We start from the raw sequence: 111043 nt of genomic DNA, 5'->3' as shown, positions 1-111043 counted from the left end.
TGTTCGCCACGGTGCGGCGCAAACGCCTGGCGCGCTCGTAGGTGACCGGGCCGCCGATGCCCAGGCAGAAACCCAGTTCAAACAGCTGGCGGGCCTGCTCCTCGCTGCCCGACCAGCTGTGCACGACGCCGCGCAGGCCACCGATGCGGCGCAGCGAGACGATCACTTCCTCGACCGCGCGGCGCGCATGCAGCACCAACGGCAGGTCGAATTCACGCGCCAGTTCAAGCTGGCGCTGGAAGAAGCGACGTTGGGCCTCTGGATCGAGGCCCTCGACATGGAAGTCCAGGCCACATTCGCCGACCGCCGCCGGGCGCTCGCGTTCGAGCCAGTCCGCCAGTTCGTCCAGGTGCCCCGGCTGGTGCCGGTCCAGGAACATCGGATGCAGTCCATAGGCGGGGCGCAGGCCGGGTTCGGACGAACACAGGGCTCGGATCCGGTCCCAGCTGGCTCGATCCACCGCTGGCACGAGCTGTCGCGCCACCCCGGCGGCGCGGGCCCGGACCAGCACCTCGTCGCGGTCCGGGTCGAACTCCGCGGCGTCGAGGTGGCAATGGCTGTCGTAGATCGGGCTCATTCCCGGCGCGATTCGCCTTCGATGACCTGGCCCTTGCCGGCGGAACCGTCCCGACGCCGCCAGCTCGCCAGCATCAGCGTGGCCAGGGCGGTGACGATCTCGTCGATGAACGGGATCGGATCGGGCAGGAGCCAGCTGACAAGCATCAGCGCGAGCGTGAGCTTGAACAGGGTCGGGAAGCGCAGCCGCGCCGCGAAGGCGGTCAGTGGACCAGTAAGCGGATGGGGCATCGGGAAGCTCCGTCGGCATCGCCTTTGGCGAAATTAACACGCGGTGAGGGGCCTTCACGGCTTTCGGCCTCGGTTCAGGCTGGCTGGAACAGATTGCACTCGCGAAAGCGGGCACGAATCCGCCCCGAGGAGAAAACACCATGAACAAGACGATCCTGGCCGTTGCGGCCGGTATGCTGGTCGGGGGTGGCGCCATTGCTGCCTACCAGGCCTACGCTACTCCCTACGCGGAAGTGGTTTCCTCAGTGCCCATCACCGAGAAGGAGCAGATCTGGGGCGAGGTCGTGGCCTCGACGCCCATCACTGAAATGCGCACCGGCGAACGCCAGGTCTGCGAGGACCGCGTCGTCGAGGTGCGCCAGCCGGAGCGCTTCGGCGACAAGGATGGCGCGGTCATCGGCGCCGTGGTCGGTGGCCTGCTGGGCAACCAGGTGGGCGGGGGTAACGGCCGCAAGCTGGCGACCGTCGCCGGCGCCGTGGGTGGCGCCTATGCCGGCCGCGAGATCGACCGCCGCCACGTCGGTGGCCAGCGCACCACCCAGGTCCAGCAGGTCTGCCAGACGGTGACCGAGCCGCGCGAGGAAGTGATCGGCTACGACGTCACCTACCGCGCCGACGGCGAACTGGCCAGCATGCGCACCGACAGCAAGCCCGGCGAGCAGCTGCTGTTGGGCGAACGCGACAAGATCGTCGGCTACAACGTCACCTGGCGCTACGAGGGCCAGACCGGCGAACTGGTGATGGCCGAGGACCCGGGCGACCGCCTGCCGGTCGAAGACGGCACCATCGCCGTGGCGGCGCTCGATATGCCCCCGAAGGGTTGATCCACCGTCACCGTGCGTTCCCCGGAAGGGGCCGGCCTGTCCGGCCCCTTCCTGTTTCCGTCATGCCAGCGACCCGGCAAACCGGCTAGAATCACCGGCTTTCCCGACGCCCGAAAACCGCAGCCATGGCCCTGAACCCGACCGACCTGTTCGACATCCGCTCCCTGCTCAGCGAAGAGGAGCGCATGATCCAGGACAGCGTCGCCCGCTTCACCGACCAGAAGGTGCTGCCGATCATCGGCGACTGCTTCGACCAGGGCCGCTTCCCCAAGGAACTGGTGCCGGAAATCGCGGCCATGGGCCTGCTGGGCTCCTCGCTGCCCGAGAAGTACGGCTGCGCCAACCTCAATGCCGTCAGCTACGGCCTGATCTGCCAGGAACTCGAGCGCGGCGACAGCGGCATCCGCAGCTTCGTCTCGGTGCAGAGCTCGCTGTGCATGTACCCGATCTTCGCCTATGGCTCGGAAGAGCAGCGCGAGAAGTACCTACCGGGCATGGCCCGCGGCGAGATCATCGGCTGCTTCGGCCTGACTGAACCGCACGGCGGCTCCGACCCGGCCAACATGAAGACCGTCGCGAAGAAGGACGGCGGCGACTGGGTCATCAACGGCGCCAAGATGTGGATCACCAACGGCAACCTGGCCGACATCGCCATCGTCTGGGCGCAGACGGAAGAGGGCATCCAGGGCTTCATCGTCGAGAAGGGCATCAAGGGTTTCGAAGCCCAGGAAGTGCACAAGAAGATGAGCCTGCGCGCATCGGTCACCTCGGCGCTGTACTTCGATTCCGTGCGCGTGCCGGACAGCCAGCGCCTGCCGAACGTCAAGGGCCTCAAGGGCCCGCTGGGCTGCCTCACGCAGGCCCGCTACGGCATCACCTGGGGCCCGATCGGCGCCGCCATCGCCGCCTACACCTCGGCGCTGGAGTATTCGAAGGAACGGGTGCTGTTCAACCGCCCGATCGCCGCCACCCAGGCCGTACAGCTGAAGCTGGCCGACATGGCGCGCCGCATCACCCTGGCGCAGCTGCTGAGCCTGCAGCTCGGCCGCCTCAAGGACGCCGGCACCATGCAGCCGGCGCAGGTTTCGCTGGCGAAGTGGAACAACTGCCGCATGGCCATCGACATCTGCCGTGAAGCCCGCGACATCCTCGGCGGCGCCGGCATCACCACCGAACACCCGCCGATCCGCCACGCGCTCAACCTCGAGTCGGTGATCACCTACGAGGGCACCGAAACCGTGCACCAGCTGGTGATCGGCCGCGAAGTCACCGGCATCAACGCGTTCTGACCACCGGCCCGGCGGGCGCAGCCCTTCCATGGACCTTGATGGCCTGAAGCTCGAGACCCCGCGGTTGCTGCTGCGCCCGGTGCGCGGCGAGGACTTCGATGCCTGGGCGGCGTTTTGCGCCGACCCCGAGGCCATGTTCCACCTAGGCGGCGTGCAGCCGCGTGCCGTCGCCTGGCGGTCGCTGCTGACCGTCGTCGGCGCCTGGCATGTGCAAGGCTTCTCGTTCTTCTCCGTGTTCGAACGCGAGTCCGGCCAGTGGGTCGGCCGGGTCGGCCCCTGGCAGCCGGAAGGCTGGCCGGGCACCGAGGTCGGCTATTCACTCGCCCGCGTCGCCTGGGGCAAGGGTTACGCCACCGAAGCCGCGGCCGCCTGCATCGACTGGGCCGTGGACCATCTGGGCTGGACCGACATCATCCAGACCATCGCGCCGGACAACACCGCCTCGCAGGCGGTCGCCCGTCGCCTGGGCGCCACGCTGCGCGGCCCCGTCCGGCTGCCACCGCCCTACGAAAACCAACCCGCCCAAGCCTGGGGCCAGACGCGTGAGCAGTGGCGGCACAACCGCTTGCAGCTGCGTCGCTGAGCCCACGTTCCCGAGTACGCCATGTCCGTCGCCACGCCCATTCCCGCCCGCCACAAGGACGTCAACCGCGCCAAGGTCTGCGACGACAACTTCGTCGAATTCGTGAAGGCCTGGGACGGCCGGCCCGGGCCTCGGCCCGCCGCCGACGAACCCGTGCTTCCGGGCAGCCACTGCAGCGCGCACGATTTCCTGGAGCTGTTCGAGTCGCAGCTGGTCTCGCGCCACCTGGACCTGATGGCGCGCGTGCTGCGCGTGCAGCAGAAGGTCTTCTACACCATCGGCAGCTCCGGCCACGAAGGCAATGCGATGGTTGCGCGGCTCACGCGACATACCGATCCGGCCTTCCTGCACTACCGCTCCGGCGGCTTCATGGCGGAAAGGTTCCGCAAGCTGCCGGACATGGATCCGGTGATGGATTCGGCGCTGAGCTTCGCGGCCAGCAAGGACGATCCGATTTCCGGCGGCCGCCACAAGGTCTGGGGCAGCAAGCCGCTGTGGGTGCTGCCGCAGACCTCGACGATCGCCTCGCACCTGCCCAAGGCGCTGGGCACGGCGATCGCGATCGAACAAGCGCGGCGCATCGGGCATGCGCTGCCGATCCCCGATGACTCGATCGCGATCTGCAGCTTCGGCGACGCCTCGAGCAACCACGCCACCGCGCAGACCGCCTTCAACACCGCCCAGTGGACCGCCTACCAGCGGCTGCCGGCGCCGGTGCTGTTCGTCTGCGAGGACAATGGCATCGGCATCTCGGTGAAGACGCCCGGCGGCTGGATCGGCAACGCCTTCCGGCAGCGTCCGGGCCTGGACTATTTCTTCGCCGACGGCCTGGACCTGGCCAGCGGCTACGGCCAGGTGCAGGCCGCGGTCGAACACTGCCGCCGCACGCGCCGCCCGACCTTCCTGCACCTGCAGACCACGCGCATCATGGGTCACGCCGGCACCGACTTTGAGATCGAGTGGCGCAGCTTCGAGGAGCTGATGGCGGTCGAGGCCAGCGACCCGCTGCTGCGCTCGGCGGCGATCGCGCTCGAATCGGGCCTGATCGGCAAGGACGACCTGCTGGCGAAGTACGAAGCCATGCGCCAGCGCTGCTTCGCCGCCGCCGACGAGGCCGACCGGCGGCCCAAGCTCGACGACCTGGCGGACGTGGTCGCGCCGCTGGCGCCGTACACGCCCGACAAGGTGCAGGCCCAGGCGACGCGCAGCGATTTCGCCGAACGCCGTCTGGCGGTGTTCGGCAGCGAGGCCCGGCTGCCCGAGAACCAGGCCCCGAAACACCTGGCGATCCAGATCAACCAGGCCCTGCACGACCTGTTCTGCCAGTACCCCGAAGCCCTGCTGTTCGGCGAGGACGTGGCGCAGAAGGGCGGCGTGTATACGGTCACCAAGGGGCTGCACAAGGCCTTCCGCAACGCACGCGTGTTCAACACCCTGCTCGACGAGACGATGATCCTGGGCCTGGCCCAGGGTTATGCCAACGTCGGCATGCTGCCGATGCCGGAAATCCAGTACCTGGCCTACTTCCACAACGCCTGCGACCAGATCCGCGGCGAAGCCTGCAGCCTGCAGTTCTTCTCGAACGGCCAGTTCCGCAACCCGATGGTGATGCGCATCGCCTCGCTGGGCTACCAGCGCGGATTCGGCGGGCATTTCCACAACGACAACTCGATCACCGCGCTGCGCGACATCCCGGGGCTGGTCGTGGGCTGCCCGAGCCGCGGCGACGATGCCGCCACGATGCTGCGCACGATGATGGCGCTGGCGAAAGTGGACGGGCGCGTCTGCGCCTTCCTCGAGCCGATCGCGCTGTACATGACCAAGGATCTCTACGAACCTGGTGACGGCCAGTGGCTCACCAGCTATCCGGCGCCGGGCGAGGCGATGGTGCCGGGCGAGGAGCGCGTCTACGCGCCCGAAGCCAGCGACCTGGTGATCTTCACCTTCGGCAACGGCGTGCCGATGAGCCTGCGCGCGGCGCGGCGCATCGAGGCGAGCAAGGGCTGGAAGGTACGCGTGGTGGACCTGCGCTGGCTGCAGCCGCTCAATGCCGACGCAATTGCCCGCCACGCCGGCGAATGCGCCCGCATCCTGGTGGTGGACGAGGGCCGGCGTTCGGCCGGCGTCGGCGAGGGCATCATCACCGCCGTGGTCGAGGCCGGTCAGGGCGGCAAGCCGCTGCGGCGCGTGGTCGGCGAGGACACCTACACGCCGCTGGCCGGCGCGGCTTTCCTGGTGATCCCCTCGGACGACGACATCGTGGCGATGGCCGAGGCCATTCCCTGATATCGTTCCTCCCGTCATGAGCCAGTCCCGGCCACAGACCATCCTTTTCGCCGACGTGAGCGGCAGCACCCGGCTGTTCGAGAGCAAGGGTGACGTCGAGGCCAGGCGGCTGATCGCCCTGGTGCTCGATGCCCTGTCGGGGGTCTGCGCGCAGCACGGTGGCCGGGTCATCAAGACGATCGGCGACGAGGTCATGTGCACCTTCCCGCGCGCGATGAACGGCGTGCTGGCCGCCTGCGACATGCAGCGCCGGCTGGCCCGGGACATCGTCTTCGTGCGCGACAACCTGGCGGTGCGCATCGGCCTGCACCACGGCGACGCGCTCGAAGAGGCCGATGGCGATGTCTACGGCGACGCGGTGAACGTGGCCGCACGCATGACGTCGCTGGCCAAGCGCGAACAGGTCGTCACCACCGCCGTCACCTACGACGGACTGACCGGCAAGGTTCCCGAGGCGCGCAGCCTGGGCAAGGCCCGGGTCAGCGGCAAGCTGCTGCCGATCGCCATCGTCGACCTGGTCTGGCAGGAGGACACTTCCGGCATGACCCTGGTGCAGGCCGGCCCGCGCCCGGGCAGCGGCGACGATGGCGGCAACGAGTCCGTGCTGCGGCTCAGGCACCGCGGCGAGCTGGTCGAGCTGCGGCCTGATTCCGAGCCCTTCCTGATGGGCCGCGAACCGGGCAACCATCTGGTGGTGGAAGCCGACTGGGTCAGCCGGACGCACGCGATGGTGGAGTTCAAGCGCGGCCATTTCATGCTGACCGACCGATCCACCAACGGCACCTTCGTCCGGATCGGAGAAGACGACGAACTGAAGCTGCACCGCGACGAAGTGCACCTGCGAAAGTCGGGCACGATCAGCCTGGGGCAGGGCTTCGCCGCCAACAGCGGCGACGTCATCCACTTCGAGGCCGGCTGAACCGGCGGGGCGAAACGGCCCGCCCGGCATTGCGCCGGGCGGACAATCGGATCGGTCAGTCTTCGGCGGTGACTTCGAGCCCGCCCAGTTCCTCGTCGCTGATCGAATCGAGATCGATGGCTTCGGGTTCCGGTTCGGCTTCCGCGACGGCCTCGGCCGGACGCGCCTTGTAGCCGAAGACGCCGGCCAGCAGGCTCTCGCTGTCGGTGTATTCCGCGGCCGGCGCGTCGACGAACTGGGTGGCACCCAGTTCGACCAGCACCTCGTAGGAGCCGGGGTTTTCGTGCAGCTTCAGCATGGCCTCCTCGACGGCCTCCCGGACGTCCGAGGGCACCGTGCCGGCGGCGCTGAGGGTACGGCCGATGAACTCGCGCGATTCGGACACCACCACCAGGTTCGGATAGAGCTGGGCGATGTAGTTGGGCACCATCGCGGCGTCGGTTTCCTGCGAGAAGATCATTTCCACGCCGTCGCGCCAGCCGGTGCCGACCGACTTGATTTCCGGCGCGGCGATCGGGTTGCGGTAGATCTCCAGCATCAGCAGGTAACCCATGCTGGGCGAGGGCATCGACACGACCGGCCGGCCGATCAGGCCACTGGTGCCTTCCTCGGCCACCATCGCGTCGGCGAGAAGCGAGTAGCGGGTGGGTTCGAGCGTGCGCACCAGAGGCGTGAAGCCCAGTCGCCCCATCCGGTAGCCGGCGAAGTGGGCTTCCTCGAACGCGAAGTCGACCTTCATGCCGGCGCGGAGGTCGCGCCAGTACACGTGGTAGTTCGACGCAGTCTTAAGACGGAAGGTGTGCCCCGTGGCCGTCGACAGATAGTCGAGCAGCGGCTGGTACACCTGTTCGGCCTGGGCCGGCGGGTAGTTGGGCTCGACCGCCAGCGTGTAGTTGGCGGCCAGCGCGGGCGTGGCCGTGAAGGCCATGGCCGCGGCCAGCAAACAATTCCTGAGCATCATGTTCTGTTCCTCCCTGTGGCAGCGGGTATAACAGACAAACGGCCAAGGGCCAAGGGCGATGGCGGCGTTTTCACGCGTTTTGCGTACTCGGTTCAGATTGTCGGGGAGCGCGGTAAATGAGAGCGGTTTTCTTCGGATGGCTGGCGATGCTGCTGGCGATGGCCATGGCTGGGCCGGCCGCGGCCGCCGAGCCATGGCCGACCCTGTCCTTTGAACTTGTCGAGGGAAGCCAGGACCCCGTCGCCGATGCCGCCGCCGCCCTGGCCCGGGCAGCAGGGCAGGGTCCGGAGCCGCTTTCCCCGCAACTCAAGCTCGAGATCGAAACCTACCTTTCAACGGTGGCCTCCGAATACCAGCGCATGGGGTTCCCGCCTCCGCAACTGGAGCCGATCGTTGCCCGCTCAGACGGGAGCCGTGCCTACCGGGTGTACTGGTATGCCTTCGGCGGGCCCGGCCGGGGCACGCTGGATCCCGCGCGGGTCGCGCTGATGGCCTATGGCTGCCGTGGCGAAGACGCCTCGCGAGCCATGAACCTCAACGCCCGGACCGAGGGCGCCAATGGCCTGCACAATCGCCTGGCCATCGCCACGGGACGCGTGCCGGGGCGGCTGGACCAGCTGACCGACAAGGGCTACGCCGACCTTGCCCACGAGCTCTTCCATGCCGTGCAGCGGGGAACCGCCTTCTACGACGCGAACTGCGAGCCGCCGGCCTGGTTCACCGAGGGCATGGCCGAGGCGGTCGGGCATGACATGGCCTGGAAACTCAAGCGCATCCGATCCGGGCACGACCCGTTCAACCGGTGGGGCCTGCGACCCTATTTCCAGCCTTTCGACGCCGCGCCCGGAACCCCGGACAAGGAGAAGACTGCGCGGGGTTACGGCACCAGTTCCTTCTGGCGCTACCTGGCCGAGCTCGAGCGGGCCATGCAATCAAGCGACAGCCCGCCACCCAAACCCGGGCCGCAGCGCGTCAACCGGGCCGATGCTTTCGACTACGGCTACCTGGTCCGTTTGCTGTCGCAGGCGCCCCGGCTTGCGGACGGCGGCCGGACGATGGACTGGATCGACGGCTGGCTGCGGACCGACCAGCGGCTCGATACCCGCTTCGATCGCGTCTTCGCCGACTTCGTTGGCGTCATCGCGGATTTCGGCAGCCACCGGATCGACGGGGTGCTGCCGGTGCCGAAAAGGCGAGACAACGCGCAGTTGCTGCTGTTCGACGGATGCAAGGAAGTGACCCAGAATCCGGCGCAGGGTGCGGAAGAGCTGGTGGTGCTGGCCCTGCCTGCGGTCAGCGCGCGCTGTCTTCGCCTGCATCGTCAGGACACCCAGGACGGGGTCCTGGCGGTGGACATCCGGACCGAGGTGACCGCCGCGCAGGCGCGCTCGCTGTGGCTGGGCAGGGCCGGCGAGACCAGCGCGGTCGCCGCCACCCTCCACGACCACCCCAGGCATACGATCGCGAACTGGGTGCTCCTGCTCGAGCCCGGGCAGAGCGTCGACGTCGTCGTCGCGAACGTCGCCAACACGCCGTCCGGTTCCGAAGACTTCAAGCCGACCTTCCGGATTTCGGTGCCGGGCTGGCAATGGACGGGAACCGGGCCGGTGCCGGCGCCGCAGCCCCGTCTGCGGCCGGGCGCTGATCGCACCCGGTCGGGCCGGGGCGAACTGCCGCCGCCTGGCGGGCCGGAGAGCGAGCCGGTCACCCAGGGGCCGGCCACCGCACAACTCCACCGCGAACAGGACGTGGATCACGCCCCGGGCTGCCGCTGGCCCTACGCGGATGCCCGCCTGCACTGCGGGCCGGCCATGACCCTGGTGCTCAAGCGGCTGCCACGCTGGCTGGCCCACCTCGACAGCGGGTTTTCGGACGCGCCGGCGCGGCATGCCGGCAGCCTCGAATCCTTCGCCGCATCGCGCTCGGCCGACGCCCTGCGCGCCCTCGACGACCTGGAAGTCCGCATCCGGCTGCCGCGCCTGGAGCACGGTTTCAAGGGCGTGCTGGAGAACGTGCTGGTCACGGTGGCCGCCGATGGCAATGAATCGGTGACGCGCGGACCGCGCGACGCGGAGTCCGGGACGCTGGCGTATTTCCCGGCCTCCGGCCGCCTGGTCGTCGACCAGTACGACTCCCTTGTCTTTCGCGGTCGGTTCGAGGGCGACGTGGTGGCCCTGCCGCTGCCCAACGCGCACCGCGAGGACCGGCCGCTGCTGCCGGTGCTGGGCCGGGTCGAAGGTCGATTCCTGGTGGGGCAGCCCTGGGCGGGCGACGACCGATACACACCGGTCGCGCCGGAAGCCGACCAGGGCGCCCTTCGCATCCGGGAACGGATGCCGGGGCCGCTTCGCGGTGCCCTGCCGGCCACGATGGGTACGGGGCCGGTTGCGGCACCCGGCGACGCCGGGCCGGGGCAGGGCGAAGCATGCGACTGCAGCTGCGCCGGTCACCAGCGGCTGATGCGTGAAATCGAGGACATCGACCGGACCCGGCCAGACCTTGGCGCGGATCCGGCCATGCTGGCCACGACGATGTGCCTGCTGACCTGCCAGGCGGCGTGGTCGGCCTGCGCCGCGGAGTGATCAGCGCGCCAGGCCGGCCACCAGGGGCAGGGGCGCAAGCGCCGGCCCGGCCGACAGCGGTATCGCCGGGTCCCGCCCGGCGGGCATGACGGCAAGCGCCTCGATGCCGTCGCCGGCCGGGGTCTGGCAGACCAGCCGGCCCAGTTCCCTGCCATCCGGGTCGACGACCGCAGCGCCCGGTTCCGGCGCGGAGGCGGCGGCGAAGCGCGCCAGCACGCGCTTGGCCTGGCCGAGGTAGTGCGTGCGCGAGACGATTTCCTGGCCCGGGTAGCAGCCCTTCTTCAGGCTGAAGGCGGCAAGGCGCTCGAGCGAAAGCATCTGCGGGGTCCAGGCTTCACGCTGGTCGGCGGGCAGGCGCGGCAGGCCGTGGGCCAGGTCGGCCCGGCACCAGGCCTGCGTTGCGACCGGGTCTTCGGGCGCCACTGCCGGGTCGCTGGCCGGCAGCAGCCACAGGCCGCGCCTGGCATCGTCGCCGGACAGGTCCAGCTGCCAGCCGGTTCCGGCGTCGCCATGCGCCAGGGCGCGATCCGTGCCGGAAGGCGCCGGCCCCGCGCAGGCACGCCAGTCGTCCAGCGGCTCCAGGCCGAGCTTGCTGCGGAATACGAACTTGCGCAGGTGCGCGGTCAAGCCGGCGGCATCGAAGTCGGGCAGCGCCAGCAGGAACTGGTCGTCGGCTTCACGCAGCAGCGCGAAGAGCGCGATCACGCGGCCCTTTGGCGTCAACAGTCCGTTCCACTGCCAGCGGCCCGGCGCCAGCGCGATGACATCGTTCATCGACTGGGCCTGCAGGAAAGCCGCCGCATCGCGGCCGGCAATCCGCAGCAGGCCGAAGCCGGGAAGGGCAGTGCAGGTGCCCGGGGCAGGATTTGGCTTGAACGACATGGGGGTGGGACTTAACATGTCCGGATGTCCACGGAGTCACGCATCATAGGCGATAGCGCCGCACCTCCCGAAACCCCGGCCGGCGAACGGGACGGGGCCGAGGCGGACAAGACGCCTCCCGTGGAAATCGGCGGACGCGACGGTCCGGACCCCACGCGCTACGGCGACTGGGAGAAAGGCGGACGCTGCATCGACTTCTGACGCCACGCCGACATCCGGCGGGGCATCCTTCCCACTCCAACCGACGAGCGCAGCCCATGGCGACGCAAGAACGACCCCTGTCCCCGCACCTGCAGGTCTACAAGCCGCAGATCACGATGGTGATGTCCATCCTTCACCGTGCCACCGGCATCGTGCTGGCCCTAGGCTCGCTGCTGTTCGCCGCCTGGCTGGTGGCGGTCGCCGGCGGCGCCGATGCGTTCGAACTGGCCCGCGCCGCGCTGGCTTCGGTGCCTGGCCGGATCGTGCTGTTCGGGCTTTCGGCCTGCCTGGTCTACCACCTCCTCAACGGCATCCGTCACCTGGCCTGGGACGCCGGCCATGGCTTTGAAATCCCCAAGTTCTACGCCAGCGGCTATGCCGTGGCCGTGCTTACGGTGCTGCTGACCGGCGGCCTGTGGTACGTGGGCTGGACGATGGGAGGTGCGGCATGAGCCTGCGCAATCCGCTCGCCCGCGCCAAGGGCCTGGGCTCGGCCAAGGACGGCACCACGCACTGGTGGCACCAGCGCCTGAGCGCGATCGCGCTGCTGCTGATGAGCCCCTGGTTCGTCATCCTGATGGTCGGCCTGATCGGTCGCGACCAGGCGTCGGTGCGGGCGATCCTGTCCCAGCCGCTGACCGCCGCCATCCTGACCGCCTTCGTGCTGTCGCTGTTCTGGCATGCCCGGCTCGGCCTGCAGGTCGTGATCGAGGACTACGTGCACGGCGGCGCCGAGCTGCTGCTGCAGGTGGTCGTCAAGTTCGCCTTCGCGATCGCCGCCATCGCCTCCCTGCTGGCCATCGGCCGCATTGTCTTCACAGCCTGAGAACGCCATGACGTCCGCCTACAAGATCCACGAGCACACCTACGACATGGTCGTCGTCGGCGCCGGCGGTGCCGGCCTGCGCGCCACCTTCGGCCTGGCCCAGAAGGGCCTCAAGACCGCCTGCATCAGCAAGGTCTTCCCGACCCGCTCGCACACTGTCGCGGCGCAGGGCGGCATTTCCGCCGCGCTGGGCAACATGGGCGAGGACGACTGGCGCTTCCACTTCTACGACACCATCAAGGGCTCGGACTGGCTGGGCGACCAGGACGCAATCGAATACATGTGCCGCGAGGCCATCCCGGCGATCATCGAGCTTGAACACCAGGGCGTGCCTTTCTCGCGCACCGAAGACGGCAAGATCTACCAGCGTCCCTTCGGCGGCATGACCACGCACTACGGCAAGGGCACCGCCCAGCGCACCTGCGCCGCTGCCGACCGTACCGGCCACGCCATCCTGCACACCCTGTACCAGCAGTCGCTGGCGCATTCGGCCGAGTTCTTCATCGAATATTTCGCCCTCGACCTGATCATGGACGAGGAAGGCGCCTGCCGCGGCGTGCTCGCGCTCGACATGTCCACCGGCGAACTGCACCTGTTCCGCGCCCAGGGCACCGTGCTGGCCACCGGCGGCTACGGCCGCGCCTACTTCAGCGCCACCTCGGCCCATACCTGCACCGGCGACGGCGGCGGCATGGCCCTGCGCGCCGGCCTGCCGCTGCAGGACATGGAGTTCGTGCAGTTCCATCCGACCGGCATCTACGGCGCCGGCTGCCTGATCACCGAAGGCGTGCGCGGCGAAGGCGGCATCCTGCGCAACTCGGCCGGCGAGCGTTTCATGGAACGCTACGCGCCGAACGCCAAGGACCTGGCCTCGCGCGACGTGGTGTCGCGCTCGATGACCATCGAGATCCGCGAAGGCCGCGGCGTGGGCCCGAAGAAGGACCACATCCACCTCGACCTTACGCATCTGAACCCGGCCGACATCCACGAGAAGCTGCCGGGCATCGCCGAAACCGCGAAGATCTTCGCCGGCGTCGACGTCACCAAGCAGCCGATCCCGGTGCTGCCGACCGTGCACTACAACATGGGTGGCCTGCAGACCAACTACCACGGCGAAGTGGTCACGCTTAAGAACGGCAACCCCGACTCCGTCGTGCCGGGCCTGTACGCCATCGGCGAGGCGGCCTGCGTGTCGGTGCACGGCGCCAACCGCCTGGGTTCGAACTCGCTGCTCGACCTGGTGGTGTTCGGCCGCGCGGTGGCCAACCGCTGCGCGGAGACCATCAAGCCCGGCGCGCCGCACGCCTCGCTGCCGGCGTCGGCCTGCGACAAGTCGCTGGCCAACCTCGACAAGCTGCGCAACGCCAGCGGCGGAACGCCGACCGCGGTCATCCGCGACAACATGCAGCAGGTGATGCAGAACAATGCCGCGGTCTTCCGCACCGGCGAGACCCTGCTCGAGGGCGTGCAGAAGATCCGCGAGGTGCATGCGTCCTTCGAAGACGTCCGGGTCTCGGACCGTTCGATGGTCTGGAACTCCGACCTGATCGAAACCCTGGAGCTGCAGAACCTGCTCGGCCAGGCCGTGGCCACCATGGTGTCGGCGGAGAACCGCAAGGAATCGCGCGGCGCCCACGCCCGCGAGGATTACTCCGAGCGCGACGACGACAACTGGCACAAGCACACCCTGTGCTGGGTGGACGATGCGGGCAAGACCCGCCTCGATTACCGCCCGGTGCACATGTACACGCTGAGCAAGGACGTGGACGTCGTCCCGCCCAAGGCCCGTACCTACTGACCTCCTGGACAACCGAAAATGGCTGAGTTCACCCTCCCCAAGAATTCCAAGGTCGGCAAGGGCAAGCACTTCGCGGCCCAGGGCGCGAAGAACGTTCGCACCTTCAAGGTCTACCGCTGGAACCCTGACGACAGCGCCAATCCGCGCACCGACACCTACGAGGTGGACATGGACGCGTGCGGGCCGATGGTCCTGGACGCGCTGATCAAGATCAAGAACGAGATCGACCCGACGCTCACGTTCCGGCGCAGCTGCCGCGAGGGCATCTGCGGCTCGTGCGCGATGAACATCGACGGCACCAACACCCTGGCCTGCACCAAGGCGATCGAGGACTGCGGCAAGAAGGAAGTGCCGATCTACCCGCTGCCGCACATGCCGGTGGTGAAGGACCTGGTGCCGGACCTGACGCACTTCTACGCGCAGTACGCCTCGATCAAACCCTGGCTGCGCACCCAGAGCGCGGCACCGGCCAAGGAGCGCCTGCAGTCCAAGGAAGACCGGGCCAAGCTCGACGGCCTGTACGAGTGCATCCTGTGCGCCTGCTGCTCGACCAGCTGCCCGAGCTACTGGTGGAACGGCGACCGTTACCTGGGCCCCGCGATCCTGCTGCAGGCCTACCGCTGGATCGTCGATTCGCGCGACGAGGACACCGGTGCCCGGCTCGACGACCTGGAAGATCCGTTCAAGCTCTATCGCTGCCACACCATCATGAATTGCACCCGGACCTGCCCGAAGGGCCTGAACCCGGCCAAGGCGATCGGCGAGATCAAGAAGCTGATGCTGCAGCGCCGGGGCGCCTGAGGTGGAGGCCCGCGACCTGCTGCTGCCGGCCTTCGCAATGGCCGGCCTGACCTTCGTCGTGATGGGTCGCATGGGCGTGGAGCGCCTGGGCCAGCTGGCCCGCGAGCGCATCCACCCGCAGGCGGTGGCCACCTCGGCGCAGATGGCCGCCCGCATCAAGGACAGCCGCGCGGCCGACAACTTCCGCAACCTGTTCGAGCTGCCGGTGCTGTTCTACCTGGCAATCTTCATCGGCGTGCAGCAGGGGCTGGCCTCGCCGCTGACCGTCGGCCTGGCCTGGGCCTTCGTGGCCCTGCGCATCGTGCACAGCGCCATCCACTGCAGCTACAACAAGGTCAGGCACCGCTTCCTGGCCTACATCAGCGGCGGCCTAGTGCTTGTGGTGCTCTGGGCTGTGCTGCTGGCCGGGGTGCTGTGAGCGAAGACGCGGAAGTCCGCCGCCTGCGCTGGCGCTGCCGGCGCGGCATGCGTGAACTCGACCAGCTGATGCTGCGCTATCTCGACGGCCGCTGGCCGGCGGCGGACGAGGCCGAACGCGCCTTGTTCCTACGGCTGCTCGACTGCGAGGACGATAAGCTCTGGCGCTGGTTCATGGGCCGCGAGCGCCCGGAGGACACGGACCTTGCCGCGATCGTCGCAATCATCCTTGCCCTGCCGCATTGACTGGCGACCCTCGCGCTGGCTGGTCGGCGCGCTGTGTGGGCTGGCGCTGCTGTCGGCGCTGTCGGTCATGCTCAGCGGCCTGCCCGCGCAGATGAAACCGATGTTCGCCGGTCTTGCCGCGATGGGCGGCCTGGGCCTGGCCCGGCGCGAGGCGCTGCGGCCTCCGGTGTCGCTGGCCTGGTCCGGGGCAGGGCTGCTGGCGATTGATCCGGAGGGCCAGTCGCAGGCACTGATTGCGCCGGTGCTGCGCGAACAAGGCCCCCTGCTGCGCATCGAGGCCAGGATGCCCACCGGCCGTCGCTGGTCGCGCACCTGGTGGCCCGACACCCTGCCGGCTGCCCGTCGCCGTCAGGTCCGCCTCGCTTTCTCCGTCAGCCCCCGTTCCGGAATCAACCTGCCATCCATGGCAGCCTAGGCGCCCATGCTCCCTAACCTTCCCCTCGCCATCGGCCTGCGCTACCTGCGCGCCAAACGCCGAAACGGCTTCATCTCCTTCATCTCGATGGCGTCGATCCTGGGCATCATCATCGGCGTGATGGCCCTGATCACCACCATCTCGGTGATGAGCGGCTTCCAGCAGGAACTTCGCGACCGCATCCTGGGCATGGTCGCCCACGCCACGGTGTCGGGCATCGAAGGTCCGCTGCAGGACTGGGCCCGGGCGGTCGAGATGGCGGGCGAAGACCCTCGCGTGGTCGGCGCCGCGCCCTACGTCGAAACCGAATCGCTGATCCAGGGCCGCACCCGGCGCGGGGCCATCATCCGCGGCGTGATGCCGGCGCTGGAACCGCAGGTGTCCGAGCTGGCCGACAAGATGGTGCAGGGCAGCCTCACCGACCTGCAGGCCGGCGAGTACCGCATCATCCTGGGCCGCGAGCTCTCGCTGCTGCTGGGCGCGGGCGTCGGCGATTCGGTCAATGTCTACATTTCCGAAGCCACGGTGACGCCGCTGGGTGCGATGCCGCGGGCCCGCCGCTTCGAAGTGGTCGGCATCTTCGAGGCCGGCGCGCAGGAATTCGACCTGGGCATGGCCCTGGTGCACCTCAACGACGCCCAGCGCCTGGGGCGGATGGGCGAGGGCGTGAGCGGCGTGCGGCTCAAGCTGGTGGACCTCTGGGAAGCGTGGCCCGTGGCGCGTGACCTCGCCGACCGCATGCAGGGCCATTACCGGGTGCGCGACTGGACCCGCGACCACGCCAACTTTTTCCGGGCGCTCAAGCTCGAGAAGACGGTGATGTTCATCCTGCTCTCGCTGGTGATCGCCATCGCCGCCTTCAACCTGGTGTCTTCGCTGGTGATGCTGGTGCAGGACAAGCAGTCCGACATCGCCATCCTGCGCACGCTGGGCATGTCGCCCGGGGCGGTGATGCGGGTGTTCATCGTGCAGGGCATGGTGATCGGCGTGCTGGGCATCGGCATCGGCGTCGCCAGCGGCGTGCTGCTGGCCAGCAACCTCTCGAACATCGTGCATTTCGTCGAGCAGACCTTCCAGACCGAGCTGATGCCTTCGGATGTGTACTACATCAGCGGCGTGCCGACGCTCGTCGATCCGATGGACGTGCTGATGATCGCCATCGTCGCCTTCGTGCTCTGCCTGCTGGCCACCCTTTATCCGGCCTGGCGCGCCTCGCGCACTGACCCGGCCACGGCGCTGCGTTATGAATAAGCCCATGAACGACGTCGTCATCCGCTGCGAGAACCTGGGCAAGACCTACCAGGAAGGCGACCTGCGCACGCCGGTTTTCGACGGGCTGGAACTGTCAGTGCACCGCGGCGAAACCGTGGCCATCGTCGGCGCGTCCGGTGCCGGCAAGAGCACTCTGCTGCACCTGCTCGGCGGCCTCGACAGCGCCAGTTCCGGCGAAGTCCTCGTGGACGGGCAGCGCATGTCGGCGCTGGGCGAACGCGAACGCGGCCTGCTGCGCAACCGCGCCCTGGGCTTCGTTTACCAGTTCCACCACCTGCTGCCGGAGTTCACCGCGCTCGAGAACGTGATGATGCCGCTGCTGATCCGCGGCGACCGCGACACGACGGCGCGTCCGGCGGCGCAGGCACTGCTTGAACGCGTCGGCCTCGGTCACCGGCTCGGCCACAAACCCGGCGAACTCTCCGGTGGCGAACGCCAGCGTGCCGCCGTGGCGCGCGCGCTGGTCGCCCGCCCGGCCTGCGTACTCGGCGACGAACCCACCGGCAACCTCGACGAAAAGACCGCCGCCACCGTCTTCGACCTGCTGCTGGAACTCAACCGCGACCTCGGCACCGCCCTGGTCATGGTTACCCACGATCGCCGCCTGGCGCGGCGACTGGATCGGACCCTGGAACTGACCCAGGGACAACTGCGACCCGCCACCGGGGACTGAGTGCCGGGCCAGCGCGCCCCGCCGCCGGCGCCCTTCGGGCCCGGCGTCGCGGTTGCCCTGCTGGCCGGCGTGCTGTGGGTGCAGGTCCTGGCCAGCCTGCCCGCCTGGCCCATCGGCCTGGCCGGGTGCGCGGCCGGACTGGCGCTCTGGTGTTCAAGGACGCGCTGGCGCTGGCTGGGCGCGGCCCTGTTCGGCCTGGGGCTCGCCTGCCTGCACGGCGCCCACTCGCTCTCGCTGCGCTTGCCCGACACTTTTCCGGGAGGCGTGGTCGAAGTGCACGGCCATGTCAGCGGCCTACCGGAAAGCGTCGACGGCGCCTGGCGATTTGGCTTCGTCGTCGAGGGCGGGGAGGGTGACGCCGCCGCGCTGGCGGGACAGCGGCTGCAGCTCGGCTGGTACCCCCGTCCTGGCCAAAGCCTGCCGACACTCGGCCCAGGCAGTCGCTGGCGGCTGCAGCTGCGCCTGCGTCCACCGCGGGGCGTGGTGAACCCGGGAGGCTTCGATTTCGAGCGCCGGGCGCTGGAGCGCCGCATCGCCGCCACCGGCTATGTGCTCGACGGCAGATCCGTCGGCCCGCCGGCAAAGGCCGGGGCGATTGACCGCCATCGCCAGGCGCTGTCAGAGGCGATCGCCGAAGCCGTGCCGGATGCCCGCTCCCGCTTCGTGCAAGCGCTGGCCCTGGGCGATACCCGGGCGCTGGATGACCACGACTGGACCGTGCTGCGTGCGACCGGGCTGACCCACCTGATCGCGATATCGGGTTTCCACGTTGGACTGGTCGCGGGTTTCGGGGCGCTGCTGGGGCAGGGGCTGTGGCGCGCCTTTCCCGCGCTGGCTCGGCGCTGGCCCCGCCCGCTGGGCACCGCCGTGCTGGCACTGGCGCTGGCGGCCGGTTACACCGCGCTGGCGGGTTTTGCATTGCCAACCGTGCGGACCGCGCTGATGATCGCGGTGGTGGCGCTGGCGCGCCTGCTGCGGCGCAGCCAGGGCGACGGGCAGTCGCTGGCGCTGGCGACGATCGCCGTGCTGCTGGCCGATCCGCTGTCGGTGCTGTCGCCCGGCTTCTGGCTCAGCTACCTCGGCGTGGCCTGGCTCCTGTGGTGCCTGCCCGCTGCACCGGCCGACGGCTGGTGGCGGCCCTTCGTCGGCAGCCAGGCAGTGGCGATGCTCGGGCTGCTGCCGATCGGCGCCTGGTTTTTCAGCCAGGCCTCGCTGCCGGGGCCGCTGGTGAACCTGGTCGGCATTCCGTGGATCAGCCTGGGCGTCGTCCCACTGGCCTTGTCCGGCTTGCTGCTGCATCCGCTGCACGAGGGGGCCGCCGCCCTGGCCTGGCTCGCCGCTGCGACCCTCATGGACTGGCTCTGGCAGGGCCTGGCCTGGGTGGCGCGCTGGCCCGCGGCGCTGGCCTGGCTCCCCGAACCGGACACGGCCAGCCTCGCGCTGGCCCTGGCCGGCGTCTTCTGGCTGCTGCTGCCCCGGGGCCTGCCCGGCAAGCCGCTGGCCGCGCTGCTCCTGCTGCCCCTGCTGTGGCCGGCACAGGACCGCCCCGGCCCCGGCGAAGCGGACCTGATGATGGTGGACGTGGGCCAGGGGCTGGCGCTGGTGGTGATGACGCAGCGCCACGTCCTGCTCTATGACACCGGTCCCGCGCCTCCGCGCGGCCTCGATTTCGGCGAGGCCGCGGTATTGCCGGCGCTGCGTGCCCACGGCGTGCGCCGCCTCGACGCCCTGGTGCTGAGCCACGGCGACAACGACCATGCCGGCGGCGCCGGCGCAGTGCTTGCCGGCGTGCCGGTCGAACGCAGCATCGCCCCGGCGGCCTGGGCCGGCCCGCGCATGGAGCACTGCGTGGCGGGGCAGGGCTGGCACTGGGACGGCGTCGATTTCACCTGGCTGCACCCGACGCCGTTTTTCCCTTACCTGCGCAACGACAGCAGCTGTGTCCTGCGCATCGAGGCCGCCGGTGCCGTGGCGCTGCTGCCCGGCGACATCGGCCGGCACGTGGAGGCCCGGCTGGCGAAGCTGCCGGCGCGGGACGTGCGCAGCGATGTGCTGGTGGTGCCGCACCACGGCAGCGACACCTCCTCGAGCCTCGACTTCCTTGCCGCCGTCCGGCCGACGCTGGGCCTGCTGCCTGTCGGGCACGACAACCGTTTCGGCCTGCCCAAGCAGATCGTGCTCGATCGTTACGAGCGCTACGGCACGCGCCTGCTCGACACCGCGACCTTCGGCGCCGTGCGGCTGCGCCTCGGCGCCGACGGCGTGCAGGTCCTGGAAACGCTGCGCCGGGACCGGCCGCGCTACTGGCGCCATGCCCCGGCTGGCGGCACAGGCTATGCTATCGGCGACCCCCCAACGGCAAAGGTGAGGCGTGCTGGAACTGATCAAGGCAGGCGGCTGGGTGATGGCGCCGATCATCGCGCTGGCGGTGCTGGCGCTGGCCATCATCCTGGAGCGTTTCTGGAGCCTGCGGCGCAAGGAAGTACTGCCCGACGGGCTGGGCGAGGAGGTCCGTGACTGGGCCCGCGGCCGCCAGCTCGACCCCAAGCACATCGACATCCTGCGCCGGAACTCGCCGCTGGGCGAGCTGCTGGCCGCCGGCCTGGACGTGCGCCACCGCCCGCGCGAGATCATCAAGGAACGCATCGAGGACGTCGGCCGACACGTCGCCCACCGCATGGAGCGTTTCCTCAACACCTTGGGCACGATCGCCGCGGTGTCGCCGCTGCTGGGCCTGCTGGGCACCGTGTTCGGCATGATCGTGATGTTCCTGGACATCCTCACGGCCGGCGTCGGCGACGCCAACCGCCTGGCCGGCGGCATCGGCCAGGCGCTCATCTCGACCGCGGCCGGCCTGTGCGTGGCGATCCCCGCGGTCATCTTCCACCGTTACCTGCGCGGCCGGATCACCGAATACGTGGTCGAGATGGAACAGCAGGCCACGGCCCTGCTCGACGCGCTGGAAGAAGAGCCCTCCGCCAGCCCGGGCAAGCCGCCGCGGGCGACCAAGCGGGGCGCCAAGGCGTGAGGCTCAGCACCGGCCGGGTTCCCGACGAACCGGAGATCAGCCTGGTTTCGCTGATCGACGTGGTGTTCTGCCTGATCATCTTCCTGGTGGTCACCACCACCTTCGACCACCGCTCGGCGCTCAAGATCGTGCTGCCCAAGACCGATTCGCGTTCCGAGGTGCAGGTCGAACAGCCGCTGACGGTGATGATCGACGCCGACGGCCGCATCTACGTCGGCAACAAGGAAATCCTCAAGACCGATCCCGCCTCGCTGCGGGCCAGCCTGGCCAGCGAAGCCGGCGGTGACCGCACGCGCCAGATCGTGCTGCGTGCCGACGCCCGCTCGCAGACCCAGGTGCTGGTCACCGTGATGGACAGCCTCGGCCAGCTGGGTTTCACCCGCATCCACGTCGCCACGACACCCGAGGCCAGGCCTTGAGCGCGGAAACGTCGGCCTGGGCCGTCTATCGCCGTCTTCTCAAGCGCGCCCGGCGCTACTGGCCGCTGTTGGCGGCGGCGGGCGTGGGCATGGTGTTCGAGGCCGGCGCCGCCGCGGCCTTCACCTGGATGATGAAACCCATCGTCGATGAAACCTTCGTCGCCCAGAACGAAGGCATGCGCTGGACGATCCCGCTGGCCATCGTCGCGCTGTTCGTGGTGCGCGGCGTCGCCACCTTCGCCACCGACTACGGCATGGCCCGCACCGGCCGCAGCGTCGTGCGCGACCTGCGCGAGGACATCCTGGCCAAGTACCTGCGCCTGCCCAGCGAACGCTTCGACCGCGAGCCGGTGCCCGCGATGGTCTCGCGCCTGAACTACGACACCGAGCAGGTCACCCAGGCCAGTTCGGACGCGCTCAAGGTGATCCTCACCGACACCCTGACGATCATCGCGCTGCTGGGCGTGATGCTGTACTACAGCCCGCGCGTGACCCTGGTGATGCTGGTGCTGGCACCGCTGATCGCGGCCATCTCGGCCGTGGTGGGGCGGCGCTACCGGCGCATTAACCGCGGCATCCAGGACGGCGTGGCCTCGATGGCGCAGATCGCCGAGCAGGCCCTGTCGGCGCAGCAGGAAGTAAAAATCTACGGCGCCCAGGCATCGGAACTGGCGCGTTACCGCAAGCTGATCGGCCAGAACCTGCGCCTGGGCGTGAAGGTCGAGGCGACCCGTGCCGGCGCTTCGTCGCTGGTGCAGACCCTGGCCGCGGTGGCGCTGGCGGTGATCCTGCTGGTGGCGGGCCACGAGGCCAGCCAGGGCCGCATGACCGCGGGCAGCTTCGTCGCCCTGCTGACGTCGATGATGGCGATGCTGCCGTCGCTCAAGCGCATCGCCAACGTGCAAAGCGTCGTGCAGCGCGGCGTGGCCGCGGCCGACCGGCTGTTTTCGATCCTCGACGAAGCCGACGAGGCCGATACCGGCCAGCGTGCGCTGGCACGGGCCCGGGGCGAGGTCGAGTTCCGCGATGTCAGCGTCACCTATCCGGGGCAGGAAACGCCGGCCCTGGCGGGCATCAGCTTCCGCGCCGCGCCCGGCACGGTCACCGCCATCGTGGGCCGGTCCGGCAGCGGCAAGTCGACGCTGATCCGCCTGTTGCCGCGCTTCTACGAAGCCAGCCAGGGCGAGGTGCGCGTGGACGGCCACGCCATCGGCGACTACCGGCTGGCCGACCTGCGCCGCCAGGTGGCGATGGTGGGGCAACGGGTGATGCTGTTCGACGACAGCATCGCGGCCAACATCGCCTATGGCGCCGACGCCGATGCCGATCAGGCTCGCATCCACGAGGCGGCACGGGCCGCGAACGCGATGGAGTTCATCGAACGCCTGCCCGGCGGCATGCAGGCCACGATCGGCGAAAACGGCGGCCTGCTTTCCGGCGGCCAGCGCCAGCGCCTGGCCATCGCCCGCGCGATCCTCAAGGACGCGCCGATCCTGATCCTGGACGAGGCCACCGCGGCCCTGGACACCGAGTCCGAGCGCCTGGTCCAGGACGCACTGAACAGGCTCATCCCCGACCGCACGACGCTGGTCATCGCCCACCGCCTGTCCACGGTCGAACATGCCGACCAGGTGCTGGTGCTCGACGGGGGCCGGCTGGTGGAGCAGGGCACGCACGCCAGCCTGCTGGCGAAGGGCGGCCTTTATGCCCACCTGCACCGCATGCAGTTCCGCGAGCCGGAGGCCGGGTGAAAGCCGCGTTCGAGCGCTGGCTGCTGCGCCGCTGGTACGGCGGCGTGGCGCCGGGTCCGGTGCTCGGGGGCCTGTCGCGGATCTACGGCGCGATCGTCCGGCGGCGCCAGGCCGCCTATGCCAGCGGCGCACGCCCCGTGCAGCAGCTGCCGGTGCCGCTGCTGGTGATCGGCAACCTGGTCGCCGGCGGCGCCGGCAAGACGCCGCTGGCCATCGGCCTGGCCCGCGCCCTGGCCCGCCGCGGCTGGAAGCCCGGCATCGCCAGCCGCGGCCATGGCCGTCGCAGCCGCAAACCCACCTGGGCACGCCCCGGTTCCGATCCCGCCGAATGTGGCGACGAGCCGCTGCTGATCGCTCGCCAGACCGGCCTGCCGGTGGCCGTGGACCTGGACCGCGTCGCGGCGGCCCGCCGGCTGGTCGAGGCCGGCTGCGACCTGGTCATTGCCGACGACGGGCTGCAGCACCTGCGCCTGGGCCGCGACGTCGAGATCGAAGTGCGCGACGGCGAACGCCGCCTGGGCAATGGCTGGCTGCTGCCCGCCGGGCCCCTGCGCGAGCCCGCCGGCCGCGCCGTCGATTTCCGGGTGATCAATGGCGGCGAAGCGGCCGCGGGCGAATGGCGCATGGACCTGCGCCTGGGCGACGCCCAGCCGCTCGGGCCGGGGGAGCCGCGTCCGCTTGGCCTGTTCGCGCCCGGCCCGGTGCATGCGATCGCCGGCATCGGCAACCCGGCGCGGTTCTTCCGGGCCTTGCGCCAGGCCGGCCTGGACGTGATCGAACACGCCTTCCCGGACCACCACGACTACCGGGAGGACGAGCTCGGGTTCAGCCCCGTGGCGCCGCGGCTGATGACCGAGAAGGACGCGGTCAAATGCGCCCGGTTCGGCCTGCGGGACGCCTGGGCCGTCCCGGCGGTGGCGGAACTGCCCGAGGCCTTCATTGACGCCGTCGATCGCCGCCTCGTCGCGGCGCGGCGGGCACCCCAGCCGGAAAACACCCCGTGAGCACAGCCGATTTCATCGTTGCCATTCCCGCCCGTTTCGGCGCCTCGCGGCTGCCGGGCAAACCCCTGCGGCTGATCGCCGGCGAGCCGATGGTCGTGCACGTCGCCCGCCGTGCGCTGGCGGCCGGCGCCCGCGAGGTGGTCGTGGCGACCGACGACGTGCGCATCGCCGATGCCCTGGCCGGCCAGGACCTGCGCGTGTGCATGACCCGCGCCGACCACGCCTCGGGCACCGACCGGCTGGCCGAATGTGCCGCGCAGCTGGGCTGGGCCGACGAGACCATCGTGGTGAACCTGCAGGGCGACGAACCCTTCGCGCCGCCCGAGGGCATCCGCGCCGTCGCCGGCGTGCTCGCCGGCGGGCAGGCCGACATGGCGACGCTGGGCGTGCCCGTGGAGGACGCGGAAACCCTGTTCGACCCCAATGCCGTGAAGCTGGTGCGCGACCGCAACGGGCTGGCCCTGTATTTCAGCCGCGCGCCGATTCCCTGGCAGCGTGACCGGTTCGGCCGCAACCGGCTCGGGCCGGTGGCGGAGGGGGCCCTGCGCCACATCGGCATCTACGCCTACCGCGCCGGTTTCCTGCGAACCTTCACCCAGCTGCCGCCCGGCACCCTGGAGCAGCTGGAGGCGCTGGAACAGCTGCGCGTGCTCGAAGCCGGCCATCGCATCGCCGTGGGCCTGAGCCCGGTGCCGTTCCCGCCGGGGGTCGACACCGAGGCCGACCTGGCGCGCGCAGAGGCCCGGTTCCTTAGTGATAAATCGCTTCAACTATAAGACTTAAACTATTGAATATATTGTTCGTTTGCATGGGAAACATCTGTCGCTCGCCGCTGCTCGAGGGCTGGGCGGCGCATCGTCGCGCGGACAGCCCGGTGGCCTATGCGGTGGACTCGGCCGGCACCGGCGGCTGGCACGCGGGGCGCCCGCCGGACCCGCGCGCGATCGCGGCCGGCCAGCGGCGCGGCATCGACATTTCCGGCCAGCGGGCCAGGCAGCTGCAATACGCCGACTTCCAGAAGTTCGACCTGGTGCTGTGCGCCGACCGCGACAACCTCGCCGGTGCGCGCTCGCTGGCCCCGCGTGCGGCGCATGCGCGCATCGTGCTGGTGCTGGACTGGTGCGGCGTCAAGCGTGGTGGCCAGGTTCCCGACCCCTACAACGGCCAGGAGCGAGATTTCGACAAGGTCTGCCAGCTCGCCAGCGAGGCCGCCGAAGGGCTGCTGCGGCGTTTGGCTTCAGGGGCATAATGCCCGGCACCCCCCGGACACAGCGACCATGACCGCCGCCCACGCCGCCCCGGAACTGCCCGCCCAACTGCAGTGGCTCAATGCCGACCCGCAGCGCATCGAAGCGCATCGCGGCCGCGTGCTGGCGCTGGTCTTCTGGAACGCCGCCTCGCCCTACTGCCACACCCTGCTGGGTGAACTGCAGCGGCTGCAGGCGAAGTTCCCGCTGGGCCTGTCCCTGGTCGGCATCCACCTGCCGCGCTTCGAGGCCGAGCTCGACGGTCGCCTGGTGCTCAAGGCCGCCAACCGCCTGGGCCTGCCGTTCCCGGTGGCCAACGACCGCGGCTGGAGCACCTGGCAGCATTACGGCGTCCAGTCCTGGCCTTCCGTGGCCCTGGTCGACACCCGGGGGCGGCTGCGCGACCTGTTCACCGGCGACGACCAGGCCGGGCGCCTGGAAGCAACGATCCAGGCGCTGGTCGGCGAAGTCGGCGGCGCCGTGCTGGCGGCGGACCCGCCGCGCCGGCTGGGCGCCGAACCGCGGCTGCCGCTGGCCTTCCCCTCGGGACTGGCCGTCGGCGAAAACCACCTGTACGTGGCCGACACCGGCCACCACCGCATCCTCGAGTGCACGCATTCGGGCCGGGTGCTGCGCGAGTTCGGCACCGGCCACGGTGATTTCGTCGACGGCGCCCCGGAGGATGCCGCGTTCCGCTATCCGCGCGGACTGTGCCTGGTGCGCGAGTCGCTGTACGTGGCCGACACCGGCAACCACGCCCTGCGCCGGATCCGGCTGCTGGACGGGGTGGTCGAGACCCTGGCCGGCGACGGCCGTCCGGGCATCCCGCGCGAGGGCAGCGGCAAGGCCTCGGAGCTGCCGCTGAACCAGCCCTGGGACGTGGTCGGCAACCTCGAACGCATCTACATCGCGATGGCCGGCAGCAACCAGGTCTGGGAGTTCGAACTCGGCCAGGCCCGGCTGAAGCTGACCGCCGGCTCGGGTGAACTGGGCATCGCCGACGGCCCCGCCCGCAGCGCGATGTTCGCGCACCCGGCCTCGCTGGCCCAGGTGCAGCAGACGCTTTACGTCGCCGACGCCGCCAGTTCGGCCATTCGTTCGCTGCAGCTCACCCAGGGCCAGGTGCAGACCCTGGTGGGGCAGGGGCTGTACGAATTCGGCAACCAGGACGGCCAGCGGCGCGAGGCGCGGCTACAGTACCCGCTGGCGATTGCGCTCGACCCGGCCAGCCCGGTGCTCTGGATCGCCGACGCCTACAACGGCAGCCTGCGCCGGCTGCGCCTGGGCGGCGGCGACGTCAGCACCCACGCGCTGCCGCAGGCGCTGGAACAGCCCGCGGCGCTGGCCACCGGCCCGGGCTCGCTGTGGATCGCCAATTCCGGCGCACACGAAGTGCTGCGCTACGACCTGGGCACCGGCAAGCTCGGCCGGCTGCCGATCGGCGAATGACCGACGGGCCGGCGCAAGCCGGGGATTTCGACGGCAAGGCCTTCGTGCGCCAGCTCACGCCGGCCCCGGGCGTCTACCGCATGCTGGCCGCGGATGGCTCGGTGCTTTACGTGGGCAAGGCGGCCTCGCTCAGGAAGCGGGTCGCCAGCTACTTCCTGAAGGAACAGCCCTCGCGGCGCATCGCGCTGATGGTCGCGCAGATCGCCGGCATCGAAGTCACGGTGACGCGCACCGAGAGCGAGGCGCTGATCCTCGAAAACCAGCTGATCAAGTCGCTGCGGCCGCGCTACAACGTGCTGCTGCGCGACGACAAGAGCTACCCGCACATCGTGCTCACCGACGAGACCTGGCCGCGCCTGGCCTACCAGCGCGGCCCGCGGTCGGTGCCGGGGCGCTATTTCGGGCCCTTCACCAGTTCGGGCGCGGTGCGCGAAACCCTGGACCTGATGTTCAAATTGTTCAAGCTGCGCAGCTGCGAGGACAGCGTCTTCCGCAACCGCAGCCGGCCCTGCCTGCAGCACCAGATCGGCCGCTGCAGCGCGCCCTGCGTCGGCCTGGTGCCCACCCGCGAATACGACGCCACGGTTCGCCGCGCGGCGCTTTTCCTCGAAGGCCGCAGCACCGAACTGGTGGACGAACTGGGCCAGGCCATGGAAGCCGCCAGTGCGCGCCTTGAATTCGAACAGGCCGCGGCGCTGCGCGACCAGATCGCGGCGATCCGCCGCATCCAGGCGCGCCAGTACGTCGAGGGTGAGCAGGTCGAGATGGACGTGCTGGCCTGCGTGCTCGAGCGCGGCCAGGCCTGCGTGCTGCTGATGGCCTTCCGCAACGGCTTCAACCAGGGCACGCGCAGCTTCTTCCCCAAGGCCAACGGCGCCGAGTCCTGCGAAGAAGTGCTGGGCGCCTTCGTCACCCAGCATTACCTTGAACACCGTCCCCCGCGCGAAATCGTGCTCAGCCACGGCATCGCCGACCAGGCGCTGCTGCAGGAGGTGCTGGCCAGCCAGGCCGGCCGCAAGGTCGAGATCAAGTCCTCGGTGCGCGGTGAACGCGCGCGTTACCTCGACATCGCCCGCCAGAACGCCGCCCTGGCCCTGGGCACCGAGCTGGCCAGCAGCGCCAGCCAGCGGGCCCGGCTGGCTTCGCTGCAGGAATTGCTGGGCCTGGAGCAGGCGCCGGCGCGCATCGAATGTTTCGACATCAGCCACACCATGGGCGAGGCCACCGTCGCTTCCTGCGTGGTGTTCGATGCCGAGGGCCCGGTGCGCGGGCAGTACCGCCGCTACAACATCAGCGGCATCGAGCCGGGCGACGATTACGCGGCCATGCACCAGGCCCTGGAACGGCGCTTCCGCCGCGGCATGGAAGACGGCGTGCTGCCGGACCTTCTGCTGATCGACGGCGGCGCCGGCCAGCTGGCGCAGGCGCGCTCGGTGCTCGAAGCCCTGGGCGTCACCGGGGTGGCCATGGTCGGCGTCGCCAAGGGCGAGGCGAGACGGGCAGGGCACGAGGCGCTGGTTTTCCCCGACGGCCGGGAAATCCGCCCCGGCGCGGCCTCGCCGGGCCTGCAGCTGGTGCAGCAGGTGCGCGACGAGGCGCACCGTTTCGCGATCACCGGCCACCGCGGCAAGCGCCAGAAGACGCGCGAAACCAGCCGGCTCGAGGACATCCCGGGCATCGGCCCGCGCCGCCGCGCCGCGCTGCTCAAGCACTTCGGCGGCCTGGCCGGACTGCGCGAGGCCGGCGTCGAGGAAATCGCGCGGGCCGAAGGCGTCAGCGCCGCGCTGGCGCAGCGCATCTACGATGCCTTGCACGGACTTGAGCCATAATCGCGCGATCGAACCCCCGGCGAAACGATGACCCTGACCATCCCGACCATGCTCACCATCTTCCGGATCCTGCTGATCCCGGTGCTGGTGGTCGTGTTCTACCTGCCCTATGGCTGGACCAACATCGCCGCCGCGGCGGTGTTCATCCTGGGGGCGGCCACGGACTGGGCCGATGGCTGGATCGCGCGTCGCTACGGCATGTATTCGGCCTTCGGCGCCTTCCTCGACCCGGTGGCCGACAAGCTGACGGTCGCCTTCGCGCTGCTGCTGGTGGTCGAACGCTACCCGACGCCGTTCATGGCGATGCTCGCGGCGGTGATCATCGGCCGCGAAATCACCATCTCGGCGCTGCGCGAGTGGATGGCGCAGATGGGCGCGCATGGCCTGGTCAAGGTGGCCGCGCTGGGCAAGATCAAGACCATCGTGCAGATGACGGCCATCAGCTGCCTGCTGTTCCAGGAAGACCTGCTGGGCCTGCCGGTCTTCCGCATCGGGGAATGGCTGCTGGCGGTGGCCGCGGCGCTGACCCTGTGGTCGGGCTGGGACTACCTGCATGCCGCCTGGCCGACGATGCGCAAGAAGGGTTGAAGCGAAAAAGGTATTGACAGGGACCCGGCCGATCCCCAAAATACGCGTCTCTTGCGGGAATAGCTCAGTTGGTAGAGCACGACCTTGCCAAGGTCGGGGTCGCGAGTTCGAGTCTCGTTTCCCGCTCCAGTTCCAGACAAAACCCCGTTCGCCGGGGTTTTGTTTTTTCCGGGTCCGCCGCGCTAAGCTTGGCCCCGGTTTCGCTTCCCGGCCGGGTGGCAGAGTGGTTATGCAGCGGACTGCAAATCCGCGTACGCCGGTTCAATTCCGACCTCGGCCTCCAAGCATTCAAGCCCCGCTCCGGCGGGGCTTTTTCTTTGTGGCACCATTCCCCGATGCCCGGGTGGCGAAACTGGTAGACGCATGGGACTTAAAATCCCCCGGCCGCAAGGCCATGTGGGTTCGACCCCCACCCCGGGCACCACCTGACGTCGCGGAGATGCCGATGCTGCCCAATCGCTACTGGCCCTTCGCCAGCTGCCTGTTGCTCACCGTGCTGGCCAGCGTCGCCGCCCTGTACGTGCCGATGGCGGCCTGGGGTGTGGTCGCCTTCGGCAGCCTGTCGCTGGTGGGCCTGTGGGACCTGCTGCAGCGCAAGCACACCCTGCGCCGCAACTACCCGCTGACGGCGCACTTCCGCTACGGCCTTGAATCGATCGGCCCGGAGATCCGGCAGTACTTCATCGAATCGGACACGCACGAGGCACCGTTCTCGCGGCTGCAGCGCGCCATCGTCTACCAGCGCGCCAAGGCGGTCACCGACACCCGGCCCTTCGGCACCATGCGCGACGTCTACGGCGACGACTACGAATGGATCAACCACTCGATGCAGCCGGCGCGCATCGAGTCGCATGACTTCCGCATCGCGGTCGGCGAGGACCGCGCGCAGCCTTACCAGGCCAGCGTATTCAACATCTCGGCGATGAGCTTCGGCTCGCTGTCGGGCAATGCCATCCGGGCGCTCAATGCCGGGGCAAAACGCGGTGGTTTCTACCACGACACCGGCGAGGGTTCGATTTCGCGCTACCACCGCGAACACGGCGGCGACCTGGTCTGGGAAATCGGCTCCGGGTATTTCGGCTGCCGCGACGAAGCAGGGCGCTTCGACCGGGAACGCTTCCGTGCCAACGCCACCGACCCGCAGGTGAAGATGATCGAGCTCAAGCTCAGCCAGGGGGCGAAGCCGGGGCAGGGCGGCATCCTGCCGGCGGCCAAGGTCAGCCCCGAGATCGCCGAGGCGCGCGGCGTCCCGGTGGGTGTCGAATGCCATTCGCCGCCGGCGCACAGCGCCTTCTCGACGCCGATCGGGCTGCTTGAATTCATCCAGGAACTGCGCGAGCTCTCGGGCGGCAAGCCGACCGGCTTCAAGCTGGCGGTCGGGCACCCCTGGGAATGGTTCGCCATCGCCAAGGCGATGCGCGAGACCGGCATCACCCCGGACTTCGTCGTGGTCGACGGCGGCGAGGGCGGCACCGGCGCGGCGCCGATGGAGTTCATCGACCACGTCGGTGCGCCGATGCGCGAGGCGCTGATGCTGGTGCACAACACCCTGGTCGGGCTGGACCTGCGCTCGCGCGTGCGGGTGGCCGCGGCCGGCAAGATCGTCACCGCCTTCGACATCGCCCGCACCCTGGCCCTGGGCGCGGACTGGTGCAACGCGGCGCGGGGTTTCATGTTTTCGCTCGGCTGCATCCAGTCGCAGAGCTGCCACACCGACCGCTGCCCGACCGGCATCGCCACCCAGGACCCCAGCCGGCAGGCGGCGCTGGATCCGGTGGACAAGGCCACGCGCGTGTACAACTTCCACCGCAACACCGTGGTCGCGCTGAAGGAGCTGCTGGCCGCGGCCGGCCTTACGCACCCCTCGCAGCTGGGTCCGGAACACATCGTGCGCCGGGTCTCGTCCACCGAAGTGCGTTCGCTGGCCACGCTGCACCGGTTCGTGGCCCAGGGCCGGCTGCTGGAGGGCATTCCGGACCATGCGGTCTTCGAGGTGTTCTGGGACCGGGCGCGCCCCGACAGCTTCGCGCCGCCGCCGGAAGCGGCCCGGATGATGGCCAGCAAGCAGCGCTGAGCCCGGCCCGCCGCCTTGACCGGTCGGTGGCCCTTGGGTAAGATTCGCGGCTCTTCGGGCGGTTAGCTCAGTTGGTAGAGCATTGCTTTCACACGGCAAGGGTCACAGGTTCAAGTCCTGTACCGCCCACCAAGGTTCCGAGAAAAGGCCCGGCACTGCCGGGCCTTTTTTCATGCCCGCGACCGGGCCGGGGCAGGCCCCTGGCGGCCGAGGATGCGCTGCACCGCCGGTAACGGCTTGAGCAGCTCCAGTGCCAGGCCTCCGACCAGCCCCAGGGCCATCGCCTGCAGGGCCTGGCCCGGGCTGGGCACGCCGAAATCGAACAACTCGCGCAGGGCCGGCACGCCGACGCAGGCGCCGATGATGGCCGCGGCGCCCACGGTGATGACCGCATAGGCACGCCCGTTGCCGCGCACCCACGCGCGGCCGCGCCGCGCCAGGCTGGCCACCAGGGCCAGGTTGCCGACCGTCAGCGCCAGCATGGCCAGCGTGCGAGCGACGTCGTCGCCCACGCCTTCGGCGCGCGCCAGCAGGTAGGCGGCCATGCAAAGCGAAAGCAGCACCACGCCCAGGCCCGCCGCCAACGCGAGCTGGGCGCCACCGACCAGCGGCTCGGACAGCGGCCGCGGCGGCTGCTGCATCAGGTCGGGTTCGCCGGGCTGGCCCTCGAAGGCGACCGAACACATCGGGTCGATCACCATTTCCACCAGCACCACGTGCGCGGGCAGCAGCAACGGCGGGAAGCCCATCAGCAGTGGCAGCACCGCCAGGCCGGCGATGGGCACGTGCACGGCCACGATGTAGAGCATCACCTTGCGCAGGTTGTCGAAGATGCGCCGGCCCTGGCGCACGGCGTCGACGATCAGGCCGAAGTCTTCCTGCACCAGCACCAGCGGCGCCGCCTCGCGGGCGACGTCGGTGCCGCGCTGGCCCATGGCGATGCCGATGTGCGCAGCCTTCAGGGCCGGGGCGTCGTTGACGCCGTCGCCGGTCATCGCGACGACGTCGCCGCGGGCCTTGAGCGCCTGCACGAGCCGGAGTTTCTGCTCCGGACGCACGCGGGCGAACACGCCTTCGCCGGCCGCCGCTTCGGAGAACGCGGCGTCGTCCATGGCGTCGAGCTCGGATCCCAGGTGCACGTGGTCGGGCGCCTGGAGGCCGGCCTGGCGGGCGATGGCGCGGGCGGTCGGCGCGAAGTCGCCGGTCAGCATCACCACCCGGATGCCGGCCGCGCGGGCCTCGGCGACGGCATCGGGCACGCTCGGGCGCAGCGGGTCCTCGAAGCCGACCAAACCAAGCCAGCGCGGCTTCAAGTCGCCGTGGCTGGCGGGCAGGGTGGTTTCAAGCCTCGACTCCGCAACGCCCAAAACGCGCAGTCCGCGCGCCGCCGCGGCGGCGGCTGTCTCCAGCACCGCAGCCAGCTCCGTCGGGTCCAATCGGCACAGGCGCGCCACGGCCTCGGGCGCACCCTTGGTGGCCACCCGCAGGCCGCCGCCGGCGAGACCGTGCGCCACGCTCATCGCCGGCAGTTCCGGCGCCACCGGGAAATGACCGACTTCCGCCTGGACCAGGCCTTCGCCTGCCAGCGCCTGTAGTGCGCGGTCCATCGGGTCCATCGAGTGCGTCCGGCTGGCCAGCGTCGCCGCTTCCAGGACGGGTGCCAGCGCCGCGGGTACCGCCGCATCCGCGGCCAGCCGGGCCTCGCTGCGGCCATCGGACAGCCAGGCCACGCGCATGCGGTTTTCGGTCAGGGTGCCGGTCTTGTCCACGCACAGCACCGTCGCCGCGCCCAGGGTTTCCACCACCGCGGCGCGGCGCACCAGCACGCCGACGCGGGCCAAACGCCAGGCGCCCAGCGCGAAGAACACCGCCAGCGCCAGCGGGAATTCCTCGGGCAGCATCGCCATCGCCAGCGCGATCGACGACAGCAGGCCCTGCACCCATTCGCCGCGCATCAAGCCATGGAACAGCAGCAGCGAGAGGCTGACCGCCAGCGCCAGCAGCCCGAACAGGCGCACCAGCCGCGCCGTGTTGCGCTGCAGGCGGGTGGACTCAATGTGGATGTCGCCCAGCGCCTGGCCGATCTGGCCGCTGCGGGTGGCGACCCCGGTGCGGGTGACGGTCGCCAGGCCGTTGCCGGCGACCACCAGGGTGCCGGCAAATACTTCACCGATCTCGCCGTCGGCGCCGGCGTTTTTTTCCACCGGCAGGCTTTCGCCGGTGAGCAGGGATTCGTCCACCGCCAGCGAACGCGCCGACTGCAGGCGCGCATCAGCCGGAACCCGGGCGCCTTCCTCGACCACCAGCAGGTCACCGGGCACGACCTCGCCCGCCGGCAGCCGCTGGGCGACGCCGCCGCGGATGACCACCGCGACCGGCGCGCCCAGCGCACGCAGGGCTTCGAGCGCCCGTTCGCTGCGCCGTTCCTGCACCACCACCAGGCCGATCGTGACCACCGCGAAGCCGCCGAGAAGCGCACCTTCGGCCGGTTCGCCCAGCACGAGGTAGGCCGCGGCGGCCAGCGCCAGCAGCAGGAACATCGGTTCGGTCATCACCTGGGCGGCGATGCGGCCCAGGCCACGTCGCGGCGGCGGCGGCAGTTCATTGCGGCCGTGTTCGGCCAGGCGACGCGCGGCGTCTTCGGGTTCGAGTCCGCGTGGGTTATTCGAGCTGGTCACGGGCGAAGCCGGCGTCCAGGGCCTCCATCGCGTCGCGGGGCTTGAGCTTGCCGGCCTTCTCGAACGCAGCGGCGGCCTGGTCTTCCTTCTTGTCGCCGTGCAGCAGCAACAGCAGGTGCGCGTGCTCGACGTGGGCGATCGGCGAGGCCGGGGTCAGCTTGAGCGCGGTGGCCATGTGCCTTTCCGCGACGGCGGCCTTCGCGCCGTAGGTGAGGCCGCCGACCAGGGCGCCGACCTTGTCGATGATCTCGCCGTGGTAGAGCGCCATCGCCGTATGCGCCTCGGCGTGCTTGGGCGCCAGTTCCAGCGCCTCGTCCAGCGCCTTGCGCACCTTGCCGGCCAGGCCCATCTTCAGCGCCTTGGCGATCGAGATGCCCTGGCTGTAGCGGCCCATCGCATGCGCAAAGCGGTAGTGGCTGTTGGCTTCGCCGGGCAGGGCGGCGATGGCGGCTTCGGCCAGCTTGCCGGCCTGTTCGTAGCGTTTGAGCTGCTCGTCCTCGTCGTCCACCAGGTAGGAGGCGTGGATCGCCAGCGCCTTGCAGGCCACCGACGCACCCACCGGACCCAGCGCGGAGCCGGCCTCGAAGGCCTGCTGGAAATCGCCGCGGTGGAAATCGCGCCAGGCGTCCTGCAGAGCCCCGGCCAGCGCGTCGGCGTCCATGCCCTTGGGCGCAGCCTTGCCTGCGGCCTTGGCCAGCGCCGCCGCGCGCTTGTCGTCGGGGAAGGGCTCGGCGTCGCCGGCGTGCAGGGTCGGCCAGGCTTTTTTCAGCTTCTCGCCGGCGTAGTCAAAGGCCTTGTCGGGGTGGGGAAACCGGGTCCAGGCGGACTTCTTGGCAGCCATGCAGGTGCTCCGAAAGGGATGCAGCCAGCATCACCCGAGCCACGGCCGTCCGCAAGCCGCCGTGACTAGTGTGAAAGCTCTGGGCACCGGGCGCAGTCTGGCCGCCGATACGGGGCCTTTCGCCCCCCGACAGCGAGGCAAGCCATGAGCCGTCCGACCCCCCGTCGCCGCAAGGCCCCCATCGAAATCACCCCGCGCAACCTGCTGCTGGCCGGCCTCGGTGCCGCCGTGCTCGCGCGCAAGCAGGCCCGTCGTTCCATCGACGCCGCCGCTGCCAATGCCGACCAGCTGCGCGACCGCGCCGAAGCCGCCGCCAACGAAGCCGGCCGCCAGGTCGCCCGCCTGCGCACCCAGGCCGAAGCCTTCGCCGAACGCGCGCAGGCCGAGTTCGAATCGCGCTTCATCACCGGCAAGCCGGTCCGCGCCCGCCGCGCCCCGCGCGCCGCCGCGCCGCGCAGCCGCCGCAAGCGCGCCTGACACCGTCTCTCTCTATCCCGTCAGTGGGACTTCAACGCCCCGGCCTTGCGCCGGGGCGTTTTTTTATCCGCGGGGCTTGCGGCTGGCTTCGAAGGCGGCGAGCTGTTCGGGCGTCGCATCGCGCTGGTAACGGGTTTTCCATTCGGCGAAGGGCATGCCATAAACCTGTTCGCGGGCCTGTTCGCGGTCCATCGGAACGCCCGATGCCTCGGCGGCATCGCGCAGCCAGTCGGCCAGGCAGTTCCGGCAGAAGCCGGCGAGGATCATCAGGTCGATGTTCTGCACCTCGCTGCGTTCGCGCAGGTGGGCGAGCAGGCGGCGGAAGGCCGCGGCCTCGATGGCGGTGCTGTCGTTCATGTGGCGGTACCGGGTGTGGTTCGGGGATAATCCTGCCATGAGCGCCCGCATCCTCGACGGCAAGGGCATTGCCGACACCCTCCTGGACGACCTCGCGCAGCGCGTGAAGGCCCGCCTCGCCGCGGGCAAGGCTGCGCCCGGGCTGGCCGTGGTGCTGGTGGGCGCCGACCCGGCCTCGGCGGTTTACGTGCGCAACAAGCGCCGGGCCGCCAAGAAGGTGGGCATCCGCGCCGTCGATTACGACCTGCCGGCCGATACTTCCGACGCCGAACTGGCCGCCCTGATTGACCGTCTCAACGCCGATCCGGCCATCCACGGCATCCTGGTGCAGCTGCCGCTGCCCGGAAACCGCGACGCCAACTGGCTGATCCACCGCATCGACCCGCGCAAGGACGTGGACGGCTTCCACCCGGAAAACGTCGGCCACCTGGCGCTGCGCCAGTTCGGCCTGCGCCCGTGCACGCCGCGCGGCATCACCACGCTGCTGGCCTACACCGACCAGCCCGTGCGCGGCCGCAGCGCCACCATCGTCGGCGTCAGCAACCACGTCGGCCGGCCGATGGCGCTGGAACTGCTGATCGCCGGCTGCACCACCACCAGCTGCCACAAGTTCACGCCCAAGGACGTGCTGCGCCGCCATGTCGGCGAGGCCGACATCCTGGTCGTCGCGGTCGGCCGGCCGGACATCGTGCCGGGCGAATGGGTCAAACCCGGCGCCGTGGTGATCGACGTCGGCATCAACCGGCTCGAGGACGGCCGCCTGGTCGGCGACGTCGGTTTCGCGGCGGCGGCCGAACGCGCCTCCTGGATTACGCCGGTGCCCGGCGGGGTCGGACCGATGACGGTAGCCACGCTGATGCAGAACACGCTCGAAGCCGCCGCCGCGCTCGACCCCGCGCAATCGTCACGCTGAGCCGGCACACTGGGCCAATGACCGTTCCGAAGCGCCCGAAGCATGTGATTCGCCTGGTCGCCGCTCTGCTGCTGTGCCTGCTGGCCGGCTGCGCAGCAATCGCCGGACGCGCAGGCGAGGGTTTCGCCGACCAGCTCGGCGACGCCGTCTACAACAGCAACGACCCCGCCACCGTCCGTGACGGCCTGCCGGCCTACCTGCTGCTGGTGGATGCGCTGGTGCAGGGCCAGACGCCGGGGAAGAAAGCCAACGCGCCGCTGCTGTTTGCCGCCGCCGGTCTCAATGGCGCCTATGCCGGCAGCTTCACCGGTGACGACGCGGTGCGGGCCCGACGCCTGTCGGCCAAGGCCCTCGATTACGCCCGGCGCGGCACCTGCCTGCGCAATCCTGGCCTGTGCGAGGCGATGCCCGGGCCGGTCGATGCCTTCGAGGCGCAGGTCGCCGACGCGCCTGCCCGCGACATCGCCGACCTGTACGCCCTGGGCGCGGCCTGGGCCGGTTACCTGCAGGCCCACAGCGACGACTGGTCCGCCATCGCCGACCTGCCGAAGGTCCAGGCCCTGCTGGAGCGGGTGGCAAAGCTGGACCCCGGGCACGACCGCGGCATGGCCCGGGTCTACCTCGGTGTGCTGCACTCGCTGCGGCCCGAGTCGGTCGGAGGACGCCCCGAGCTGGGCCGCCAGCACTTCGAAGCCGCCATCGCGCAGTCCGGCGACCGCAACCTCTACGCCAAGGTGCTGATGGCGGAAACCTATGCCCGGCTGGTGTACGACCAGCCGCTGCACGACCGGCTGCTGGACGAGGTGCTGGCCGCCGATCCGGCCGAGCCGGGCTTCACCCTGATGAACGTGCTGGCCCAGGAGCGCGCAAAGGCGCTGGTGGCCAGCGGCCGCGAATTTTTCTGACCGGGGAAACGCCATGCTGCGCCCGCTGTTGATGTGCCTGCTGCTTGTCCTGTCGCTGCCCGCCGGCGCGCAGGCGATAAAGATCGCGACCCTGGCGCCCGAAGGGTCGGCCTGGATGCGCGAACTGCGCACCGCCGCCGACCAGGTGGGCAAGGGCACCGACGGGCGCGTGCAGGTGAAGTTCTACCCGGGCGGCGTGATGGGCAACGACGCGGTGGTGCTTCGCAAGATGCGCCTGGGCCAGCTGCAGGGCGGGGTGCTTACGGCCAGCGAGCTGTCGATGGTTTATCCGGACGCACCGGCCTACAGCCTGCCTTTCCTGTTCAAGGACTGGGACGACGTGCAGCGCGTGCGCGACGCGGTGGACCCGCTGCTGGCGAAGGGCTTCGAGGAACGCGGCCTGCGCATGCTCGGTGTTTCCGGCGTGGGCTTCGCCTACCTGATGGGCGATCGCCCGCTGCGCAGCCGCGCCGACGTGGCCGGCATCAAGCTGTGGGTGCCGCAGAACGACGTCATCGCGATCCGCACCTTCGAAGCCGCCGGCCTCAGCCCGATCCCGCTGCCGATCGGCGACGTCTTCACCAGCCTGCAGACCGGCATGGTCGATACCGTCGCCAACACGCCCAGCGGCGCCATCGCGCTGCAGTGGCACGGCAAGCTCAAACACATCGTCGACCTGCCGCTGAGCTTCGTGGTCGGTTACCTGGTGCTGGATGAAAAGGCCTGGAAGCGGATGTCGCCGGCCGACCAGCAGGTGTTCGCGAAAGCTTTCGGCGAGGCCGCGGCGCGCATGGACGCCACCGTGCGGCGCGACAACCTGGCCGCGCTCGAGGCACTGAAGAAGCAGGGCCTGACCCTGACGACGCTGGCCCCGGAGGAAGCCGCGCGCTGGCGCGCCGCCGGCGCGAAGGTCATCGCCGACATGGAAGCGAAGGGTGAACTGTCCTCCGGCGTGATGTCGGCCGTACGCAAGGCGCTGGCCGCGGACGGGACGCCCTGAGGCATGGCCGGTCGCTGGCTCCGGCGCCTGCACCGGGCCGAGGACGTGCTGCTGGCGGCACTGCTGGCCTCGCTGCTGCTCCTGTCGCTGGCGCAAATCGGGCTGCGCCTGTTCCTCGACACCGGCCTGGCCTGGGCGGAACCGGCCGGGCGCGCCGGCGTGCTCTGGCTCGCCCTGCTGGGCGCGCTGGGGGCGACCCGCGGCCATCGCCACATCGCCATCGACGCGCTGCCCCGCGTGCTGCCGCCTGCGGCGCGGCGGGTGGCCTGGGCAGTCGCGCAGGCGGCGACGGCCGTGCTCTGCGCCGGCATGGCCTGGCTGGGCTGGGGCCTGGTGCAGCTTGAACGGGAAGCGCCGATGCCCTTCATCGCCGGCGTGCCCAGCTGGGTGCCGATGCTGGCGCTGCCGGCCGGCTTCGGGCTGATGGCCGTGCGCTTCGCGCTGGCCACCGCCGCCACGCCGCCGGAACCCGGGGACATGGAGCCGTGAGCCTCGGCCTGGGCCTGCTGGTGGTGGCACTGCTGGCGGCGCTGGGCATGCCGCTGTTCGCGGTGATCCTGGCCGTGGCGCTGCTGGGTTTCCACCTGGCCGGCTACGACCTGGTGATCGTGGCCGTGGAGGTTTACCGCCTCGGCGACCTGCCGGGGCTGGTGGCGATCCCGCTGTTCACGCTGGCCGGTTACCTGCTGGGCGAGAGCGGGGCGCCGCGACGCCTGGTGCGATTGTCCAATGCACTGCTGGGCTGGCTGCCGGGCGGGCTCGCGATCGTCGCCATCGTCGCCTGCGCCATGTTCACCGCCTTCACCGGCGCTTCGGGCGTCACCATCGTCGCGCTGGGCGCGCTGCTGTACCCGGCGCTGCGCGAGGCCGGCTATTCGGAACGCTACAGCCTGGGCCTGGTCACCTCGGCCGGCAGCCTGGGCCTGCTGTTCGCGCCCTCGCTGCCGCTGATCGTCTATGGCTTCGTGGCGGGGCAGGTGGGCGGGCCGACCCCGGTGACCATTCCCGACCTGTTCCTGGCCGGCCTGCTGCCGGGCCTGCTGATGATCGCCATGCTCTCGGTGCACGCGATGTGGGCCGGGCGGGGCATTGAGCGCGCCCGCCATGGTTTCGACGGCCGGGAGCTGCGCGCCGCGCTGAAGGACTGTGCCTGGGAACTGCCGTTGCCGGTGATCGTGCTCGGCGCGATCTACACCGGTGCCTTGGCGGCCAGCGAGACCGCGGCTGTGACAGCACTTTATGTATTTGTCGTAATTGTCTGTATCAAAAAGGAAATTACCTGGTCGAAGCTGCCCGGTGTCATGGCTGAATCAATGCGTCTCGTGGGCGCCATCCTGATGATCCTGGCCGCGGCGCTGGCACTTTCTAACTGGCTGGTCGACCAGCAGGTGCCGACGCGGCTGTTCGAGTGGCTCAGCGAGCACGTGGACAGCCCCTGGGTGTTCCTGGGTCTGCTGAACCTGTTCCTGCTGGCCGTGGGCATGCTGCTCGACATCTTCTCGGCCATCGTCATCCTGACGCCGCTGCTGATCCCGGTGGCAGCGGCCTTCGGCATCCATCCGGTGCACCTGGGCATCGTGATGCTGGCCAACCTGCAGCTGGGCTACTTCACGCCGCCGGTGGGCATGAACCTGTTCATCGCCGCCTACCGCTTCGGCAAGCCGATCGGCACCCTGGTGCGGGCCTGCTGGCCTTTCTTCCTGGTGCTGGGGCTGGCGGTGGCGCTGCTGACCTGGTGGCCGGCGCTGAGCCTGGCGCTCCTATAACCGGCTATAATGCCGCGCTTCACTCTCCCCGGAGCCGCTCCATGCTGCGCATCCAGGCCGAAGCGCTGACGTTTGACGACGTCTCCCTCGTTCCCGCCCACTCCGCGGTCCTTCCCAAGGACGTCAGCCTCGCCACGCAGCTCACGCGCGGCATCCGGCTGAACCTGCCGATCATCTCGGCCGCGATGGACACCGTCACCGAAGCGCGCCTGGCCATCGCCATGGCCCAGCTCGGCGGAATCGGCATCCTGCACAAGAACATGTCCGTGCAGCAGCAGGCCGCGCACGTGCTGCAGGTGAAGAACTTCGAAGCCGGCGTGATCCGCGAGCCCTTCACCGTCGGGCCGGAAACGACCATCGGCGAAGTGATCAAGCTCACCCGCGCCCGCAACATCTCCGGCGTGCCGGTGGTCGACGGCGGTCGCCTGGTCGGCCTGGTGACCAGCCGCGACATGCGCTTCGAGAAAAAGCTCGACGATCCCGTGCGCCACATCATGACCAAGAAGGAAAAGCTGGTCACGGTGCACGAAGGCGCCAGCGACGACGAAGTGCTCGAGCTGATGCACCGCCACCGCATCGAGAAGGTGCTGGTGGTCGACGACCAGTTCGCGCTGCGCGGGCTGATCACCGTCAAGGACATCCAGAAGGCCCGCGACAACCCCTACGCCGCCAAGGACGCCGACGAGCAGCTGCTAGCCGGCGCCGCGGTCGGCGTGGGCGGCGACACCGAAGCGCGCATCGAGGCGCTGGTCGCCGCCGGCGTCGACGTGGTGGTGGTGGACACCGCCCATGGCCACAGCCAGGGCGTGATCGAACGCGTGGCCTGGGTCAAGAAGACCTACCCCAAGCTGCAGGTGATCGGCGGCAACATCGTCACCGGCGACGCCGCGCTGGCGCTGATGGACGCCGGCGCCGACGCGGTGAAGGTCGGCGTGGGCCCGGGTTCGATCTGCACCACCCGCATCGTCGCCGGCGTCGGCGTGCCGCAGATCACCGCCGTGGGCATGGTCGCCGATGCGCTCAAGGGCCGCATCCCGCTGATCGCCGATGGCGGCATCCGCTTCTCCGGCGACATCGCCAAGGCCCTGGTGGCCGGCGCCAGCGTCATCATGATCGGCGGCCTGTTCGCCGGCACCGAAGAGGCGCCGGGCGAGGTCGAGCTGTTCCAGGGCCGCAGCTACAAGAGCTACCGCGGCATGGGCTCGCTGGGCGCGATGGAGATGGGCAGCAAGGACCGCTACTTCCAGGACGCGTCCGACGCCGACAAGCTGGTGCCCGAAGGCATCGAAGGCCGCGTGCCCTACCGCGGCCCGGTGCGCAACATCGTGCACCAGCTGGCCGGTGGCCTGCGCTCGTCGATGGGTTACGTTGGCTGCGCGACGATCGAAGAAATGCGCACCAGGCCCAAGTTCGTCCGCGTCACCAATGCCGGCACCCGCGAGGCGCACGTGCACGACGTGACGATCACCAAAGAGCCGCCCAACTACCGGATGGGCTGACGCCACCCATGACCGACATCCATAGCGACAAGATCCTGATCCTCGATTTCGGGGCGCAGTACACCCAGCTCATCGCCCGTCGCGTCCGCGAACTCGGCGTTTATTGCGAGATCTGGGCCTGGGACCACGATCCGGCCGAGATCGCCGCCTACGGTGCGCGCGGCATCATCCTCTCGGGTGGCCCGGAATCGACCACCGAAGCCGGCTCGCCGCGCGCGCCGCAGGAAGTCTTCGACGCCGGCGTGCCGATCCTGGGCATCTGCTACGGCATGCAGACCCTGGCCGCGCAGCACGGCGGCAAGGTCGAGGCCGGCCACCACCGCGAGTTCGGCTACGCCGAGGTCGAAGTGACGGCGCCCTGCGACCTGTTCGACGATCTCAAGGACCACGCCGGCAGCCCGCCGCGGCTGGACGTGTGGATGAGCCACGGCGACCGCGTCACCCAGGTGCCGCCGGGCTTCGAGGTCGTGGGCCGCACCGAATCGGTGCCGATCATCGCGATGGCCGACAACCAGCGGCGCTGGTACGGCGTGCAGTTCCATCCGGAGGTCACCCACACCAAGTCCGGCCAGCAGATGCTGCGCCGCTTCGCCGTGGACATCTGCGGCTGCCGCACGCTGTGGACCGCGGCCAACATCATCGAAGACCAGATCCAGCGCGTGCGCGAGCAGGTGGGCGAGGGCACGGTGCTGCTGGGCCTGTCCGGCGGCGTCGATTCCTCGGTGGTCGCGGCGCTGCTGCACAAGGCGATCGGCGACAAGCTGACCTGCGTGTTCGTCGACACCGGCCTGCTGCGCTGGCAGGAAGGCGACCAGGTGATGGCGATGTTCGCCGAGCATATGGGCGTGAAGGTCATCCGCGTCAACGCCGCGGACCGCTACTTCACTGCCCTCGAAGGCGTCTCCGACCCGGAGGCCAAGCGCAAGATCATCGGCCGCCTGTTCATCGAGATCTTCGACGAAGAGGCCGGCAAGCTCGACGACGTGCGCTGGCTGGCCCAGGGCACGATCTACCCCGACGTCATCGAGTCCGCCGGTTCCAAGACCGGCAAGGCCCACGTCATCAAGAGCCACCACAACGTCGGCGGCCTGCCCGAGCACATGAAGCTGGGCCTGGTGGAACCGCTGCGCGAGCTGTTCAAGGACGAGGTGCGCCGCATCGGCGTCGAACTCGGCCTGCCGCGCGAGATGGTTTACCGGCATCCGTTCCCGGGCCCCGGCCTGGGCGTGCGCATCCTGGGCGAAGTGAAGCGCGAATACGCCGAGCTGCTGGCCCGGGCCGATGCGATCTTCATCGAAGAGCTGCGCAAGTGGGACTGGTACGACAAGACCAGCCAGGCTTTCGCGGTGTTCCTGCCGGTCAAGTCGGTGGGCGTCGTGGGTGATGCCCGCGCCTACGAGTGGGTGATCGCGCTGCGCGCCGTGGAAACCGTGGACTTCATGACGGCGCACTGGGCGCACCTGCCCTACGAGTTCCTAGATACCGTTTCTCGCCGTATTATCAATGAGATACGGGATATTTCTCGCGTTGTTTATGACATCAGCGGCAAGCCGCCCGCGACCATCGAGTGGGAATGAAACACGCGTTTTCCCCGCAGGACGAAGTCTGGATGCAGCAGGCCCTGGCCCTGGCCGGCAGGGCCGAGGCCGAAGGTGAGGTGCCGGTCGGCGCCGTGCTGGTCGGGCCCGACGGCGCCCTGGTCGCCGAAGGCTGGAACCGCAACATCGCCGACAACGACCCGACCGCACACGCCGAGATCGTGGCCATGCGCCGCGCCGGCCAGGTGCTGGGCAACCACCGGCTTATCGGCTGCACGCTGTACGTCACGCTCGAGCCCTGCGCGATGTGCGCGATGGCGATGGTGCACGCCAGGCTGGCGCGGGTGGTGTACGGCGCGAAGGATCCCAAGACCGGCGCGGCCGGCAGCGTGTTCAACCTGCTGACCGACTCGCGGCACAACCACCGGCTGCAGGCCGAGGGTGGGCTGCTCGGCGAGCAGGCCGGGCAGCGGCTGACCGACTATTTCCGGCGCAAGCGGGCCAGGCCCGGGCTCTGATCAGCCGCCGCCGCGCCGGGACATCTCGATGTCCAGTTCGGCGTCGAAGTTGCGCACCGCCATCACCACCTCCAGGCCCATGAACTGGCTGGCGGCCAGCATGCTCAGCACCCCGGCGATCGCCAGCACCGTCGGCGCCAGGCCCAGCCGGAAGCCGCTGAAGGCATCCACGGCCAGCGCCAGGCTGGTGCCGACGAAGCAGCCCAGCGAGACGTAAAGCATCACGCAGGCGCGCATCACGTGCGTGGCGCGGGCCCGGTGGCGGCGGATCTGCACTTCCAGCACCGGCCGGTGTTCGCCCGCGGTGTTCTCCCACTGGCCCAGCAGGGCCCGCAGCCGGTCCACCACGCGCGCAAGCCGGTTGTTGGCCGATATCAGCAGCGAGCCGGTCGCCGCCATCAGCAGGGCAGGGGCCAGCATCGAGCCGAGGATGCGGTAGTGGTCGAGGTTCTCCATGGGAAACATGGGCGGGCCTGGGAGCGTGGGGGGAGCGGGGTATGATGCCGGCTCCGCCACCAAGCCCGCCAGCCGCATGCCCGCCAATCCCAACAACCTGGTCTGGATCGACCTGGAAATGACCGGCCTGGACCCGGACACCGACTCGGTGATCGAGATCGCCACCCTGGTCACCGACAGCGAGCTCAACATCCTGGCCGAAGGCCCGGAGCTGGCCATCCGGCACCCGCTGGAGCGGCTCGAGGCCATGGACGAATGGAACCGCGGCACCCACACCCGTTCCGGCCTGTGGCAGCGCGTGCTCGACAGCCAGGTGACGATGGCCCAGGCCGAGGCGCTGACGGTCGCGTTCCTCGCTGAGTGGGTGCCGGCCGGCAAGTCGCCGATCTGCGGCAACTCGATCTGCCAGGACCGGCGTTTCCTCGTGCGCCACATGCCGCGGCTGGAGCGCTACTTCCATTACCGCAACCTCGACGTCTCCACGCTCAAGGAACTCTCGCGACGCTGGTCGCCGGACGTGCTCGCGGGCGTGCAGAAGGTCGGCGCGCACACGGCGCTATCCGACATCCGTGAATCGGTGAAGGAACTGGCGCACTACCGCCGGCACATGGGCCGGCTGGGCGGGCTGGCGGAACTGGCCAACCCCGGCGGAGGCTAAGCAGCCGTCAGTCCTTCGCGACGGCCTCGTAGGCCGCCTTGGGCAGGTCCAGCACCTGGCCGTCGGCGCCGTGGTGGTAGATGTGCAGGTCGCGCTGCGGGAACGGGATGGTGATGCCGATCTCGCCGAAGTTGCGGTGCACGGCTTCCTTCAGGTCGCTGCCGGTGGCGATGTAATCGGCGGTCTTCGTCCAGGCGCGCAGCACCAGGTCGACGCTTGATTCACCCAGCCCCGTGACCAGGACCTCGGGCGCCGGATCCTCGAGCACTTTGTCGTGCCCGCGGGCGAGGCCGAGCAGGGCTTCGCGCGCCTTGCGCACGTCGTCGCCGTAACCGATGCCGACCGCCAGGTCGATGCGGCGTTCGCCACGGGCCGTGAAATTGATGATCGGCGCGGTGGTGATCTCGCTGTTGGGCAGCACGATGTCGTGGTTCTGGTAGGCGCGCAGGACGGTCTGGAAGATGCCCACGCGTTCGACCACGCCCTGCTGGCCGGCGGCCTCGACGGCGTCGCCCGCGCGGAACGGACGCAGCACGATCAGCATCACGCCGGCGGCGATGTTCGACAGTGAATCCTTCAGCGCCAGGCCGACCGCCAGGCCCGCGGCGCCGAGCACCGCCAGCAGCGAGGTGGTGGGCACGCCGACGGCGTCGAGCACCGCCACCAACACCACTACCAGGCCGACGACCTTGATGATGTTGCCCAGGAAGTCGCGCAGGATCTGCTCCATGCCCGAGCGGACCATCACCCGGTCCGCGCCCTTGGTGAGCAGCTTGATCAGGAACCAGCCGATCAGGCCGACCGCCACCGCCAGCATCAGCCTGGCGGCCCAGGGCGGCATGTTCAGCAGCTCGGCAAGCTGAGCCTCGAGACCGTCGATCCGGCCGGCGGCACGCTCCGCCGCGTTGGCGGCTTCAGTGGCCGATTCCGCCGCCTGCTGAGCCTTGTCGGCGACGTCGGCGGGTGCTGGATTGTTGGGTGTCGGGTTCGCTTGGGTCATCAATTCGCCTTGAGTTTGGCCAGTCGCAGCCAGGTGTCGATGACGGTATCGGGGTTGAGCGACACGGACTCGATGCCCTGCTGCATCAACCAGTCGGCCAGGTCGGGGTGGTCGGACGGCCCCTGGCCGCAGATACCGATGTATTTGCCCTTGGCCTTCGCGGTGGAGATCGCCATGGCCAGCAGCTTCTTGACGGCGGCGTCGCGCTCGTCGAACAGATGGGCAACGATACCCGAGTCGCGGTCAAGGCCAAGTGTAAGCTGCGTGAGGTCGTTCGAACCGATCGAGAAACCGTCGAACATCTCCAGGAATTCGTCGGCCAGCAGCGCGTTCGATGGCAGCTCGCACATCATGATGACCTTCAGGCCGTTCTCGCCGCGCTTGAGGCCGTTGGCCTCCAGCGTTTCGATGACAGCGCGGCCTTCGGCCAGCGTGCGCACGAAGGGGATCATGATCCAGCAGTTGGTCAGGCCCATTTCATCGCGGACCTTGCGCACGGCCTGGCATTCGAGCGCGAAACACTCGCGGAACTCCGGGTGCACGTAGCGCGAGGCGCCGCGGAAACCGATCATCGGGTTTTCCTCGTGCGGCTCGTACTGCTTGCCGCCGACGAGGTTGGCGTATTCGTTGGACTTGAAGTCCGACAGCCGCACGATGACGGCATTGGGCGCGAACGCCGCCGTCAACGTGGCGATGCCCTCGGCCAGGCGCTCGACGTAGAAGGACACCGGATCGGCGTAGCCGGCGGTGATCTGGTCGATCTGCTTCTTCAGGTCGGCGGGCTGCTTCGCGTATTCGAGCAGGGCACGCGGATGCACGCCGATCTGGCGGGCGATGATGAACTCCAGGCGGGCCAGGCCGATGCCCTGGTTGGGTAGCTGGGCGAAGTCGAAGGCGCGCTCGGGATTGCCGACGTTCATCATGATCTTCAGCGGCGCCGGCGGCATGTTGCCCAGGTCCGTGGTGGTGACCTCGAAGCCCAGCTTGCCGTCATAGATGTAGCCGGTATCGCCCTCGGCGCAGCTGACGGTGACTTCGGCGCCGTCGGGAATCGACGTCATCGCGTCGCCGGTGCCGACGACCGCCGGCACGCCCAGCTCGCGGGCGATGATCGCGGCGTGGCAGGTGCGGCCACCGCGGTTGGTGACGATGGCGGCGGCGCGCTTCATGATCGGCTCCCAGTCGGGGTCGGTCATGTCGGCGACCAGCACGTCGCCGGGCTGGAACTTGCTCATCTCGGCCAGGCTGCGCACGATGCGCGCGGTGCCGGCGCCGATCTTGTGGCCGATGGCGCGGCCTTCGGACAGCACCTCACCGCGCTTGTCGAGGTGGAAACGCTCGATCTGGGTGGCGTGGGCGCGCGACTTCACCGTTTCCGGGCGCGCCTGCACGACGTAGAGCTTGCCGGTGTTGCCGTCCTTGGCCCACTCGATGTCCATCGGGCGGCCGTAGTGCTTTTCGATGACCAGGGCCTGGCGGGACAGCTCCTCGACGTCGGCGTCGCTGATCGAGAACTGGCGCTGGAGTTCGGCCGGCGTCGGCTCGGTGCGCACGCGCTCGCCCGGAGCGTCGGAATAAACCATGCGCAGCTGCTTGCTGCCCAGGGTGCGACGAAGCACCGCCGGCTTGCCCTGCTCCAGCGTGGGTTTGTAGACGTAGAACTCGTCCGGGTTGACCGCGCCCTGCACGACCATTTCACCCAGGCCGAAGCTGGAGGTGACGAAAACGACGTCACGGAAACCCGATTCGGTGTCGAGCGTGAACAGCACACCCGAGGCGCCAATGTCCGAGCGCACCATCAGCTGCACGCCGGCGCTGAGGAACACGTCCTCGTGCTTGAAACCGTGGTGCACGCGGTAGGCAATGGCGCGGTCGTTGTAGAGGCTGGCGAAGACTTCCTTCACCTTGCGCACCACGTCGTCTTCGCCGGTGACGTTGAGGAAGGTTTCCTGCTGGCCGGCGAAGCTGGCGTCGGGCAGGTCCTCGGCGGTGGCCGAGGAACGCACGGCGACGGCGATGTCGCTGGCGCCGGCTTCCCCGCACATGCGGCGGTAGCCGTCGCGGATGGCCTGGTCGAGCTCGGGCTGCAGCGGGGCGTCGATGACCCAGCCGCGGATTTCAGCGCCGGCGGCGACGAGCGCGTCGACGTCCTCGACGTCGAGCGTCGCCAGCCGGTCGAAGATGCGCTGGCTGAGATCGTTGTGGGCGATGAAACGCCGGAAGGCGTCGGCGGTGGTGGCGAAACCACCCGGCACCGAGACCCCCAGTCCGGCCAGGTGGCCGATCATCTCGCCGAGCGAGGAGTTCTTGCCGCCGACCTGGGCCAGGTCGGACAGGCGGAGTTCGTGCAGCCAAAGGACGTCGGCGTTCAAGGGTGTCTCCAATCGCTCGAAGCTGCGTATGATGCGACCCGAGCGCACGCCATACAAGCTTGAATTCTCAGGGGAAAGCAGGGCATGGAAGGGGTACGGCCGGTTTTTTACGTCTCCGACGGCACGGGCATCACGGCCGAAACCATCGGCCACAGCCTGCTGACCCAGTTCAGCGGCACCGAGTTCGCCACCCGTCGCATCGCTTTCGTGGACAGCGTCGAGAAGGCCGACGCGGCCGTCGCCGAGATCCGGGCGGCCGGCGTGGAAACCGGGCTGCGTCCGGTGGTGGTGAACACCGTCGTCGACCCCGACCTGAATTCCCTGCTGGCCGAAAGCGGGGCGCTGATGCTGGACGTGTTCGCGCCGTTCATCAGCCCGCTGGAGCAGGAGCTGCAGCAGAAGCGGCATCCGCGCGTCGGTCACGCCCACGGCCTGGTGGACTTCGCCGCCTACGAGCAGCGCATCAACGCCACCAACTACGCGCTGACCCACGACGACGGCATGGACGTGCACTACGACGACGCCGATGTGATCCTGGTCGGCGTCTCGCGCTCGGGCAAAACCCCGACCTGCCTGTACATGGCGCTGCATTACGGCGTGAAGGCGGCCAACTACCCGCTGACCGTCGAGGACCTGGAAGGGCGCGAGTTGCCCAGGCGCCTGCGCGCCCACCGGCGCAAGCTGTTCGGGCTGACGATCGACCCCGAACGCCTGTCGCAGATCCGCGAGGAGCGCCGGCCCAATTCCCGCTACGCCACCCTGGCCACCTGCCGCTCGGAAGTGGTCGCGGCCGAGGCGCTGTTCCGCCAGGAAAACATTCCGGTCCTGAGCACCACCCACACCTCGATCGAGGAAATCGCGGGCAAGGTGCTGGCCAACCTGGGCATCCACCGGCACATGTTCTGAGCCCGGTTCCGGCGACTTTCCGCTTCCGGGCCGCGTGCTAGCATCCGGCCATGCCTGCCGCCGCGCCATTTGCCAGGAACCTGCCGCGCATGGGCCGCTTCGAGTGGCTGATGGGCCTGTACGGCGAGAATTTCACCCGGCTCACCCGCATGTTCCAGCCCCAGGTCCTGGCCCAGGGCAGTTACCTCTCTCGCGTGCCCGACGGGCTGGACCTGCACGTGGAGGTGCTGGCTCAGCATGCGTACACGGTCGAGCTGCGGCTGAGCTACGCGATGATCGACGCCCGCACCGGCCAGCCGGATCCGTCCGCCTACGTGCGCCTGTATCGCGACGCCCGGCAGGCCGAGGCCACTCACTGTTATGTCGGGCGCCACTGGCAGGACGTGCTGGGCCTTCGCCCGAGCGTGCAGGCCATGGTCGGCCATCGCCTGAGGATGAACGGTTTCCTCAACAAGTGGCTGGACTATCTTGAAGGGCAGGGGCATGGCCCACACTCCCTGTCCGATGCGGATCCGAGTGCCGCGGAGAAAAAAAACGCGGCATGCGCTTGACGGACCCGCGGCTCATGTCTAAACTTCCGCTTCTTCCTTCGGTGGGGCTATAGCTCAGCTGGGAGAGCGCTACAATGGCATTGTAGAGGTCATCGGTTCGATCCCGATTAGCTCCACCACCGATTTAGTTAGAGAACGCTGTCCCCATCGTCTAGAGGCCTAGGACATTACCCTTTCACGGTAGCGACCGGGGTTCGAATCCCCGTGGGGACGCCATCTAGCGTCGTTGAAAAGCCCGGCTCCGGCCGGGCTTTTTCTTTGCCTCCGCTGCGGCGAGGATGTGCCGTGGAGTACGCCGGGGAGCGTCAGCGCATGCACAACCGATTCGTGGTTTCGGACTGGTCCGCGTTCGCACCGGGGCTGGAAAGCCGCGGGCAGTGGCTCTGCTGGGCCAGCAAGCCGCACCTGCCGGACGGCGACCAGGTGCCGCCGCTTTCCGAAATGCCGGCGATGCAGCGCCGGCGCCTGGAAAAGCTCGGACGCATGGCCCTGCAGGTGGCGTGGCAGCTGCAGCCGGAGCCGGAGCCGTCGGTGCCGGTGGTGTTTTCATCGCGGCACGGCGACATCACCCGAACCTTCCAGATGCTGCGCGGGCTGGCTGGCGGCGAAGCGCTTTCGCCCACGCATTTCGGCCTGTCCACGCACAACGCCGTGATTGCCCAGTATTCGATCGCGCGCGGCCTGACCGGCAACTACCTGGCGACCGCCGGCGGCATCGAGTCGCCGGAAGCCGCCGTCACCGAAGCCCTGGGCCTGCTCGCCGACGGCGAAACCTCGGTCCTGGTCGTTCACTGCGACGACCTCACGCCGCCGGACTACGCCTGCTATCGCGACGAACCCGAGGCGCCTTACGCCTGGGCCTGGCGCCTGCGGCGGCCGGCCGCGGATGAATCCGCGCTGGCGCTGGCGCCGGCCGGGCAGGGCAGGCCGGCACCGGCTTCGGTCCCGCTGCTGCCACACGGCCTGGACGTGATGCGCTGGCTGCTGTCCACGGACCCGGAACTGGCCGCCCCGGTGTCCGGGCGCCGCTGGACCCGCGATGCCTGAGCGTTTCAACCACGCCTGGCGCGTCCTGGGCACCGCGGTTTCCTTCGCGGCCTTCGGGCTGGGCGGGTTGCTGCTGGGCCTGCTGGTGTTTCCGCTGCTGCGGCTGCTGGTGCGCGACCCGCAGCGCCAGGGCCGATTCGCGCGGGCGCTGATCCGCCTCAGCTTCGCCGGCCACGTGGGGCTGATGCACCGGCTGGGCGTGCTCAGCTACGAACTGCACGGGCTGGAGCGGCTCGATCGTCGCGGCCTGCTGGTGCTGGCCAACCACCCGACCCTGATCGACGTCGTGTTCCTGGTGTCGCTGATCCCGCAGGCAGACTGCGTGGTCAAGTCGCGCCTGCTCGGCAATCCCGTCACGCGCGGCCCGGTCAGGGCCACCGGCTACATCTGCAACGACAGTGGCGCCGGGCTGGTCGAGGACTGCATCCGCACCGTGCGCTCGGGACGCAATCTGGTGATCTTCCCCGAAGGCACCCGGACCCCGCGTGGCGAGGTCCTGGGGCCGCTGCAGCGGGGCGCCGCGAACATCGCCGTCCGCGGCCGGATCGACGTCACGCCGGTGCTGGTGACCTGCCGGCCACGCACCTTGGGCAAGGGTGAGAAATGGTATCGTGTGCCTTCACGGCGGTTTCACGTCAGGATCGAGGTCTTGCCGGACTTCCCGGTGGCTCCCTTCCTGGACGAGGCCGTGTCCGAGGCCCTCGCGGCCCGGCACCTGACCCAATCCCTGGACCACTTCTTCAAGACGGAGCTGTCGCGTGTCGGCGCTGCAAACTGAAATCAAGGAACTGATCATCGCCACCCTGTCCCTCGAGGACATCGGCCCGGACGACATCGACGCCTCGGCGCCGCTGTTCAACGAAGGCCTGGGCCTGGATTCGATCGACGCGCTGGAACTGGGCCTGGCCCTGCAAAAGCGCTACGGCGTGACCCTCGCGGCCGATTCGGCCGAAACCCGCCAGCATTTCGCCAGCGTCGACGCGCTCTGCGCCTTCGTCGCCGCGAACCGGACGCAGTAAGGCCCGCGGGCCGCAGTACGAGTTCCAGGAAAATGACCAAGGACCAGCTCTTCCAACGCATCGTCGGCATCCTGCACGACACCTTCGACATCGATCCGGCCCGGGTCACCCCGGCCTCGCGCCTGGGCGAGGATCTCGACATCGACAGCATCGATGCGGTCGACCTGATCGTGCAGCTCAAGCCTCTGCTGGGCGGAAACCTCAAGCCCGAAGCCTTCCGCTCGGTGCGCACCGTGCAGGATGTCGTCGATGCGCTGCACGCGATGATGCAGGCCGGCGACGGTTCCGCCGCGGCTGGCTGACCATGCGCGCCGCGACCGGCCTGGCCTGGCTGGCGACCCTGCTGTACCCGCTTGCCGTCTGGTTCGGCCTGGCGCACTGGGAAGCCCGCTGGGTCGCCCTGCTGCTGTTGGGCGTGGCAGGGCTGCGGGCCCTGGCTTCGCCCGAACCGGTCTGGCGCGTGGCGGCCGCGGGTGCCGCCCTGCTGGTGCTGGCCAGCTTCCTGGCCAATGACGGCCTGCCGCTCAAGCTCTATCCGGTGCTGGTGAACCTGGCGCTGCTCGGCGTGTTCGCGACCAGCCTGTGGCGACCGCCCACCGTCATCGAACGCCTGGCGCGCCTGCAGGAACCGGACCTGCCGCCCGAAGCCATCCCCTACGTCGCCCGGGTCACCAAAGTGTGGTGCGGGTTTTTCGTGATCAACGGCGCCATCGCGCTGTGGACGGCGCTGGCCGCCTCCGACGCCGCATGGGCGCTCTACAACGGCCTGGTCGCCTACCTGCTGATCGGCGCCCTGGTACTGGGCGAACGGCTCGTACGGCCCAAGCATGGCCACTGAAACACGACTGCCGCTGGCGCGCATGTGCGAACCGGGACAGCTGCCCGGCGAGCGCGAAATCGCGCCCGGCCTGCCGGCCTCCGCCTGGCTGGCGCGGGTGGCGGCGTGGCGCGAGGCGCTTGCCGGATCAGCACCGGGCGACGTCGCGCTGTTCCACGACGATGCCGCCGAGTTTTCCGCCGCTTTGTTCGGCGCCTGGCAGGCCGGCCACACGCCCTGGCTGCCCGGCGACGTGCTGCCGGCGACCTTGCAGCGCCTGGCCGAAAAAACGGTCGTACCTGTCGGCGAACTGCCGGGCGCGCTGCCGGTCCCGGCGACCGGGGAGGCGGGCCGGCTGACCGGCTTGGACCCGGCGGCCTGCCGTCTCGTGCTCTACACCTCCGGATCCACCGGCGAACCCGCGGCGATCACCAAGACCCTCGAACAGCTGGACCGCGAGGTGGCGGCGCTGGAAGCCGCGTTCGGCGCGCGCCTGGGCAGGGCGGCGGTGCAGGGCACCGTTTCGCACCAGCACATCTACGGGCTGCTGTTCCGCGTGCTGTGGCCGCTGTCGGCGGGCCGGGCCTTCCATCCGCGGCGGCTGGCCTACAACGAGCAGATCGCGGCCCTGGGTGAAACGCCGCTGGTGCTTGTCGCCAGCCCCGCCCACCTGAAGCGGCTGCCGGCCAGCCAGGATTGGTCGCAGCTGGCCGGCGGGCTGCGGGCGGTGTTTTCCTCGGGGGGTCCGCTGCCACCGGATGCGGCGATGGACGTGCGCCGACTCTGGGGCCAGGCCGCGATCGAAGTCTTCGGCAGCACCGAAACCGGCGGCGTCGCCTGGCGGGCGCCGGGCGGCGAGCAGGCGCCCTGGCAACCCTTGCCCGGTGTCGCCTGGCGGGTCGAAGCGGGCCGGCTGCAGCTGCAATCGCCACACCTGGGCCACGAGGGCTGGCAGGCCACCCAGGACCGCGCCGAAGCCTCGCCCCTGGGCGGTTTCGTACTGCTAGGGCGCGCCGACCGCATCGTCAAAATCGAAGAGCGGCGGATTTCGCTGGAAGCCGTCGAAGCGGCCTTGCTGGCTTCGCCGTGGACCGCCGAAGCCCGGGTCGTGCCACTGCCCGGGCATCGCATCCTGCTCGGCGCGGCCGTCGTGCCGTCGCCGGACGGCCAGGCCGTGCTGGCCGCCGAAGGGCGCAACGCGCTGGCCAACCGGCTCCGCGAGGACCTCGCCGGACGCATCGATCCCATCGCCTGGCCGCGCCGCTGGCGTTTCCCGGACGCGCTGCCCAGCGACGCCCGCGGCAAGACGACCCAGCGTGACCTGCTCGGCCTGTTCCGGCCGCACATGCCGACGCCCGCCTGGCACGAGCGCGGAAACGGCCGTGCCCGGCTGGAGCTGGTCGCCGACCCGGGCCTGGCCGTTTTCGACGGACATTTCCCCGGTGCGGAAATCCTGCCCGGCGTGGCCCTGCTGGACTGGGCCACCCGCCTGGGACGCGAAGCCTTCGGACTGTCGGGCGCGTTCGAGGGCATGGATGCGGTGAAATTCCAGCACCTGGTGCGCCCGGGCACCCGGCTCGACGTCGAACTGACCTGGCAGCCGCTGAAACAGCAGCTGGGTTTCCGCTTCGCATCCGCCACCGGCGTGCACGCCAGTGGCAGGCTGCGATTCCGGGCGGAGCAGGGCGAATGAGCGCCCCGTTTTCGCCGGTGGTGGTCGTGCCGGTCTTCGACCACCCGCAGGCCATTGCCGGGCTGGTGGAGACGCTGCGCGGACTGGGCGTGCCCTGCCTGCTGGTCGATGACGGTTCGGGCCCCGAATGTGCGGCGCTGCTGGCCGGGTTGGCGCACCGGCATCCGGACGCGGTTTCGCTGGTGCGCCTCGAAACCAACCAGGGCAAGGGCGCCGCGGTGATGGCCGGCCTGCGCGAAGCCGGACGACGCGGCTTCAGCCACGCGCTGCAGATCGACGCCGACGGCCAGCACGACGCCCGCGACGTGCCGCGGTTCCTGGCGATGGCGCGGGAGACGCCGGACGCGGTGATCAACGGGCGGCCGATCTACGATCAATCGGTGCCCCGGGCCAGGCTTTACGGTCGTTATGCCAGCCACGTCTGGGTCTGGATCAACACGCTGTCGCTGGCGATCCGCGATTCGATGTGCGGCTTCCGGGTGTATCCGCTGGCACCGACGGTTGCGCTGATCGACCGCGAACACATCGGCACGCGCATGGATTTCGATACCGAGATCATCGTCCGCCTGTACTGGCAGGGGCTTGCCGTGCGCGACTGTCCGACCCGGGTGACCTATCCCGAACACGGCGTTTCGCATTTCCGGATGCTGCGCGACAACGTGCGCATCAGCGCCATGCATACGCGGCTGTTCTTCGGCATGCTCCTGCGCCTGCCGCGGCTGCTGGCCCGCAAGGTGCGCGGCTGATGGCTTCCCAGCACTGGGCCGAGGTGGGCGAGTCGACCTTCGTCGGTGGCACCTGGCTGCTCTACGGCGTGCACCGTGCCTTCGGGCGGTGGCCGTTCCTGCTGTGCCTGTACCCGGTGGTGCTGGCCTACTGGCTGGGCAGCCCGCTGGCGCGCCGCAGTTCGCTCGAATACCTGCGGCGGCTGCACGCCGCCGAACCGGGCCTGTTCGACCGCCGGCCAGGCTGGCGGGCCAGCCTGCGCCACTTCACCTTCTTCGCCGAAACCCTGCTCGACAAGATGCTGGCGATCGGTGGCCGCATCCCGCGCGAACGGGTGCGCTTCAGCGGCTACGAACCGATGCTCGCCGCGTCGCGCGCAGGGGAGGGCGGCATCATCGTCACCGCGCACATGGGCTGCCTGGAGCTGATGCAGGTCGCCGCCACCTGGCGCGAGGGCCTGCGGGTGTCGATCCTGGTGCACACGGCGAACGCGCAGCGCTTCAACCAGATCCTGGACCGCATCAATCCCAAGGCCAGCGTGCGGCTGCTGCAGGTCACCGATTTTTCGCCCGCAACCGCGATGATGCTGGCCGACCGCGTCGCCGCCGGCGAGTTCATCGCCATCGCCGGCGACCGCGTGCCGGTGGCCGGCGACCGCCTTGCCCGCGCCGATTTCCTGGGCCACCGGGCCGAGTTGCCGGCCGGCCCCTACCTGATGGCGGCCGTGCTGCGCTGCCCGGTCTGGCTGCTTTCCTGCCAGCACGAAGGCGAGGGCTACCATGCCCGCATCGAGCTGATGACGCCGCGGGTGAACCTCGCCCGGCACGACCGCCAGGCCGGGCTGGACGAACACGCCTCGCGATTCGCCGCCTGGATGACCGCGCGGCTGCGAGAATCCCCGTATGACTGGTTCAACTTCTATCCGTTCTGGGAACCCAGCCCCCATGGCAAGCGCCCCGACTGACCTGCGCTCCTTCCTTGTCGACGGCAGCCCCCTCCGTATCGGGGACGTGGCCGACCTGGCCCGCGGCGAGGCCCGCTGCCGGCTGTCGGACGAGGCCGGTTTCCAGGCCCGCATCAACCGCGGCGCCGAGTTCGTCGACCGGCTGATCGCCGAGGATGGCGCGGTCTATGGCGTCAGCACCGGCTACGGCGATTCGTGCACCGTGGTGATCCCGCCGGCGCAGGTCGCCGAGCTGCCGCATCGCCTGTACACCTACCACGGCGTCGGCCTGGGGCGTTTCCTGGACGCCGAGGAAACCCGCGCGGTGCTGCTCGCGCGCCTGGCCTCGCTGTCGCAGGGCATGTCCGGCGTCAGCCTCGGCCTGCTGCGCCAGCTGCAGGCGCTGCTGGAACACGACATCCTGCCGCTGATCCCGGCCGAAGGCTCGGTCGGCGCCAGCGGCGACCTGACGCCGCTGTCCTACGTCGCCGCCGTGCTGTGCGGCGAACGCGAAGTCCTGCATCGCGGCCGCATCCGGCCCGCGGCGGAGGCCCTGGCCGAACACGGCCTGGCGCCGCTGAAGCTGCGCCCCAAGGAAGGCCTGGCGATCATGAACGGCACCGCCGTGATGACCGCGCTGGCCTGCCTGGCCTGGCGCCGCGCCGACTACCTGGGCCGGCTGGCGACACGCATCACGGCGTTCAACGTGCTGGCCAGCGACGGCAACGCCCATCATTTCGACCAGGCCCTGTTCGCCGTCAAGCCGCACGCCGGCCAGCAGCGCGTGGCCGCACGCCTGCGCCAGGACCTGGCGTCGGACCGACCCCCGCGCAACGAGCAGCGCATCCAGGACCGCTATTCCCTGCGCTGCGCCCCGCACGTGATCGGCGTGCTCGAGGACGCGCTGCCCTGGCTGTGCAACACCATCGAGAACGAGCTCAACAGCGCCAACGACAACCCGATCATCGACGCCGCGCAGGAAATGGTGCTGCACGGTGGCCACTTCTACGGCGGCCACATCGCCTTCGCGATGGATTCGCTCAAGAACCTGGTCGCCAACCTCGCCGACCTGCTCGACCGGCAGATGGCCCTGCTGGTCGACGCGCGCTACAACCACGGCCTGCCGGCCAACCTGTCGGCGGCCTCGGGCGAACGCGCCGCGCTCAACCACGGCCTGAAGGCACTGCAGATCAGCGCCTCGGCCTGGACCGCTGAAGCGCTGAAGCTGACGATGCCGGCCTCGGTGTTCTCCCGTTCCACCGAATGCCACAACCAGGACAAGGTGAGCATGGGCACGATCGCGGCCCGCGACTGCCTGCGCATCATCGAGCTCACCGAGCAGGTGACGGCCGCGCTGCTGATCACCGCGCGCCAGGGCGTGGCGCTGCGGCGTGCGCTTGAATCCGACACCGGCCTGTCCGCGGCCCCAGAGGCCATGCTGGCCGACCTGGGACGGCGCGTGCCGCTGGTCGTCGAAGACCGCGCCCTGGACGGCGAGCTGCGCCAGCTGATCCAGGCCATCCGCGACCGCGCCTGGAGCCTGTATGAAGACTGAGTTCAGCGCCGAGGTCCGCCTGACCCCGGCCTTCCACGACATCGACCCGATGGAAGTGGTCTGGCACGGCCACTACGTAAAGTACTTCGAGCTGGCGCGCTGCGCGCTGCTGCAGTCCTTCGACTACGACTACCCGCAGATGCGCGACTCGGGCTACGCCTGGCCTATCGTCGACCTGCGCGCCAAGTACGTGCGTTCTGCGCGTTACGGCCAAATGCTGGTGGTGCGGGCGACGCTGGTGGAGTGGGAGAACCGGCTCAAGATTGACTACCGGGTCAGCGACGCCGACACCGGCGAAGTGCTCACGCGCGCCACCAGCATCCAGGTGGCGGTGGACGTGGCGACCGGCGAGATGTGTTTCGCCTCGCCGAAGGCGCTGCTCGAACGGCTGGGCAGGGCAGGCTGATGCGGCCCTGGTTCGCCATGCTGCTGCTCGCCGCCAGCCTGGCCCAGGCTTCGCTGGCTGTCGCCGCCGACGAAGCACTGGCCGGCGTGCGCAGCCGGATCGAGCAGCCCGACGTCCTGCGCGGGCGTTTCGAACAGGAAAAGCACCTCAAGGGCTTCCGCAACCCGCTGCGTTCGGCGGGCACGATGCTGCTGGTGCGGGAAAGCGGCATTGCCTGGGACACCGCCGAACCCTTCGCCTCCAGCGCCGTGCTGACCCGCGAGAAGCTCACCAGCGAACTGCCCGACGGCAGCCGGCAAGTACTCCTGGACGCCGCCGATGGCCCGGCCGCCAGCGCCACCGCCGGCCTGCTGATGGCCCTGGTGGCAGGCGACCTGGACGCGCTCGCCGAACGTTTCGAGATCGCGGAAACCCTGCTCGACGATGGCGCCTGGCGGCTTGAACTGCGTCCCCGCGAGCCGGCGCTGAAGCGCGTGTTCGCAGGTTTCGAACTCGGCGGCGACCGCCACGTTCGCGAAGTGCTGATCGAAGAAACCGGCGGCGACACCACGCGTGTGCGCCTGCTGGACCTGTCCAGCGAACCCGCCACGCCCAGCCCGGCCGAGGTGGCGCGTTTTGACTGAAGCCCGTCGCCCGCGTGCCTGGGCCTGGCTGGCCCTGGCCTGGCTGCTCGCCGTGGGCGCGCTGGCCTGGCAGCAGGCCGGCTTCTGGCGCGAGGGCCGGCTCGACAGCGACGTGCTGGCGCTGCTTCCCGGCGCGCACGAAGACCCGCGCCTGGCGCAGGCCAATGCCCGCCTGGCCGAAGGCGGCACCCGCCAGCTGGTGGTGCTGCTGGGCCACGCGGACTGGCCCACGCTTCGGCGCGGCGCCGAGGCCTTCGGCGCCAGCCTGCGCGAGAACCCACGCCTGGCGCCGCTGCCTGACGACACCGCCGCGGAGGCGGCGATGTCGGCTTACGCGCCTTACCAACGCGGGCTGCTGACCCGCGAACAGCGGCAGCGACTTTCGGACACCGATCCGGCCCTGCTGGCCCGCCAGGCGCTGGCCCGCCTGTTCGCACCGGGTTCGGCGCCGGGCTGGACGGCGGACCCCCTGGGCCTGGAACTGGACTGGTGGCAGGCGCGGGCAGGGCAGGGGCCGGTGCCGCGGGACGGCCTGCTTGCGATCGAAGACGCGGACCGCCACTGGGTCGTGCAACGTTTCGAACACACCGGTTCGCCCTTCGCGCTCGACGGCGAACGCCACCTGCAGCTGGCGCTCGACCGCGCCCACGCGGCGGCCGAAAGCGCCGCCGGCCAGCCGCTGCAGCGCCTGCAGGCCGGCGTGCCGCTGCATGCCGAAGCCGCCGCGGCACAGGCGAGCCGGGAAGTCGCGACCATCGGCCTGGGCTCGCTGGCCACAGTACTGCTGCTGGCCTGGCTGGCCTTCCGCAGCCTGCGGCCGATCCTGCTCGTGGGGCTTTCGCTGGCCATCGGCGTGGCCGCCGGCGTCGCGGCCACCGCCTGGTGGTTCGGGCAGGTGCACCTGCTCACCCTGGTCTTCGGCGCCAGCCTGGTCGGCGTGGCCGAGGACTATGGCATCCACTATTTCGCCAGCCGCCAGCGCGACCCGTCGCCGCCGCGGACGCTGATGCGGCGCCTGCTGCCGGCCCTGTCGCTGGCCCTGGCCACCAGCGTGCTGGCCTACCTGACGCTGGCGATCGCGCCGTTCCCGGGGCTGCGGCAGATGGCGCTGTTCTCCGCGGCCGGTCTGACGGCCGCTTTCCTGACCGTCGTGCTGTGGTTCCCCTTCCTGGACCGCAGTGCGCCGCGGCCCAGCGGCTTCAGCCGGGTGGTGGCCGCGAGCCTGGCGCGCTGGCCGCGCTGGCCGCGTGGGCTGCCGGGACTCGCGCTGTCCCTGCTGGTGGCCGCGGGCATCGCCGGTGGCCTGTGGCAGCTGCAGGTGCGCGACGACCTGCGCAGCCTGCAGGCTTCGCCGGCGGCGCTGGTGGCGGGTGAACGCGACACTGCGCGCCTGCTGTCGCTGCCCAGCCCGGCGCAGTATTTCCTGGTCCAGGCACAAACGCCGGAAGCGCTGCTGCGCGCGGAAGAAAGCCTGGTCGACCAGCTTGCCGGGCTGCGCGAAAAGGGTGTGCTGAGTGGCTGGCGCGCGGTGTCGGACTTCCTGCCTTCGATGGCGCGACAGTCCGACGACGCGGCGCTGCGCCAGGCCGCGGAAACCGCTGCGCTCGCGCTGGCCTCCGAGGTGCTGGAAGAAGACCTGGCGGCCGCGCCAGCCCCGGTGCAGAGGCTGCAGCCGGACACCTGGCTGGCAACGCCCGCCTCGCTGCCGCTGCGACCGCTCTGGCTGGGTGAACGCGACGGCCAGTGGGCCAGCATCGTACTGCTCGAAGGCCTGGCGCCGGCGTCGGTCGAATCGCTGGCCACCGTGGCCGCCGGGTCCCCGGACGTGCGCTGGGTGGACCGCACCGCCGCGTATTCCGACCTGCTCTCGCACTACCGGCGCATGATGGGCTGGCTGGTGCTCGCGGCCTATGCCGCCGTCGGCCTGGCCCTGGTCCTGCGCTTCCGCCGCCGCGCCTGGCGGGCCCTGCTGCCCACGGCGCTGGCCGGCGCCGCCAGCCTGGGCCTGCTGGGCTGGCTGGGCGTGCCGCTGGACCTGTTCGGCGTGCTGGCCCAGCTGCTGCTGCTGGGCTTTGGCATCGACTACGGCATCTTCCTGCTTGAACACGACGACGACCCGGCCAGCTGGCTGGCGGTGTCATTGGGCGCGGCCAGCACCACGCTGGCCTTCGGCCTGCTGGCGCTTTCGGCCACGCCGGCCCTGCACAGCTTCGGCCTGAGCCTGCTGCTGGGCATCGGCCTGGTCTGGCTGCTTTCCCCCTGTTTCCGCATGCGCCGCGACAATGGCGCATTGGCCCACTGAAAACGACCTGCGAGACTGCCCCGATGAACGCCCGCACTGAAACCACCCAGGTACTGATCGTCGGCGCCGGCCCGGCCGGTTCGGTCGCCGCCGCGCTGCTGCGCCAGCAGGGCCGGCAGGTGCTGATGCTCGAGAAGCAGCGTTTCCCGCGCTTTTCCATCGGCGAAAGCCTGTTGCCCCAGTCCATGGAATACCTGGAACAGGCCGGCATGCTGCGCGCCGTGGTCGAGGCCGGTTTCCAGCACAAGAATGGCGCCGCCTTCGCCCACGACGGCCGCCACACCACCTTCGATTTCCGGCAAAAATCCAGCCTTGGCTGGGGCACGACCTACCAGGTGCAGCGCGCGGACTTCGACCAGGTGCTGGCCCGCGAAGCCGAGCGCGCCGGTGCCGAGCTGCGTTTCGAACACGAAGTGTTGGCCGTCGATGTATCCGGCGAAAAACCGCGTGTCAGCGTCCGCGCCCCGGACGGCGAGGCCTACGAGGTGGCTGCCGACTTCCTGCTCGACGCCAGCGGCTTCGCGCGCATCCTGCCGCGCCTGCTCGACCTCGAGCGCCCCTCGCGTTTCCCGGTGCGCGGCGCAATCTTCACCCACGTGCGCGACGGCATCACGCCGGGCGCCGAAGGTTTCGACCGCAACAAGATCCTGATCACGGTGCATCCGCGCCACCAGGACGTGTGGTACTGGACCATTCCGTTCTCGAACGGCACCTGCTCGCTGGGCGTGGTGGCCGAACAGGCCTTCCTGGCGCAGTACGAAGGCAGCGAAACCCAACGCCTGCAGGCCATCGTCGGCGAAGACCCCGGCCTGTCGGCGCTGCTGGCCAAGGCCGAGTGGCCGATGCCGGCGCGGCAGATCGTGGGCTATTCGGCCAACGTCGATTCGCTCTGGGGCCGCAACTATGCGCTGCTGGGCAATGCCGGCGAATTCCTGGACCCGGTGTTTTCCTCGGGCGTCACCATCGCCTTCAAGTCCGCCAGCCTGGCGGCGGCCTGCCTGGCCCGGCAGTTCGGCGGCGAAAACGTGGACTGGGAAGCCGAATACGGCCGTCCGCTGCGCGCCGGCGTCGACACCTTCCGCACCTTCGTCGAAAGCTGGTACGCCGGCGGCTTCCAGAAAATCATCTTCCACGAGAACGCCAACCCCGCGATCCGCGAAATGATCTGCTCGATCCTCGCCGGTTACGCCTGGGATACGTCCAATCCCTACGTCGCCGATTCGAAGCGACGCCTGGGCGTGCTGGAGCAACTGTGCGCCGCCTGATCGTCCTGCTGCTGGCTGTCGTGCTGGCGGGCTGTGCCAGCCAGTCGGTGCGTGCGCCGGCCAGCGGCATGCCGACGCTGGCGCTGGCGCCCGCGGCGCTGGGCGGCACGCTGGCGCTGGAGCAGCGGCTGGTGTTCGAACACGGCGAGCGCAGCGACACCGTCGATGCGCTGGTGGAAGCCAATGCGCGGGCCGTGAACATCGTGCTGCACCGCCAGGGCCAGGTGCTGCTGCGCCTGGCCTGGGATGGCGATGACCTGCAGCAGGAACGCGCCGACCAGCTGCCCGCGGCGCTTTCCGCGCAGCGCGTGCTTGCCGACCTGCAGCTGGTTTATTGGCCGGCCGCGGCCATCCGCCAGGCCTTGCCGGCCGGCTGGACGCTGGACGAAGCCGGGAAGCAACGCACGCTCGCGCACCGCAGCGAAACGGTCGCCACCGTGCACCGGACGGGCGCGCACGATGCCCGCCTGGAAAACCGGCGCGAAGGCTACCGCCTGCACATCAGCTCGGTCCCGGTGCAGCCATGAGCCCGGTTTTCCTCAATGAGCTGGCCATGGCCTGCGCACTGGGCACCGACCTGGAAACGGTGGCCGCGAACCTGTTCGCCGCGGATGCACCCGGCGGCCTGGTGGAAAGCGACTTCGCCAGTCCCGGCCGGCCGCTGGCCATCGGCCGCGTGCCCGGCGAACTGCCGTCGCTGGACAGTCTCGACGTGGCCCTGCGCGGCCGCAACAACGCCCTGCTGGAACTGGCCCTGGCGCCGATCCGTCCCGCCGTCGAACGCCTGGTGGCGCGCCACGGTGCGTCCCGCATCGCGGTTGTGCTGGGCACCAGCACCTCGGGCGTGGGCGAAAGCGAAGCCGCGCACCGCGCCTTCCTGGCGAACGGGCGTTGGCCCAAATCCTTCCACTACACCCAGCAGGAAATGGGCATGCCGGCGCGCTTCGTCGCCAGCCGGCTGGGCCTGACCGGCCCGGCCCACGTCATTTCCACCGCCTGTTCGTCCAGCGCCAAGGCCCTGGCCTCGGCCGCGCGGCTGCTGCGCGCTGGCCTGGCCGACGCGGTGGTCGCAGGCGGCGCGGACTCGCTCTGCGAGTTCACGGTGGCCGGATTCAGCGCGCTCGGCTCGGTGTCGGCCGAACGCTGCCAGCCCTTCTCGCGCAACCGCTGCGGCATCAATATCGGCGAGGGCGCGGCGCTGTTCGTGCTCAGCCGCGGCGAAGGCCCGGTGCGCCTGGCCGGGTGGGGCGAAAGCTCGGATGCCCACCACATGTCGGCGCCGGAGCCGGAGGGGCAGGGCCCCGAACGCGCGATCCGGGCCGCCCTGCAGCGCGCCGGCTTCCCGCCGGGCGACATCGACTACGTGAACCTGCACGGCACCGCCACGCCGCAGAACGACGCCATGGAAGCGCGGGTGATGTCCCGGGTGTTCGGCGCCGGCACGCCCTGCAGTTCCACCAAGGCGCTGACCGGCCACACGCTCGGCGCGGCCGGCGCCATCGAGGCCGCCATCGCCTGGATCACCCTGGCGCGCAACCCGGGCCGGCACCTGCCGCCGCACTGGTGGGACGGCGCCGTCGATCCCGACCTGCCGCCGATCCACCTGGTGGCACCGGGCACGCGGGCCCTGCATGCGCCGCGCCGGGTGCTCAGCCAGTCCTTCGCCTTCGGTGGTTCCAACGCCGCGCTGGTGCTGGAGGCCGTATGAACGACGCCGTGCGCGCCGCCGTCGAACGCCTCGTGCCGCATCGCGGCGGCATGCTCTGGCTCGAACGCATCCTGGCCTGCGATGGCGATGGTGCCGTCGCCGAAGCCGTGGTCCGCGAGGACCATCCTTTTTTCGACGTCGCGGGCGTCCCCGCCTGGGCCGGCATCGAGTACATGGCGCAGTGCATCGCCGCCTGGGCCGGTGGCCAGGCGCTGGCCAGGGGCAAGCCGGTGAGCCCGGGTTTCCTGCTGGGCACGCGGCGCTATGACAGCCGACGCCCGGTCCTGGCCGTCGGCACCCGCCTGCGCATCGAAGCCCGCCGCGAACTGATGGGCGACAACGGCCTGGGCATGTTCGCCTGCCGCATCCTCGATGGGGACGAAGAAATCGCCGTCGCCAACGTCTCGGTCTTCGAGCCCCCCGACCCCGACGCCTACCTGGGAAACACGAACGAATGACTCACCGCACCGTCCTGATCACCGGCGCCAGCCGCGGCATCGGCCGCGGCATCGCGCTGCGCCTGGCCCGCGACGGCTTCGACCTGGTCGTGCACTGCCGCAGCCGGCGCGAGCAGGCCGAGGAAGTCGCGACCATGGCGCGCGCGCTTGGCCGCGAAGCCCGCGTGCTGTGTTTCGACGTCGCCGACCGCAAGGCCTGCGCCGAAGCGATCAGCGCCGACATCGACGCCCACGGCGCCTACCACGGCGTCGTCTGCAACGCCGGCATCGCCCGCGACAGCGCCTTCCCGGCCATGCCCGGCGAAGACTGGGACGCGGTGGTGCACACCAACCTCGACGCCTTCTACAACGTGCTGCAGCCGGTGGTGATGCCGATGGTCCGGCGTCGCAAGCCGGGCCGCATCGTCACCCTGTCGTCGGTGTCGGGCCTGGCCGGCAATCGCGGCCAGACCAACTACAGCGCAGCCAAGGCCGGCATCATCGGCGCCAGCAAGGCGCTGGCGCTGGAGCTGGCCAAGCGCGGGATCACCGTCAACTGCGTGGCGCCGGGCCTGGTGGACACCGAGATGCTGGACGAACACGTACGCGAGGAAGCGCTGAAGATGGTGCCCCTGCGCCGGGTCGGCACGGTGGACGAAGTCGCGGCCGTGGTGTCCTTCCTGATGTCCGACGACGCCTCCTACGTGACCCGCCAGGTGATTTCGGTGAACGGGGGCATGCTGTGAGCCGCGCCGCAGCCGAACGCCGCGTCGTGGTCACCGGCCGCGGTGCGATCAGTCCGCTGGGCCACGACTGGCCGTCGGTGCTGGCGCACCTGAAGTCCGGCCGCAACGCCGTGCAGCGCTTCGACGATTGGGGTAAATACCGCGGCCTCAACACCCGCCTGGGCGTGCCGGCCGCCGACTTCGAGCTGCCTGCACACTACAACCGCAAGACCACGCGCAGCATGGGCCGCGTGGCCCTGCTGGCGACGCTGGCCAGCGAGCGGGCGCTCGCCGACGCCGGGCTGCTGGGCAACCCGCTGCTGCAGTCGGGCAAGGTCGGCATTTCCTACGGCAGCTCCGCCGGCACGCCCTCGTCGATGAGCGACTTCGGCCGCACGCTGGCCGAGCTCAATACGCAGTACGTCAACGCCACCACCTACATCAAGATGATGAGCCACACCGCGCCGGTGAACATGGGCGTGTTCTTCGGCATCACCGGCCGCATCATCACCACCTCCAGCGCCTGCACCTCGGGCAGCCAGGGCATCGGCTACGCCTACGAAACCATCCGCGCCGGCCGGCAGCTGGCCATGCTGGCCGGTGGTTCGGAGGAACTTGACGTCACCGCCGCCACCGTCTTCGACACGCTGTTCGCCACCAGCAATGCCAATGACACGCCGGAACTGACGCCGCGTCCCTTCGACGCCGACCGCGACGGCCTGGTGGTGGGCGAGGGCGCCTGCACCCTGGTGCTGGAAGACCTGGAGCACGCGCTGGCCCGCGGCGCCACCATCCACGCCGAGATCGTCGGTTTCGGCACCAACAGCGACGGCCAGCACGTCACCCAGCCCAATGCCCCGACCATGGCGCAGGCGATGCGCCTGGCCCTGGACGACGCCGGGCTGGCGCCGGACGCCATCGGCTACGTCAACGCCCACGGCACCGCCACCGGCCACGGCGACATCGCCGAAACCACGGCCACGCACGAAGTCTTCGGCGAACGGATGCCGATCAGTTCGCTCAAGAGCTACACCGGCCACACCCTGGGCGCCTGCGGTGCGCTCGAGGCCTGGGTGACGCTGGAAATGATGCGCGAGCGCTGGTTCCATCCGACCCTGAACCTGCGCAACGTCGACCCGCGCTGCGGCCGGCTCGACTACATCACCGGCGAGGGCCGCATGCTCGACACCGACTACGCCATGAGCAACAACTTCGCCTTCGGCGGCATCAACACCTCGCTGGTGCTGCGCCGCTGGAACGATTGATTGACCCGAGGAGACCTTGCCCCGATGAAGAATCTCGTCCCGATTTTCCTGTTCGCCGTCCTGGCCGCCTCGACCGCCCAGGCACGCGATACCCGCCTGCATCTCGACTTCGCCGAAGCGGTTAAGTCAGGACTTTCCGACGGCACGCTCGACGGCTCGGTCAGTTTTCATCTGGCCGGCGCGCCGACCCCGGCAATCAGCAAGCGCCTCGGCGTGGCCAATTCCAACCGAAAGACCAACGCCGTCAACAAGAGTGACGAGGAAGCCTGCCGCTGGGTGCTGATGAGCGTACTGCTGGCGATGCAGGACCAGGCGCGTTCGCGCGGCGCCAATGCGGTGGTGGACATCACCAGCAACTACAAGAAGCAGGAGTTCTCCAGCCCGACGCAATACGAGTGCGCGGCCGGGGCGATCATGGCCGGCGTGGCGCTCAAGGGCACCTACGCGACGGTTTCGCGCTGATCCCGAACGATGGCCGACTGCCACGTCGAGCTGGCCGCGCTGGAAGCGATCGAATCGCTGGCCACCGTCGGCGTGGACTGGTTGACCGCCGCCGAACGACAGCGCCTTGAAGCGATGACGGCGCCGCTGCGGCGGCGCCAGTTCCTGGCGGGGCACTGGCTGGTGCGCGACCTGGCGGCGCGCTGCCGCGGCGGTGCAGCCGCCGACTGGCAGTTGGAGAGCGACGAACGCGGCCAGCCGTCCCTAGGCCTGCGCAACACCCGGCTGTGCGTTTCGCTGAGCCACAGCGGCGGTTTTGTCGCTGTCGCCGTGGCCAGCCAACCCGTGGGCCTGGACCTGGAATACCCCGGCCGCCCGCGCGATCTGGCCGCGCTCGCCGGCTTCACGTTTTCGCCGGAAGAATGCCGCACGCTCGAAGAGACGCCGGCGGACGGGCAGCTGCGACAGTTCCTTTCCACCTGGAGTCTGAAGGAAGCCTTCGGCAAACGTTGCGGCGACGGCCTGCAGCCTTCGCGTGCGCGACGCATGCTTGCCCGCGAAGCGGATTCTGCCGCCGCCGAAGCCTGGCGCTGGGACCTGCCGGGGCAGGGCGTGCTGGCCCTGGCCGCCTGGCCTGGCGCCCGGGTGCAGGTGCAGGCGGCCCAGGCGCTGCCTGCGCCCGACGCCTGGTGTTACGAGAGCCTGCCGGACTGAAACTCCTGCCCGACTGAGGCCACGCCGGCGGCCGCTTACGACTCGTCGGCCGCCAGGTCGTCCAGGATCGGGCACTCGGGCCGGTTGTCGCCGTGGCAATTTTTCGCCAGCTTTTCCAGCGTGCGCTGCATCGCCTGCATCTCGGCGATGCGCTGCGACAGGTCGCGGGCGTGCGCCAGCGCCAGCTTTTTGACCACGGCGCTGCTGCGCCCGGGATCGGACCACAGCCCCAGCAGCTGCCCGATCTGCTTCATCGAGAATCCCAGCGTGCGCGAGCGCTTGATGAAGCGCAGGCGATGCAGGTCGGCGTCGCTGTAGAGCCGGTAGTTGGCTAAAGTGCGGCTGGCCGGCGGGATCAGGCCGGTGCTTTCATAGTGGCGGATCATCTTCGCCGACACGCCGGTCAGCGCCGACGCCTCGCCGATGTTGTGCAGGCCCTGGCCCTTGGCTTCGGACAGTTCGGGACGGGTGGCGCGGGTGGCCATGGCGACCTCCTGTGAGTCAGTGCCGCGCCTGCGGCTTCCAGCGCCGCAGCAGCAGCGTGTTCGATACCACGCTGACGCTCGAGAGCGCCATCGCCGCACCGGCGACCACCGGATCGAGCAGGCCGGCCGCCGCCAGCGGGATGCCGACCACGTTGTAGACGAAGGCCCAGAACAGGTTCTGGTGGATCTTGCGGGTGGTGCGGCGGGAGACGTCGATGGCATCGGCGACCAGGCGCGGATCGCCGCGCATCAGGGTGACGCCGGCGGCATGCATCGCCACGTCGGTGCCGCTGCCCATCGCGAAACCGACCGCGGCCGCGGCCAGCGCCGGGGCGTCGTTGACGCCGTCGCCGACCATGCCCACCGGACCGTCGGCGGACAGTTCGCGCACCACGCCGGCCTTGTCGGCGGGCAGCACCTCGGCGCGCACGTCGGCCGGATCCATCCCCAGCGCCGTGGCGACGGCGCGGGCGGCGCCGGCGTTGTCGCCGGAAACCATGACCGAACGGATGCCCTGCGCCTTCAGCAAAGCGATGGCCTCCGCGGCTTCCGGACGCGGCGGGTCGCCGAAGGCCAGCAGGCCCACCAGGCGCGGCGCCTGCTTCGTTCCTGCCGCCAGCCATGACACCGAGTGGCCCTGGCTGGCCTGGTCCTGGCCCACCTGCGCCAGTGAACCCAGATCGACACCCAGCTCCTGCATCAGCCGTGCGCTGCCCAGCACAACGTGTTCGCCACCCACCGCGCCTTCGATGCCGCGACCCTGCAGCACCGCCGAATCGGCCGCAGGTGCGGGCAGGGGGCCACGGACCGATGCCGCTTCCAGCACCGCGCGTGCAAGCGGGTGTTCGCTGCCCTGCTGCAGTGCAGCGGCCAGCGCCAGCAGCCGGCCGTCGTCGCCATCCACGGCCTGCAGGGCCGCCAGCTTCGGCTGGCCCAGCGTCAGCGTGCCGGTCTTGTCGAAGGCGACCGTGCGCAGACTACGGGTGGTTTCCAGTGCTTCGGCGTCCTTGATCAGGATTCCGGCCCGTGCAGCAACGCCGGTGCCGGCCATGATCGCCGTCGGCGTGGCCAGGCCCAGCGCACAGGGGCAGGCGATCACCAGCACGGCGACGGCGTTGAGCACCGCATTGGTCCAGTCGCCGGTGGCCAGGCCCCAGCCCAGCAGCGTGGCCAGCGCGATCACCACCACCACCGGCACGAACACCGCGCTGACGCGATCGACGAGGCGCTGGATCGGCGCCTTCCTGGCCTGGGCGTCTTCGACCAGGCGGATGATGCGCGCCAGCGCCGATTCCGCGCCCACCGCGGTGGTGCGCACCAGCAGGCGGCCTTCGCCGTTGACGGCGCCGCCGGTGATGCGGTCTCCGGTTTCTTTCGGGACCGGCAGCGATTCACCGCTGATCAGGGATTCGTCGGCGTGGCTGCGGCCTTCGAGCACCTCGCCATCGACCGGGAAACGTTCGCCCGGCAGTACGACCACATCATCGCCGACGCGCACCTGCGAAACTGGCACCTGCGTTTCGCGTCCGTCGGCCTGGCGCACGCGCGCCGTCGTCGGCCGCAGTGCCTGCAGGGCACGGATCGCTTCGGTGGTCTGGCGCTTGGCGCGCGCCTCGAGCCACTTGCCCATCAGGATCAGCGTGATGATCACCGCCGAGGCTTCGAAGTACAGCGGTGGTTCGCCGTGGTGCGGCTGGGTGAACAACAGATGGTAGACGCTCAGGCCGTAGCCGGCGCTGGTGCCCAGCGCGACCAGCAGGTCCATGTTGCCGGTGCCGGCACGCAGCGCCTTCCAGCCGGCGCGATAAAAGCGGGCACCCAGCCAGAACTGCACCGGCGTCGCCAGCGCGAACTGCCACCAGCCCGGCAGCGCCCAGTGCTGGTCGAACAGCATGCCCAGCATCGGCGCGGCCAGCGGCAGCGACAGCAGCGCGGCGATCAGCAGGTGCCGGCGTTCGCGGCTGGCCAGCTCCTCCCTGGCGGATGGCACAGCGGCCTCGCCCGGGACAGGGGCGTCCGCGGCTTCATTTTTCTCAGGCGCCACCTCGTAACCGGCGGCGGCGACCGCGGCGACCAGGTCTTCGGAAGCCGTGCCCGCCAGCACCTGCACCCGGGCGGTTTCAGTGGCCAGGTTGACGCTGGCCGACTGCACGCCCGGCACGGCCGCCAATGCCTTTTCGATGCGGCCGACGCAGGACGCGCAGCTCATGCCCAGGATCGCCATCGACACCTCCTCGATGGCGACGCCGTAGCCGGCTTTTTCAACGGCCGCCGCCAGCGTGGCAGCCGACGGGCTGCCGTCGGTGGTGACAGCCGCCGTTTCCGTGGCCAGGTTGACGCTGGCCATCAGTACGCCCGGCACCTGGGCCAGGGCCTTTTCGACCCGGCCCACGCAGGAGGCGCAGCTCATGCCGGTGACGCCGAAGCGGAAGCTGGCGGGCGAAACGGCGGGCAACTCAGGCGGGTGCGTGTTCATGGCGGATTCCTCTGGACGATGCACGCAGCCTGGGCCTTCCCATCATGGCAAGGTCAAGCCATCAGTCGCCGTGGCGGGCGAAGGGTTCGGCCTTGCCGTCCGGGGTGATCAGTTCGACGGTGTAGGGCTGCACGCGGCCGTCGGGCATTTCCATGCCCGGCGAACCGGCCGGCATCCCCGGCACGGTGAGGCCGCGGGCCTTCGGACGTTCGGCGAGCAGGCGCTTGACGTCTTCAGCCGGCACGTGGCCTTCGACGAAATAACCGTCCACCTCGGCGGTGTGGCACGAGCCCTTGGCCGGCGGGATGCCGACGCGCTGCTTCACCGGGCCCATGTCTTCGGTCTCGACCACGCGCACTTCGAAACCTTCGGCGCGCATGTGGTCCACCCACAGCTTGCAGCAGCCGCAGTAGGGACTCTTGTGCACAGTGACCAGGGGCAGGCTGTTGTCCACGGGGCTGGCGTTGGCGGGCGCCGCGGCGGTCGTTTGTGCGGCCAGCGGCGCGGCGAACAGCAGCGCGGCCAGGGCGAGGGTGGTGGCGAAAACTTTCATCGGGTTTGCTCCTTCTCAGGTGTTCTGGCGGCGCACCGGGGCGCCGAAGGCGGGATCGTTGCTGACGCGGCGGGCGACCGTGCCGGGCGGATTGGCGTACCAGCCGGGATCGCTGAAATCACCGGGCGCGATGTCGTCGCGCACCTTGACCACGGTGAACATGCCGCCCATCTCGATGTTCCCGAACGGGCCCTTGCCGGCCATCATCGCCAGCGTGTTCTCCGGGCCCTTCATGTGGCCGCTGTCGGTGTGCTCCTGGTGTTCGGACATGCCGTGCTGGCCCATGGCCATGTAGCCGGGCAGCATGCGCCGGATCTTTTGCTCGACGCCGGACTGGTCAACGCCCTGGGTGTTCGGGATCTCGTGGCCCATCGGACCCATCGTGTGGTGCGACATGTGGCAGTGGAAGGCCCAGTCGCCGGGCACGGCGGTGAACTCGATGTCGCGCATCTGGCCGACGCCGATGATCTCGGTAACCTCCCGTCGCCACTGTGCCTTCGGCCAGCGGCCGCCGTCGCTGCCGGTTACCTCGAACTGCACGCCATGCAGGTGGATGGGGTGGTTCCACATGCTCAGGTTGCCGACGCGGATGCGCACGCGTTCACCGGTGCGCGCCACCATCGGTTCGATGGCCGGGAAGACCTTGGAGTTGAAGGTCCAAAGGTCGAAGTCCTGCATCACCGACGGATCCGGCCGGTACGTGCCCGGGTGCAGCGCGAAGTTGTGCAGCAGCAGCGCGTAGTCGCGGTCGACTTGGTCGCCGCCGCGCGGATGGATGACCAGCAGACCCATCATGCCCATCGCCAGCTGCACCATTTCGTCGGCGTGCGGGTGGTACATGTGGGTGCCGTGCTGCACCAGGTCGAACTCGTAGGCGAAGGTCTCGCCGGGCTGGATCTGAGGCTGCGACAGGCCACCGACGCCGTCCATGCCGCTGGGCAGGATCAGGCCGTGCCAGTGGATGGTGGTGGCTTCCTTCAGGCGGTTGGTGACGTAGATGCGCACGCGGTCGCCTTCCACGGCTTCGATGGTCGGGCCCGGCGTGGAGCCGTTGTAGCCCCAGACCACGGCCTTGGAGCCGGGCGCGAATTCGTGCTCGAACTCTTCGGCCACCAGGTGGAATTCCTTGACGCCTCCGTTCATACGATGGGGCAGGGACCAACCGTTGAGCGTGCGCACCTTGCCGTGGGCGCGGCGGGCGGCGGGCGCGTTTTCGGTGGCCGTGCGCGCCGCCGGCGCGGCCTGGGCGAGGGCGGGCAGCGCGGCGGCACCGGCCAGTCCGGCGCCGGCGCCGATCAGCAGCTTGCGTCGGGACAGGCTCATGGGGTGGCTCCGTGGTGATGGTCGTGTTGATCGGATGATGTGTCGTCGTCGGATTCTTCGTGAACGTCGGCGGGTCCAGGCTTCGACGGCATGTCGTGGCCGGAGTGGTCCATGCCTTCATGCATCGAATGGTCCATTTCTTCTGGTTCGGCAGCCTTGGCGTCTCCGTGCATCGAATGGTCCATGCCTCCGTGCGCCGAGTGGTCCATGGCCGGCGCTTCTTCCGGGCCGAGGATTTCCTGCAGCGACGGTGTGCGCGCATCGATGCGGGCGTCGCTGGGCAGGCGACGGCCGACCTGGCGGGCCAGTTCGACGCGGGCCAGCCAGTAGTCGCGCACGGCTTCGAGGTAGGCCTGGTAGGCGTCGTATTCGGCGACCTTGGCCTGGATCAGCTCGAACACGCCGATCAGCATGAAATTCTGCCGTTCCTGCTGGCGTGCGACGATCGACTCTCGCTGCGGCACCAGGGCGAGGCGGTGGATGTCCACCACCTCGCGCAGCGCGGCCACGGTCTGCGCACCCGTGCGCACGCCGTTGTCTGCCGCCAGTTCGGCCTGCTCCACGCGCGCCAGCGCTTCCATCAGCCGGGCCTCGGCGCGGGCCAGCTTTGCCTGGCCCTGGTTGAAGATCGGCAGCTCCAGCGAAATTTCCGGGCCCTGCAGGCGGGCGCCATCGGCTTCGCGCTCGCGTTCGTAGCCGATCTCGCTGCCGCCGAACCAGCGCAGGGTGCGGGTCAGGCCCAGTGCGTCGGCCAGCACTTCCGCCTCGGCGCGGGCGGCGAGCACGGCGAGGTTGCCGTCGCGGGCCAGGCTCGCCAACTGCTCCGGGTCATCCTCGGTGGGCACCGGCAGCGGCAGGGAGTCGCTGGCTTCCCAGTTCGCTTCTTCGCCGCGCAGGCCCAGCAGGGTATGCAGCGCGAGGCGGTGGCGACCGGCGTCGGCGCGCGCCTGCAGGGCCTCGATGTAGGCCTGGCTGGCGGCGGCTTGCTCCTGCGCCAGCTGCAGCGCGCTGATGTTGCCGGCGGCGTGGAACCGTTCGGCAAGTTCTGCGCTGGCCGCGGCCGCTTCGCTGACCGCCTCGCGCATGCCCGCGACCTGGCGGGCGGTGACGTAGGCATACCAGGCCGCTTCGACCTCGGCCACGGTGTCGAGCACCGCGCCGGCGACGTCGTAGCGCGCCCGGTCGTAATCGGTCGCGGCCAGTCGCACCCTGGCGGGCAGCAGCAGCAGGTCCAGCAGCGGCATCGAGAGGCCGGTGGTGCGGCTGTGGCCGCCGCCGTCGATCGACATGCGCTGGAAGGACAAACGCGGGTTTTCGATTTCCACGGCTTCCAGCACTTCGGCCCGGGCCAGGCCCAGGCGGGCGTAATGTTCGCGCAGGCGCGGGCTGCGCAGCATCGCCACACGGGTGGCTGCATCGAGGGTCATCGGCTCGGAGAGCCAGCGGCCGAGGCGCGTTTTTTCTTCGTCGGTCGCCGCCACGGCAGACCAGTCCACTGCAGGGCCGCCGCGTTCGGCAAGCAGCTCGGTGATGTCGGCGTCGCGTGGCTGCGGCGCCATCGAGGCACAGCCGGCCAGCGCCGAAACAAGGACCAGCGCCAGCAGGGCGCGGGAGAGGAGGGCAATCATGGAAGTCTCCGGAAACGTCCCGGGAAGGGACCCGACCCGGCTTCAGCCGGGCAGCAGCAGGCGTGGCGGACGGGCGTCCGCCCTGGCTTCAGGCGATCGGAGGTCGGATCGCGGGAATCGTACGCGCCGGCAAGCGAGTGGCCGCGGCGGGCATGACGAGCTGGCCTGCGGCTGGCATCTGCGCCAGCTGGCGCAGCATCACGACGCCGGCCGGGCTGTGCTGCAGGCAGTCGCAGCGGCACTCGCCGCCGTCGCAGCAGTCGCCATGGCCGGCGGGCTCGACGGCCGTGTCCACCAGTTCACCGTCCATGCCATGGCAGGGCGACTGCATGCCCGTTTCAGGCATCGGCTGCGCTTCTTGGGCAAAACCCGGCGCCACGCCGCCGGCCACCAGGGCCAGGACGAGCACCAGATACCTCAGGACGCGGAAAACGGACATGGGTGAAGTTTACACCTGACTTGTCGGGCGAGCGTGAGCCTTGCCCCCGGGACAAGGTCAAGCCGGCCCGGTGCGGTCGCTTGAGCAAAGACGCGCTGCGACCCGCCGCGCTTATTGCGGCCCCTGCAGTTCGAGCGGCCGGTCGCGGTGCAGCAGGATCCACTCCGCGTGTTCCTCCAGGCAGGCGCGCCCGAGCGCCAGCAGCAGCTCGCGGCGTTCTTCGTCAGAGGACGCCCGCGCCAGGCGTACGCTGCAGCTCGCGAACAGGCGCGCCATGAACTGGAACTGCTTGATCAGCTCCTTGTCGGCCTTCTTGAACGAATAGGCTTCCCGGATGCCGGCGATCAGCGGCAGCAGGCCCATGAAGATCAGCAGCCCGGCCTGGCTGGCTTCGTCCAGCTGCGGACCCGCGATCGCCAGCACCAGCGCACCGCCCAGGCCTGCCAGCAGCGCCAGGCGACCAAGGCGTTCGGTGTACAGGTAAGCAGTGGCACGTTGCTGGCTTCCCCGGCGGAAATACTCGAGCTGGCCACCTGTGCCATCGGCATCACCGACCCAGTTGTGGATCGTCCACCGCAGCCAGCGCGGATCACCGCCGGCGCCGCTGTCCTGGACCAGGCTGGTACCGCGCATGGCGTGGCGGATCCAGCTCAGTTCCACGTCCTGTTTTTGCAGGAAACTGTCGTAACCCAGGCTGCCGTCGGCCGGCACCTGCACGCCGGCCAGGCGCCAGTACAACTGCACGCGAAGGCCTTCGGAGAGACCGCGGTAATCGAGGTACTTGCGCTGCCACTGCCGGCGCCGGCCAACCCAGGCCACGGCGTAACCCAGCGCGAACAAGCCCAGGAAAGCGAGCACCAGCTCCCGCCTCGGCAACAGGTCGGAATAGACGATGAAGCAAAGGCCCATCAGCACCGCGGCGAAATGGCTTGCCTGCAGGTTGAGCCGGACCCGCTGGCGGAAATGCAGCGCCAGCCAGTCGGCGGCACCGAACAGGCGCTCGATGCGAAGGATACCGGCCGGCACCGGAACGGGCGGATCTGCGGGCAGCAGGCGAGGGTAGTTGGCCTGGATGGCATGCCAGTGTCGCTGGGTGTCGGCATTGAAGGCCGCCATCTGGTTGAAGACGCGCCGATAGGCCTCGGGCAGTCCGCGGGCCTCGGGTACCGAACCATCGGCGGTCACCCAGTGCGCCAGGGTCGGCGCATGCAGTGGCCGCTGGCTTCCCGGCGCCAGCCGCCGCGAGCAGGCGATGTGGAACACCAGGTCGCTCTCGTCGTCGGCCAGCAGGTTCGGGGCGACGTCGCGTTCGCCAAGCTCGGGCATGACGTTGGCGATATGGAAATCAACCACCTGGCCGGTGCCGCCCAGGGCCGTGCTCGGGCGGCCGTCCCACAGCGCCAGCAGCACCTGGCAGTGCGAAGAAACGAACATGCCCAGCTGCGCGTACTGGCGGTTGCGCGCTTCGCCGCGCTGCCGGATATCTTCGGCGCTGACGCCGGGCGCCAGCGGCAGTACGCGGACCTCGCTGCCGTCCAGCAGGTCCCGGAACTCGGCCAGGGAGTCCGGGGTTTCGAAATCCTGCTCGTATTCCTCGACGGCAAATGGCAGTGGCACGAACAGCGGCACCGCCATCGCTCGGGCCGCACGGGCCGCGATGCGGTCGCCACCCTCGGCCAGCGGGTTGAGCATGAGCAGCGGAAGGTCCGGGAAGTCGCGCCTGAGTCGCTGGATCAGCTGGACGACGCGCGCCTGCAGGGCCTCATGTTCCCCGACCGGGATGTCGCGATGGCCGGTGACGCCGATCACCAGGTTCAGGAGGGCATCGCGAACCTGGGGCATCGGGAGGAGGCAGCCGGTATGGGATTCCGTTTCAGCCAACGCATGCGGGGGCTGGGGTGGGACAGATCGTATTTGACATAATATACATTATGCGCACCTACTCAAGCTTGACCCAGAGCAGGTTCGCTCCGACAACCCCCAACGTAAACTCCGGCCATGGCCACCCCGAAGCCCGCCGTCCCGACGCTACCGGAAGCACGCCGCAGCCCGCTCTGGTTCGGCCTGCTGCTGTTCCTGGCAGCGCTCGCCGGCTCGGTCTGGTTCGTCGGCAAGCTCACGGCCTTCGGCGAATCCCTGGAGAAGCGCCACGGGCTGGCCATCGTCAGCACCGCGGCCGCGCTGCTCGACGCCGGGAGCATCGCCTCGCTGCGGGGCCATCCGGATGATGCGGGCACCGCCACCCATGAACACGTGCGGGTCCAGTTGGCCAAACTGCACCAGGCCAACCCGGGCTTCCGGTTCGTTTACCTGATGCGGCCGGTGGATTCCGGTGCACAGAGCTTCCTTTTCCTGGCGGACGCCGAAGACCCCGAATCGCCAGACTACTCGGCGCCAGGCGATGTCTATAGCGGCCCCTCGGAAAACCTGCGCCTGCTGGTCAACACCGAACAGCCGGTGTTCTCTGGCGTGGTCGAGGATGAATGGGGCACCTGGGTCAGCGCGCTGGCCCCGATCCACCATGAAGGCCGGCTGGTGGCCCTGCTTGGCGTCGACCTCGCCCAGGAAGACTGGCTCAGCGCCCGTGAGCGCTACCGCGGCATGGCGCTGCTCATTTCGGGCCTCGTGCTGGCGCTCATCGCGCTTTTCCTGCTGGGCCTGGAACTGCAGCGCCGGGCCGGCCTGCGCACCGCGGCGCTCGGGCAGGTGCTTTCGGAGCGACTGGCCGAACTCTACCGGGCTCAGGAAGGCCAGCGCCTCGCCGACGTCGTGGTTCGCCACACCAGCGAAGCGATCATGGTGCTCGACCCGCAGCTTCGCATCCTGCGCGTCAACCCGGCCTACGAAAAGCTTTCCGGCCGCCGCGCCGAGGACGTCATCGGCCGCGTGCCCCCTGCCCTGACCCTGGACCCGGGGCTGCAGGCGCGCGTCGAAGCCGCGATCGCCGCCGGCGACCACTGGCAGGAGGAGATCTGGGCCCTGCGCGACGACGGCAGCCAGTATCCGGTCGGCGCGCTGGCCGAAGTGGTTCGCGACGACGCCGGAGACATCGAACACTTCGTCGTCGTGCTGCAGGATGTCTCGGCGCAGAAGGAACTGGAAGAGCGCCTGCGCGAACTTTCCGCCACCGACGGCCTGACCCGCATCGCCAACCGCCGCAGCTTCGACGAAGGGCTCGTGCGCGAGTGGGAGCGTTCGATCCGCCAGGGCTGCGAACTCTCGGTGATCATGGCCGACATCGACTTCTTCAAGCGCTACAACGACCACTACGGCCACGTCGCCGGCGACGCCTGCCTGCAGCAGGTCGCGGCGGCGCTGAAGGCGGGCGTTCGCCAGGGCGGCGACCTGGTTGCCCGTTACGGCGGCGAGGAGTTCGCGGTCATCCTTCCGGGTGCCGACGCCGCGGCTGCGCTGGCCGTGGCCGAGGCCTTGCGCCGGCGCGTCGAGGAACTCGCCCTGCCCCACGTCGGCAACGAGGCCACCGGCGTGGTGACCATCAGCCTCGGCGTCGCCACCATCCGGCCCTCGCATGAGGTCGCGCCCACGACGCTGGTGGAAAAAGCCGACCAGCAGCTTTACCGGGCCAAGGCAGGCGGCCGCAACCGCGTCGAGGCCTGAGCCGGCCGCGGGTACAATGCCCGCATGGCCAAACCCAATCCGCTACAGGAACAACTGCTCAAGGCCGGCCTGGCCAAGAAATCGAAGGTGGCCCAGGTCGCCCGCGAACAGGACAAGGCGCGCCTTGGCAAGGGCAACATGGACCCGGACGACATCCGCCGCGAAGCCGAGCGCGTGCGCGAGGAAAAGGTCGCCCGCGATCGCGCCCTGGCGGCGCAGCAGAAAGCCCGCGTCCAGGCCGCCGAGCTCAAGGCCCAGGCGCGCCAGATCATCCGCGACAAGAAGCTGCCGCCCGAAGGAGAAAGCGAATACCGCTTCACCGCCGACGGCGCCATCCGGACGGTGCTGGTCAGCGACGAACTCCGCCGCAAGCTGTCGGCCGGCCAGCTCGTGATCGCACGACTGGATGACCGCTACGTGCTGCTGCCACGTGCCGCCGGCGAGAAGGTGCGCGAGCGCGACGCCTCGCTTGTGGTGCTCGACCACGGCGTACCGGCCGGCACCCCGGCGGACGCGCCATCGTCGGAAGACGACGCTTATTACGCGCAGTTCAAGGTGCCCGACGACCTCATCTGGTGAGGCCAGGCAACCCGGACGCCCGTGCAGGCTGCACGGGCAGCCTGCATTTTCCAAGACCAATCCCGGTCAGCGCGAGCGGGCTCAGGACGAATTCTTCCGCCCCGAGCCGGACTTGTTGCCGCCACCGTCCTCCTTGTTGACGGTGGCCCAGGCGCGTTTCTCCGCCTCTTCCTGCGACACACCGCGCTCCTTGTAGCTTTCCTCGATGTGCTCGGCCTTGCGCTTTTGCTTGTCGGTGTAGCTGGACTTATCTCCGCGCGGCATGGCGTCCTCCTTGTTGGTACGGAACTTGGAAGGTACTTGGTGCAATCCACGAACCATGCCAATCCGGAGGCTGCATGAACCCCTATCTCCGCTTCGCCCTGATGCTGCTCACGTCCGGCCTGCTGATGTACGGGCTGATGTACCTGCACACCTACGAAACCGGCCACGTTTTCTTCAGCCAGACGCGCGCGTGGATGACGGTGATCATGGTGGCCGGCATGGCCGTGGCGATGCTCGGTTTCATGCGGGGCATGTACAAGGACAAACGCATCAACCTCGGCATCCTCGTCGCCGCGGTGGGCGTCTTCGCCGGCAGCCTGTGGCTGGTCCGCAGCCAGTCGACGGTGGACGACGTCTCCTACATGAAGGCGATGATCCCACACCACTCCATCGCCATCCTCACCAGCAAGCGCGCCCGCATCGAAGATCCCCGGGTACGCGAACTCGCGGATGAAATCATCGCCGCCCAGGAGCGCGAGATCGCGGAAATGAAGAAGCTGATCGAGGATCTCGAATCACGCTAGCAAATGGCTGCCGGTTCACCGTTCACCGTCGGGAAACAGCCACCCGTGTATAGCTGGTGGTGACTGCAAACACAGCGGAGGCAAACACCATGAAGACCAAACATGTATTCCTCGCGCAGGATGTTGATGTCGCCGCCAGCGCCGTCGGCGCCTTGCGCCAGGCCGGCGTCGCGGACGAGGACATCGCGCTGATCGCACGTTCGGACCTTGAGATGGAGGTGATTCCCGAACAGTTCCGCGAATCGCGCACCGATTTCATGCCCGCGGCCGCGAAGGGCGCGCTGGGCGGTGGCGCCACCGGCCTGGTGGCCGGCCTGATCGCCGTGGCGATTCCCGGCTTGGGCGTCACCCTTGCGGGCGCGGCCGCCATCGCCGCCGCCGGCGCGGCGGCGGGCACCTGGTCCGCCGCGCTGATGGGCTCTGCCCTGCCCGACCCGGTGCGCCAGAAGTTCGAGGACGAGGTCAAGGCGGGCCGTCTGCTGCTGGTCGTGGATGCCACGGATGAAGACCACGCGAAGCTCGAGCCCCTGCTCGTCCAGGCCGGCACCCGCCGGCTCGCGTTCGAGGAAAGTTCGCAGATGACCTGAGTCGATTTCACGGCCCGAATGCGGGCGGCGGGGCAAGCTGTCGGCCTGGAACTTCCGTCAGGTGCCCCATGTCCCGCCATCTCCGACTCGTCTACGCCAGCCGTTCGACCTTCGCGCCCATCCGCGAAGGCGCCGGCATCCACCCGGAAGTCGCGCGCATCCTGGTGCAGTCGCGGCGCAACAACGCCCGGCAGCGCATCGTGGGCGGTCTGTACTTCGCCGATGGCAGCTTCTTCCAGTGCCTGGAGGGACGCGAGTCCGAAGTCCAGGCGCTCTACGACCGGCTTGCTGCCGACCCGCGCCATCGTGATGTCCGCCTGCTCGACCGACGCGAGATCGACGAACCGAGCTTCGGCGAATGGGCCATGAAGCACGTACCCAACGCCCCGGAGGTGCAGAAGCTACTGGCCCGCCACGGCCGCAGCGGCTTCGACCCGCACTCTTTCCCGCCCGCCCTGGTCGATGAAATGGTCGGCTTGCTCCTCGAGCGCCCCGACGTCGCGCCACCCGGGGAGCCAGTGACCGGCCTCGAACCATCGGCGCGGCACATGCTGCTGGCGCGGGTAGCCGTGGCCACCGGCTTGGTCGTGGCCGTCGGCGCAGCGGCGGCGAGCTGGCTGCGCTGAGCCTGGGGTCCTGGGAGGCCCCGGGGTTCAGGCACTTGACCCGGGTCAAGCCACTGCCCGGGGAATCGGCGTAGTGTGTGCGCTGAAATGAAGCGATTGCGACGCCACCGCCTGTGCGCACCCCTCTCCATCCTGGCGATGGTGGCGCTGCTTTGGACGCAGCTCGCCCTGGCCAGCCATCCGGCCTGCACCTTGGCGAGCATGGCCTTTGGCACCGCCCATGCGGCGTCGGCGGCCCAGGCTGCAGCTGACGAGCCTCCCTGCCATCCGCCGTCATCTGCGACCGCGGAAGCTTCGCCCGTATGTGACACGCATTGCAGCCGGACCGACCTGAATTCCGACGCGGCGCGCGTGCTTGCCGTTCCGGCCCTGGGTCCGCTGCCGATCGTGCCCGTCGTGACGCTGCGACGCTTGCCGCGGGAACCCGAGGCCAGCCAGGCGCCGGGGCCGCAGCCATCCTGGCACGGGCCGATCCGACACCCCGCCAGTCTTCTGCTGATTTGATCTCCTGTCGCTGACCGGCCGGCGCTGCTGTGCGCCTTGGCCGGGTGCATCGGCTCGGCCGCAATCCGTGGCCGCCGCCGTCCGACCCACTTCTGCGGCCCCGCTGGCCTGCAGCCGTGCAAGGCGACCTCCATGAGATCCCCGTATTCCCATTCAGTGCCAGGGCGCCCCCCTGCCCCTTTCCCCGGTCAGGTGCTGCATGCCCTGGCCTTGACCCTGGCCATTCTGTTTTCCGCCCAGCCATTGGCGTTGGCCAAGACGCCGGTTCCCGGCGCCGACCTGGCCTCGGTGCGCACCTGGCTGCTGACCCACAATCCGGACCTGCAGGCCATGCAGGCCGACGCCGAGGCCGCACAGGCACGAATCCATCCCGCCGGGGCCATGCCCGACCCGAGGGTCGAGATCAGGCTGCAACGCATGGGCGACACCGGCTCGGCGTTTTACGGCGTGAAGCAGCCCATACCGCTATGGGGCAAACGCGGTCTGGCACGCGACATCGCCCGACGACAGGCCGATGCCGCAGGCCTCGAACGCGAGGCCGCGGCCCTGGACCTGCTGGCCCGGGCCGAGCAGGCCTACGTGCGCTTCTGGCATGCGGGCACGGGTGTCGAAGTGCTGGACCGCCAGGTCCGGTTGCTGGCGCAGATGGAAGAAATCGCCCGCCTGCGCTATTCGTTGGGCGTGGCGGCGCAGCAGGACTCGATCCGCGCCCAGGTTGCCCGCACTACCCTCCAGGCGGAGCGAATCCGCCGGCTGGCGGTCCGCGACGAGGCGATGGCCGCTTTGAACGCTGCCTTGGGCCGTCAGGCTGATGCGCGCCTGGCCGAACCCGCGGACGAACCCGTGCTGGCCTTGCCCACCGCCTCGCTGGGCGACGCCCTGGGCTTGCTGGCCATGTCCCGGCATCCCGCCCTGGAAGCCAGCACCGCGATGGCCGGCGCGGCCGACATTGCCGCCCTGCTCCAGCGCCGCCAGCGCTTTCCCGACCTCACGCTCGGCGTCGGGCGCATGCGGCGCGACGACCAGGCGGACGCCAACGAAATCATGTTCGAAGTGGAGATCCCGCTGCAGCAGCGTGCACGCCGCGAGCGCGAGCGCGAAGCCCGGCAAATGGCTGTCGCCGCAAGGGCGCGAACCGAGGCGCTGGAGACGGCGCTTCAAGGCCAGTTGGGCCAGGCATGGGCGCAGGCCGGCAGCGCACGCGAACGGCGCCAGCTGATCGAACAGACCCTGCTGCCGCAGGCCCAGGCCAACTTCGAATCCGCCCTCGCCAGCTACCGGGTCGGCGAGGTCGACTTCGGCACCCTGCTCGAGGCCCTGGATGGGTGGCTGGGTGCCGACCTTGCCCGGGCCGATGCCCGTCGCGATGAACTGATTGGCGCTGCGGCCGTGCGCGCCCTGCTCGGGAGTGTCGAATGAACCGGAACACCATGATCATGCTCGTCACCGCCGTTGTCGCGGCCCTGGCGATCGGCTGGTGGGCCGGGCGTGAGTTCGCGCCGGTCGTTGAAACCGCGGGCACGCACGCCAGCGACGCCGCGCCTGCCGAACGCCAGATCCTCTACTACCGCAATCCCATGGGGCTGGCCGATCCGTCGCCGGTTCCCAAGAAGGACTCCATGGGCATGGATTACATTCCCGTCTATGCCGGCGAGGAGCCCGAAACCGAGCCGGGAACCGTCGTCATCCCTCCCGGCAAGGTCCAGCTTCTGGGCGTGCGCACGGAAGAAGCCGTGCACGAAGCGCTGTCGGGCACCGTACGCGCCAGCGCGAGCGTCGAGATCGACGAGACCCGGGAATTCGCGGTCGCCCCGCGCTTCGAGGGCTGGATCGAAACCCTCCATGCGAACCAGACAGGGATGGCGGTCGAACGCGGCCAGCCGCTCATGGCGATATACAGCCCGGAACTGGTCGCGGCCCAGGGCGAATACGACGTGGCGGATGCGGCGGCCAGGCGCCTGGCGCAAAGCGACCCCGCCAGCGCCGCCACCATGCGCCGATTGCGTGATGCAGCCCGCACGCGCTTGCGCAACTGGGAGGTGTCGGGGGCCAGCGCCACGCGCCAGGGAGATGCGGCACGCCTGCTGATCTCGTCGCCCGCCGATGCCGTGATTGTCGAAAAACCCGTCGTGCAGGGCGACCGGTTCGAGCCTGGCGAGACGGTCCTACGGCTTGCCGACCTTTCCACGGTGTGGGTCGTTGCGCAGGTACCGACCTCGTCTTCGGGGGACCTGGCGATCGGTTCCCGGGCCATCTTCGAGACCCCGAGCCTGCCCGGCCAGCGCTTCGAGGGTGAGGTGAGTTTCATCCAGCCCGTGGTCGACATGGCAAGCAGGACCGTCGGTATCCGGGTCGTCCTGCCCAATCCGGATGGCGTCATCCGTCCGGGTCTTTTCGGAACCGTCGAACTCGTCGGTGGTGCCGTCGAACACTACGTCACGATTCCCCGTTCGGCCGTCATCGATTCCGGGACCCGCCAGCGCGTGTTCGTGCAGACGGCACCGGGCCGCTTCGCGCCGCGCGACGTCGAGCTCGGCGCACGCGCGGGCGACCGGGTCGCGGTGCTTTCTGGCGTCAAGGCCGGTGAGTCCGTCGTAGTGTCGGCGAACTTCCTGATCGATGCCGAGAGCAATCTGCGCGCGGCTCTGGAGTCGATGGAGTCCGCCGGGCCGCCGGAGCCGACGGCGCCGGCCGACCCGCACGCCGGTCACGACGGAGACCACTGACATGCTGGCCCGCCTGATCGAATGGTCCGTGCGCAACGTCATCCTGGTGCTGGTGATGACCGTCGCCGTCACCGCCGCCGGCATCTACGCCGTGGCCAGGACCCCCCTTGACGCCCTGCCCGACCTGTCCGACGTGCAGGTGATCGTATTCACCGAAGTGCCTGGGCAGGCGCCGCAGGTGGTCGAGGACCAGGTCACCTATCCACTGACCACGGCCATGCTGGCCGTGCCCAAGTCGCGGGTGGTCCGTGGCTTCTCCTTCTTCGGCGCATCCTTCGTGTACGTGATCTTCGAGGACGGCACGGATATCTACTGGGCACGCTCCCGCGTGCTCGAATACCTCAACAGTGCGTCCAGCCAGATGCCCGATGGCGTCACCCCCACGCTGGGGCCCGACGCCACGGGCGTGGGCTGGGTCTACCAGTACGTCCTGGAGGGCGAACAGTGGTCGCTCGACCAGCTTCGCGCCATCCAGGACTGGTACGTGCGCTACCAGCTGGCCAAGGCCCCGGGAGTGGCCGAAGTCGCCAGCGTCGGCGGCTTCGTGCGCCAGTATTCGGTAACGGTCGATCCCGGACGCCTGCGCCAGTACGGGGTGCCACTTTCCCGTGTCTCCGAGGTCATCGCCGCGAGCAACCGCGACGTCGGCGGACGCGTCCTGGAAATGACCGAAACCGAATACATGATCCGGGGCCGCGGCTACCTGCGCGGCATCGGGGACATCGAGCAGCTGGTGGTAAAGGCCGAGGGCGGAACCCCGGTCCTTGTCGGGGACGTGGCCCGGGTGGAGCTGGTGCCGGCCGGGCGGCGCGGCATCGCCGAACTCAACGGCGAGGGCGAGGTGGTCGCCGGCATCGCCGTGGCACGCTATGGCGAGAACGCCCTGGCGGTCATCGACGGACTCAAGCAAAAGATCGCCGAGATCGGACCGGGACTGCCCGAGGGCGTCAGCATCCGGACGGTGTATGACCGCTCCGACCTGATCCACCGGGCCATCGCCACGCTGCGCTGGACCCTGGTCGAAGAAAGCCTGATCGTCGCCCTGGTCTGCTTCGTTTTCCTGCTGCATGTCCGCAGCGCCCTGGTGGCCATCATCATGCTTCCGGTCGGCGTGCTCATTGCCTTCCTGGCCATGCGCCTGCTGGGCATGAACTCGAACATCATGAGCCTGGGCGGCATCGCCATCGCCATCGGAGCCATGGTGGACGCCGCCATCGTGATGATCGAGAACGCGCACAAGCACATCGAGCGCGACGACGGCGGCACGCCACGCATGCAGCTGATCATCAACGCCTGCCGCGAGGTCGGCCCGGCCCTGTTCTTCAGCCTGCTGATCATCACGGTGTCGTTCATGCCGGTATTCGCGCTCGAGGCCCAGGAAGGCCGCCTGTTCCAGCCGCTGGCCTTCACCAAGACCTTCGCCATGGCCGCGGGCGCATTGCTGTCGGTAACCCTGGTGCCGGTGCTGATGCTGCTTTTCATTCGTGGCCGGATCCTGCCCGAGGCGAAAAACCCCGTGAACCGGGCGCTGATCGCGGCCTATCGGCCGGTCATCGCCGTCGTGCTCAGGCACAAGGCCGCCACCCTGGTGGTGGCCCTGGCCGTCATGCTGGCCTCTGCCTGGCCCGCCATGCGACTGGGCAGCGAATTCATGCCGACGCTAAATGAAGGGACCCTGCTTTACATGCCAAGCTCCCTGCCCGGCATGTCGGTGACCAAGGCCGCCGAGCTCCTGCAGCAGCAGGACCGGATCATCAAGACCTTTCCCGAGGTCGAGTCGGTTTTTGGCAAGGCAGGCCGCGCCCGGACCGCCACAGACCCGGCGCCGCTGGAGATGTTCGAGACGACCATCAACCTCAAACCCGCAAGCCAGTGGCGCGAGGGCATGACCGTGGACAAGCTGGTTGCCGAAATGGACGCGGCCCTGCAGTTCCCGGGCGTGGCCAACTCCTGGACGATGCCGATCAAGGCCCGCACCGACATGCTCGCCACCGGCATCCGCACCCCGGTCGGCATCAAGGTCTTTGGCTCCGACCTGGGCGAAATGGAGCGGCTGGCCAGGAAGATCGAAGCAGCCGTTCGCACCGTGCCAGGAACGACCAGTGTCTACGCCGAGCGCCTGACCGGCGGCTACTATCTCGACATTGATCCCGACCGGCAGCAGCTTGCCCGCTACGGGCTTGCGGTCGGCGACCTGTTGCAGGTCGTCGCCACCGCCCTGGGCGGCGAACGGGTCACCACGACGGTCGAAGGTCGCGAACGATTCGCGGTCATCGTGCGTTACCCACGGGACCTGCGCGACAGCCCGGAAGCCATTGCCCGGCAGGTGCTGGTGGCGACCCCGGACGGCGCCCAGGTGCCGTTGGGCGAAGTGGCGACCATCAGCATCCGCAAGGGGGCGCCGTCGATCCGCACGGAAAATTCGCTGCTTTCGGCCTACATCTACGTCGACACCCGCGATGCCGACCTGGGCGCCTACGTCGAGGCGGCGCAGGAAGCGGTGGCCCGGGACGTCACGTTCCCGCCAGGTTACTACGCCACCTGGAGTGGCCAGTACGAGTACATGCAGCGTGCCACCGCCAGGATGAAGATCGTGGTGCCGGTCACGCTGGCCATCATCTTCCTCCTGCTGTACCTCAACTTCCGCCGGGTCACCGAATCACTGATCGTGATGCTTTCGGTGCCGTTTGCGCTGGTGGGTGGCGTCTGGCTGCTCTGGGCGCTTGACTACAACCTCAGCGTTGCCGTCGCCGTGGGCTTCATCGCCCTGGCTGGCGTGGCCGCCGAAACAGGCGTGGTGATGCTCATTTACCTCGACCACGCGCTCGAAGGTCGAATCACGGCCCGCGGCCACCGGGGCGAGCGACTGACCCGGGGCGACGTCGTAGACGCGATCGTCGAAGGCGCGGTCGAGCGCGTCCGGCCCAAGATGATGACGGTGGTGGCGATCATGGCCGGCCTGCTGCCAATCATGTGGAGCACCGGCACCGGATCGGAAGTCATGCGCCGCATCGCAGCGCCCATGGTGGGCGGCATGGTGTCCTCGACCGTATTGACCCTGGTCGTGATACCAGCGATCTACGCCCTGCTGAAGATCCGGCGCCTGCCGGCACCGACAAAGGACCACCGATGAGCACCCACGAGCACGTCCACCCGCAGCCAATGACCCCGGCACCGGTAGATCCGGGCACGGTCTACGTCTGCCCGATGCACCCACAGGTCCGCCAGCCCGGCCCCGGCAACTGTCCGATCTGTGGCATGGCGCTCGAGCCGGAGATGCCTGCACTGGACGACGAAGAGAACCCTGAATTGCTCGACTTCAGCCGCCGGTTCTGGTGGACCCTGCCCCTGACCCTGGTCGTACTGACGCTGGCCATGCTTGGACACCGGTTCGAGGCGTGGCTGCCCACCGACTGGCGCACCTGGGCAGAACTCGTGCTCACCGCCCCCGTGGTGCTCTGGGCCGGCTGGCCGTTTTTCGTCCGCTGCGTGCAGTCCGTCCGCAACCTCAGTCCGAACATGTGGACGCTTATCGGCATAGGCGTCGCGGCTGCGTTCGGCTACAGCGTCGTGGCGACGCTGGCACCCGACCTGTTCCCGGACTCGTTCCGCGAACACGGCCGCATCGGCGTCTACTTCGAAGCGGCCGCCGTCATCGTCTCCCTGACGCTGCTCGGCCAGCTGCTTGAGCTTCGCGCACGCTCCAGGACGTCCGCCGCCATCAAGGGCCTGCTGGGGCTGGCGCCCAAGACGGCCCGGCGCCTTCTGGACGACGGACGCGAGGAAGACATCGCGCTCGGTCATGTCCACGTGGGCGACCGACTGCGGGTGCGTCCCGGTGAAAAGGTCCCGGTGGATGGCCGGGTACTCGAGGGCCGGTCCAACATCGACGAGTCCATGCTGACCGGCGAGCCCATCCCGGTGGGGAAGTCGGAGGGTGACGCCGTCATTGGCGCCACCATGAACGGATCGGGCAGTCTGGTGATCCGTGCCGAGAAGGTGGGCTCGGAGACCGTGCTGTCCCAGATCGTCCAGTTGGTCGCGCAGGCCCAGCGCTCCCGCGCACCCATGCAGCGCATGGCGGACAAGGTCGCATTCTGGTTCGTGCTTTCGGTGCTGGCGATAGCGGTGGCGACGTTCCTGGCCTGGGGCCTGCTGGGCCCGGAACCTTCCTGGACCTTCGCCGTGCTCAATGCCGTTTCCGTCCTGATCATCGCCTGCCCCTGTGCGCTGGGACTGGCTACGCCCATGTCGATCATGGTGGCCACCGGCCGGGCTGCGCAGGGTGGCGTGCTGTTCCGTGACGCCGAAGCGATCGAGAATTTCCGTCGCATAGACACCCTCATCGTGGACAAGACCGGCACACTGACCGAAGGCCGCCCCGCTTTCCGGACCGTGATCGCCGCGAACGGGTTCGCGGAAGAGGATGTCCTGCGGCTGGCAGCCAGCCTCGACCAGGGCAGCGAACACCCCCTCGCCGACGCCATCGTCGCCGAGGCCCGCCGCCGCAACCTGGCGCTCGACACGCCGGACGGGTTCGAATCGTCCACCGGCATCGGCGTGCGTGGCGGTGTTGGCGGAAGGGCGCTTGCCATCGGCAATACCGAGCTGATGCGGGAACAATCCGTCGAAACCGACCTGCTGAGGGACGAGGCCGAGAGCCTTCGCCAAGAGGGCGCGAGCGTCATGTACCTGGCCGTGGACGGGAAACTGGCCGGCCTTCTTGCCGTCTCAGATCCGATCAAGGCGTCCACCCGTGAAGCCATCAGGTCGCTGCAGGACGACGGCCTGCGCATCGTCATGGCGACCGGCGACGGCGCCACCACGGCCCGCGCCGTGGCGCGCGAACTCGGCATTGACGAAGTGCAGGGGGAAGTGCGGCCCAAGGACAAGATCGAGCTCGTGCGGCGGCTCCAGGCAGAGGGCTCGCGGGTCGCGATGGCGGGCGACGGCATTAACGACGCCCCTGCCCTCGCCGGGGCGGATATCGGCATTGCCATGGGCACCGGCACCGACGTGGCGATGTCCAGTGCCCAGGTGACACTGGTCAAGGGCGACCTGCGCGGCATCCTGAGGGCGCGGCGCCTGTCGACGGCCACCGTGGCCAACATGAAGCAGAACCTGGTGTTCGCCTTCCTCTACAACGCGCTTGGGGTGCCGATCGCGGCTGGCGTGCTCTACCCGCTGACCGGCCTGCTGCTCAGTCCCATGATCGCGGCGCTCGCCATGAGCCTTAGTTCGGTATCGGTCGTAGCCAACGCACTACGCCTGGGCAGGCGTAAAATGCCTTGAATCAATCGGGCCAGCGGATCTCAGGCAGCGATTCGAACGCCGGCCTGGCCAGGAAATAGCCCTGGAACAGGTCGATGCCTTCGTCCTGCAGGAATCGCAGTTCGTCCCGGGTCTCCACGCCCTCGGCGATCAGCTCCACGCCCAGGTCGGCGCACAGCGCGACTACGTGGCGGATGATCTTGCGGCGCCGCGGATCGGCCGGCAGGCCGCGCACCAGCGCCATGTCCAGCTTGACCAGGTCGCTGGCCACGTCCGCGAGCAGGTTCAGCCCGGAGTAGCCCGAACCAAAATCATCGAAGGCGGTCAGGAAACCCCGCTGCTGGTAGTGCTGCACGATCTCGCGCAGGTGGCCGTGGTCATGCACCTGCTCGACCTCGGTGAACTCGAAGATGATCCGGTCCACCGGAAAACCGTAGGTGCGTGCCGCCTCAAGCGTGGTGCGGATGCACAGCTCGGGCCGGTAGACCGCATTGGGCATGAAGTTGATGCTGACGTAACCGGGCACGCCGACCCGGCTGGCCAACTCGATCGCCTTGACCCGGCAGGCCTGGTCGAACTGGTAGCGGGTATCGGCATTGACGTGTTTGAACACCTCGCCCGCCCCTTCCCCACCCTGCCCGCGCACCAGCGCCTCGTGCGCGAACACCTCGCGCCGCGACAGCCGCACGATCGGCTGGAAGGCCATCGTGAACGAAAACCCCAGGCCAGCGCCTTCCCGGCACTCCCGGCAGGCCAGTTCGCGGTAGTTCTTCTGTTCCTTCATGCCACCTCCGGCCCGCAGCCCGGGCACTGTGGATCCGCCCGCAGGCGGGTTTCTCGGAATCGCATCGCCAATGCATCGAAGTGCAGCAGCCTGCCCGACAGCGGTTCGCCAATACCAAGCAGCAGCTTGATCGTTTCGGTGGCCTGCAGCAGGCCGATGACGCCGGGCAGCACGCCCAGCACGCCGGCTTCGGCGCAGTTGGGCGCATCCCCGGCCGCCGGCGCCTCCGGGAACAGGCAGCGGTAACACGGCGCTTCGCCGCGCCGCCGTCCGGCATCGAACACGCTGACCTGGCCTTCGAAGCGATGCACCGCGCCGTAGACCAGCGGCTTGCGATGGCGCAGGCAGGCAGCATTGAGCACGTAGCGCACCGGGAAGTTGTCCGCGCCGTCGAGCACCACGTCGACGTCGCGCACCAGCGCATCGACCGTGTCGTCGGTGACCCGCACCCGTTCGGCCTGCATCTGCACGCGCGGGTTGAGCGCCTCCAGCGCCCTTTTCGCGGACTCCACCTTGGGCTGGCCGATGCGGTCCTCGGTGTGCAGCACCTGGCGCTGCAGGTTGCTGCGGTCGACGACGTCGTCATCGGCGACCACCAGCTGGCCGACGCCGGCGGCCGCCAGGTAAAGCGCTGCCGGCGAACCCAGGCCACCGGCGCCCACGAGCAGCACGCGTGACTGCGCCAGGCGGCGCTGGCCTTCGAGGCCAACCTGCGGCAGGCGCAGGTGGCGCGAATACCGCTCCAGGAAATCGGCGTCGTCCGGTGCGCCGGAGACGGTGGGCAAACCTTCCCGGCACCAGTCCTCGAAACCGCCGGCCACCGAACACAGGCGTTCGTAGCCCCGCGCCTGCAGGGCATGCGCTGCCAGCATGGAGCGCCGGCCGCTGCCGCAGATCAGCAGCAGCTCGGCGCCGGTGTCGGGGGTGATGCGCGTGGGATCCGATTCCAGGCTGGCACGCGGCACCGGCAGCGCGCCTTCGGGCAGGCCCAGGGCGTGCTCCCCCGGTTCCCGCACGTCCAGCAGCCGGCTGCCCTGCGCCATGCGGCGACGGGCTTCGGCAGGCGTGATTTCCTCGATCGGCGGCATGGGACCAGTCTAGCCGCGACCCGCCGCGCAGGGCAGGCACTCGATCACGGTGCCGGCGGCGAACTCGCCGGCACCTTCCGGAAGCACCAGCAGCACGTCGTTGGCCGCGGCGGCGGCCAGTCGGTGCGAACCGGTGGCGGCGTCGGGCGCCACATGCAGCTGGCCGTCGTCGTCCATCTGCAGCCGGCCGCGCATGAACTCACGGCGCTCGTGGCGTTTATGCACGGTATCGGTGAGCCTGGCGCGCCAGCGCATGCGCGGTTCGGTGCGGCCCTGCAGGCCATCGATCAGGCGGCGACCCAGGGTCAGGAAGGTCGCCAGCACCGAAACCGGATTGCCCGGCAGGCCGAGCAGCAGCGATTCACCCAGGCGCCCGAACAGCAGGGGCATGCCCGGCTTCATGCGCACTCTCCAGAAGCAGGTTTCGCCGCGCGACTGCAGCAGGGCCGGCAAATGATCCTTCTCGCCAGCCGAGACGCCGCCACAGGTGATCACGAGGTCGAAGGAGAAGGCCGCGTCTTGCAGCATCGAACGGATGCGCTCGGGATCGTCTGGCAGGATCGGCCAGGCCACCGGTTCCAGGCCTTCGGCCAGCAGCAGCGTCTGCAGCATGGCGCGGTTGGAGTCGTGGATCTCGCCAGGCGCCAGCGCTTGGCCCGGCGGTTTCAGCTCGTCGCCGGTGGTGAACACGGCGACGGTCGGCCTGCGTGCGACGGCGAGTTCCGGCAGGCCCAGCGCGGCGGCCAGGCCAAGGCGGGCGGGCGTCAGCACGTCACCGGCGCAAAGCAGGCGCGTCCCCGGCATCACGTCTTCGCCGGCAGGGCGGATATGGTCGTTCGCCGATGGCGCGTGGTCGGTGCAAAGGCGGTCGCCATCAACCCGCGCGTTTTCCTTGATGACGATGGCCTCGGCGCCGGCCGGAAGCGGTGCGCCGGTGGTGATGCGGCTGCCCTGCCCCGCCGCCAGCACCAGGCCCTGGTCCGCGCCGGCGTACTGCTCGCCCACCAGCTGCCAGCCACCGTGCGGCATCGGCAGGCCACGCACGGCGAAACCGTCCATGGCCGCGTTGTCGAAGTTCGGCAATGCGATCGTAGCCACCAGATCCTCGGCCAGCACGCGCCCAAGGCCGCGCTGCAGCGGGATTCGCTCGGTGGACAGCCGGCGACCGGCGGCGACCCGATCGATGATTGCGGCGGCTTCGTCGAAGCTGATGCGCGTGGGGAAGTCAGCAGTCATGGCGTTTGATCATAAGCCTCGGGCGTATTGGCATTGCCCAGGCGTGCGGGGGAAATGTCCAGCGTGGCCGGACGCAGCGTAGCCAACGCACGATGTACGGTGGCTTCACCGGCGTCGAGTGCCGATGTCGCAGCCGCGTGCAGCTCGCCACGCGGCCACAGGCCCACCAGCGGCTGCAAGCCGCCGGCGTCGCGCAGCCAGGCGCCTCGCGTCGCTGCCACACTGGCGAATTGGTCGAACAGGTTTGCCGGCAGGTCGAAAACATCCACCGGCAGCACCAGCAGCCAGGGCGTGCGGCAGGCCGACGCCAGCGCTTCCAGACCGGCCAGCGGGCCCGGCTGGCCAGGGCGGCGGTCCTGCACGCAGGTGAAGCCCCGCTCGCCCCAGCGCAGGTCGGGTGCGCGCACGCTGGCAAGGCGCGCGGCGAAGCCCGCGTCCGTGAGTTCCTGCAGCAGGGTGTCGATCGCCGGCCTGCCGCGTCGCGGCAACCAGGCCTTGTCGCAACCGCCGACGCGCTCGCCGCGTCCACCGGCCAGCAGGCCCAGGGTGACGGCGTCGGCCGCGATCACTTCCCGCGCTTGACGTGCCGCATCAGGCGGCGCTTGGCCTTGATCTGCCGGTCGCTGAGCGGGTTCTTCTTGCCCTCGTAGGGGTTTTCGCCTTCCTTGAAGATGAAGCGGATCGGCGTGCCCACCAGCTTGAAGCGCTTGCGGAAGAAGTTCTCGAGATAACGCCGGTAGCTTTCGCTCAGCACGCGCAGGCGGGTGCCATGCACGATGAAGGTCGGCGGGTTGGCGCCGCCCGGATGGCAATAACGAAGCTTCGAGACGTGGCCGCGCACCGCCGGCGGCGGGAAGCTCTGGTAGGCGATTTCAAGCGCCTTGGTGACTTCCGAGGTGCTGAATTCCTTCGTCGCCGAGGCATGGGCGCGATGGATCGCGCGGAACAGCTCGCGCATGCCGGTGCCGTGCAGCGCCGAGATGGTGATGCGCTCGGCCCACTCGCAGAACGAGAGCTTGCGAACCAGCATGCCCTGGGTTTGCTCGCGCTGGTATTTCGACTGCCCGTCCCACTTGTTGACGGCGATCACGAGCGCCTTGCCGGCCTGCAGGATCAGACCCAGCACGGTGGCGTCCTGTTCGGTCACGCCTTCACCGGCGTCGAGCAGCACAACGGCGACCTGGCAGTTTTCGATCGCCTGCAGGGTCTTGAAGACGGAGAACTTCTCGACCGCTTCTTCCACCTTCGAACGCCGGCGCAGGCCGGCGGTGTCGATCAGGCGGTAGTCGCGGCCGTCGCGGGTCAGGTCCACCGCGATCGAGTCGCGGGTGGTGCCGGGCACGTCGGAGGCGATCATGCGCTCCTCGCCCAGCAGGCGGTTCACCAGCGTCGACTTGCCGACGTTGGGGCGGCCGAGGAAGGCGATGCGGATGCGGTCCGGGTCGTCGGCCAGCACGGCGGCGTCGCCGTCCTCGGGCAGCTCGGGAATGACCTCCTCGAGCAGCTCGGGTACGCCGCGCTGGTGCGCCGCGGCCACCGGGATGACCTTCTCGACGCCGTAGCGCGCGAACTCGGCCAGCACCGGCGCCAGCTCGAGGCCGTCGACCTTGTTGATGACCAGGAAAAAGCGCCGGCCGGTCTTGCGCAGCCAGGCCAGGATCGCGTCGTCGACCGACGACGGCCCTTCGCGGCCGTCGACCACGAACAGCACGAGGTCGGCTTCTTCCACCGCCGCACGCGCCTGGCGCGCGGTGGCGCCGGCGAGGCCTTCTTCGTCACCCGAGAGGCCGCCGGTGTCGCACAGCCCGAAGGGCCGGTCTTCGACCAGCCGGCAGAAACCATAATGACGATCCCGGGTGACCCCGGGTTCGTCGTGAACGAGCGCGTCACGACTGCGCGTCAACGCATTGAACAGCGTTGACTTGCCGACGTTGGGACGGCCCACGAGAGCGACCAATGGCAACACGCGGAACTCTCCCGTGGATTACGTCGCGGCGCTTACTGCGCCGGCGACGGGTAAGCGGACAGGCGACCCTCGGAGTCCAGCACCACCAGGGTGCCGGTCGGGGTGACCTGGGGGGTGCCGCGGATCGGCGCCCGGCTGGCGCGGTCGCGGCCGACGATGACGCCATCGTCCGCCCGCAGCCAGTGCAGGTAGCCTTCGACGTCGCCGACCACGACGTAGTTGCCGTGGATGGCCGGCGTGGTCAGCCAGCGGCGGGCCAGGGCTTCCTGGCGCCACAGGGCCGAACCGGACGTGCGGTCGAGCGCCCAGACCGTGCCCGAGGGATCGGACAGGACGACGCGGTCGCCCAGCAGGGCCAGGCCGGAATAGCCGCCGGTGTCGCGGTTCCACAGCGGACGACCGTTCTGGGTCGAGATCGCCATGGTCTGGCCGGCGAAGCTGGTGGCGTAGAGCTCGGAATAACCCAGGGCGAGCTCGCCATCGACGTCGGCCATGCGGTCGAGGTCGTTGCGGCCTTCGGACTCGGCGACCAGCTGGGTCCACGCGACCAGACCGTCGGCAATGCGCAGCGCGACGACGGTACCGTCGTCGTAACCGAGGTAGGCCAGCTGGCCGTCGCTGACCGGCGCGCCATTGCCGCGCACGCTCAGGGCCGGCACGCCGCGGTCGAACACCCACTTGCGGCTGCCGTCGGCCGGGTCGAGGCCGAAGGTACGGCCGTCGTTGGCGCGTACGATGATGCGTTCAGGGGTGACCAGCGGCGCGGCGATCACTTCGGACGTGACCTTGGTGCGCCAGCGTTCGGCGCCGGTTTCGGCGTCCAGCGCGATCACCTCGCCATTGCGGCCACCGGCCACGACCAGGCCGTTGCCGACGCCCGGGCCGCCGCTGAGGCCACCGTCGATGGCCTTGCGCCGCCAGAAGAACAGCCGGCTGCCTTCCTTGCGGGTCGGGGCGACTTCCGAGTCCCAGAGCACGTCGCCGGTGTTGGCGCTGATCGCGAGCACGCGGCCTTCGTCGTTGGACACGTACAGGCGGTCGCCTTCGATGGCCGGGCGCTGGCGCAGGCCCAGGCTGGCGTTTTCATCGCCAAGCTTGCGCGACCAGGCCTTGTCGACGGCGATGGCGCTGCTGATCTCGGTCAGCTCGGCGGGTTCGATGGCCTTGCTGGCCTTGTCGCCAAACCAGCCCTTGAGGGTGGAACAGCCGGTGGCGGTGGCCAGCAACGCGGCGATGATCAGGGTACGACGCAGCATGCGCTCAGGCCTCCGGGGTCTCGGGCAGGCGGCCTCCGGCCGCGGTGAACTTCATTTCGATGATGCCGCGGGTGGCGGCACCGACGTCGAGCGCGGCCAGGGCTTGCTCGTAGGCCGCACGGGCCTGCTCGCGATTGCCCAGCGCCAGTTCGGCGTCGCCGCGCAGCTCGCTGGCCACGCCCGGGTAGCTGGGCAGCGGGTGGGCATCGAGCCGCTTGATGACGTCCTCGTGCCGGCCCAGCGCCGCCAGCAGGCGCATCGCGCGCAGCTGCAGCAGTTCGGCCATGGCCGGGTCGAGCTCGCTGGCATCCACGGCGTCGAGCCGGGCCAGGCCTTCTTCGGCCTTGCCGGCTTCGAGCAGCCGCTGCGCTTCGTTGATCGCGACCAGGGCCACGTAGGGCGTTTCCGGGTGGTTCTGGCGCAGCGCCTCGGCGTGGGCCAGGGCCTTGTCGGTCTGCTCGCCCTCGGACGCGCGGGTATAGGCCAGGAACTCGGACGCAGCCTCGACCTTGCGCTGTTCGCCCTGCCCCTGCCACCACTGCCAGCCACCCAGGGCGGCCAGGCCGAGGGCGATGCCGGTGATCAGGGAAGAGCCGTTGTTCTTGAGCCAGGCGCGAACGCGTTCGCCCTGTTCGTATTCGTCAATCTGGTCCATGGATCACTTCTTCGGGCCCGCGCACGGACGGCGCGGGCAGTGGGTCGGGTGGCCGGGGCGCGGCGGTTTACCGCGCGGGCTGGGGTTCGCCGCCAGAGGATACCGTAAAGCGGGCGACGTTCGCCGCGCGGAAGGGCTCGAGGTCGACGGGCTGGCCGTCACGCAGCACTTCCACCGCGGCTGCGTTGCCCAGTTTCACGTAGCCCACCTCGCCGTCGGCGTAGCGGCGCTCGGCCCCGGCATCGAGCAGCGCGCGTTCAAGCGGCCGCCCCTGGGGATCGTTCACTTCCAGCCAGCTCTGGGCGCTGAAACGAAGCACCAGGCCATCCTGATCGAGGACGGTGGCCGGCGTTGCCGGCACCGGCGCCTTGGCCGGAACCGGGGTCATCGAGGCCATCACCGGTTCGGGACCGGCGGGCTTGCTGTCCGGAGCCGGCAAGGTGGCCGGTTCCTCGAGGGAACCTTCGCCGGCCGGTTCCAGGGCGGCCAGCACCGAGGCATCCGGCTCGAGGGTCAGCGACACCGGGCGGTCGGCGTTCTGGTAATGACGGGCGACCAGCACCACGGGCACCACCAGCACGGCGGTCATGACCAGGTACACGACATTACGCAGGGACTTGTCCAGGGTGCGGCGCAGCCGCGACCGCGAGGCCATCGGTACCAGGGCCGGCGCCGGCGTGGGCGCGATCACCTTCTGGAGCATGTCCTGGGGCAGCCCCAGAAGACGCAGGTAGCTGCCGAGATAGCTGCGCACGTAGATCGAGGCACCCAGGCGCTGCCAGTCCTCGCGCTCCATCGCATCGATGACGGCCACCGGCAGGCGCAGCTGCTGTCCCGCCTGCTCCTGGCTCAGGCCAGAGGCTTCCCGGGCCATGCGCAGGCGCAGGCCGATCGGATCTTCAAAAAGCGCTTCCTGCCGGCCTTCGGTGGTCATGACTGCGGAGCTTCCTCCCTGGCGGTTGGCGTGTGGTCGGGATAACCCTGGCGCAAACGGGTGCGGTAACGCTCGGCGGCGGCGCGGTCGCCGGCGCCTTCTTCGATGGCGATGGCCAGTTCCAACAGTTCGGCACCGACCTCGCCCACCGCCTCGCGACGCTGGAAGAAGGCCCGGGCGCCGAGGAAGTTACGCTGCTGGTATTGCAGCCTTGCCATCTGTTCGAGCAGCGCGGCGCCGTCGGGGTCGATGTCCAGCCCCTTGCGCAGGGCGGGTTCGGCCCGGTCCAGCCGGCCGCCCAGCATCGAGCAGCGCCCGGCGTTGAAATAGGCCTGGGCCTTGGCTTCGTAGAACGGATCGGCGACGGCACGGCTGAACACCTCGTCGGCCTCGTCGTACTGCTGGCGTTCGCAGAGCCAGGCGCCGTAGGCGTTGAGCACGTGGCCGGTGTCCGGGGCCAGTTTGGCGGCCTGGGCGAAATGCTCACCGGCCCGGGACTGATCGTCCAGGGCCTGGCGGATCATGCCCATCACCACCTGCACGTCGGCCGAGCCGGGATCGCTGCGCATCGCGCGCTGGGCGCGATCCATGGCGACGTCGAGCTTGCCCGAGGCCAGGTAGTTCTGCGCCAGCTGCAGGTTGGCCATGCCCTTGTTGCTCATCTCCGGCTGCGCCTTGAGCGCGCGCGGGGTGCCGCCGCCGGTCCCGGCACAGCCGGCCAGGGCCAGTGCCAGGGCACCGGCGAAGAGGAACGGGTGGGACTCAGGCCGCATCGGAAACCCCCTGTTGTTCGAGCTTGCGCTTGAATTCGGACTGGCGACGCGTGCGGTCCATGACCTGGCCCTTGAGCTGGCCACAGGCCGCATCGATGTCGTCGCCGCGGGTACGCCGGACCATGGCGAGCACGCCGGCGTCGAGCAGGATCTTCTGGAAGGCGCGGATGTCCTCTTCCCCGCTGCGCTCGAAGCGCGTGCCCGGGAAGGGATTGAACGGGATCAGGTTGACCTTGCCCGCGTCCGCGTACTGCATCTTGTTGGAGAACGACTTCATCAGCTTCGCGAGTTCGCGTGCGGTGGCCGGGGAGTCGTTGACGCCCTTCATCAGGGTGTATTCGAAGGTGACCGAGTCGCCCTTTTTCTTGCGGCGCAGATAGCGCACGCACGATTCCATCAGTTCGGCGACCGGGTATTTCTTGTTGAGCGGGATCAGCGCGGTGCGCAGTTCGTCGTTAGGCGCGTGCAGCGACACCGCCAGCGACACGTCCGACTCTTCGGCCAGGCGGTCGATCATCGGCACCAGGCCCGAGGTGGACAGGGTGACGCGCTTGTTGGCCAGGCCGAAGCCCAGGTCGTCGCGCATCAGGCTCATCGCGCGCACGACGTTGTCGAAGTTCAGCAGCGGCTCGCCCATGCCCATCATCACCACGTTGGTGAGCTTGCGATTGAGATGGGTCTTGTTGCCCAGGTGCTTCGAGGCCACCCACACCTGGCCGATGATCTCGGCGGTGCTGAGGTTGCGGTTGAAGCCCTGGGTGGCGGTGGAGCAGAACTGGCAGTTCAGGCCACAGCCGACCTGGCTGGACACGCAGAGCGTTCCGCGGCCCTTGTCGGGAATGAACACCGCCTCGATGGCGTTGCCCGCGTCCATGCCCAGCAGCCATTTGTGGGTACCGTCCGCCGACGGCTTGTCGAAAAGCACGTTCGGCGGGCGGATTTCAGCGACCGCCTCGAGCCTGGCGCGCAGCGCCTTGCCCACGTCGGTCATTTCGGCGAAATCGGTGACGTGCTGGTGGTAGATCCACTTCATCACCTGCTGGGCACGGAAGCGCTTTTCGCCGATGTCGGCGAAAAAGCGCTCCATGCCCTCGCGATCGAGGTCGAGCAGGTTGATCTTGGCAACGGCCTCGTTCACGACATCAATCAACGCGGGCAGAGCTCGGTGGCGCTGAAGAAGTACGCGGTTTCGATCTGCGCGTTCTCCAGGCTGTCGGAACCGTGCACGGCATTGGCGTCGATGGTTTCGGCGAAGTCGGCGCGGATGGTGCCCGGCGCGGCTTCCTTCGGGTTGGTGGCGCCCATCAGGTCGCGGTTCTTCGCGACGGCGTTTTCGCCCTCGAGCACCTGGATCATCACCGGACCCGAGGTCATGAACTCGACCAGGGCGTTGAAGAAGGGACGCTCGCGGTGCACCGCGTAGAAGCCTTCGGCCTCCTTGCGGGAAAGGTGCTTCATCTTGGCCGCGACGATCTTGAGGCCGGCCTTCTCGAAGCGGGCGTAGATCTCGCCGATGACGTTCTTGGCGACCGCGTCGGGCTTGATGATGGAAATGGTGCGCTCCAGCGCCATGGTCTAACTCCGTAGGTTGCAGGGGGTTTGGGAGCCCGTGAATTTAACACAAAACCCCGGTACGGCGAGGGTTTAGCGCAAATCCCTGATTATTTCCAGCAGTATCGGCCACCCCACCCTCACCCCCTGCCGGCGAGCCTCGGGGCCGTCACTTGTTTGAATTGCCCATTTGACCCGGGCCCGGCTCCGGGTACACTCGCCAACACCTGTTTGAATCGAACACTGGCAAGCCATGACCTCGAGCCATTTCAACACCAAGGAACGCATCCTCGGCGCCGCCGAAGAACTGTTCGCCCAGCACGGCTTCGCGGGCACCTCGCTGCGGCAGGTGACCAGCCGGGCCGACGTGAACATCGCGGCGGTGAATTACCACTTCGGCAGCAAGGAAAACCTGGTCAACGAGGTCTTCCGCCGGCGAATGGACGAGATGAGCGAACGCCGCCTGGCGCTGCTTCGGCAGGCCCAGGAGAAACACCCCGGCGACCTGGAAGCCATCCTCTCGGCCTTCATCGAGCCGCCCCTGGCCCTGACCATCGACCGCCACGGCGGCTCGGCCTTCGTGCGGGTGCTGGCCCGGGCCTTCGCTGAAAAGAACGACCGCCTGCGCAAGTTCCTGTCCGACAACTACGGCCACGTGCTGCGCGAATTCGCCAAGGCCCTGGGCCAGGCCCTGCCCGACCTGGCCAAGGAAGACCTGTACTGGCGACTCGATTTCACCGCCGGGGCCCTGACCTACGCCATGGCCGATTTCGGCCTGATCAAGCGCCCGGCGGGCGTTTCCGAGAAGGTCCACTGCGAGAAGGCCGCCCAGGCCCTGATCAGGTTCGCCGCCGCCGGCCTCCGGGCCGGCTGAGCCGAAGCCACCCCTTTCCCCTCCTCCCACGGAGCTGTTCCCATGCCTCAACTTCTCATTCGCAAGGTCGCCGTGCTTGGCGCCGGCGTGATGGGCGCGCAGATCGCCGCCCACCTCGCCAACGCCGACGTCGAAACCGTCCTGTTCGACCTTCCGGCCAAGGAAGGCAAGCCCAACGGCATCGTCGACAAGGCCATCGCCAACCTGGGCAAGCTCTCGCCCTCGCCGCTGGCCAGCAAGTCCAAGGTCGCGGCCATCACCGCCGCCAACTACGACCAGCACCTGCACCTGCTCGCCGACTGCGACCTGATCATCGAGGCCATCGCCGAGCGCATGGACTGGAAGAAGGACCTGTACGACAAGATCGAGAACCACGTGGCGCCGCACGCCATCCTGGCCTCGAACACTTCTGGCTTGTCTATCAATGGCTTGGCCGAGGTTCTTCCGGAATCACTTCACTCGCGGTTCTGCGGCGTGCATTTCTTCAACCCGCCGCGCTACATGCACCTGGCCGAGCTCATCCCCTGCGCGAAGACTGACCGGGAAGTCCTTGAAGGACTTGAAACTTTCCTGGTCACCACCCTGGGCAAGGGCGTGGTCTACGCCAAGGACACCCCGAATTTCATCGGCAACCGCATCGGCGTGTTCTCGATCCTGGCCACGCTGCACCACACGGCCGAATGCAAGCTCGGCTTCGACGAGGTCGATGCCCTGACCGGCCCGCTGCTGGGGCGCCCGAAGTCGGCGACCTACCGCACCTCCGACGTGGTCGGCCTGGACACCATGGCCCATGTCATCAAGACCATGGCCGACACCCTGCCGGACGATCCCTGGCACAAGTACTTCAAGGCCCCGGACTGGCTCAAGGCGCTGATCGAGAAGGGCGCGCTGGGCCAGAAGACCGGCGCCGGCATCTTCATGAAGAAGGGCAAGGAAATCCAGGTCCTGGACCTCAAGGCCCAGGACTACCGCCCGGCCACCGGCGCGGCCGACCCGGAAGTCGTGGCCATCCTGAAGAACCGCAACCCGGCCGAGAAGTTCGCCCAGCTGCGCGCCAGCGAGCATCCGCAGGCGAAGTTCCTGTGGGCGATGTTCCGCGACCTGTTCCATTACAGCGCCTACCACCTGTCTTCCATCGCCGATACGGCGCGTGACGTCGACCTGGCCATCCGCTGGGGCTACGGCTGGAAGCTGGGCCCGTTCGAGACCTGGCAGGCCGCCGGCTGGAAGCAGGTGGCCGAGTGGATCGCCGAGGACATCGTGGCCGGCAAGGCCATGTCCAGTGCGCCACTGCCCGACTGGGTGTTCGATGGCCGCGACGGCGTGCACGCCGCCGAGGGCAGCTTCAGCCCGGCCAAGGGCGAGAAGCTGCCGCGCTCCAACCTCGCCGTCTACAACCGCCAGCGTTTCCCGGACCCGGTACTGGGCGAACGCGCCAGCCCGGGCGACACCGTGTTTGAAACCGACGCCGTGCGCATGTGGACCGACGGCGACGGCATCGCCGTGCTCAGCTTCAAGACCAAGATGCACACCGTCGGCGACGGCGTGCTAGCTGGCCTCCAGGAGGCCGTGGACCGCGCCGAGAAGGATTTCCGGGGCCTGGTGATCTGGCAGCCGAGCGAACCGTTCTCCGCCGGCGCCGACCTGGCCGGGGCCCTGGGCTCGCTGCAGGCGGGCCGGATCGCCGAGTTCGAGGCCATGGTCGCCACCTTCCAGGCCACCAGCCAGCGCATCAAGTATTCGCTGGTGCCGGTGGTCGCGGCCGTGCGCGGCCTCGCCCTGGGCGGCGGCTGCGAGTTCCAGATGCATGCCGCACGCAGCGTGTTCGCGCTGGAAAGTTACGTCGGCCTGGTCGAGGCCGGCGTCGGCCTGCTGCCGGCCGGCGGCGGCCTGAAGGAAATCGCCGTGCGCTCCGCGCAGGCGGCCGGCCCGGGCGGCGACGTCTTCGCCGAACTCAAGCCTTATTTCGAGGCCGTCGCGATGGGCAAGGTTTCGACCTCGGCCTTCGAGGCCAAGGAGCTCAAGCTCGCCCGCGAAGCCGACCTGGTGGTGTTCAACGCCTACGAGCTGCTGCACGTGGCCAAGGCCCAGGCCCTGGCGCTGGCCGAGTCGGGCTATCGCCCGCCCCTGCCCGCCCGCGCGATTCCCGTGGCCGGCGACGTCGGCATCGCCACCTTCCGGATGATGCTGGAGAACATGATCGAAGGCCGCTTCATCTCCGAACACGACTACGAGGTCAGCAAGCGCATCGCCACGGTGATGTGCGGCGGCGACGTGGATCGCGGCGCCCTGGTGGACGAGGAGTGGCTGCTGCGGCTCGAGCGCGAGCATTTCGTCGCGCTGGCCCAGATGCCCAAGACCCAGGAACGCATCGCCCACATGCTCAAGACCGGCAAGCCGCTGCGTAACTGAGCGACGACGAGGACAAACAAATGACCAAGCAAATCCAGGACGCCTACATCGTCGCCACCACCCGCACCCCGGTGGGCAAGGCCCCGCGCGGCGTCTTCCGCAACACCCGCCCCGATGAAATGCTCGCCCACGTGCTCAAGGCCGTGGTCGCGCAGTGCCCGGGCATCGACACCAGCCGCATCGACGACGCGATCATCGGCTGCGCCATGCCCGAGGGCGAGCAAGGCATGAACGTGGCGCGCATCGGCGTGCTGCTGGCCGGCCTGCCCGACGTGGTGGCCGCGCAGACCATCAACCGCTTCTGCTCCTCCGGCCTGCAGGCCGTGGCGCTGGCGGCCGACCAGATCCGGCTGGGCAACGCCGACCTGGTGCTGGCCGGCGGCACCGAGTCGATGTCCATGGTGCCGATGATGGGCAACAAGGTGGCCATGAGCCCCAAGGTCTTCCAGGACGACAACGTGGCGATCGCCTACGGCATGGGCATCACCGCCGAGAAGGTCGCCGAGGAATGGAAGGTCAGCCGCGAAGACCAGGACGCGTTTGCCCTGGCCTCGCACCAGAAGGCGCTGGCGGCGCAGGCGGCCGGTGAATTCAAGGAAGAGATCTCGCCCTACGGCGTGGTTTCCCGCCAGCCGGTGCTCGGCGGCGAAAAGATCCAGCAGCGCGAGTTCGTGGTCGAACACGACGAAGGCCCGCGCCCCGACACCAGCGCCGAAGGCCTGGCGAAGCTGCGCGCGGTGTTCCGCAACGGCGGCTCGGTGACGGCGGGCAACAGCTCGCAGATGTCCGACGGCGCCGGTGCGGTGATGCTGGCCTCGGAATCGGCGATCAAGCAGTACGGCCTGACCCCGCTGGCGCGTTTCGTCAGCTTCTCGGTCGCCGGCGTTCGCCCGGAAGTTATGGGCATCGGCCCGATCGCGGCGATTCCCAAGGCGCTCAAGCAGGCCGGCCTGAGCCAGGACCAGCTGGACTGGATCGAGCTCAACGAAGCCTTCGCCGCGCAGGCGCTGGCGGTCATCCGCACCTGCGAACTGGACCCGGCCAAGGTGAACCCGCTCGGCGGCGCCATCGCCCTGGGCCACCCGCTGGGCGCCACCGGCGCGATCCGCACCGCGACCATCGTGCACGGCCTGCGCCGTCGCCAGCAGAAGTACGGCATGGTCACCATGTGCATCGGCACCGGCATGGGCGCCGCGGGCATCTTCGAAGCCCTCTGAGTCGCTGAACCGGGGACGGACCCGCCGGGTCCGTCCCCTTCCCGGCTACGCCATCCGGGTGCCGTTGGGGACCGGGCGTTCGAGAGTGGTGATGACGACGCCCTCTTCCGTGGGAAATCCCGTGAGCAGGAATTCCGAGCGCACCGGCCCAACCTGCTTGGGCGGAAAGTTGATGACGCCGACGATCTGCCGGCCGACCAGGTCTTCGGCGCGGTAGAGGGTTTTCACCTGGGCGCTGGTCTTGCGCACGCCGTGCGGGCCGAAGTCGACCCAGAGTTTCCAGGCCGGCTTGCGCGCCTCGGGGAAATCCTCGACCCGTTGCACCGTGCCGGCGCACAGCATCACCTTCTCGAAGTCGGCCCAGCTGATCAGGCCCGTTGGCTGTTCCTGGTTGCTCATCGTGATTCCCGCCAGTCCTTCCAGGCGTCGCGGGCCTGGTACCACCAGTAGCTTAGCTGGGCGCCGGCGAAACCGGCGGGTTTGAGCGCCGACACCAAACCGTAATCGGCCATCTCGCGCCAGCGCGGGTCGCCATGGGCGATCGCGGAGGCCAGCAATTCGCCGGCGAAGGTCGTCGGCGCCACGCCGTGGCCACCGAAGGCCTGCGCGAGCCACAGGCCCTCTTCCACCTTCCCCACCTGCGGCATCTGGTGGCGGGCGTAGCTCATCAGGCCCGACCAGGCGCGTTCAATGCGAAGCCCGTGCAGCTGGGGGAAGACGCGCAGCATGTCCCGGCGCAGCAAGCGCCGGACGGCCCCGGGCGAGCGGTCCCGCACCGAAATCCGCCCGCCCCACAGCAGCCGCGTGTCCGGAAGCGGCCGGTAATAATCGAAGGCGAAACGACTGTCGTAGATCGCCGCGCGCGTCCGCAGCACCTCGCCGAGGCGCGGACCCAGCGGCTCGGTCACCATCACGTAGGTGGCGATCGGCATCACCCCGGCATCCACCTCGCGGCGAAGTCCCGCCAGGTAACCGCCGCAGGCCAGCACCACGTGCCGGGCATGCACCTCGCCGCCGGGCGTGCGCACGCGCCAGCCGCCGCCGTCGCGATCGAGCGACACAGCCGGACTGGCTTCGTGGACGCGTACGCCGGCCGCCGCGGCCACCCCGGCCAGGCCGCGGGCATAGGCGAGCGGGTCGAAATGCAGGGCATTGGCTTCGTACAGGCCCTCGGTGTAGCGCTCGCTGACGATGCGATGGGCCATCTCGGCGCGATCGAGCCACTGCCATTCCACCCCGAAGTCTTCGGCCAGCAGGCGCTGGCGTGTGCGCAGCGCGGTGGGGTCGCGGAACCAGTTCGCCCAGATCACGCCGGCGTCGGTCGCGTCGCAGGCGATGCGGTGCTGCCGGATCCGTCGGCGGATCAATTCCACGGCGTCCAGCGTGCCCTGGTAAAGGGCCTGCGCCCGCTGCTGGCCCAGCTCGGCCAGCAGTTCGGCCTCGCCGCGGGAAAAGCCTCCGAAGACGAAGCCACCGTTGCGGCCCGAGGCCCCGTGGCCGATCTCACGGGCCTCGAGCAGCAGCACGTCCTGCCCTCCCCGCTCCGCGAGGCCCAGGGCCGTGTTCAGGCCGGCGAAGCCACCGCCGACGATGCAGGTATGGACCTCGTGCCGCCCGGACAGTGGGGCACGCCCCGGCGGCGCCGGGGTGCGGGCGCGATAGAAGCTTGTGGCGTCCACCCGCCCCTGCCCTGCCGACGCGAGGCCGGAGCTCAGCGCGCCAGCGCGGCGCGCATGTATTCGCGCGCGGGCTCGGCCAGGTCCTCGTGGTCGAGCGCGAACTCGATGGTGGCCTCGACCAGGCCGATCCGGCTGCCGCAGTCGAAGCGGCGGCCTTCGAAGCGATACGCCAGCGCGCGTTTTTCCGCCATCAGCGCCGCAATCGCATCGGTGAGCTGGATCTCGCCGCCCGCGCCGGGCGCGGTCTTGCGCAGCAGTTCGAAGATGCTGCCGTCGAGCACGTAGCGGCCGACCACGGCCAGCGTGCTCGGCGCGTCCTCGGGGTGCGGTTTTTCGACGATGGCTTCGATCTCGCCGAACCGGCCCGAGAAATCCCGGGTCGCGACGATGCCGTAGCTGCCGGTCTGCTCGCGCGGCACGTCCTGCACCGCGATCACGCTGGCGTCTTCGGCTTCGGCCAGGTCGGCCATCTGCCGCAGCGCGCCGGGGCCCTTGTTCCAGATCAGGTCGTCGGGCAGCAGCACGGCGAAGGGTTCGTTGCCGATCACCGGCTCCGCGCACAGCACCGCATGGCCCAGGCCCAGGGCTTCGGCCTGGGTCACGAACACGGCGCGCACGCGGCGCGGCAGCACGTCGCGGATCAGCGAAAGCAGCTCGGACTTGCCCTTCTTCTCGAGCTTGTGCTCGAGCTCGTAGGCCTTGTCGAAATAATCGGCCACGGAGTGCTTGTAGCGGTTGGTGACGAACACGAGCGTGTCGCAGCCGGCCTCGACGGCCTCGTCCACGGCGTACTGGATCAGCGGCTTGTCGACCACCGGCAGCATTTCCTTGGGCACGGTCTTGGTCGCCGGGAGGAAACGCGTGCCCAGGCCCGCAACGGGGAAGACGGCTTTTCTGATTCGGGAAGTCATTCGTTACCTGTCAGTCGGGTTTGAGGTCCGCCGGGTACGGGTCGTCGCCCTGGCGGGCGTCGGGCCGGTACTCCGGCACGGCTTCGCGCAGCAGCGCGACCAGCGCGTCCTGCGCGCCCGGCTCGGCCAGCAGCAGCTCCAGCTTCGCCATCAGCTGGCGGAGCGGATCGACGGCGAGGTCCCGCGGCCGGGCCTGCAGGATGCGCGGGTGCCGGGTGCGCTGGTAACGCTCCTGCGGGTGGAAAAGGATTTCGTGCAGCTTTTCGCCCGGGCGCAGGCCAATGTAGCTCACCTTGATGTCGATCCCGGGTCGCTTGCCGCTCAGGCGGATCATCTGCTCGGCCAGTTCGCGGATCGGCACCGGCCGCCCCATGTCCAGCGCGTAAACCGCGCCATTCTCGCTGGCCAGGCCCACCGAGTGCAGGATCAGCTGGCAGGCCTCGGGGATGGTCATGAAATAACGCGTCACCTCCGGATGGGTGACCGTGACCGGTCCGCCGGCGGCGATCTGCTGCCGGAACAGCGGCACCACGCTGCCGGCCGAATCGAGCACGTTGCCGAAGCGCACCACCGAAAGACGAACGGCGCTGCCCTCGAGTTCGGCTTGGCAGGCCAGCTCGGCGAAGCGCTTGCTGGCGCCGAGCACGTTCACCGGGCAGATCGCCTTGTCGGTGGAGATCAGCACGAAGTTCCCGACGCCGGCGTCGCGGCAGGCCCGCGCCAGCACCGACGAGGCCAGCACGTTGTTGCGCAGGGCCTCGCGGGTCTGCGTCTCGAGCATCGGCACCTGCTTGCAGGCGGCCGCATGGAAAACGTAGTCCACGCCGCCCTGCAATGCGATCGCGCAGGCCACCGGATCGCCGCAGTCGGCGAGCATCGGCAGCACCGGCACGCCGGGGTAAAGGCGCGCCAGCTCCTCGGTGATCTCGCACAGCGGCAGTTCGGCGCGCTCGAACACCACCAGTTCCGCGGCGCCGGCGGCGGCGCACTGCCGGGCCAGCTCCGAACCGATCGAGCCGCCGGCGCCGGTGACCAGCACGCGCTTGCCGGCCACCGTGCCCAGGCCCAGGGTCGGGTCGAACTCCACCGGCGGGCGTCCCAGCAGGTCCTCGATGCGCACTTCGGCCAGCTCCAGCCGATGCGGCCGGCCGGCCAGCACGTCGGTCAGGCGCGGGGCGGCGCGGAACGGCAGGCCGGTGTCGTCGCAAAGTTCCACCACGCGCTGCATCTCGCTGGCGCTGGCCGAGGGCATCGCGATGACCAGCAGGTTCGGCGCGGTTTCCTGGGCGATGTAAGGCAGTTCGCTGATGGCGCCGAGCACCGGCACGCCGCGCACCTTGGCACCCTTGAGCGCCGGGTTGTCGTCAAGCATGCCGACCGCCGAGTAGCGACCATCGCTGGCCAGTTCCCGCAGCAGGTTCTCGGCGGTGCGCCCTGCCCCGAGCACCAGCACGCGCTTGGCGTCGACGTTGGTGGTGCGCAGCCGGTAGTCCTTCCACAGCCGGTAGAGCACGCGCGGCAGGCCCAGCATCACCACCAGGGCCACCGGATAAGGGAACAGCACGCGTCGCGGCACGTCCGGCAGCAGGCCGATCAGGAACAGGATCGCGACGATCAGCAGCACGCCCAGCAGCGCGCCGCGCACCAGGTTGGCCAGGTCCGGCACGCTGGCGAAGCGCCACAGGCCCTGGTAAAGGCCCACCAGCTGCAGCACCACGCCCTGGGTGAGCACCGCGACCACCAGCTCGGTCTGCAGCGACGGCGCCGGCGGCGCACCCGCCATCGCGGCCAGCCAGCGCAGGCCCAGCCAGACCGCGACGATCATCGCCAGGTCGTGCAGCACGATCAGCAGCCGCGGCATCAGGCTGGTGACACTTTGGATCGCGGATCTCATCCGGCGGGACTTCCGTGGGAGGAACGCCCGGTCGCTGCCGGCCGTGGCCAGGCGCGCCCCAGGAGCGAATAGGCAATGATGCCAAATCCGAGCAGCGCCAGGCTGCCTGCGGGCGCCAGCGTCGCCGGCTGGCGCTGCAAGCAAAGCGCCAGGCCACAGGCGACGGCCGTCCAGCCGGCATACAGCGCGCAGATGCCGGCATGGCTCCAGCCGTGGCCGACGGCGCGCTGGTAGAGATGTTCGCGATGGGCACGCCAGAGCACCTGGCGGCGCCGCGCGCGCGAAAGCAGGGTCAGGCCCGCGTCGAGCACGAAGGCCGATACCGGCAGGACCAGCAGCCAGGGCGACACGCCGCCCGGGCCGGCGGCCATCAGCAGCAGGGCGGCGATGCCGTAACCCAGCGCGTGGCTGCCCACGTCACCCAGGAACAGGCGCGCCCGGGGGAAATTGAGCGGCAGGAATCCGAGGCAGGCAGCCGCCAGCGCCACCGCCAGCCAGGCCGCGGACGCCGGCGCCAGGGCCGCCAGCCCCAGCGCGGCCAGCAGCGCCTGGCTGGTGGCCAGCCCGTTGCTGCCGTCCATGAAATTCCAGAAATTCACCATGACCAGCACGAGCGCCCAGGCCATCAGGTGGCCCGCAAGCGGGCCCACCGCCTCGGGCAGCAGCGGGAAGGCCGCTGCGAGACAGGCCGCGCCCAGGGCCTGCAGCAGGCCTTTGGCCAGCGGTGGCAGCGGCCTGAGGTCGTCGACCAGGCCGGCGCCGGCACACAGGAGCAGGCCGAGGGCGAACCAGCCCCTGCCCGGCCCCAGCCACGCCGAGGCCAGCAACAGCGCCACCGCGATGCCGATGCCGCCCCCGCGGGGCGTCGGCACGACGTGCAGCCGCCGCTCATCCGGCGCGTCCACGACGCCACGGCGCAGGGCCCAGCCGCGCCACGCCAGCGCCAAAGCGAAACCGGCCACCAGCGAGAGCATCGCCAGACCCCAGAGCGGTGGTGCCGGCATCACTCGCTGACCGCGCCGTGCACCGGCTTGATGCTGCCCCAGCTCTTGCAGCCCGGGCACTGCCAGTGGTGGGCACGGGCGCCAAATCCGCAGCGCTGGCAGCGGTAACCCGGGGTGCGCACCACCAGCTGTTCGGTGACCTGCTTGAGCGTCTTCAGGGCCACCGCCGGATCCGAGCCGGCGTCGCGCAGGCTCAGTTCGATGAAGGCCGCCTCGCCGCGCACCGACGGCCGCTGGCGCAGCTGGGCGGACAGGAATTCGAGCGCGGCGCCCTTGCCTTCTTCCTGTTCGTACATGCGGGTCAGCGCCAGCACCGGCGAAACGCCCGGGTAATGTTCGATCATCTCGAGCAGGAAACCGCGGGCGCGCGCGGTCTCGCCGCGGCGCTCGTAGCAGGCCAGCAGGGGTTCGAGGATCTCCGGCAGGAACTCGATGTCGTGGCGGGCGACGCGTTCGAAGGCGCGGATGGCGGCCGCGTCGTTGCCTTCGGCCAGTTCCAGCCGGGCTTCCACCAGGCCCGCGCGCACCGAGTGGCTGTCGGCGGCATAGGCTTCGGCGACATGGCTGCGCGCGGTCGCCAGGTCGGACTTGAGCCGGGCCATCTCCGCCAGCTCGCAGTGGAACTGCGCGATCAGCTTGCCCATGGGTTCGCCGCCGGCGTCCTCGAGCTTGCGCGCGTGTTCGATCGCCTTGGCCCAGTCGCGCTCGGCCTGGTAGACCGAAATCAGGTGGCGCAGCGCCTGCGGCGCCAGCACGCCCATGCGCACCAGGTCGGTGAACAGGGTTTCGGCGCGGTCGAGCAGGCCGGCGCGCATGTAGTCCTCGCCCAGAGCCAGCACCGCACGGGTCTTTTGCTCATCGCTCAGTCCCGGCCTTGCGACCAGGCTCTGGTGCAGGCGGATGGCGCGGTCGACTTCGCCGCGGCGCCGGAACAGGTGGCCCAGCGCGAACTGGGTTTCGACCGTGTCCTTGTCCACCGCGGCGATCTGCAGGAAGACTTCGATGGCCTTGTCCTGCTGTTCGTTGAGCAGGTAGTTGAGGCCACGGAAGTAGGTATTGGACAGGCGCGACACCCGCGCGCCGCCGCGGCGTTCACCACCGCGCCGGCCGGCCAGCCAGCCGCCGGCCGCCGCCACCGGCAGCAGCAGGAACAGCCAGACGAGTTCAGTCATGCGTGCCCGGCCCGGGGGCCGGCACCTGTTCCACGGGTTTGTCGCGGCGCAGGCGGTGGCGCAGCGGCCAGATCACCGAAGCGGTCAGCACGAAGCCGGCCAGCACGGCGCCCGCCAGCACCGCCAGCAACAAACTGGTTCCCAGCGAGAGGGCCTGCACCTGCCACAGACCGAGGTCGATGCTGACCGGATCGCGGTTGAGCGCGCCAAAAAGCACGCCGAACGCGACGAACAGCAGTGCGAGCAGGGCCTTGATCAATCGCATGCGGAAGATTCCCGGTGCCAGTCGGCGGCAAGCTTAGCCGATCCGGGCCGGTGGACTCAGCCTTCGGCGAGCGGGGTGGCCGCGACGGCGGCGACGGGCGCGTTGCGCGCGTTCACGCGGTCACGCAATTCCTTGCCCGGCTTGAAGTGCGGGACATACTTTCCGGGCAGGGCCACGGACTCGCCGGTCTTGGGGTTGCGACCCAGGCGCGGCGGACGGAAATGCAGGGAAAAACTGCCGAAGCCGCGGATTTCGATGCGTTCGCCCTGCGTCAGCGCGCCGCTCATCATCTCGAGCAGGGTCTTGACGGCCAGGTCCACGTCGTCGGCCTTGAGATGCGCCTGGCGCCGCGACAGCACCTCGATCAATTCGGACTTGGTCATCTCCGGGCGATCCCTCGGTCTTCTCTGGGTGGCGGCGGGGGGGCCGCCGCCCCCCACCGCCCCCCCCCCCCACCAACACCGGAAATACACGACC

108 protein-coding genes, 6 tRNA genes and 1 pseudogene (1 of these 115 cut by a window edge) are annotated in these 111043 nt (G+C 69.4%); 78 read left to right on the top strand and 37 right to left on the bottom strand.

What is annotated here, in order from left to right:
• On the bottom strand, positions 1–577 hold the 5' portion of the coding sequence (locus ACE3TE_RS04195; RefSeq protein WP_374602470.1) for a TatD family hydrolase. 185 nt of this gene lie to the left of the window's left edge; only the first 577 of its 762 coding nucleotides appear in the window; it begins with the start codon at positions 575–577; the stop codon falls past the left edge of the window.
• Positions 574–807: a DUF6116 family protein gene (locus ACE3TE_RS04190; RefSeq protein WP_374602468.1), complete on the bottom strand. Its 234-nt coding sequence runs from the start codon at positions 805–807 to the stop codon at positions 574–576. Before ACE3TE_RS04190 ends, ACE3TE_RS04195 begins: the two co-directional genes overlap by 4 nt.
• A gap of 140 nt (positions 808–947) precedes the next feature.
• On the opposite strand from ACE3TE_RS04190, the gene ACE3TE_RS04185 reads away from it, so the two are divergent.
• The 5 genes from ACE3TE_RS04185 to ACE3TE_RS04165 all read left to right on the top strand — a co-directional run bounded on the left by ACE3TE_RS04185 (position 948) and on the right by ACE3TE_RS04165 (position 6708).
• On the top strand, positions 948–1631 hold the full coding sequence (locus ACE3TE_RS04185) for a glycine zipper 2TM domain-containing protein (RefSeq protein ID WP_374602466.1): 684 nt from the start codon (positions 948–950) through the stop codon (positions 1629–1631).
• A 125-nt stretch (positions 1632–1756) separates the two neighbouring features.
• Positions 1757–2920 carry an acyl-CoA dehydrogenase family protein gene (locus ACE3TE_RS04180; RefSeq protein ID WP_374602464.1) on the top strand — a complete coding sequence of 388 codons (1164 nt, stop codon included), beginning with the start codon at positions 1757–1759 and terminating at the stop codon, positions 2918–2920.
• A 28-nt stretch (positions 2921–2948) separates the two neighbouring features.
• Positions 2949–3503, top strand: coding sequence for a GNAT family N-acetyltransferase (locus ACE3TE_RS04175; RefSeq protein WP_374602462.1), 555 nt, complete (start codon positions 2949–2951; stop codon positions 3501–3503).
• Positions 3504–3524: 21 nt separating this feature from the next.
• Positions 3525–5789 carry a thiamine pyrophosphate-dependent enzyme gene (locus ACE3TE_RS04170; protein WP_374602460.1) on the top strand — a complete coding sequence of 755 codons (2265 nt, stop codon included), beginning with the start codon at positions 3525–3527 and terminating at the stop codon, positions 5787–5789.
• A gap of 16 nt (positions 5790–5805) precedes the next feature.
• The gene (locus ACE3TE_RS04165) at positions 5806–6708 is read left to right on the top strand and encodes an adenylate/guanylate cyclase domain-containing protein (protein ID WP_374602459.1); all 903 of its coding nucleotides are present in this window, start codon (positions 5806–5808) and stop codon (positions 6706–6708) included.
• Positions 6709–6763: 55 nt separating this feature from the next.
• Here ACE3TE_RS04165 and ACE3TE_RS04160 read toward each other — a convergent pair whose 3' ends face one another.
• Positions 6764–7669: a phosphate/phosphite/phosphonate ABC transporter substrate-binding protein gene (locus tag ACE3TE_RS04160; RefSeq protein ID WP_374602457.1), complete on the bottom strand. Its 906-nt coding sequence runs from the start codon at positions 7667–7669 to the stop codon at positions 6764–6766.
• Between the two features lie 116 nt (positions 7670–7785).
• Here ACE3TE_RS04160 and ACE3TE_RS04155 point away from each other — a divergent pair, with 116 nt between their 5' ends.
• Positions 7786–10251: a hypothetical protein gene (locus ACE3TE_RS04155; RefSeq protein ID WP_374602455.1), complete on the top strand. Its 2466-nt coding sequence runs from the start codon at positions 7786–7788 to the stop codon at positions 10249–10251.
• Here ACE3TE_RS04155 and ACE3TE_RS04150 read toward each other — a convergent pair whose 3' ends face one another.
• Complete coding sequence (locus ACE3TE_RS04150) at positions 10252–11133, bottom strand: folate-binding protein YgfZ (protein WP_374602454.1); 882 nt, start codon at positions 11131–11133, stop codon at positions 10252–10254. It lies immediately after the preceding gene.
• 24 nt (positions 11134–11157) lie between these two features.
• Here ACE3TE_RS04150 and ACE3TE_RS04145 point away from each other — a divergent pair, with 24 nt between their 5' ends.
• The 25 genes from ACE3TE_RS04145 (at position 11158) to ACE3TE_RS04025 (ending at position 31303) form a co-directional block, all read left to right on the top strand.
• Complete coding sequence (locus ACE3TE_RS04145) at positions 11158–11334, top strand: DUF1674 domain-containing protein (RefSeq protein WP_374602452.1); 177 nt, start codon at positions 11158–11160, stop codon at positions 11332–11334.
• Positions 11335–11390: 56 nt separating this feature from the next.
• Complete coding sequence (sdhC, locus tag ACE3TE_RS04140; RefSeq protein ID WP_374602450.1) at positions 11391–11786, top strand: succinate dehydrogenase, cytochrome b556 subunit; 396 nt, start codon at positions 11391–11393, stop codon at positions 11784–11786.
• Positions 11783–12160: a succinate dehydrogenase, hydrophobic membrane anchor protein gene (gene sdhD, locus ACE3TE_RS04135; protein WP_374602448.1), complete on the top strand. Its 378-nt coding sequence runs from the start codon at positions 11783–11785 to the stop codon at positions 12158–12160. Before sdhC ends, sdhD begins: the two co-directional genes overlap by 4 nt.
• A 7-nt stretch (positions 12161–12167) precedes the next feature.
• Positions 12168–13958 carry a succinate dehydrogenase flavoprotein subunit gene (sdhA, locus tag ACE3TE_RS04130; protein WP_374602446.1) on the top strand — a complete coding sequence of 597 codons (1791 nt, stop codon included), beginning with the start codon at positions 12168–12170 and terminating at the stop codon, positions 13956–13958.
• Positions 13959–13976: 18 nt separating this feature from the next.
• Positions 13977–14759, top strand: coding sequence for a succinate dehydrogenase iron-sulfur subunit (locus ACE3TE_RS04125; RefSeq protein WP_374602444.1), 783 nt, complete (start codon positions 13977–13979; stop codon positions 14757–14759).
• Position 14760: 1 nt separating this feature from the next.
• Positions 14761–15177, top strand: coding sequence for an MAPEG family protein (locus ACE3TE_RS04120; RefSeq protein ID WP_374602442.1), 417 nt, complete (start codon positions 14761–14763; stop codon positions 15175–15177).
• Entirely contained in the window at positions 15174–15422 is a 249-nt protein-coding gene (locus tag ACE3TE_RS04115; RefSeq protein ID WP_374602440.1) for a succinate dehydrogenase assembly factor 2, read from the top strand. The genes ACE3TE_RS04120 and ACE3TE_RS04115 overlap by 4 nt, the downstream gene beginning before the upstream one ends.
• Complete coding sequence (locus ACE3TE_RS04110) at positions 15406–15837, top strand: hypothetical protein (protein ID WP_374602438.1); 432 nt, start codon at positions 15406–15408, stop codon at positions 15835–15837. The genes ACE3TE_RS04115 and ACE3TE_RS04110 overlap by 17 nt, the downstream gene beginning before the upstream one ends.
• Positions 15838–15843: 6 nt before the next feature.
• Positions 15844–17088, top strand: a complete 1245-nt coding sequence (locus ACE3TE_RS04105; protein ID WP_374602436.1) for a lipoprotein-releasing ABC transporter permease subunit — start codon at positions 15844–15846, stop codon at positions 17086–17088.
• On the top strand, positions 17081–17782 hold the full coding sequence (gene lolD / locus ACE3TE_RS04100) for a lipoprotein-releasing ABC transporter ATP-binding protein LolD (RefSeq protein WP_374602434.1): 702 nt from the start codon (positions 17081–17083) through the stop codon (positions 17780–17782). Before ACE3TE_RS04105 ends, lolD begins: the two co-directional genes overlap by 8 nt.
• Entirely contained in the window at positions 17783–20299 is a 2517-nt protein-coding gene (locus ACE3TE_RS04095) for a DNA internalization-related competence protein ComEC/Rec2 (protein WP_374602432.1), read from the top strand.
• Positions 20187–20810, top strand: coding sequence for a MotA/TolQ/ExbB proton channel family protein (locus ACE3TE_RS04090; protein WP_374602430.1), 624 nt, complete (start codon positions 20187–20189; stop codon positions 20808–20810). Before ACE3TE_RS04095 ends, ACE3TE_RS04090 begins: the two co-directional genes overlap by 113 nt.
• Positions 20807–21229 carry an ExbD/TolR family protein gene (locus ACE3TE_RS04085; RefSeq protein WP_374602428.1) on the top strand — a complete coding sequence of 141 codons (423 nt, stop codon included), beginning with the start codon at positions 20807–20809 and terminating at the stop codon, positions 21227–21229. Before ACE3TE_RS04090 ends, ACE3TE_RS04085 begins: the two co-directional genes overlap by 4 nt.
• The gene (gene msbA / locus ACE3TE_RS04080; RefSeq protein ID WP_374602426.1) at positions 21226–22980 is read left to right on the top strand and encodes a lipid A export permease/ATP-binding protein MsbA; all 1755 of its coding nucleotides are present in this window, start codon (positions 21226–21228) and stop codon (positions 22978–22980) included. The genes ACE3TE_RS04085 and msbA overlap by 4 nt, the downstream gene beginning before the upstream one ends.
• Positions 22977–23984 carry a tetraacyldisaccharide 4'-kinase gene (lpxK, locus tag ACE3TE_RS04075; RefSeq protein ID WP_374602424.1) on the top strand — a complete coding sequence of 336 codons (1008 nt, stop codon included), beginning with the start codon at positions 22977–22979 and terminating at the stop codon, positions 23982–23984. Before msbA ends, lpxK begins: the two co-directional genes overlap by 4 nt.
• Positions 23981–24760 carry a 3-deoxy-manno-octulosonate cytidylyltransferase gene (gene kdsB, locus ACE3TE_RS04070; protein ID WP_374602422.1) on the top strand — a complete coding sequence of 260 codons (780 nt, stop codon included), beginning with the start codon at positions 23981–23983 and terminating at the stop codon, positions 24758–24760. The genes lpxK and kdsB overlap by 4 nt, the downstream gene beginning before the upstream one ends.
• A gap of 11 nt (positions 24761–24771) precedes the next feature.
• The gene (locus ACE3TE_RS04065; RefSeq protein WP_374602421.1) at positions 24772–25233 is read left to right on the top strand and encodes a low molecular weight protein-tyrosine-phosphatase; all 462 of its coding nucleotides are present in this window, start codon (positions 24772–24774) and stop codon (positions 25231–25233) included.
• A gap of 28 nt (positions 25234–25261) precedes the next feature.
• Positions 25262–26680 carry a redoxin family protein gene (locus ACE3TE_RS04060; RefSeq protein ID WP_374602419.1) on the top strand — a complete coding sequence of 473 codons (1419 nt, stop codon included), beginning with the start codon at positions 25262–25264 and terminating at the stop codon, positions 26678–26680.
• Entirely contained in the window at positions 26677–28509 is a 1833-nt protein-coding gene (gene uvrC / locus ACE3TE_RS04055; RefSeq protein ID WP_374602417.1) for an excinuclease ABC subunit UvrC, read from the top strand. The genes ACE3TE_RS04060 and uvrC overlap by 4 nt, the downstream gene beginning before the upstream one ends.
• A gap of 27 nt (positions 28510–28536) precedes the next feature.
• Positions 28537–29097: a CDP-diacylglycerol--glycerol-3-phosphate 3-phosphatidyltransferase gene (gene pgsA, locus ACE3TE_RS04050; RefSeq protein WP_374602415.1), complete on the top strand. Its 561-nt coding sequence runs from the start codon at positions 28537–28539 to the stop codon at positions 29095–29097.
• Between the two features lie 53 nt (positions 29098–29150).
• A tRNA-Gly gene (locus ACE3TE_RS04045) sits at positions 29151–29226 on the top strand.
• Positions 29227–29306: 80 nt separating this feature from the next.
• Positions 29307–29380 (top strand) — tRNA-Cys (locus ACE3TE_RS04040).
• Between the two features lie 54 nt (positions 29381–29434).
• Positions 29435–29521 (top strand) — tRNA-Leu (locus ACE3TE_RS04035).
• A gap of 21 nt (positions 29522–29542) precedes the next feature.
• Entirely contained in the window at positions 29543–31171 is a 1629-nt protein-coding gene (locus ACE3TE_RS04030) for an FMN-binding glutamate synthase family protein (protein WP_374602413.1), read from the top strand.
• A 56-nt stretch (positions 31172–31227) separates the two neighbouring features.
• Positions 31228–31303, top strand: a tRNA-Val gene (locus ACE3TE_RS04025).
• A 38-nt stretch (positions 31304–31341) separates the two neighbouring features.
• On the opposite strand, the gene ACE3TE_RS04020 is transcribed toward ACE3TE_RS04025, so the two are convergent.
• Positions 31342–33849: a cation-translocating P-type ATPase gene (locus tag ACE3TE_RS04020; protein WP_374602411.1), complete on the bottom strand. Its 2508-nt coding sequence runs from the start codon at positions 33847–33849 to the stop codon at positions 31342–31344.
• Positions 33833–34690 carry a hypothetical protein gene (locus ACE3TE_RS04015; RefSeq protein ID WP_374602409.1) on the bottom strand — a complete coding sequence of 286 codons (858 nt, stop codon included), beginning with the start codon at positions 34688–34690 and terminating at the stop codon, positions 33833–33835. Before ACE3TE_RS04015 ends, ACE3TE_RS04020 begins: the two co-directional genes overlap by 17 nt.
• A gap of 144 nt (positions 34691–34834) precedes the next feature.
• Here ACE3TE_RS04015 and ACE3TE_RS04010 point away from each other — a divergent pair, with 144 nt between their 5' ends.
• Positions 34835–35167 carry a hypothetical protein gene (locus ACE3TE_RS04010; RefSeq protein WP_374602407.1) on the top strand — a complete coding sequence of 111 codons (333 nt, stop codon included), beginning with the start codon at positions 34835–34837 and terminating at the stop codon, positions 35165–35167.
• Positions 35168–35230: 63 nt separating this feature from the next.
• Here ACE3TE_RS04010 and ACE3TE_RS04005 read toward each other — a convergent pair whose 3' ends face one another.
• Positions 35231–35524, bottom strand: a complete 294-nt coding sequence (locus ACE3TE_RS04005; RefSeq protein WP_374602405.1) for a DUF1244 domain-containing protein — start codon at positions 35522–35524, stop codon at positions 35231–35233.
• A 37-nt stretch (positions 35525–35561) separates the two neighbouring features.
• Here ACE3TE_RS04005 and folD point away from each other — a divergent pair, with 37 nt between their 5' ends.
• Genes folD through tadA form a run of 8 tightly spaced genes read left to right on the top strand, consistent with a single transcriptional unit; the run spans position 35562 to position 43663 of the window.
• Positions 35562–36437 (top strand): bifunctional methylenetetrahydrofolate dehydrogenase/methenyltetrahydrofolate cyclohydrolase FolD, encoded by an 876-nt coding sequence (folD, locus tag ACE3TE_RS04000; RefSeq protein ID WP_374602403.1) that lies wholly within the window; start codon positions 35562–35564, stop codon positions 36435–36437.
• Positions 36438–36454: 17 nt separating this feature from the next.
• Complete coding sequence (locus tag ACE3TE_RS03995; protein WP_374602402.1) at positions 36455–37342, top strand: TRAP transporter TatT component family protein; 888 nt, start codon at positions 36455–36457, stop codon at positions 37340–37342.
• Positions 37343–37355: 13 nt separating this feature from the next.
• Positions 37356–38342 (top strand): TRAP transporter substrate-binding protein DctP, encoded by a 987-nt coding sequence (gene dctP, locus ACE3TE_RS03990; RefSeq protein ID WP_374602400.1) that lies wholly within the window; start codon positions 37356–37358, stop codon positions 38340–38342.
• A gap of 3 nt (positions 38343–38345) precedes the next feature.
• Complete coding sequence (locus ACE3TE_RS03985; protein WP_374602398.1) at positions 38346–38831, top strand: TRAP transporter small permease; 486 nt, start codon at positions 38346–38348, stop codon at positions 38829–38831.
• Entirely contained in the window at positions 38828–40108 is a 1281-nt protein-coding gene (locus ACE3TE_RS03980; RefSeq protein WP_374602396.1) for a TRAP transporter large permease, read from the top strand. Before ACE3TE_RS03985 ends, ACE3TE_RS03980 begins: the two co-directional genes overlap by 4 nt.
• A gap of 41 nt (positions 40109–40149) precedes the next feature.
• Positions 40150–41607, top strand: a complete 1458-nt coding sequence (gene guaB, locus ACE3TE_RS03975) for an IMP dehydrogenase (protein WP_374602394.1) — start codon at positions 40150–40152, stop codon at positions 41605–41607.
• Positions 41608–41615: 8 nt separating this feature from the next.
• A complete protein-coding gene (gene guaA, locus ACE3TE_RS03970) occupies positions 41616–43184 on the top strand; it encodes a glutamine-hydrolyzing GMP synthase (RefSeq protein WP_374602392.1) in 1569 nt (522 codons plus the stop codon).
• Complete coding sequence (gene tadA / locus ACE3TE_RS03965) at positions 43181–43663, top strand: tRNA adenosine(34) deaminase TadA (protein ID WP_374602391.1); 483 nt, start codon at positions 43181–43183, stop codon at positions 43661–43663. Before guaA ends, tadA begins: the two co-directional genes overlap by 4 nt.
• Here tadA and ACE3TE_RS03960 read toward each other — a convergent pair whose 3' ends face one another.
• Complete coding sequence (locus tag ACE3TE_RS03960) at positions 43664–44128, bottom strand: DUF2721 domain-containing protein (protein ID WP_374602389.1); 465 nt, start codon at positions 44126–44128, stop codon at positions 43664–43666.
• A gap of 67 nt (positions 44129–44195) precedes the next feature.
• Between ACE3TE_RS03960 and orn the strand changes: the two genes are divergently transcribed.
• Complete coding sequence (gene orn / locus ACE3TE_RS03955) at positions 44196–44777, top strand: oligoribonuclease (RefSeq protein WP_374602387.1); 582 nt, start codon at positions 44196–44198, stop codon at positions 44775–44777.
• Between the two features lie 7 nt (positions 44778–44784).
• On the opposite strand, the gene ACE3TE_RS03950 is transcribed toward orn, so the two are convergent.
• Entirely contained in the window at positions 44785–45777 is a 993-nt protein-coding gene (locus ACE3TE_RS03950; protein ID WP_374602385.1) for a mechanosensitive ion channel family protein, read from the bottom strand.
• Complete coding sequence (gene ppsA / locus ACE3TE_RS03945; protein ID WP_374602383.1) at positions 45777–48149, bottom strand: phosphoenolpyruvate synthase; 2373 nt, start codon at positions 48147–48149, stop codon at positions 45777–45779. Before ppsA ends, ACE3TE_RS03950 begins: the two co-directional genes overlap by 1 nt.
• An 84-nt stretch (positions 48150–48233) precedes the next feature.
• On the opposite strand from ppsA, the gene ACE3TE_RS03940 reads away from it, so the two are divergent.
• The 24 genes from ACE3TE_RS03940 to ACE3TE_RS03825 all read left to right on the top strand — a co-directional run bounded on the left by ACE3TE_RS03940 (position 48234) and on the right by ACE3TE_RS03825 (position 67292).
• Positions 48234–49055: a pyruvate, water dikinase regulatory protein gene (locus tag ACE3TE_RS03940; RefSeq protein ID WP_374602381.1), complete on the top strand. Its 822-nt coding sequence runs from the start codon at positions 48234–48236 to the stop codon at positions 49053–49055.
• 50 nt (positions 49056–49105) lie between these two features.
• Positions 49106–49606 (top strand): DUF1249 domain-containing protein, encoded by a 501-nt coding sequence (locus ACE3TE_RS03935; RefSeq protein WP_374602379.1) that lies wholly within the window; start codon positions 49106–49108, stop codon positions 49604–49606.
• A 43-nt stretch (positions 49607–49649) separates the two neighbouring features.
• Positions 49650–49725: transfer RNA gene (locus tag ACE3TE_RS03930), tRNA-Ala, on the top strand.
• A gap of 21 nt (positions 49726–49746) precedes the next feature.
• Positions 49747–49822 (top strand) — tRNA-Glu (locus ACE3TE_RS03925).
• Between the two features lie 96 nt (positions 49823–49918).
• Entirely contained in the window at positions 49919–50653 is a 735-nt protein-coding gene (locus tag ACE3TE_RS03920) for a beta-ketoacyl synthase chain length factor (RefSeq protein ID WP_374602377.1), read from the top strand.
• Positions 50646–51431 carry a lysophospholipid acyltransferase family protein gene (locus ACE3TE_RS03915; RefSeq protein ID WP_374602375.1) on the top strand — a complete coding sequence of 262 codons (786 nt, stop codon included), beginning with the start codon at positions 50646–50648 and terminating at the stop codon, positions 51429–51431. Before ACE3TE_RS03920 ends, ACE3TE_RS03915 begins: the two co-directional genes overlap by 8 nt.
• Positions 51412–51672, top strand: a complete 261-nt coding sequence (locus ACE3TE_RS03910; RefSeq protein ID WP_374602373.1) for a phosphopantetheine-binding protein — start codon at positions 51412–51414, stop codon at positions 51670–51672. Before ACE3TE_RS03915 ends, ACE3TE_RS03910 begins: the two co-directional genes overlap by 20 nt.
• A gap of 32 nt (positions 51673–51704) precedes the next feature.
• Positions 51705–51974, top strand: coding sequence for an acyl carrier protein (locus ACE3TE_RS03905; protein WP_374602372.1), 270 nt, complete (start codon positions 51705–51707; stop codon positions 51972–51974).
• 2 nt (positions 51975–51976) lie between these two features.
• The gene (locus ACE3TE_RS03900) at positions 51977–52510 is read left to right on the top strand and encodes a hypothetical protein (RefSeq protein WP_374602370.1); all 534 of its coding nucleotides are present in this window, start codon (positions 51977–51979) and stop codon (positions 52508–52510) included.
• Complete coding sequence (locus ACE3TE_RS03895; RefSeq protein WP_374602368.1) at positions 52500–54182, top strand: AMP-binding protein; 1683 nt, start codon at positions 52500–52502, stop codon at positions 54180–54182. The genes ACE3TE_RS03900 and ACE3TE_RS03895 overlap by 11 nt, the downstream gene beginning before the upstream one ends.
• Positions 54179–54928 carry a glycosyltransferase family 2 protein gene (locus ACE3TE_RS03890; RefSeq protein ID WP_374602367.1) on the top strand — a complete coding sequence of 250 codons (750 nt, stop codon included), beginning with the start codon at positions 54179–54181 and terminating at the stop codon, positions 54926–54928. Before ACE3TE_RS03895 ends, ACE3TE_RS03890 begins: the two co-directional genes overlap by 4 nt.
• On the top strand, positions 54928–55872 hold the full coding sequence (locus tag ACE3TE_RS03885; RefSeq protein WP_374602365.1) for an acyltransferase: 945 nt from the start codon (positions 54928–54930) through the stop codon (positions 55870–55872). The genes ACE3TE_RS03890 and ACE3TE_RS03885 overlap by 1 nt, the downstream gene beginning before the upstream one ends.
• Entirely contained in the window at positions 55853–57406 is a 1554-nt protein-coding gene (gene hutH, locus ACE3TE_RS03880) for a histidine ammonia-lyase (RefSeq protein ID WP_374602363.1), read from the top strand. Before ACE3TE_RS03885 ends, hutH begins: the two co-directional genes overlap by 20 nt.
• Positions 57396–57812 (top strand): acyl-CoA thioesterase, encoded by a 417-nt coding sequence (locus ACE3TE_RS03875; RefSeq protein WP_374602361.1) that lies wholly within the window; start codon positions 57396–57398, stop codon positions 57810–57812. Before hutH ends, ACE3TE_RS03875 begins: the two co-directional genes overlap by 11 nt.
• Positions 57812–58435: an outer membrane lipoprotein carrier protein LolA gene (locus ACE3TE_RS03870; RefSeq protein ID WP_374602359.1), complete on the top strand. Its 624-nt coding sequence runs from the start codon at positions 57812–57814 to the stop codon at positions 58433–58435. Before ACE3TE_RS03875 ends, ACE3TE_RS03870 begins: the two co-directional genes overlap by 1 nt.
• On the top strand, positions 58428–60737 hold the full coding sequence (locus ACE3TE_RS03865; protein ID WP_374602357.1) for an MMPL family transporter: 2310 nt from the start codon (positions 58428–58430) through the stop codon (positions 60735–60737). Before ACE3TE_RS03870 ends, ACE3TE_RS03865 begins: the two co-directional genes overlap by 8 nt.
• A gap of 23 nt (positions 60738–60760) precedes the next feature.
• Positions 60761–62002, top strand: coding sequence for an NAD(P)/FAD-dependent oxidoreductase (locus tag ACE3TE_RS03860; RefSeq protein ID WP_374602355.1), 1242 nt, complete (start codon positions 60761–60763; stop codon positions 62000–62002).
• Complete coding sequence (locus ACE3TE_RS03855; protein WP_374602353.1) at positions 61990–62529, top strand: DUF3261 domain-containing protein; 540 nt, start codon at positions 61990–61992, stop codon at positions 62527–62529. The genes ACE3TE_RS03860 and ACE3TE_RS03855 overlap by 13 nt, the downstream gene beginning before the upstream one ends.
• Positions 62526–63710 (top strand): beta-ketoacyl-ACP synthase, encoded by a 1185-nt coding sequence (locus ACE3TE_RS03850; RefSeq protein WP_374602351.1) that lies wholly within the window; start codon positions 62526–62528, stop codon positions 63708–63710. The genes ACE3TE_RS03855 and ACE3TE_RS03850 overlap by 4 nt, the downstream gene beginning before the upstream one ends.
• Entirely contained in the window at positions 63707–64168 is a 462-nt protein-coding gene (locus ACE3TE_RS03845) for a hypothetical protein (RefSeq protein ID WP_374602349.1), read from the top strand. The genes ACE3TE_RS03850 and ACE3TE_RS03845 overlap by 4 nt, the downstream gene beginning before the upstream one ends.
• Entirely contained in the window at positions 64165–64893 is a 729-nt protein-coding gene (gene fabG, locus ACE3TE_RS03840; protein ID WP_374602347.1) for a 3-oxoacyl-ACP reductase FabG, read from the top strand. The genes ACE3TE_RS03845 and fabG overlap by 4 nt, the downstream gene beginning before the upstream one ends.
• The gene (locus ACE3TE_RS03835) at positions 64890–66137 is read left to right on the top strand and encodes a beta-ketoacyl-ACP synthase (RefSeq protein WP_374602345.1); all 1248 of its coding nucleotides are present in this window, start codon (positions 64890–64892) and stop codon (positions 66135–66137) included. The genes fabG and ACE3TE_RS03835 overlap by 4 nt, the downstream gene beginning before the upstream one ends.
• A gap of 24 nt (positions 66138–66161) precedes the next feature.
• Entirely contained in the window at positions 66162–66599 is a 438-nt protein-coding gene (locus tag ACE3TE_RS03830) for an excinuclease ATPase subunit (protein WP_374602344.1), read from the top strand.
• A 9-nt stretch (positions 66600–66608) separates the two neighbouring features.
• A complete protein-coding gene (locus ACE3TE_RS03825; RefSeq protein ID WP_374602342.1) occupies positions 66609–67292 on the top strand; it encodes a 4'-phosphopantetheinyl transferase superfamily protein in 684 nt (227 codons plus the stop codon).
• Between the two features lie 35 nt (positions 67293–67327).
• Here the strand turns inward: ACE3TE_RS03825 and cueR are convergent, their stop codons facing one another.
• The 7 genes from cueR to ACE3TE_RS03790 all read right to left on the bottom strand — a co-directional run bounded on the left by cueR (position 67328) and on the right by ACE3TE_RS03790 (position 76038).
• Positions 67328–67777, bottom strand: a complete 450-nt coding sequence (gene cueR / locus ACE3TE_RS03820) for a Cu(I)-responsive transcriptional regulator (RefSeq protein ID WP_374602340.1) — start codon at positions 67775–67777, stop codon at positions 67328–67330.
• Positions 67778–67793: 16 nt separating this feature from the next.
• Positions 67794–70253, bottom strand: coding sequence for a heavy metal translocating P-type ATPase (locus ACE3TE_RS03815; protein WP_374602338.1), 2460 nt, complete (start codon positions 70251–70253; stop codon positions 67794–67796).
• Between the two features lie 61 nt (positions 70254–70314).
• Entirely contained in the window at positions 70315–70806 is a 492-nt protein-coding gene (locus tag ACE3TE_RS03810) for a DUF411 domain-containing protein (RefSeq protein ID WP_374602336.1), read from the bottom strand.
• A 15-nt stretch (positions 70807–70821) separates the two neighbouring features.
• Positions 70822–72129, bottom strand: a complete 1308-nt coding sequence (locus ACE3TE_RS03805; protein ID WP_374602334.1) for a multicopper oxidase family protein — start codon at positions 72127–72129, stop codon at positions 70822–70824.
• The gene (locus tag ACE3TE_RS03800; protein WP_374602332.1) at positions 72126–73757 is read right to left on the bottom strand and encodes a TolC family protein; all 1632 of its coding nucleotides are present in this window, start codon (positions 73755–73757) and stop codon (positions 72126–72128) included. Before ACE3TE_RS03800 ends, ACE3TE_RS03805 begins: the two co-directional genes overlap by 4 nt.
• Before the next feature lie 88 nt (positions 73758–73845).
• Positions 73846–74196 carry a CopL family metal-binding regulatory protein gene (locus ACE3TE_RS03795; RefSeq protein ID WP_374602330.1) on the bottom strand — a complete coding sequence of 117 codons (351 nt, stop codon included), beginning with the start codon at positions 74194–74196 and terminating at the stop codon, positions 73846–73848.
• Between the two features lie 111 nt (positions 74197–74307).
• On the bottom strand, positions 74308–76038 hold the full coding sequence (locus tag ACE3TE_RS03790; RefSeq protein ID WP_374602328.1) for a hypothetical protein: 1731 nt from the start codon (positions 76036–76038) through the stop codon (positions 74308–74310).
• A 156-nt stretch (positions 76039–76194) separates the two neighbouring features.
• Between ACE3TE_RS03790 and ACE3TE_RS03785 the strand changes: the two genes are divergently transcribed.
• Together ACE3TE_RS03785 and ACE3TE_RS03780 are read left to right on the top strand one after the other, a co-directional pair.
• Positions 76195–77814 carry a diguanylate cyclase gene (locus tag ACE3TE_RS03785; protein ID WP_374602326.1) on the top strand — a complete coding sequence of 540 codons (1620 nt, stop codon included), beginning with the start codon at positions 76195–76197 and terminating at the stop codon, positions 77812–77814.
• A gap of 24 nt (positions 77815–77838) precedes the next feature.
• Positions 77839–78393, top strand: a complete 555-nt coding sequence (locus ACE3TE_RS03780) for a DUF2058 domain-containing protein (RefSeq protein WP_374602325.1) — start codon at positions 77839–77841, stop codon at positions 78391–78393.
• An 87-nt stretch (positions 78394–78480) separates the two neighbouring features.
• Here ACE3TE_RS03780 and ACE3TE_RS03775 read toward each other — a convergent pair.
• A pseudogene (locus tag ACE3TE_RS03775) lies at positions 78481–78657 on the bottom strand (HupB); the annotation flags it as partial.
• Between the two features lie 74 nt (positions 78658–78731).
• Here ACE3TE_RS03775 and ACE3TE_RS03770 point away from each other — a divergent pair.
• The 8 genes from ACE3TE_RS03770 (at position 78732) to ACE3TE_RS03735 (ending at position 88916) form a co-directional block, all read left to right on the top strand.
• Complete coding sequence (locus tag ACE3TE_RS03770) at positions 78732–79181, top strand: DUF305 domain-containing protein (RefSeq protein ID WP_374602323.1); 450 nt, start codon at positions 78732–78734, stop codon at positions 79179–79181.
• Positions 79182–79270: 89 nt separating this feature from the next.
• Positions 79271–79768, top strand: coding sequence for a hypothetical protein (locus ACE3TE_RS03765; RefSeq protein WP_374602321.1), 498 nt, complete (start codon positions 79271–79273; stop codon positions 79766–79768).
• Between the two features lie 68 nt (positions 79769–79836).
• Positions 79837–80394 carry a BLUF domain-containing protein gene (locus tag ACE3TE_RS03760; RefSeq protein WP_374602319.1) on the top strand — a complete coding sequence of 186 codons (558 nt, stop codon included), beginning with the start codon at positions 79837–79839 and terminating at the stop codon, positions 80392–80394.
• Between the two features lie 87 nt (positions 80395–80481).
• A complete protein-coding gene (locus tag ACE3TE_RS03755) occupies positions 80482–80898 on the top strand; it encodes a hypothetical protein (RefSeq protein WP_374602317.1) in 417 nt (138 codons plus the stop codon).
• A gap of 210 nt (positions 80899–81108) precedes the next feature.
• Positions 81109–82317 (top strand): TolC family protein, encoded by a 1209-nt coding sequence (locus tag ACE3TE_RS03750; RefSeq protein WP_374602315.1) that lies wholly within the window; start codon positions 81109–81111, stop codon positions 82315–82317.
• Positions 82314–83624 (top strand): efflux RND transporter periplasmic adaptor subunit, encoded by a 1311-nt coding sequence (locus tag ACE3TE_RS03745; protein ID WP_374602314.1) that lies wholly within the window; start codon positions 82314–82316, stop codon positions 83622–83624. Before ACE3TE_RS03750 ends, ACE3TE_RS03745 begins: the two co-directional genes overlap by 4 nt.
• Position 83625: 1 nt before the next feature.
• A complete protein-coding gene (locus ACE3TE_RS03740) occupies positions 83626–86757 on the top strand; it encodes an efflux RND transporter permease subunit (RefSeq protein WP_374602312.1) in 3132 nt (1043 codons plus the stop codon).
• Between the two features lie 29 nt (positions 86758–86786).
• On the top strand, positions 86787–88916 hold the full coding sequence (locus ACE3TE_RS03735) for a copper-translocating P-type ATPase (RefSeq protein WP_374602614.1): 2130 nt from the start codon (positions 86787–86789) through the stop codon (positions 88914–88916).
• Position 88917: 1 nt separating this feature from the next.
• Here the strand turns inward: ACE3TE_RS03735 and ACE3TE_RS03730 are convergent, their stop codons facing one another.
• The 11 genes from ACE3TE_RS03730 to ndk all read right to left on the bottom strand — a co-directional run bounded on the left by ACE3TE_RS03730 (position 88918) and on the right by ndk (position 99159).
• Positions 88918–89679, bottom strand: a complete 762-nt coding sequence (locus ACE3TE_RS03730) for an EAL domain-containing protein (RefSeq protein WP_374602310.1) — start codon at positions 89677–89679, stop codon at positions 88918–88920.
• Entirely contained in the window at positions 89676–90767 is a 1092-nt protein-coding gene (gene moeB / locus ACE3TE_RS03725; RefSeq protein WP_374602308.1) for a molybdopterin-synthase adenylyltransferase MoeB, read from the bottom strand. Before moeB ends, ACE3TE_RS03730 begins: the two co-directional genes overlap by 4 nt.
• Positions 90768–90776: 9 nt before the next feature.
• Positions 90777–92003: a gephyrin-like molybdotransferase Glp gene (glp, locus tag ACE3TE_RS03720; protein WP_374602306.1), complete on the bottom strand. Its 1227-nt coding sequence runs from the start codon at positions 92001–92003 to the stop codon at positions 90777–90779.
• Positions 92000–92572 carry a molybdenum cofactor guanylyltransferase gene (locus ACE3TE_RS03715; RefSeq protein WP_374602304.1) on the bottom strand — a complete coding sequence of 191 codons (573 nt, stop codon included), beginning with the start codon at positions 92570–92572 and terminating at the stop codon, positions 92000–92002. Before ACE3TE_RS03715 ends, glp begins: the two co-directional genes overlap by 4 nt.
• Positions 92569–93969 carry a ribosome biogenesis GTPase Der gene (gene der / locus ACE3TE_RS03710; RefSeq protein ID WP_374602302.1) on the bottom strand — a complete coding sequence of 467 codons (1401 nt, stop codon included), beginning with the start codon at positions 93967–93969 and terminating at the stop codon, positions 92569–92571. Before der ends, ACE3TE_RS03715 begins: the two co-directional genes overlap by 4 nt.
• A 32-nt stretch (positions 93970–94001) precedes the next feature.
• Entirely contained in the window at positions 94002–95225 is a 1224-nt protein-coding gene (gene bamB / locus ACE3TE_RS03705; protein WP_374602300.1) for an outer membrane protein assembly factor BamB, read from the bottom strand.
• Positions 95226–95229: 4 nt separating this feature from the next.
• Positions 95230–95880, bottom strand: coding sequence for a YfgM family protein (locus ACE3TE_RS03700; protein WP_374602298.1), 651 nt, complete (start codon positions 95878–95880; stop codon positions 95230–95232).
• Positions 95881–95947: 67 nt separating this feature from the next.
• Complete coding sequence (locus tag ACE3TE_RS03695; RefSeq protein WP_374602296.1) at positions 95948–96814, bottom strand: RodZ domain-containing protein; 867 nt, start codon at positions 96812–96814, stop codon at positions 95948–95950.
• Positions 96811–97587 carry a type IV pilus biogenesis/stability protein PilW gene (pilW, locus tag ACE3TE_RS03690; protein WP_374602294.1) on the bottom strand — a complete coding sequence of 259 codons (777 nt, stop codon included), beginning with the start codon at positions 97585–97587 and terminating at the stop codon, positions 96811–96813. The genes ACE3TE_RS03695 and pilW overlap by 4 nt, the downstream gene beginning before the upstream one ends.
• Complete coding sequence (rlmN, locus tag ACE3TE_RS03685; RefSeq protein ID WP_374602612.1) at positions 97577–98674, bottom strand: 23S rRNA (adenine(2503)-C(2))-methyltransferase RlmN; 1098 nt, start codon at positions 98672–98674, stop codon at positions 97577–97579. The genes pilW and rlmN overlap by 11 nt, the downstream gene beginning before the upstream one ends.
• 59 nt (positions 98675–98733) lie before the next feature.
• The gene (gene ndk / locus ACE3TE_RS03680) at positions 98734–99159 is read right to left on the bottom strand and encodes a nucleoside-diphosphate kinase (protein ID WP_374602292.1); all 426 of its coding nucleotides are present in this window, start codon (positions 99157–99159) and stop codon (positions 98734–98736) included.
• Positions 99160–99391: 232 nt separating this feature from the next.
• Between ndk and ACE3TE_RS03675 the strand changes: the two genes are divergently transcribed.
• The 3 genes from ACE3TE_RS03675 to ACE3TE_RS03665 are packed head-to-tail and all read left to right on the top strand — an operon-like array spanning position 99392 to position 103641.
• Complete coding sequence (locus ACE3TE_RS03675) at positions 99392–100012, top strand: TetR/AcrR family transcriptional regulator (protein ID WP_374602290.1); 621 nt, start codon at positions 99392–99394, stop codon at positions 100010–100012.
• A gap of 42 nt (positions 100013–100054) precedes the next feature.
• Positions 100055–102424, top strand: coding sequence for a 3-hydroxyacyl-CoA dehydrogenase/enoyl-CoA hydratase family protein (locus ACE3TE_RS03670; RefSeq protein WP_374602288.1), 2370 nt, complete (start codon positions 100055–100057; stop codon positions 102422–102424).
• A 20-nt stretch (positions 102425–102444) separates the two neighbouring features.
• A complete protein-coding gene (locus tag ACE3TE_RS03665; protein WP_374602286.1) occupies positions 102445–103641 on the top strand; it encodes an acetyl-CoA C-acyltransferase in 1197 nt (398 codons plus the stop codon).
• A 45-nt stretch (positions 103642–103686) separates the two neighbouring features.
• Here the strand turns inward: ACE3TE_RS03665 and ACE3TE_RS03660 are convergent, their stop codons facing one another.
• From ACE3TE_RS03660 to ACE3TE_RS03625, 8 genes are read right to left on the bottom strand one after another with little or no spacing between them, the layout of a single operon-like run.
• On the bottom strand, positions 103687–104040 hold the full coding sequence (locus ACE3TE_RS03660) for a tRNA-binding protein (protein ID WP_374602284.1): 354 nt from the start codon (positions 104038–104040) through the stop codon (positions 103687–103689).
• Positions 104037–105320: an NAD(P)/FAD-dependent oxidoreductase gene (locus ACE3TE_RS03655; protein WP_374602282.1), complete on the bottom strand. Its 1284-nt coding sequence runs from the start codon at positions 105318–105320 to the stop codon at positions 104037–104039. The genes ACE3TE_RS03660 and ACE3TE_RS03655 overlap by 4 nt, the downstream gene beginning before the upstream one ends.
• 32 nt (positions 105321–105352) lie before the next feature.
• Positions 105353–106231 carry a UTP--glucose-1-phosphate uridylyltransferase GalU gene (gene galU / locus ACE3TE_RS03650; protein WP_374602280.1) on the bottom strand — a complete coding sequence of 293 codons (879 nt, stop codon included), beginning with the start codon at positions 106229–106231 and terminating at the stop codon, positions 105353–105355.
• A gap of 10 nt (positions 106232–106241) precedes the next feature.
• Positions 106242–108125 (bottom strand): polysaccharide biosynthesis protein, encoded by a 1884-nt coding sequence (locus tag ACE3TE_RS03645; protein ID WP_374602278.1) that lies wholly within the window; start codon positions 108123–108125, stop codon positions 106242–106244.
• Entirely contained in the window at positions 108122–109129 is a 1008-nt protein-coding gene (locus ACE3TE_RS03640) for a lipopolysaccharide biosynthesis protein (protein ID WP_374602276.1), read from the bottom strand. The genes ACE3TE_RS03645 and ACE3TE_RS03640 overlap by 4 nt, the downstream gene beginning before the upstream one ends.
• Positions 109129–110301 (bottom strand): lipopolysaccharide assembly protein LapB, encoded by a 1173-nt coding sequence (gene lapB, locus ACE3TE_RS03635; RefSeq protein ID WP_374602274.1) that lies wholly within the window; start codon positions 110299–110301, stop codon positions 109129–109131. Before lapB ends, ACE3TE_RS03640 begins: the two co-directional genes overlap by 1 nt.
• A complete protein-coding gene (locus ACE3TE_RS03630; protein ID WP_374602273.1) occupies positions 110294–110566 on the bottom strand; it encodes a lipopolysaccharide assembly protein LapA domain-containing protein in 273 nt (90 codons plus the stop codon). The genes lapB and ACE3TE_RS03630 overlap by 8 nt, the downstream gene beginning before the upstream one ends.
• A 56-nt stretch (positions 110567–110622) precedes the next feature.
• The gene (locus ACE3TE_RS03625) at positions 110623–110949 is read right to left on the bottom strand and encodes an integration host factor subunit beta (protein ID WP_374602271.1); all 327 of its coding nucleotides are present in this window, start codon (positions 110947–110949) and stop codon (positions 110623–110625) included.
• Between the last annotated feature and the right edge of the window lie 94 nt (positions 110950–111043).

The sequence above is a fragment of the Arenimonas sp. genome (assembly GCF_041919775.1).
Lineage (GTDB): Bacteria > Pseudomonadota > Gammaproteobacteria > Xanthomonadales > Xanthomonadaceae > Arenimonas.
This window is presented reverse-complemented; position numbering and strand designations above follow the sequence as displayed.

Coding starts and splice junctions, on each gene's coding strand:
- ACE3TE_RS03800 (WP_374602332.1), bottom strand. CDS start 73,757: ATGATTGCCCTCCTCTCCCGCGCCCTGCTGGCGCTGGTCCTTGTTTCG.
- ACE3TE_RS03645 (WP_374602278.1), bottom strand. CDS start 108,125: ATGAGATCCGCGATCCAAAGTGTCACCAGCCTGATGCCGCGGCTGCTG.
- ACE3TE_RS03700 (WP_374602298.1), bottom strand. CDS start 95,880: ATGGACCAGATTGACGAATACGAACAGGGCGAACGCGTTCGCGCCTGG.
- ACE3TE_RS03745 (WP_374602314.1), top strand. CDS start 82,314: ATGAACCGGAACACCATGATCATGCTCGTCACCGCCGTTGTCGCGGCC.
- ACE3TE_RS03845 (WP_374602349.1), top strand. CDS start 63,707: ATGAACGACGCCGTGCGCGCCGCCGTCGAACGCCTCGTGCCGCATCGC.
- ACE3TE_RS03660 (WP_374602284.1), bottom strand. CDS start 104,040: ATGAGCAACCAGGAACAGCCAACGGGCCTGATCAGCTGGGCCGACTTC.
- ACE3TE_RS04145 (WP_374602452.1), top strand. CDS start 11,158: ATGTCCACGGAGTCACGCATCATAGGCGATAGCGCCGCACCTCCCGAA.
- ACE3TE_RS03815 (WP_374602338.1), bottom strand. CDS start 70,253: ATGAACACGCACCCGCCTGAGTTGCCCGCCGTTTCGCCCGCCAGCTTC.
- ACE3TE_RS04010 (WP_374602407.1), top strand. CDS start 34,835: ATGAGCCGTCCGACCCCCCGTCGCCGCAAGGCCCCCATCGAAATCACC.
- ACE3TE_RS03730 (WP_374602310.1), bottom strand. CDS start 89,679: ATGAAGGAACAGAAGAACTACCGCGAACTGGCCTGCCGGGAGTGCCGG.
- ACE3TE_RS03630 (WP_374602273.1), bottom strand. CDS start 110,566: ATGCGATTGATCAAGGCCCTGCTCGCACTGCTGTTCGTCGCGTTCGGC.
- ACE3TE_RS04185 (WP_374602466.1), top strand. CDS start 948: ATGAACAAGACGATCCTGGCCGTTGCGGCCGGTATGCTGGTCGGGGGT.
- ACE3TE_RS03950 (WP_374602385.1), bottom strand. CDS start 45,777: ATGACCCAAGCGAACCCGACACCCAACAATCCAGCACCCGCCGACGTC.
- ACE3TE_RS03740 (WP_374602312.1), top strand. CDS start 83,626: ATGCTGGCCCGCCTGATCGAATGGTCCGTGCGCAACGTCATCCTGGTG.
- sdhD (WP_374602448.1), top strand. CDS start 11,783: ATGAGCCTGCGCAATCCGCTCGCCCGCGCCAAGGGCCTGGGCTCGGCC.
- ACE3TE_RS03890 (WP_374602367.1), top strand. CDS start 54,179: ATGAGCGCCCCGTTTTCGCCGGTGGTGGTCGTGCCGGTCTTCGACCAC.
- lolD (WP_374602434.1), top strand. CDS start 17,081: ATGAATAAGCCCATGAACGACGTCGTCATCCGCTGCGAGAACCTGGGC.
- sdhC (WP_374602450.1), top strand. CDS start 11,391: ATGGCGACGCAAGAACGACCCCTGTCCCCGCACCTGCAGGTCTACAAG.
- moeB (WP_374602308.1), bottom strand. CDS start 90,767: ATGCCGCCGATCGAGGAAATCACGCCTGCCGAAGCCCGTCGCCGCATG.
- ACE3TE_RS03985 (WP_374602398.1), top strand. CDS start 38,346: ATGGCCGGTCGCTGGCTCCGGCGCCTGCACCGGGCCGAGGACGTGCTG.
- ACE3TE_RS03860 (WP_374602355.1), top strand. CDS start 60,761: ATGAACGCCCGCACTGAAACCACCCAGGTACTGATCGTCGGCGCCGGC.
- ndk (WP_374602292.1), bottom strand. CDS start 99,159: ATGGCGCTGGAGCGCACCATTTCCATCATCAAGCCCGACGCGGTCGCC.
- uvrC (WP_374602417.1), top strand. CDS start 26,677: ATGACCGACGGGCCGGCGCAAGCCGGGGATTTCGACGGCAAGGCCTTC.
- ACE3TE_RS03625 (WP_374602271.1), bottom strand. CDS start 110,949: ATGACCAAGTCCGAATTGATCGAGGTGCTGTCGCGGCGCCAGGCGCAT.
- fabG (WP_374602347.1), top strand. CDS start 64,165: ATGACTCACCGCACCGTCCTGATCACCGGCGCCAGCCGCGGCATCGGC.
- ACE3TE_RS03765 (WP_374602321.1), top strand. CDS start 79,271: ATGAAGACCAAACATGTATTCCTCGCGCAGGATGTTGATGTCGCCGCC.
- ACE3TE_RS03885 (WP_374602365.1), top strand. CDS start 54,928: ATGGCTTCCCAGCACTGGGCCGAGGTGGGCGAGTCGACCTTCGTCGGT.
- ACE3TE_RS03785 (WP_374602326.1), top strand. CDS start 76,195: ATGGCCACCCCGAAGCCCGCCGTCCCGACGCTACCGGAAGCACGCCGC.
- tadA (WP_374602391.1), top strand. CDS start 43,181: ATGAAACACGCGTTTTCCCCGCAGGACGAAGTCTGGATGCAGCAGGCC.
- ACE3TE_RS03665 (WP_374602286.1), top strand. CDS start 102,445: ATGACCAAGCAAATCCAGGACGCCTACATCGTCGCCACCACCCGCACC.
- glp (WP_374602306.1), bottom strand. CDS start 92,003: ATGACTGCTGACTTCCCCACGCGCATCAGCTTCGACGAAGCCGCCGCA.
- ACE3TE_RS03895 (WP_374602368.1), top strand. CDS start 52,500: ATGGCCACTGAAACACGACTGCCGCTGGCGCGCATGTGCGAACCGGGA.
- ACE3TE_RS03995 (WP_374602402.1), top strand. CDS start 36,455: ATGACCGTTCCGAAGCGCCCGAAGCATGTGATTCGCCTGGTCGCCGCT.
- sdhA (WP_374602446.1), top strand. CDS start 12,168: ATGACGTCCGCCTACAAGATCCACGAGCACACCTACGACATGGTCGTC.
- ACE3TE_RS03870 (WP_374602359.1), top strand. CDS start 57,812: ATGCGGCCCTGGTTCGCCATGCTGCTGCTCGCCGCCAGCCTGGCCCAG.
- ACE3TE_RS03915 (WP_374602375.1), top strand. CDS start 50,646: ATGCCTGAGCGTTTCAACCACGCCTGGCGCGTCCTGGGCACCGCGGTT.
- ACE3TE_RS03675 (WP_374602290.1), top strand. CDS start 99,392: ATGACCTCGAGCCATTTCAACACCAAGGAACGCATCCTCGGCGCCGCC.
- ACE3TE_RS03770 (WP_374602323.1), top strand. CDS start 78,732: ATGAACCCCTATCTCCGCTTCGCCCTGATGCTGCTCACGTCCGGCCTG.
- lapB (WP_374602274.1), bottom strand. CDS start 110,301: ATGACTGAACTCGTCTGGCTGTTCCTGCTGCTGCCGGTGGCGGCGGCC.
- ACE3TE_RS04015 (WP_374602409.1), bottom strand. CDS start 34,690: ATGGCTGCCAAGAAGTCCGCCTGGACCCGGTTTCCCCACCCCGACAAG.
- ACE3TE_RS03920 (WP_374602377.1), top strand. CDS start 49,919: ATGCACAACCGATTCGTGGTTTCGGACTGGTCCGCGTTCGCACCGGGG.
- ACE3TE_RS03795 (WP_374602330.1), bottom strand. CDS start 74,196: ATGTCCGTTTTCCGCGTCCTGAGGTATCTGGTGCTCGTCCTGGCCCTG.
- ACE3TE_RS04105 (WP_374602436.1), top strand. CDS start 15,844: ATGCTCCCTAACCTTCCCCTCGCCATCGGCCTGCGCTACCTGCGCGCC.
- ACE3TE_RS03810 (WP_374602336.1), bottom strand. CDS start 70,806: ATGAAAGTTTTCGCCACCACCCTCGCCCTGGCCGCGCTGCTGTTCGCC.
- ACE3TE_RS03825 (WP_374602342.1), top strand. CDS start 66,609: ATGGCCGACTGCCACGTCGAGCTGGCCGCGCTGGAAGCGATCGAATCG.
- ACE3TE_RS04150 (WP_374602454.1), bottom strand. CDS start 11,133: ATGTCGTTCAAGCCAAATCCTGCCCCGGGCACCTGCACTGCCCTTCCC.
- ACE3TE_RS03760 (WP_374602319.1), top strand. CDS start 79,837: ATGTCCCGCCATCTCCGACTCGTCTACGCCAGCCGTTCGACCTTCGCG.
- ACE3TE_RS03670 (WP_374602288.1), top strand. CDS start 100,055: ATGCCTCAACTTCTCATTCGCAAGGTCGCCGTGCTTGGCGCCGGCGTG.
- folD (WP_374602403.1), top strand. CDS start 35,562: ATGAGCGCCCGCATCCTCGACGGCAAGGGCATTGCCGACACCCTCCTG.
- orn (WP_374602387.1), top strand. CDS start 44,196: ATGCCCGCCAATCCCAACAACCTGGTCTGGATCGACCTGGAAATGACC.
- ACE3TE_RS04155 (WP_374602455.1), top strand. CDS start 7,786: ATGAGAGCGGTTTTCTTCGGATGGCTGGCGATGCTGCTGGCGATGGCC.
- cueR (WP_374602340.1), bottom strand. CDS start 67,777: ATGGCCACCCGCGCCACCCGTCCCGAACTGTCCGAAGCCAAGGGCCAG.
- hutH (WP_374602363.1), top strand. CDS start 55,853: ATGGCAAGCGCCCCGACTGACCTGCGCTCCTTCCTTGTCGACGGCAGC.
- ACE3TE_RS04170 (WP_374602460.1), top strand. CDS start 3,525: ATGTCCGTCGCCACGCCCATTCCCGCCCGCCACAAGGACGTCAACCGC.
- ACE3TE_RS04125 (WP_374602444.1), top strand. CDS start 13,977: ATGGCTGAGTTCACCCTCCCCAAGAATTCCAAGGTCGGCAAGGGCAAG.
- pilW (WP_374602294.1), bottom strand. CDS start 97,587: ATGCGGCCTGAGTCCCACCCGTTCCTCTTCGCCGGTGCCCTGGCACTG.
- ACE3TE_RS04165 (WP_374602459.1), top strand. CDS start 5,806: ATGAGCCAGTCCCGGCCACAGACCATCCTTTTCGCCGACGTGAGCGGC.
- ACE3TE_RS04005 (WP_374602405.1), bottom strand. CDS start 35,524: ATGAACGACAGCACCGCCATCGAGGCCGCGGCCTTCCGCCGCCTGCTC.
- ACE3TE_RS03935 (WP_374602379.1), top strand. CDS start 49,106: ATGCCTGCCGCCGCGCCATTTGCCAGGAACCTGCCGCGCATGGGCCGC.
- ACE3TE_RS04175 (WP_374602462.1), top strand. CDS start 2,949: ATGGACCTTGATGGCCTGAAGCTCGAGACCCCGCGGTTGCTGCTGCGC.
- ACE3TE_RS03695 (WP_374602296.1), bottom strand. CDS start 96,814: ATGACCACCGAAGGCCGGCAGGAAGCGCTTTTTGAAGATCCGATCGGC.
- pgsA (WP_374602415.1), top strand. CDS start 28,537: ATGACCCTGACCATCCCGACCATGCTCACCATCTTCCGGATCCTGCTG.
- ACE3TE_RS04030 (WP_374602413.1), top strand. CDS start 29,543: ATGCTGCCCAATCGCTACTGGCCCTTCGCCAGCTGCCTGTTGCTCACC.
- ACE3TE_RS03940 (WP_374602381.1), top strand. CDS start 48,234: ATGGAAGGGGTACGGCCGGTTTTTTACGTCTCCGACGGCACGGGCATC.
- ACE3TE_RS04160 (WP_374602457.1), bottom strand. CDS start 7,669: ATGATGCTCAGGAATTGTTTGCTGGCCGCGGCCATGGCCTTCACGGCC.
- ACE3TE_RS04090 (WP_374602430.1), top strand. CDS start 20,187: ATGGCGCCGATCATCGCGCTGGCGGTGCTGGCGCTGGCCATCATCCTG.
- galU (WP_374602280.1), bottom strand. CDS start 106,231: ATGACTTCCCGAATCAGAAAAGCCGTCTTCCCCGTTGCGGGCCTGGGC.
- guaB (WP_374602394.1), top strand. CDS start 40,150: ATGCTGCGCATCCAGGCCGAAGCGCTGACGTTTGACGACGTCTCCCTC.
- ACE3TE_RS03755 (WP_374602317.1), top strand. CDS start 80,482: ATGAAGCGATTGCGACGCCACCGCCTGTGCGCACCCCTCTCCATCCTG.
- ACE3TE_RS04060 (WP_374602419.1), top strand. CDS start 25,262: ATGACCGCCGCCCACGCCGCCCCGGAACTGCCCGCCCAACTGCAGTGG.
- guaA (WP_374602392.1), top strand. CDS start 41,616: ATGACCGACATCCATAGCGACAAGATCCTGATCCTCGATTTCGGGGCG.
- ACE3TE_RS03875 (WP_374602361.1), top strand. CDS start 57,396: ATGAAGACTGAGTTCAGCGCCGAGGTCCGCCTGACCCCGGCCTTCCAC.
- rlmN (WP_374602612.1), bottom strand. CDS start 98,674: ATGGAGCGCTTTTTCGCCGACATCGGCGAAAAGCGCTTCCGTGCCCAG.
- ACE3TE_RS03830 (WP_374602344.1), top strand. CDS start 66,162: ATGAAGAATCTCGTCCCGATTTTCCTGTTCGCCGTCCTGGCCGCCTCG.
- ACE3TE_RS03790 (WP_374602328.1), bottom strand. CDS start 76,038: ATGCCCCAGGTTCGCGATGCCCTCCTGAACCTGGTGATCGGCGTCACC.
- ACE3TE_RS04180 (WP_374602464.1), top strand. CDS start 1,757: ATGGCCCTGAACCCGACCGACCTGTTCGACATCCGCTCCCTGCTCAGC.
- ACE3TE_RS03780 (WP_374602325.1), top strand. CDS start 77,839: ATGGCCAAACCCAATCCGCTACAGGAACAACTGCTCAAGGCCGGCCTG.
- ACE3TE_RS03960 (WP_374602389.1), bottom strand. CDS start 44,128: ATGTTTCCCATGGAGAACCTCGACCACTACCGCATCCTCGGCTCGATG.
- dctP (WP_374602400.1), top strand. CDS start 37,356: ATGCTGCGCCCGCTGTTGATGTGCCTGCTGCTTGTCCTGTCGCTGCCC.
- bamB (WP_374602300.1), bottom strand. CDS start 95,225: ATGCTGCGTCGTACCCTGATCATCGCCGCGTTGCTGGCCACCGCCACC.
- ACE3TE_RS03905 (WP_374602372.1), top strand. CDS start 51,705: ATGACCAAGGACCAGCTCTTCCAACGCATCGTCGGCATCCTGCACGAC.
- ACE3TE_RS03805 (WP_374602334.1), bottom strand. CDS start 72,129: ATGAGCCTGTCCCGACGCAAGCTGCTGATCGGCGCCGGCGCCGGACTG.
- ACE3TE_RS04190 (WP_374602468.1), bottom strand. CDS start 807: ATGCCCCATCCGCTTACTGGTCCACTGACCGCCTTCGCGGCGCGGCTG.
- ACE3TE_RS03640 (WP_374602276.1), bottom strand. CDS start 109,129: ATGCCGGCACCACCGCTCTGGGGTCTGGCGATGCTCTCGCTGGTGGCC.
- ACE3TE_RS03735 (WP_374602614.1), top strand. CDS start 86,787: ATGACCCCGGCACCGGTAGATCCGGGCACGGTCTACGTCTGCCCGATG.
- ACE3TE_RS03850 (WP_374602351.1), top strand. CDS start 62,526: ATGAGCCCGGTTTTCCTCAATGAGCTGGCCATGGCCTGCGCACTGGGC.
- ACE3TE_RS03900 (WP_374602370.1), top strand. CDS start 51,977: ATGCGCGCCGCGACCGGCCTGGCCTGGCTGGCGACCCTGCTGTACCCG.